Origin of the sequence: Paraburkholderia sp. HC6.4b, assembly GCF_014200875.1 — a bacterium.
GTDB classification, from domain to species: domain Bacteria; phylum Pseudomonadota; class Gammaproteobacteria; order Burkholderiales; family Burkholderiaceae; genus Paraburkholderia; species Paraburkholderia tuberum.
On record NZ_JACHDC010000005.1, the window covers coordinates 341,525 to 424,038 of the forward strand.

Here is an 82,514-nt window from a genome sequence, read left to right on the forward strand (position 1 = left end):
CGGTCGGCCACGGCAACTACAAGTTTCAGTACGCGGTGCTGCGCGTCGCGCTGCAAACGCCGTCGCGTTTCTACGAAATCATTCCGGTCGCGGCGCTGATCAGCGCGATCTACGTGTTCGCGCAGATGGCGGCGAACTCCGAATACACGATCTTCCGCGTATCAGGCCTCGCAACGAATCAGGCGCTGCGCTCGCTGCTGAAGATCGGCATTCCGCTCGTGATCGTCACCTATCTGATCGGCGAAGTGGTCGGCCCGTATACGGATCAGCTCTCCGAGCGCGTGCGGCTCGAGGCGCTCGGCTCGTCGGTGTCGAGCAACTTCCAGTCGGGCGTGTGGGTCAAGGACACGCTGACCGAGCGCGCCGACGGCGAGCAGGTCACGCGCTTCGTCAACGTCGGCGAGCTGAAGCCCGACGCGACGATCAGCAACGTGCGCATCTACGAGTTCGATTCGAAGTTCCGCCTGTCGAACATTCGCATCGCGCAGAGCGGCCGCTATCAGCCGCCGGGCCACTGGCTGCTGACCGGCGTGACCGATACGCAACTGCTCGACGTGGCCCCCGCTCCGGGTACGCCGGCAGATGCGCTCAATCCGGTGTATCGCGCGAAGCAGGTCACGCTGCCCGAGTATTCGCTGCGCTCGGAGCTGACGCCGCAGATCCTGTCGGTGCTGCTGGTGTCGCCGGACCGGATGTCGATGTTCAATCTGTTCCGCTATATCCAGCATCTGACCGAAAACCATCAGGACACGCAGCGCTATGAAATCGCGCTGTGGCGCAAGGTGCTGTATCCGTTCGCGGTGTTCGTGATGCTGGTGCTGTCGCTGCCGTTCGCGTATCTGCATACGCGCGCGGGCGTGGTCGGCGTGAAGGTGTTCGGCGGCATCATGCTCGGCATGAGCTTCCAGCTGTTCAACACGCTGTTCTCGCATATCGGCACGCTCAATACGTGGCCCGCGCCGTTGACCGCGGCGACACCTGGGCTCGTCTACCTGGTGCTGGGGCTCGTCGGGTTGAAGTGGGTCGACCGGCACTAACGCCAGTGCGTTGAGGGGCATCGTCAGGAGCTGATGCGATGGCTATGCACGGACTGATTCTGTTTGGCCACGGCGCGCGCGATGCGCGCTGGCGCGAGCCGTTCGAGCGGCTCGCCGACAAGCTGCGCGCCGCGCGCGCGGCGACGGGCGAAGCTCCTGCGGTTACGCTCGCCTTTCTCGAACTGATGGAACCCGACCTGCCGACGGCCGTCGCGCAACTCGTCACGCAAGGCTGCGATGCGATCACCGTGGTGCCGGTGTTCTTCGGGCAAGGCGGTCATGTCCGCAAGGATTTGCCCGCGATCGTCGATCATTGCCGCGCCGCGCATCCCGGTGTCGAGATTCGCTGCGCGGTGGCAGTCGGCGAGGATGATTCGGTGCTGGATGCGCTCGCGCAGTATTGCTTGCGGCAGCTCTGATTTTTTCGTTCTGGTTGCTCAGATTCGCCGCTCTCGGGTCGGCCCTGCCGAGGATATTCAGGCCGCGACCAGCATCCCGTTCGACGCGCGCTTCGCCTCGGTCTGCCGCGCCGCGAACGCCTCGCCGATCATCAACAGACTCGGCTGCGACGCATCGACCCAGCGCTGCGCTTCGCCGGCCGCAAGATCTTCCAACGTCAGCGTCAGCATGCGTTCGCGCGGCGTGCTGCACGCCTCGACGATCGCCACGGGCGTCGTCGCGGGCTTGCCAGCATCGATCAGTTGCTGGGCGATTTCGACGCCGCTGTCGCGGCCCATGTAGAACACCAGAGAATCGGCGTTGACCTGCTCGCGGATCTCATCGGAACCTGGCGCGCGGCTGAACGTCGCGAGCGCGACGCTGCGCGACACGCCGCGCAGCGTCAGCGAACGCTTCAGCGTGGCCGCGCTCGCCAGCGCGGCGGTGATGCCCGGCACGACTTCATACTCGATGCCCGCGGCTTCGAGCGCGCGCATCTCTTCGTCGGCGCGGCCGAACAGCATCGGATCGCCGCCCTTCAAACGCACGACCACGTCGTGCTCCAAAGCCGCATCGACGATCTGCTTGTTGATGAACTGTTGGGCCGTCGATAGCTGGCCGCAGCGCTTGCCGACCGCAATGCGCTTCGCGCGCGCGGGCGCGTAGTCGAGCATCGCCGGCTCGACCAGCGCGTCGTGCAGCACGACGTCGGCGGCGCCGAGCAGCCGCGCGCCGCGCACCGTAATCAGGTCCGCGGCACCGGGTCCCGCGCCGATCAGATAAACCTTACCCATTGACATCAACCTGTTCGTTGGAGCGTACGCGGCGGCGCGTTGCGCCGCCTGTGTGGCCCATCCGTCGCCTGCTAGTCTTGCCGTGCTCAGGCGGAAAACGCGCGGATCATGCCGGCGGCGACCGTGTGGTTCGTCGCCTCGTCGATCAGCACGAACGCGCCGGTGCCCTGATGCGAGTCGTACGCGTCGCACACGAGCGGCTTCTGCAAGGTCAGCGCGACACGACCGATGTCGTTCATCGCCAGTTCCTTGCGATCGGTCGCCTGCGACAGCGTATGCACGTCGAGCACTTCCTTGATCGCGCCGATCTTCGCGAACACCGTGCTGGTGGTCTGCTTCAGCAGATACTTGCGCTGCGTCGACAGCGGCGCGTCGTCGAACCAGCAGAGGTCCGCTTCGAGCTTCTTCGCCGGCTCCGGCGCCGCTTCGCGCAGCACGAAGGTGTCGCCGCGCGACACGTCGACGTCTTCCGCGAGACGGATCGTCACCGTCTGACCGGCGAACGCACGGTCCACCTGCGCGGTGCCGCCGACCACCGGCGCGATGATCTCGGCCACGGTCGCTTCGCGATTGGCCGGCAACACGACGATCGTGTCGCCGAGCTTCACTTCGCCCGATTCGACCCGGCCCATGTAGCCGCGGAAATCGTCGGCCTGGCTGCCGTCCTGGCGCGCGACCCACTGCACTGGAAAGCGCAGCGCCTCGCCGTTCGCGGTTTCGACCGGCAGCGCTTCGAGCACGTCGAGTAGCGGCTCGCCCGCGTACCACGGCATGCGCTCGCTCGCCGTGACGATGTTGTCGCCCTTCAGCGCCGACACCGGCACGAAGCGCACGTCCTGCAGACCGAGGTGACGCGCGAGCTCGACGTAGGCGTCGCGGATCTCGTTGAAGCGCGCTTCGCTGTAGTCGACGAGGTCCATCTTGTTGATCGCGACGATCACGTGCTGCAGACCGAGCAGCTTGACGATCGCGCTATGACGCTTGGTTTGCGGCAGCAGTTGCGCGACGCCGTTTTCGAGCGTCACGCGCGTCGCGTCGACGAGAATGATCGCCGCATGCGCGGTCGACGCGCCCGTCACCATGTTGCGCGTGTACTGCTCATGGCCCGGCGTATCGGCGATGATGAACTTACGCTTGGCGGTGGCGAAGTAGCGGTAGGCGACGTCGATCGTGATGCCCTGCTCGCGCTCGGCTTCGAGGCCGTCGGTCAACAGCGACAGATCGATTTCATCGCCGACGGTGCGCTTGTTCTTCGCGCGCGACAGCGCCGAGAGCTGGTCGCTCAATACCGCCTTGCTGTCGTACAGCAGGCGGCCGATCAGCGTGCTCTTGCCGTCGTCGACGCTGCCCGCGGTGATGAAACGCAGCACGCCGAGGTCTTCTGGTTGATGAATACTGCTCATGGTTGCTTTGCCTTCGTCGTGTGCTTAGAAATAACCCTGCTTCTTGCGCTGCTCCATCGCCGCTTCCGACACCTGGTCGTCCATCCGCGTCGCGCCGCGTTCCGTGATTTCGGTGACGGCCGTCTCGGCGATGATCTTCTCGATGACGTCCGCGTCGCTTTCGACCGGGCACGTGCAGCTGATGTCGCCGACCGTGCGGAAACGCACGAGCGCCTGTTCGCTCGTCTCACCTTCGCGCATCGGCGTGAGCGGCGTGACCGGCACGAGCAGGCCGTTGCGGCGCACGATCTCGCGCTGGTGCGCGTAGTAGATCGACGGCAGTTCGAGCTGTTCACGCGCGATGTACTGCCACACGTCGAGCTCGGTCCAGTTCGAGATCGGGAACACGCGCATGTGTTCGCCGTTGTGCAGACGCGCGTTGTACAGGCTCCACAGTTCCGGGCGCTGCGCCTTCGGGTCCCACTGGCCGAATTCGTCACGGAACGAGAAGATGCGCTCTTTCGCGCGGGCCTTTTCCTCGTCGCGGCGCGCGCCGCCGATCATCGCGGTGTAACCGTACTGCTCGATGGTTTCGAGCAGCGTCACCGCCTGCGCGGCATTGCGCGAATCCGTTTCGCGACGCAGACGCACGGTGCCGCGCTTGATCGAATCTTCAACATGGCCGACCACCAGTTCCGCGCCGATCTGTTGCGCGCGACGATCGCGGAAGTCGATCACTTCGTCGTAGTTGTGGCCCGTGTCGATATGCACGAGCGGGAACGGTAGCTGCGTTTTGCGGTTCGCACCGAGGCCGAACGCCTTCAGTGCGAGCGCGAGCACCACGACGGAATCCTTGCCGCCCGAAAACAGCAGCGCCGGCTTGCTGCATTCGGCGACCAGTTCTCGCAGGATGTGAATCGACTCGGCTTCGAGCCAATCGAGGTGATCCATCCGGTTGACCGTGTTGGCGAGCGGAGCGTTGACAGTGGAATCGAGCGTGGTGCTCATAGCGGGTCCTTCGTTGGTTCGCCCGGCAAGCGCTGCTCGCACGGGCGAAAATATTCAGATCGGTTTCGGCGGTAATGCGCCGCAAGCTCGGTACGCGGCGCTCAGGCCGACGCGTTTTCGTTGCGCTCGACCGCAATCGGAGTAATCGCCGTGATATGCAAGCCGCATTCCTTCGTATCGCGCGACTCCCACCACCAGCGCCCCGCCCGGCTGTCTTCGCCGGGGCGGATCGCACGCGTACACGGCTCGCAGCCGATGCTCGGATAACCGCGCGCATGCAGCGGATTGACCGGCACGTCGAACGCACTAAGATAATCCCAGACTTCGGCTTCGGTCCAGTCCGCGAGTGGATTGAACTTGGCGATGTTGCGCGCGTCGTCGTGCTCTTCCTCGTGCAGCTCGGCACGCGTGACCGATTGCTCGCGACGCTGCCCGGTCACCCAGGCGCTGACCTCGGCAAGCGCGCGATTGAGCGGCTCGACCTTGCGGATCTCGCAGCAGCGCTTGCGCAGCTCGACGCTTTCATAGAATGCGTTCAGGCCGTGCCCGTTCACATACTGCTCGACCGCGGCCGCCTGCGGATGAAACTGCTCGATGTCGTAGCCGTAGCGCTCTTTCACGCGGTCGAGCATGCCGAGCGTTTCCGCATGCAGACGCCCCGTGTTCAGCGAAAAGATGCCGATCTTCACGCCGCGCGACAGGATCGCATGCGTGAGCAGCATGTCTTCGGCCGCGAGGCTGCTCGCGAGCTTCACGTTCGCGTGACGCGCTGCGATCGAGTCGAGCAGCGCGTCGAGACGCTCGACCTTCGCCGCGAGCTCCGGGCTCAACGATTGGGCGGCGCTCATGCCGGGACCTTGGCGGCGCCAGCCTGCGCGGCACGGCGGCGGAACAGCGGCGACGTGTCCACGGCGCCCTGGTACTGCACGCTAAAGTCGTCGAACGCTTTCAACGCGTCGTTGATGTCCTTGTCGGCGCGCAGTGCATACGCGTCGAAGCCGCAGCGGAACATGAACGTGATCTGGTCGCGCAGCACGTCGCCGATCGCGCGCAGTTCGCCCTTGTAGCCATAGCGCTCGCGCAGCAGACGGCCGATGCTGTAGCCACGGCCGTCGCGGAACACCGGGAAGTCCACGGCGATCAGCGCGAGCTTGTCGAAGTCGCCGACGATGTCCGCCGGTTCGTTATCCGGCGCGAGCCATACGCCGATCTCGGCCGCTTGACGCGCGGCCACGAGCGCTTCACGCTCGGCCTGCCACAGCGCCAGCGGCACGATGACCTTGCCGGCCGGCAGTTCGGCCACTGCCGGCAAAGCGCCGTCTTCCGCGGCACGCACGACGCTCCAGTCGTCGTCGACGATCGCGCGGTTCTTGATGATTGAAGCCATCTGTTCAGTATCCTTTCGCGGTTACGCGTGAGCCGGTTGACGCGCGGCGTACACGCGCTCCTTGAACGGCGCGATGCCGATGCGGGTGTACGTATCGATGAAACGCTCGCCTTCCTGGCGGTTTTCCACGAACGTATCGATCACCTTCGTCATCACGTCGGGCATTTCCTCGGCCGAGAACGACGGGCCGATCACGCGGCCAAGGTGAGCGCCGGTCGCGCCGGTGCCCTGCTCGCCGCCGAGCGTCACCTGGTACCACTCGGAGCCGTCCTTGTCGACGCCCAGAATGCCGATGTTGCCGACGTGATGGTGACCGCACGCGTTGATGCAGCCCGAGATGTTCAGCGACACGTCGCCGAGGTCGTACACGTAGTCGAGATCGTTGAAACGTTCCTGGATCGCGAGCGCGATCGGAATCGACTTCGCATTCGCGAGCGAGCAGAAGTCACCGCCCGGGCACGAGATGATGTCGGTCAACAAGCCGATGTTCGGCGTCGCGAAACCCTGCGCCTTGGCCTTTTCCCACAGCGCGAACAGGTCGCGCTTCTTGACGTCGGCGAGGATCAGGTTCTGTTCGTGCGACACGCGGACCTTGCCGAACGAGTATTCGTCGGCCCAGTCGGCGACCGCGTCCATCTGCACGTCCGTCGCGTCGCCCGGCGCAACCGTGGTCGGCTTCAGCGACAGCGTGACCGAGGCGTAGCCCGACACCTTGTGCGGACGCACGTTACGCTCGACCCAGCGCGCGAACGCGCGGTTTTCCAGCAGATGCTTTTCGAACGACGTATCGGTGTCCGGCAGCTTGTCGTAAGCGGGCGGCGCGAAGTATTGCGTCACGCGATCGACTTCGGCCTGCGTGAGCGTCGACGGGCCGTCCTTCAGGTGCTGCCACTCTTCTTCGACCTGCGCGGCGAACTTCTCCGGCGACAGCGCCTTCACCAGAATCTTGATACGCGCCTTGTACATGTTGTCGCGGCGGCCGTAGCGGTTGTACACACGCAACACGGCTTCGCTATAGGTCAGCAGGTGCTGCCACGGCAGATCGCGGCGGATCACCGCGCCGACGATCGGCGTGCGGCCCAGACCACCACCAGCGAGGATGTCGGCCACCAGTTCGCCCTGTTCGTTCTTGCGCAGATACACGCCCATGTCGTGGATCTGCACGGCCGCGCGGTCTTCCTTCGAACCCGACACCGCGATCTTGAACTTGCGCGGCAGCCACGCGAATTCGGGGTGGAACGTCGACCATTGACGCAGGATTTCGGCCCACGGACGCGGATCGACGACTTCGTCGGGCGCGACGCCGGCGAATTGATCGGCGGTGATGTTGCGGATGCAGTTGCCCGAGGTCTGAATGCCGTGCATCTGCACGGCGGCGAGCTTGCGCAGGATTTCCGGCGTTTCTTCGAGCTTGATCCAGTTGTACTGGATGTTCGAACGCGTCGAGAAATGGCCGTAGCCGCGGTCGTGTTCGCGCGCGATCTGCGCGAGCACGCGCATCTGGTCGCTGCGCAAGTTGCCGTACGGAATCGCGATGCGGTGCATGTACGCGTGGCGCTGGTAATACAGACCGTTCTGCAGGCGCAGCGGACGGAATTCCTCTTCGCTCAATTCGCCCGACAAGCGGCGGCGAACCTGATCGGCGTACTGCGCGACCCGTTCATCGACGATGGTCTGGTCGTACTGATCGTATTGGTACATTCGGGGGCCCCAATTTTTCGAAACTTGCGTGACACGCGACCGTCCGGATCGGCCGCGGCTTGAATACCGGCTTTGTCAGCTATCGCAAGCGAGCGTTTAGACCCATCGCTCATTTGCTTATAACAAATACAGATATCCATATTGAAAAAGATGGACAGATCGTAATAAACTCGCCTTATATTTCAAACGACTAAAAAATTCTTTTTATATGCGGCGAGGTTATATATGAACCTGCACCAATTCCGCTTCGTCCGCGAGGCTGTGCGGCAGAACTTCAACCTCACCGAAGCGGCCAAGGCGTTGTTTACGAGCCAGCCGGGCGTCTCGAAGGCGATCATCGAGCTGGAGGACGAACTTGGCGTCGAAATCTTTACCCGCCACGGCAAGCGCGTGCGCTCGCTGACCGAGCCGGGCCGCATCATATTGCAATCGGTCGAAAAAATCCTGCAGGAAGTGGAAAGCCTGAGGCGGGTCGGCAAGGACTTCGCGGCGCAGGACCAGGGCAATCTGACGATCGCCGCCACCCACACGCAGGCGCGCTACTCGCTGCCCGCGGCGATCGCGGAGTTCAAGAAGCGCTTTCCGAAGGTTCACCTTTCAATTCTGCAAGGCAGCCCGACCCAGGTCGCCGAAATGGTGCTGCACGACCAGGCCGACCTCGCGATCGCGACCGAGGCGATCTCGAACTACAAGGATCTGGTGTCGCTGCCCTGCTTCCAGTGGCACCACGTCGCGGTGATGCAGCCCGACCATCCGCTGCTCGAGCGCAAGCTGCTGTCGCTCGACGACCTGACCCAGTACCCGCTGATTACGTACGACAACGCGTTCGCCGGCCGCACCAAGATCAACGAAGCGTTCCGGCTGCGCGGGGTGCATCCGGACATCGTGCTCGAGGCGATCGACGCCGACGTGATCAAGACCTACGTCGAGCTAGGCCTCGGCGTCGGCATCATGGCCGACATCGCGTTCAACGCCGAGCGCGACCGCCATTTGCGCGCGATGCCGGTCGGCCATCTGTTCGGCAGCAACGTGACGCGCGTCGCGCTGAAACAGGGCGCGTATCTGCGCAGCTACGTGTACACGCTCGTCGAGCTGCTGTCGCCGAGCCTGAACCGCAAGCTGATCGAGCAGGCGCTGAATGGCGAACACGAAACCTATGAGCTTTGAACCGCGTCCATACCGCTCTCTCGCTACGGAGACCTTCCGATGAAGTTGCATAACAATAAAGTACGCAACACCCTGCGCGGCCTCGCGGCCGCGGCGCTGCTCGTCGCCGGCGCGGCGCACGCAGACCTGAAAGTCGGCATCGATCTGTCGTACACCGGACCGGCCGCCGTGATCGGCATCACGAGCAAGAACGCGATGCTGATGTGGCCGCAGACGATCGCCGGCCAGAAAGCCGACTACATCTTCCTCGACGACGCGTCCGACCCCGGCAACGCCGTGCGCAACATCCGCAAGCTGATCAACGAGGACCACGTCGACGTGATCGTCGGCCCGAACATCACGCCGGCCGCGATGGCCGCGCTCGATCCGGTCGCCGACAGCCAGACGCCGATGATCACGTTGATCGGCTCGGCCATCGTCGTCGAGCCGCAGGAAGGCAAAAAGATCTGGGCCTACAAGATGGCGCAGACCGATAGCGCGATGGCCGACGTGATGACGCGCTACATGTCGAACCACGACGTGAAGACGGTCGGTTTCATCGGTTTCGCGGACGGCTACGGCGAAAGCTGGCTCAACGAGTTCAGCAAGTTCGCTGCGCTGCGCCATATCCAGCTGGTCGCGACCGAGCGCTACAACCGCACCGACGCGAGCGTGACCGGCCAGATCCTGAAGCTGATGGCCGCGAAGCCCGACGCGATCCTGATCGCCGGCGCGGGCACCCCAACGGTACTGCCGCAGCGCACGCTGATCGAGCGCGGCTACAAGGGCCCGATCTATCAGACGCATGGCATCGCGACGCCGGAGTTCATCAAGCTCGGCGGTAAAGACGTGGAAGGCACGCTGTTCCCGACGCAACCGGTCGTCGTCGCGCGCACGCTGCCGGCCGATCATCCGTCGAAGAAGGCGGCGCTCGCGTTCGTCGACGCGTACGAGGCGAAGTACGGCCCCGGCAGCGTCACGCAGTTCGCGGGCGACGCGGCCGGCGTGTACCCGCGCCTGCAGGACGCCGTCGCGCGTGCGTTGAAGACCGCGCAGCCGGGTACGCCGGCGTTTCGCGTCGCATTGCGCGACGAGCTCGAACACGCGCATGAGCTGGTGGTGCCGAACGGGGTGGTCAATACGAGCCCGAAGGATCACGTCGGCCTTGATCAGCGGGCGAGCGTGATGGGCACGATCAAGAATGGCAAGTTTGTTTACCTGAGCCAGTAATCTGGCATCGGGGCGCCGATCAGGCGCCCCTGACGGCGGCTTCGCGAATGTGGAAGCCGCCGTTCGTTCAGCGGGCGCCCCATCCGCTTTCATTCGCCTTTCGGCAGAACTTCCCTCACAGCGCGTCCGCACGATCGGCCACACCGCACCAGCGAACGCCTACACTGCATGGATCCGCTTCTCCGTTGGCGCATTGCACGCATGCGACGCATGCTGCGTCACGGTCAACGCGTTGCCCGTCCGGCAGACCTGATCACGCGAACGCTGCCGGAGCACAACATCCGCACGGGAGGCATGATGGCCACCGCTTCGATCGCAGAGAACGCCAGCGCTGGCATCGTCACCGTTGCAAGCACCCGTGCGGGCGACGCGACCGCCGAGCGTCTTCAAACCTTGATTCTGGAGCGAGGGCTGACGGTTTTCGCGTGCATCGATTTCAGCGGTGACGCTGGGCGCGAGGGACTGGCGATGCCGTTCAGCCGGCTCCTGATCTTCGGCCATCCCAAAGCCGGTACACCGCTGATGCAACTCGCGCCGACCGCCGCGCTCGATCTTCCTTTGAAGGTGCTCGTCTGGGAGGACGCGGACGGCCGTGCGTGGCTATCGTTCAACTCGACGGCCTATCTTCGTGAGCGGCATGGTCTGCCGGACGACTTGATGAAGCCGGTGAGCGGTGTGGCCGCCCTTGTCGATGCGGCCGCGCGGTAACGCGTCGAACCAAGGAGACCGCCATGTCCATGCACGCTCTGATCCTCAGCCAATACAACGGCCCGCTCGAATACACGCCGCTGCCCCGCCCGGAACCCGCTGCCGGCCAGGTCCTGGTGCACGTCGCCGCGAGCGGCCTCAATCCGCTCGACATCAAGATTCGCGCGGGCGAGGCCGCGCACGCGCAACACCCGTTGCCGCTCGTCCTCGGTATCGACCTCGCGGGCACGGTGGAGGCGCTCGGCGATGGCGTCGGCGGGTTCGCTGTCGGCGACAACGTGTATGGCATGACCGGCGGCGTCGGCGGCATCCAGGGGTCGCTCGCCGAGTACGCTGCGGTCGATGCCGCCCTGCTCGCCCATGCGCCGCGCAATCTGTCGATGCGCGAGGCCGCCGCGTTGCCGCTCGCGTTCATCACGTCGTATGCGGGTATCGTCGATCGCGCGCATCTGCAAGGCGGAACCAAAGTGCTGGTCCAGGGTGGCGCCGGAGGGGTCGGCCACATCGCCGTGCAACTGGCGCGCGCGCTCGGCGCCGACGTCTATGCAACCGCGAGCGCACACAATGCCGAGCTGGTGCGGCGGCTCGGCGCGACACCGATCGACTACCGCGCGCAGACGGTCGAACAGTATGTGGCGAGTTTGACCGATGGCGAAGGATTCGATCTGGTCGTCGATACGGTAGGGGGGGCCTCGCTCGATGCGTCGTTCGCCGCGGTCCGGCATTTTGGGCACGTGGTCAGTGCGCTTGGCTGGGGGACGCATGCGCTTGCGCCGCTGTCGTTTCGTGAAGCCAGCTATTCAGGGATCTTCACGCTGTATCCGTTGCTGACCGGTCGATATCGCGCGCACCTCGGCGAGATGATGCGCGAAGCGACGCGGCTCGTGGAAAGCGGCGCGCTCGCGCCCTTGGTCGATCAGACACGGTTCGATTTGCGCAGCGCGGACGAGGCCTATCAGCTCGTTGCCAGTGGGACTGGACGTGTGAAGGTGGTGGTCGACGTGGATACCGCGCAACGCTGACCCGGCCACGAACAACCCCATCGAAATCAGCGCCGTCACCCGACTCAGGTATGCTGGGCCCTTTGTAACCGCTTCCGTTCAAGGGGAGACCATGCGGCGCGTTGTATTCAATCAGAAAGGTGGCGTAGGCAAATCGACCATCGTCTGCAACCTGGCGGCCATCAGCGCGAGCGAAGGGCTGCGTACGCTGGTGATCGACCTCGACGCTCAGGCGAATTCGACCCAGTACCTGCTCGGCGCCCAGGCGAGCGAGGTCAACCCCACTGTCGCGGGCTTCTTCGAAACCGCGCTCGGCTTCAGCTTCAAACCCGTGGAAGCGACCTCGTTCATCCATCCGACGCGCTTCGAGAATCTCGACGTGATGCCCGCCCATCCGGACCTCGACACGCTGCACGGCAAGCTCGAATCGCGCTACAAGATCTACAAGCTGCGCGACGCGCTGAACGAACTCGACATGTACGACGCGATTTACATCGACACGCCGCCCGCGCTGAACTTCTACACGCGCTCGGCGCTGATCGCCGTCGAGCGTTGTCTGATTCCGTTCGACTGCGACGACTTCTCGCGTCGCGCGCTCTACACGCTGCTCGAAAACGTCAAGGAGATCCAGCAGGATCACAACGAGGCGCTGCAGGTGGAGGGCATCGTCATCAACCAGTTCCAGCCTCGCGCGAGCCTGCCGCAAAAGCTCGTCGACGAACTGATCGGCGAAGGCTTGCCGGTGCTGGGGTCGCGCTTGTCATCGTCGGTGAAGATCCGTGAGTCGCATCAGCTGGCGACACCCGTCATTCATCTCGATCCGGGGCATAAGCTGGCGCAGGAGTATCGGGCGTTGCATCGGGAGTTGAGCGAGTAAGCCGGAGCGCGGCGCCGAAGCACGAGCGCGAGCCACCCTTCTCCGCTGTCGCCGAGCGGGTCGTGGTTCATCGCGTGTTTTCGTGCTTAGTCCCCAACCGCATACCGTCGGCATAATTGTTAAAGTAACGCTCTCGTCAATCAGCCGCCGCAGTCCCCATCATGCGCACCACCCGAGCCATCCACGCCGTCGAGCGCCTGAAAACGCGCAGCGGCAACCCGCGCTTCGCCGCGATCAGTCTGTCGGGCGGCCTGTTCTATCTGGTCGACAAATCGAGCGGAGTCGACAAGAAAGTGTCCGACCCGCTGACGCTCGACGACTTCGTCAAGTTCGTCGACGCGTACGGCCCGCAGAAGCCGCGCAAGGCCAGCAAGCTCGATATCGCGTTCGAAGCGCAGATCAAGAAAAGCAAGGGCGGTTGACGCTTCGGCAGCTTCGCCGACCTGGCGTTTTGTTGCAACGCTTCACGCCTCTTCGATCTCCACCCACCGTCCATCCGCCGCACTACTTTTCAGCACCGCGTCGATAAACCGCAAACCGTCGACGCCATCATCGACCGTCGTCAACAGCAGGCTCTCGGCTGGCGGCGCGCGACCATCGTTCAACGCATCGATCTGCAACGCCGCATCCTGGTACAACTGCGCGAACGCTTCCAGATAGCCTTCCGGATGCCCGGCCGGCACGCGCGTCGCATGCGCGGCAACCTGACTGTTCACCCGAGCGCGCGTCAATCGTTCGGCAGCGCCGCCCAACGGCGTGAACCACAAGGCGTTCGGCTCCTCCTGATCGAACGCGAGTCCCGCCTTCGTGCCATACACGCGCAAGCGCAGCGCGTTCTCCGCGCCGCTCGCCACCTGGCTCGCCCACAACATGCCGCGCGCGCCGTTCGCATAACGCAGCATCGCCTGCACGTGATCGTCGACACGACGCCCCGCTACGAACGTGTGCAACTCGGCCGACAGCGCGCGCGGCATCATCCCCGTCACGAAAGCGGCCAGTTGATACGCGTGCGTGCCGATATCGCCGAGGCACCCGGCCGGTCCCGCCAACGCCGGATCGGTGCGCCAGCTTGCCTGCCTGTTCGCGCCGCCTGTTTCGACCGGCTCGGCGAGCCAGTCCTGCGCATACTCGACCTGCACGACGCGAATCTCGCCCAGTTCGCCACGTTCGACCAGCTCGCGCGCATGCCGCACGAGCGGGTAGCCCGAATAGGTATGCGTCAACGCAAACAGCCGCTTTTTTGACTGCGCGAGCTTCGCGAGCGCTTCACCTTCGGCGAGCGAAACCGCGAGCGGCTTGTCGCAGATCACGTGGATGCCGGCTTCGAGAAACGCCGTCGCGACCGGCGCGTGCAGATGATTCGGCGTGACGATCGCGACCGCGTCGATGCCGTCCTCGCGCGCGGCCTCGGCGCGCGCCATCTCGCGCCAATCCGCGTAGCTGCGCGCGATGCCCGCTTCGACGGCGCTCGCCCGCGCCCGCTCGGAATCGGACGACAACGCGCCCGCCACCAGTTCGAAACGATCGTCGAGCCGCGCGGCGATCCGATGCACGGCGCCGATGAACGCGCCCTGCCCGCCGCCGACCATCCCCAGCCTGAGCCTTCTTCGCTGCATTGTTTGCGCTCCCATGTGTTGCGTCGGCTGTCACCGCCCGCCCGTCAGATGCCGAGCACGCTTTTTAACTGCGCGGTATCGACACCGCTTCCCGCGAAGTCATCGAACGCACGCTCGGCCACGCGGATGATGTGCCGGCGAATGAACGCCGCGCCTTCGCGCGCGCCGTCGTGCGGATGCTTCAATGCGCATTCCCATTCGAGCACGGCCCAGCCCGGAAAATCGAACTGCGCCATCTTCGAGAAGATCGCGCCGAAGTCGATCTGACCATCGCCGAGCGAGCGAAACCGCCCCGCGCGTTCGACCCAGCCGCTGTACCCGCCGTACACGCCCTGCTTGCCGGTCGGACGAAACTCCGCGTCCTTCACATGAAACGCCTTGATGCGCTCGTGGTAGATATCGATGAACGCGAGATAGTCGAGCTGTTGCAGCACGAAGTGGCTCGGGTCGTACAGGATGTTCGCGCGCGGATGCTGATCGACCGCCGCGAGAAAGCGCTCGAACGTCACGCCGTCGTGCAGGTCTTCGCCCGGATGCAGTTCGTAGCAGACATCGACGCCGGCCGCGTCGAACGCATCGAGAATCGGCGTCCAGCGGCGCGCGAGCTCTTCGAACGCGGCTTCGACGAGACCGGCCGGCCGCTGCGGCCACGGGTACAGATACGGCCACGCGAGCGCGCCCGAAAACGACACGTGCGTGCTCAGGCCCAAACGACGCGACGCCTGCGCCGCGAGCTTCATCTGCGCGGTCGCCCATTCGGTGCGCGCCGCCGGATTGCCGCGCACCTGCGGCGCGGCGAAGCCGTCGAACAGCGTGTCGTAAGCCGGATGCACGGCGACCAGTTGCCCTTGCAGATGGGTCGATAGTTCGGTGATCGCGACGCCCGCGTTGTCGACGCTCTCGCGCAGTTCGTCGCAATACGCGTCGCTCGCGGCCGCCTTGTCGAGATCGATCAGGCGCGGATCGCACGGCACCTGGATGCCCTTGAAGCCGAGACCCGCGGCCCAATCCGCGAGATGCGCGAGGTTGTCGAACGGCACGTCGTCGCCCACGAACTGCGCGAGAAAAATCGCCGGCCCTTTGATGGTTTTCATCGTACGGTTCCTCGAACTTTGCGCGCGGGCCGCGCCCGCGCGTGCTAGACGATGCTCGGCGCGCCGCTCAGAACGGCGAGTCGGGGAAATAGAACTGCTGGGCGTTTTCCTTCGTGATCAGCACCGACGGAATGATCGTGGTGGCCGGCAGCTTGTCGCCCTTCAGCCGCGCTTCGGCCGTCAGCTTGATCGCGTCGTAGATGAATTTCGGCGAGTACGACACGTCGGCCTTGATCATCGGCGCGCCGTCCATCACGTTCTTCACCATGCCCTTCGAGCCCGCGCCGCCGAACACGATCTTGATGTCGTTGCGCTTCGCCTGATCGATCGCCTTCAGCACGCCGACCGCCATGTCGTCGTCGGCGGCCCATACGGCGTCGATATGCTTGAAGCGCGTCAGGTAGTCCTGCATCACCTTGAACGCGTCGTCGCGATTCCAGTTCGCGTACTTGGCGTCGAGAATCTTGATGTCCGGATAGTTTTTCATCACGCCGGTGAAGGCGGTCCAGCGCTCGTTGTCGAGCGTGGTCGGAATGCCGCGCAGCGCGACGACGTTGCCCTTGCCGTCGAGTGCCTTCGCCAGGTACTCGGCCGGAATCTTGCCGAACGCGGTGTTGTCGCCGGCCACGTAGGCGTCCTGCGCGCTCGTGTTCGTCAGGCCGCGATCGACCACCGTCACGTACACGCCTTTCTTCTTCACCTGCTCGACCGGCTGTGTCAGCGTCGCCGATTCGTACGGGAAGATCACGAGCGCGTTGATCTTGTTGACCGTCACGAGATCCTGCAACTGGTTCGCCTGCTCGGGCGCGTTGGCGGCCGTTTTCACGATCACTTTCAGATCGGGATGCGCCTTATCGAGATCCGCCTTCGCCTTGTTCGCCCACCAGACGATGCCGCCGGTGAAGCCGTGATCGGCCGTCGGAATCGCGACGCCCAGCGTGACCTTGTCGTCGGCGCGCGCCGCGCCGCTCGTGCCCAGTATCCCCAACGCCAGCACGCAGGCGCCGATCGCTCGAATGACTTGCTTCATGGTGTGTGTCTCCAATCATGAGGCGTTCGCTCGCCTCGATTTTTCGGACCTGCCGTTGGTTTACCGCGCCTGCTTTGCTACGCCTGCTTCGCTGCGTTTTCTTCGCTGCGCTGTCGTCACTGCGGCGCCGCCGCCTTGAAGGGCGCCGCTAGCGCCGCCCACGCTGCACGAACGCGACGAAAATAATCACGACGCCCTGCACCGCCGCGTTCAGATACACGCTGATGATGCTGGTCAGGTTCAGGATGTTCGCGATCACCGACAGCAGGATCGCGCCGATCACGGTGCCGATCACGCGTCCCTCGCCGCCCTTGAGCGCGGTGCCGCCGACCACCACCGACGCAATCGCTTCGAGCTCCCACAACAGGCCCGTGGTCGGCGTGGCGGAGCCGAGGCGCGGCACGTAGAGCACGGTGGCCACGCCCACGCAAATCCCCAGCAGCACATAAGTGACGATCTTCACCGTATCGACGCGAATCGCCGCATAACGCGCGACCTGTTCGTTCGAGCCGATCGCCTGCACGTGCCGGCCGAACGCGGTGCGATTGAGGATCAGCGCGCCGCCGGCCGCGACCACGAGAAACACCCAGATCGGCACCGGCACGCCGAACAGGCTCGCGTAATAGACCGGACCGTAGAGGTCCGATAGCGAATCATTGAGCGTCAGCGCGCCGCCATCGGCCAGCCATGTCAGCACCGCGCGAAAAATCCCGAGCGTGCCCAGGGTGACGATGAACGGCTCGATGCGCCCTTTGGTGATCAGCAGCCCATGCGCGCAGCCGAACAGCGCGCCGAGCACGAACGCCGCGACGATGCCGATCGTCACGATCACGAGCGGCGGCAACGCATGGCCGGCGGCGCCCGCCGCGAGCCCGTTCATCAGCCAGATCATGATGCCCGCGATCAGCGCGGCCATCGAGCCGACCGACAGATCGATGCCGCCCGAGATGATCACGAAGGTCATGCCGACCGCGATGATGCCGATGAACGACGTGCGCGTGAGCACGTTCATCAGGTTGTCGAGCGTCGCGAAGTCGCGATTGAGCAGCGTGCCGACGATGCACAGCAAGATCAGCCCGGCGAGCGGCCCGAGCGTATAGAGCCGCTGCGCGACGCGCAGCGCGCGCCGTGATTGCACGGCTTCAGTGGGTGCCGGTCGCATGAGCGATCAACTCCTGTTCAGTCAGATGCTCGAGCGTCAGCGTCGCTTGCAGATGTCCCGCGCGCATGACGGCGACGCGATGGCACAAGCCGATCAGCTCGACCAGTTCGGATGAAATGACGATCACCGCACGGCCCTGCGCGGCGAGACGATGAATCAGGAAGTAGATGTCGCGTTTCGCGCCGACGTCGACGCCGCGCGTCGGCTCGTCGAGCACGATCACGTTCGGGTCGGGCTGCAGGAACTTCGCGAGCGCGAGCTTCTGCTGGTTGCCGCCCGACAGCATGCGCGCGCGGCTCGACAGGTCGCCGGTACGAATGCCGAATTCGCCGACGGCCTTCTGCAAGGCCGCGCGCCCCGCTTTCATGTCGAGCAGCGGATGCGCGTAGCGTTCGAGCGTCATCAGCGTGACGTTGTCCTGCAGGCTCAGGTCGACGTGCAGACCCTTGCCCTTACGGTCCTCGCTCAGATACGTGAGACCGTGGCGCATCGCGTCGCGCGGGTTCTTCAGATCGACTGCCCGGCCGGCGATTTCAATCGTGCCGCCCGTGCGTTTGCGCAAGCCGATGATCGCCTCGAACGCCTCGGTGCGGCCCGCGCCGACGAGGCCCGCGAAGCCGAGCACTTCGCCCGCGCGCACCTCGAAGCTCAGATCCTCGACCCAGTCGGGCACCGTCAGGCCGTTCACACGCAACGCGATCGGCGTGTCGGCGGGCACCGTCTGCTTGTCGGGGAACATGTCGGACACGTCGCGCCCGACCATCAGGTTCGCCATCTGCTGACGCGCGAGCCCCGCGGTTTCACCGCGCGCGACGAAGCGGCCATCGCGCATCACGATCACTTCGTCGGTGATGCGCTCCACTTCATCGAGCTTGTGCGAGATGTAGACGATCGTCACGCCATCGGCCTTGAGCTTCAGCATCAGCGCGAAGAGCCGTTCGGTCTCGGCGGGCGTCAGCGTCGCGGTCGGCTCGTCCATGATCAGGAGACGCGCACGGCGCGACAGCGCCTTCGCGATCTCGACCATCTGCTTTTCCGCGACGATCAGCTCGCGCACCTTCGTGTCCGGCGCGCGCTCGAGCCCGACCTGCGCAAGATAGCGCGCGGCGTCGCTGCGCATCGCGGCATCGTCGACTAACCAGCCGCGGCGCTTCTCGTGACCGAGGTACATGTTCTGCGCGATCGTCAGATGCTCGGCGAGGTTGAACTCCTGGTGGATCAGAACGATGCCCTGCGCCTCGGCGTCGCGTGAGCCGGCGAAGCGCTGCGCGTGGCCATCGACCAGCACGCTGCCTGACGTTGCCGTTTCATAGCCGGCGAGGATTTTCATCAGCGTCGACTTGCCCGCGCCGTTCTCGCCGAGCAGACCGTAGATGCGGCCGGGTGCGAGTTCGAAGCTCACGCCGTGCAGCACGCGCACGGGCCCGAAGTCCTTGCGGATGTCGTCGAAACGGATCGCGAGGCTCATGGCTCACGCACTCCCGCGGATCACGAGGCGATGCGGCAGCAGCACGCCCGGCACGTTGGCCTGCGGATTCGCGAGGCGTTGCAGCAGCAGACGCGCGGCGGTCTCGCCGAGCTCGCGCATCGGCTGCGCGATCGTCGTGAGCGGCGGATCGATCTGCGCGGCGAGCGAGATGTCGTCGAAGCCGGCCACGGCGACGTCGTCGGGCACGCGCTTGCCGACGCTGCGCAAGCCGTGGATCACGCCGATCGCGAGCGTGTCCGACACCGCGAAAATCGCGCTCGGCGCGTCGGGCTGCCGCATCAAGCCAGCCGCGGCCGAGGCACCCGCCTCGTAATCGAGGCTGTTCAGATTCATGCGCCAGCGCGGGTCGGGCGCGATGCCCGCGTCGCTCAAGGCGTCGAGGTAGCCCTGCTGACGCTGGCGCGCATACAGATAGTCGACGTCGGAATTGATCAAGCCGATGCGCCGGTGGCCGCGCGTGAGCAGGTGGCGCACCGCGTCGCCGGCCGCGCGGTAGTTGTCGATGCCGACGTAGGGCACGCCCATCTGCGGATCGAACTCGCAGCACGCGACCCACGGCAGCGCCTGCGACGCCTCGCCGAGCGCCTGCTGGATGGTCGCCGGATCGAGGCAGATCGCGCCGTCCGCGCGGCGCCGCCGCAGCATGTCGAAATAGCTGCGCTCACGCCCCGGGTCCGCGCCGGTGTCGCATAGCAGCATGAAATAGCCGTGCCGACGCGCGACGCTGTCGATACCGCGCACGATCTCCGCGTAAAACGGATTGCCGAAGTCCGGCACCATCGTCAGCAGCAGGCGGCTTTCGGCGGTGCGCAGATTGCGCGCAAGTTCGTTGACGCGGTAGCCGCTCGCGTCGATCGCGGCGAGCACCCTGTCGCGGGTAGCGGTCCGCACGTTCTCGTGGCCGTTCAGCACACGCGACACCGTCGCGACCGACACGCCCGCCTGCTCGGCCACGCCGGCGATCGACGGCCCGTCGGCCGCGCGCGGCGAGCGCCTCTGCGGCTGGGGTTGCGGTTGACTGCTCGCGCCGGACACCACGGCCGGCGACGATCGGGACGGCGTTCGGGACACACGACCTCGCAGCAAAAATGTAATCGATTACATTTTGTGGCGATGGCGATGCGAATCGCAAGGACGGATCGCTAGGGATTAACACGGGGGCCGCCCGGCCTGGCGCTTGCCCGCGAGCGGCCGGCGCGAGTCCGCCATTTGATACAATCCCGCCGTTCCCCTGACGCGGCTTGCGATGCGAATGCCTTGCTCCGAAGCCGCGGCCGCCGGCAATCCGCCGGGGCCGGGTCAGGACAAAAGTCTGCGGCAGCCGCCGCCCGCTCGCCAAACCAAAACCGCCGAATCCACCATGAACATCGAGCAAGCGCGTTTCAACATGATCGAACAGCAGATCCGCCCCTGGGAAGTGCTCGACCAGGACGTGCTGAATCTGCTGTCGATCGTCAAACGTGAGAATTTCGTCCCCGCCGCTTACCGCGACCTGGCTTTTGCGGACTTCGAAGTGCCGCTGCCGGCCGGCCAGCACATGCTGGCGCCGCGCGTCGAGGCGCGCGTGCTGCAGGAACTCGCGGTGAAGAAGCACGAAAGCGTGCTGGAAATCGGCGCGGGCTCGGGTTACATGGCGGCGCTGCTCGCGCATCGCGCGCAACACGTGTTGAGCGTCGACATCGAACCGGAACTGGCCGAGTTCGCGAAGAGCAACCTGATCGCCAACGGCGTGCTGAACGTCGAAGTCGCGACCGGCGACGCCGCGCGCGGCTGGACCGGCGCGGCACCGTACGACGTGATCTGCGTGTCGGGCGGTCTGCCGGTGCTGCCGCAGGAAATCCTCGAACAGCTGAAGGTCGGCGGCCGTCTCGCGGCGTTCGTCGGCAGCGCGCCGGTGATGAAGGCGCAAATCATCACGCGCATCGACGAGAAGCAATACCGCATCTCCGACGTGTTCGAAACCTATGTCGAGCCGCTCGCCAACGCGGTGCAGCCGGCGCGGTTCAGGTTCTAAGCGGCACTTTTTCGCTGCGCTTCGCGCTGTATTATTGATCTGGACGGGCGGCGAGTAAGCTGCCGTCCCACGAACTGGATGTCTCGCTGATGCAAAACCTGACCGCTCCCGCACTCGCCGAATGGCTCGCCGATACCTCGCGCCCCGCACCCGTGCTGCTCGACGTACGCGAGCCGTGGGAACTGCAAACGGCGTCGATCGCCGGCATCGTGTCGATTCCGATGCGCGAGATTCCCGCGCGCAGCGAAGAACTCGATGACGACGCGCAGATCGTCTGCATCTGCCATCACGGTGCGCGCAGCGCGCAGGTCGCGATGTTCCTCGAATCGCGCGGACACACCAACGTGTTCAATCTGCAAGGCGGGATCGACGCGTGGTCGCGTCAGGTCGATCCGTCGGTTCCGACTTACTGAGATTCGGCGCGAAGGTAGCGCGTTGAAGCGGCGCAAGGGCTGACGGTCCTTGCGCCGTTTGTCTTTGGTGCTGCGCACGGTCGCTAGAGCAGCCAAAATTTTGGGCCGTCGCCCATGTACGGACAACCTGTCGCACGGTGATTATCTGATCGCTGCCGATCCGGGCAGCGACTTCGTATCGATCGTCGACATACCTATGTCCTTGTCCGTGTTTGAGATGCACTCCGTGGAGCTGCGCTGTCAGAGGCCCTTGGGTGCTTGTTATGTAATCGGTGATGAGTGGCATTTCAAGGCGTGCCTGAGGAAGGCCGCCGACCTCGAGAGGGCCAAAGCAGATACCAGGGAATTTCTCGGTATCGCCGGACTGAACCATAGCGAGTGGGAACGGGACCAGGATCTGATCAAAAGCATTGGGCGGCGTCTGTCCCTACCGTTTCAAGCTTTCCGAGACCGTGACCCTGACACCGATGGCTGGTGGGTCATCAATGCGCTTCTCGCAGAGGTGCGGCGGGGAGGCCTGCTTGCCGTCAAAGGCCGTCGTGCTGACCTGTTTCCGCAAACCCATAGCACGCCGCTGACGAATTTTGCGGTGAGGGCAGCCGATCTCCCGAACGACAGGCTCATACGGTCCGGCCCGTACGAGCAGGTCACGCGGCAAGTCCGGTTGTTTGCCGCACCTGCCGCCGCGTCTGGTCGCAGTAGCGACGGCAGTCTGCTCGATGTCGCTGTCGCCGTGATCGGTGCGCGAGCCGGCGATGGAGACGCATCGACGCTGCTTGGTGACGCGCAGCCGTTCGAATACCAGTCGGGTATCGCTGATGTTGACTCATTCGACATTGCCAAAACTCCAAACGAGGGCGAGCCGGGAACGTGGTACACGAATCCGGGCAGTGGGCAGATGCGGCTATTCGGAGATGATGGGAAACCTGTTGTAGACCTGGATTTCGACCATTTTCACAATGGCATGAAACCGCACGCACATAACTGGAATGGCAGCGCGCGAGACGGTGGGGGCTTGGTTGTACCCTTCAGTCCTTGGAACCCCTGATGGATGGATGACCCAAGATGAAAATCATTGAACAGTACGTATCATTTCACGACTGGTACCTGCTCGGTATAGCAGCGGACATGGACAAGGAGGTTGTCGAACTTCGTCTGATGTTCGATAACAAGAAAGACCGAGTACGGCTGTTGTTCGGCGGGGCCACCCGATGTTGGGCCAACGACTTTCTGATACAGAACATCGTCTACTCAATCAAGGTGCTAACCGATTTCAATTCGGATGAGTACCGGAAGGCACTAGCCTCGCTGGACAAAGCTTACTCGTGGGGGAAAGGGAAGCCGTTGAAAAACATTGCGGTTCTTGAGGCCACACTAGGCGCTGAATTACTTATAGAGTTTGATTCCCTTGAAGTAGAACCCGAATCATCGGTTTAGGACACTGGCACGATAGCAGGCACTGGCATCGTGCTTACAAGGCAACTATCCGCTTCCTATAAAGAATGCCGGCTTGTCTATGGCCCCGGTGGAATCGTCAAGCAGATTAGCTGCGACTAGCAAGTCCCCCCGGAAGGCTGACATATCGGATGGGCTGTCGGGGGCGCGTTCTGTCGTCATGCACAAAGACGCGGCGCCCCGATGCCGCCGATGCACCGACCATGCACCGCCGATGCCCCACGCGCGCCAGCGGCGCTTCGCTGGCGGCGAAGTGCGCTTCGTCGCGGCGCGACACGCACCTGAACGAGGCGCGGCGCGCGCGACTGCACCACTTTCGCGCCGCGGCATCGATGGCTCTACGCGCCGCCCTCGCGCCGATAGCCGCGCCGCAACGGGCATCGCACGCGCACCGCGTCGAATGTGTCACATGGCATGTGCCTTGCAGTAGACAAGTGGCTAGTCGTGCGAGCTCAGCCAGGCTGGCTGAAATCGACGCTCATAAAACAGTGACCATCAATGACAAGGGGAAAGCACATGAAACGTCGCAGTCTGTTGAAGTTCGGCTCCATGTCCGGCGCGCTCGCGCTCGCGGGCCGTGTGCCGTTCGCGCACGCGCAGTCCGATAGCGGCCCGATCAAGGTGGGCATCCTGCATTCGCTGTCCGGCACGATGGCGATCTCCGAAACTTCGCTGAAAGACACCGCGTTGATGACGATCGCCGACATCAACAAGAACGGCGGTGTGATGGGCCGTCAGATCCAGCCCGTGGTCGTCGACCCAGCGTCGAACTGGCCGCTGTTCGCCGAGAAGGCGCGCCAGCTTCTGACTCAGGACAAGTGCGCGGTCGTGTTCGGCTGCTGGACCTCGGTGTCGCGCAAGTCGGTGCTGCCGGTGTTCGAGGAGCTGAACGGCCTGCTGTTCTATCCGGTGCAGTACGAAGGCGAGGAAATGTCGCGCAACGTGTTCTATACGGGCGCCGCGCCGAACCAGCAGGCGATTCCCGCGACCGAATACCTGATGAGCGCCGAAGGCGGCGGCGCAAAGCGCTTCTTCCTGCTCGGCACCGACTATGTGTATCCGCGCACGACCAACAAGATCCTGCGCGCGTTCCTCAAATCGAAGGGCGTGCAGGAAGCCGACATTCAGGAGGTCTATACACCGTTCGGCCACAGCGACTATCAGACCATCGTCGCGAACATCAAGACCTTCTCGCAAGGCGGCAAGACTGCCGTGATCTCGACCGTGAACGGCGATTCGAACGTGCCGTTCTACAAGGAGCTCGGCAACCAGGGGCTGAAGGCGTCGGATGTGCCGGTCGTCGCGTTCTCGGTCGGCGAAGAGGAGCTGCGCGGCATCGATACGAAGCCACTCGTCGGCAATCTCGCGGCCTGGAACTACTTCATGTCGTTGCGCAACCCGACCAACGAGAAGTTCAAGAAGCAATGGGCCACGTGGGTCAAGGACAACAACCTGCCGGGCGGCACGAAGCGCGTGACCAACGATCCGATGGAAGCGACCTTCGTCGGCATGCATATGTGGAAGCAGGCGGTCGAGAAAGCAAAGAGCACCGAGGTCGACAAGGTGCGCGTCGCGATGGTCGGCCAGACTTTCGCCGCACCGTCGGGCTTCACGCTCGAGATGGACGGCAACCACCATCTGCACAAGCCGGTGATGATCGGCGAGGTACGCGCGGATGGCCAGTTCAACGTCGTGTGGCACACCAAGGGACCGATTCGCGCGCAACCGTGGAGCCCGTTCATCGCCGGCAATGCTGGCAAGCCGGATGTGGTCAGCTCGATTCCGGCGTTCCTGCGGCGCTCGCGCGTCGCATGACGTGTCGGCGTGAGCCTCGTTGCGGCTCGCGGCGGCGGTGGGGCGCGCGGGTCACCGCGCGGGTATCGCCGCTCCGGTCGCGACGCGCGACCTGCGTGCCGACGCGCGCGCGGCTCGCGCGTGACCCGGACGCGCTGCGCTTCGCGCCGCCGCCGCGCGTTCGCTGTGTCGCGCGGCGTGACCGCGCACGCCAATGCGCGGCAACGTCCCGCTGAAGCGGCGGCGACGTCTGACGCGACGCCCTCGCGCTCTCGAGCGGCTCATCGATTCAACCCAGTGCAAAAGGCCATCATGGCGTTTTCATTTCCGACTTCCGTACGACGACGCGGCGCGACGCTCCTGCTGCCGCTCGCGGTCCTTCTCGCCGCCGCGCCGGGCGCCGCATTCGCCCTGACCCAGGCCGACGTCGCGCCGCTCGCGGGCGACGACTTCGAGGCGAAGTCCGCCGCGATCGACAAGCTGATCGCCACGCACGATGCCGCGTCGCTCGCGGTGCTCAAGGCGCTCGCCGACGACAACGCGCTCGCCACCGACGCAGGCGCGGTACTGCTGCAGGACGGCGACGCCACCCGCGATGCCGTCACCGGCCAGCCCGTCGCCACGAGCGACGCGCAACCGGTCACGCTGAACAACCTGCTGCGCTCGAAAGTGGCGGGCGCGCTGTCGGGTCTGCAACTCGCCTCGCCCGATCAGGCGACACGCGCAGCCGCCGTCGATGCGCTGCTGCAAAACCCCGATCCGTCGATCAAGCCACTCGTCGACGCGGCGCGCGCAAAAGAAACCGATCCCGTTCTGAAGAAACGTCTCGACACGCTGTGGGCGATGAGCGCATTGCACGATCCGGATCCGGCCAAGCGCCTCGATGCGGTGCAACTGGTCGCCGCGCGCCACGACCTCGACATGAACGAACTGCTGCGCCCGCTGGTCGCGAAGAAAGCCGACGGCACGTTTGCCGAAGCCGACGAACGCGTGCGCGCGGCAGCGCAAAGCGGCATCGATGAGCTCGATGCGATCCAGCGCCGCAGCCAGATCGCGGGCACGCTGTTCGCGGGGCTGTCGCTCGGCAGCGTGCTGCTGCTCGCCGCGCTCGGCCTCGCCATCACATATGGCCTGATCGGCGTGATCAACATGGCGCACGGCGAATTCCTGATGATCGGCGCGTACGCGACCTACGTCGTGCAGAACCTCGTTCAGCGTTTCGCGCCTAACGCGTTCGACTGGTATCCGCTACTCGCGATACCGGCCGCGTTCGTCGCGGCGGCGCTGGTCGGCATCGTGCTCGAACGGCTCGTGCTGAAGCACCTGTACGGCCGCCCGCTCGAAACGCTGCTGACCACCTTCGGCGTGAGCCTGATCCTGATTCAGGCCACCCGCATGCTGTTCGGCGCGCAGAACGTCCAGGTCGTCAATCCGTCGTGGATGAGCGGCGGCGTCACCGTGCTGCCGAATCTGATCCTGCCGTACAACCGGCTCGCGATTCTCGCGTTCTCGCTGATCGTCGTCGCGATCGCGTGGGCCGTGCTCACGCGCACGCGGCTGGGTCTGTTCGTGCGCGCGGTCACGCAGAACCGTCGCATGGCCGCGTGCGTCGGCGTGAAGACCGCGCGCGTCGATTCGTATGCGTTCGCGTTCGGCGCGGGCATCGCGGGGCTCGGCGGCTGCGCGCTGTCGCAGATCGGCAATGTCGGGCCGGACCTCGGCCAGAGCTACATCATCGATTCGTTCATGGCGGTCGTGCTCGGCGGCGTCGGCCAGCTCGCGGGCACCGTGCTCGGCGGCTTCGGGCTGGGACTCGTCAGCAAGGCGATCGAACCGTTCTGGGGCGCGGTGCTCGCGAAGATCGCGGTGCTCGTGCTGATCGTGCTGTTCATCCAGAAGCGTCCGCAGGGCATGTTCGCCTTGAAGGGCCGTAGCGCGGAGGCATGAGATGACATCGGCTACTTCATCGGCAGACCCCGCTTCCGCTTCGTCGTCGCGCGCCGGCGCCGCCGGCGCTGGCGGCGCGCGCGAGTCCAACACCGGCTTCGCGCTCGGCCTGCCACCGCGGCCCGCGCTGTTGTCGCGTCGCGCGTGGCTCGCGCTGATCGCGCTGATCATCGTGTTCGGCCTCGGCGTGCCGTTCGCCGCGCTGGTGATTCCGGAGACGAGCGCCTTGCATCTGTCCGCGTATGCGATGACGCTGACCGGCAAGTTCATGTGCTATGCGATCGCCGCGCTCGCACTCGATCTGGTGTGGGGCTACTGCGGCATCCTGAGTTTGGGTCACGCTTTGTTCTTCGCGCTCGGCGGCTACGCGATCGGCATGTACCTGATGCGCGCGATCGGCCACGATGGCAAGTACGGCAGCGATCTGCCCGACTTCATGGTGTTTCTCGACTGGCACCAGTTGCCGTGGTACTGGCAGGGCACGCAACATCTCGGCTACGCGCTCTTGCTCGTCGTGCTGGTACCCGCCGTGCTCGCGTGGGTGTTCGGCTTCTTCACGTTCCGCTCGCGCGTGAAGGGTGTCTATCTGTCGATCATCACGCAGGCCATGACCTTCGCCGCGATGCTGCTGTTCTTTCGCAACGAGACGGGCTTCGGCGGCAATAACGGCTTTACCGACTTCAAGCGCATCGGCGGATTTCCGATCACGCATCAGGGCACGCGCGCCGCCTTGCTGCTCATTACGTTCGCGGTGCTGATCGCCGCGTTCATCGGCGCGCGCGCGATCGTCACGTCGAAGCTCGGCCGCGTGGTGAGCGCGGTGCGCGACGGCGAAACGCGGCTGATGTTCCTCGGCTACAGCCCGCTCGCGTACAAGCTGTTCGTGTGGACTGTGTCGGCGGTGCTGTGCGGCATCGCGGGCGCGTTGTACGTGCCGCAGGTCGGCATCATCAATCCGGGCGAGATGTCGCCGGGCAACTCGATCGAAATGGCGATCTGGGTGGCGGTCGGCGGACGCGGCACGCTGATCGGCCCCATCATCGGCGCGTTCGCCGTGAACGGTGCGAAGAGTTTCTTCACGGCGAACTTCCCCGAATACTGGCTGTTCTTTCTCGGCCTGATCTTCGTGCTGGTGCCGCTGCTGCTGCCGAACGGCATCATGGGGCTCGCCGATCTGCTGACGCGTAAAAGGGACCGCTGATGAACGAAAACCCGATGGTTCCCGATCTGGATTTACCCGAAGCACCACCGGAACGCTCGCTGAGCGGCGTCGCGAGCATGGGACACGCGGTCGTGCCCGGCGAGATCGACGTATCGCACGGCACGATCCTCTACCTCGAAGACGTGACGGTCAGCTTCGACGGCTTTCGCGCGCTGAACGCGCTGTCGCTCGCGATCGACGCGAGCGAACTGCGCTGCATCATCGGCCCGAACGGCGCGGGCAAGACGACGATGATGGACGTGATCACGGGCAAGACCGCGCCCGATCACGGCAAGGTGTTTCTCGGCCAGTCGATCGATCTCACGCGCATGAACGAACCGGCGATCGCGCGCGCCGGCATCGGCCGCAAGTTCCAGAAGCCGACCGTGTTCGAGCAGCATCCGGTGTGGGAAAACCTCGAACTCGCGATGAAGACCGACAAGGGCTGGTGGGCGTCGCTGCGCGCGCGGCTCGATGGCGACGCGCAGGCCCGCATCGAGGAAACGCTCGCGCTGATCGGGCTGGAAAGCGAAGCGCGAAGGCTCGCCGGCGAGCTATCGCACGGCCAGAAGCAGCGCCTCGAGATCGGCATGCTGCTGATGCAGCAACCGGCGCTGCTGCTGCTCGACGAACCCGCGGCCGGCATGACCGACGACGAAACGATGCAACTCGCCGAATTGCTCAACCACCTGCGTGGCACCTGCTCGATGATGGTCGTCGAGCACGACATGGAGTTCGTTGCGGCGCTCGCGGGCGACACAGGCAAGGTGACGGTGATGGCCGAAGGCCGCGTGCTCGCGCACGGCACGCTCGACGAAGTCAAGCGCGACGAGACGGTGATCGAGTCTTATCTAGGCCGCTGATTGCTGCTGAAAGCGGCACCGCATCGTCAACCCGACAGGACGACTGAACCATGCTCGAAGTAGACCGACTGAACCAATACTACGGCGGCAGCCATATTCTGCGCGACGTGAAGCTCACGGTGCCCGACGGCAAGCTGACGGTGCTGCTCGGGCGCAACGGCGTCGGCAAGACCACACTGCTGCGCTGCCTGATGGGCGTCGTGCCCGCGAAAAGCGGCGCGATCGCATGGCGCGGCGAACAGTTGATGAAACTGCCGACCCATGCCCGCGTCGCTCAGGGGCTCGCCTACGTGCCGCAGGGCCGCGATATCTTTCCGCGCCTCACCGTCGAGGAAAATCTGCTGGTGGGCGCCGCGAGCAGAAAGGCGCCGAAGAAAATCCCCGAGCGCATCTACGAGCTTTTCCCGGTACTGAAGGACATGCGCAACCGGCGCGGCGGCGATCTCTCCGGCGGTCAGCAGCAACAGCTCGCGATCGGCCGCGCGCTGATGAGCGAGCCGCAACTGCTGATCCTCGATGAGCCGACCGAGGGCATCCAGCCATCGATCATTCAGGACATCGGCCGCACGCTGCGGCAGCTCGTCGAGGACATGGGCATGACGGTGCTGCTGGTCGAGCAGTACTACGACTTCGCCAAAGCAATCGCCGATCGTTACTGGGTGATGAGTCGCGGCGAAATCGTCGCGGGCGGCGAGGGGGCGAACATGGATGCGGATGGGGTAAGGGAGTTGATTGCCGTGTAAGCGAGCTCAAGTTATCCGCCGCGCAACCGTTACACAGGCTAGGCAACGCCGCAACGGTTCGACGAGGTGGACACCATGGACGACAACAAGCAGGTCAGACGCGAGTTTTACAGAAACCCAGCCTCTTATTGCAGGGTGATGAACGTCGTGTCGGCGGTCACTTTCGGTCTATTCGAAGTGGACAGCGGCGGTACGGTCGGCATGCTGTCGGTGCGCTGGGAGAAGCTCGGCAACGAACTCGCGCCGCAGCTGCACGCGTATTACGACAGCTGGCACGTGCTCGCGTCGTTCCCCGACGTTCTCGCGAGAATGGCCGGGACGAGCGGGCCGTCGTGTTCGCCGGAAGCTTTCTGTCAGCTATTGCTCGACTGCGGATTCATCAATCGCGCGGAACGGGGCGTGGACGATCACGCCGAGCCGACACTCGTACGCTAGACGCCGCCGCGATACGGCCTGGGTCGGCGACACAACATCGATATAGAGGGAGAAAAGCATGTCCGTGACGGTTCACGTCGAATATCAGTATTGCCAACATGGCAAGAAAGCAATCCAGACAGGCAGCGACTCGTTGACCGTCCAGGAAAACACCCCCCGCGCGATCCTTGCGTTGCTGCGACTTTTGCATCCGCAGTGGGAGGGCATCAAGGTGCTGTCGGTGACCGAAGCCTCGCCCGAGAGTACCGCGTCGTAGCCGCTGCCGCGGCTTCCGCGGCTTCCGCGCTTCGACACGCGTGCTATCCTCGTCGCACGCCGATTCCCCCATCCATCCGCATGTCGCTTCACGAAAACCACGCCACGCTCGCCGCCGCGCACACGCCGTGGCGCGCGCGGCTCGAACTCGGCTTCGTCGGCGGCGACGCTCGCACGACGCTCGCGCACCGGCTGCACGACGGACCGCTGCGCGTGCAACGGCCGCTCTATCCGGAAGGCCCGGCGATCTGTCACGCGGTGATCGTGCATCCGCCCGGCGGCGTCGCGGGTGGCGATCAGCTCGACATCGACATCACGCTCGCCGCGCAAACGCATGCGGTGCTGACGACGCCGGGCGCAACCAAGTGGTACAAGTCGAACGGCCGCGCGGCGCGGCAGCGCATCGCGCTGCGTGTCGGTGAGCACGCGAAGCTCGACTGGCTGCCGCAGAACAACATCGTGTTCGATCACGCGAACGCGCACCTCGATTTTTCGCTGACGCTCGGCGACGGCGCGAGCGCAATCGGCTGGGACGCGACCCAGCTCGGACGCCAGGCGGCCGGCGAACGCTGGTCGGCGGGTAGCTTGCGCGCGGTGTCGCGCATCGTCGGCGCGCATGGCGAGCTGCTGTGGTTCGAACGCGCGAGCCTCACCGCCGACGATCCGCTGCGCGACGCGCCGCAGGGGCTCGCCGGCTTTCCGGCCTACGGCACGCTGTGGGCCGTAGGCGCTGCTTGCGACGACGCGCTCGCCGAATCGCTGAGCGCGCAACTGCCGTTCGACGACACGTTGCGAGCAGCCGCCTCGTGCGTGACGAACGGCGTGCTGCTCGTGCGCGCGGTGTCGCGCTCGATGGAAACGCTGCAGCACGCGCTCACGCGCTGTTGGCTGCAATTGCGGCCGGTCGTGCATGGTGTCGCGGCGGTGCCGTTGCGGATCTGGTCGACCTGACAGCGCGGCTTCCCGCTTTCGTCTTCATCACGCTCTTTGCGCACCAAGGCGGCGCACGCGCACGCCCCAACCATGTGCGCGAACTGGCGTAGCACGCCGCCCCGCCACGCCGCATAGGGATGGCACACAGCTTGCATGCACTCGCCACTTCGCGGCCGGCCACGCTGAAGCCAGCGACGACCCGACACCCACGACACCACCACTGCTCACGCCCATGACCCGCACTCTCTCCCGCTCCGCGCGCCGCGCCTTGCTAGCCGCATTGCTCGCCTTGCCCATCGTCGCCGATCTCGCGTTTCATGCGGGCCCCGCGCACGCCGACACGCTCGACAACATCGCCAAGGCCGGCGTGCTGAAGGTCGCCGTGCCCGAGGACTATCCGCCGTTCGGCTCGGTCGGCCCCGACATGAAGCCGCAGGGCTATGACATCGACACGGCCGCGCTGCTCGCCAAAGCGATGAACGTGAAGCTCGAACTCGTGCCGGTCAACAGCGCGAACCGCATTCCGTATCTGCAAACGGGCAAGGTCGACCTCGTGATCTCGTCGCTCGGCAAAACGCCCGAGCGCGAAAAGGTGATCGACTTTTCGAGCGCGTACGCGCCGTACTACCAGGGCGTGTTTGGTCCCGCCGACATCAAGGTGAGCGGTCCCGCCGATCTCACCGGCAAGACCGTCGGCGCGACGCGCGGCGCGCTCGAGGAAATCGGTCTCACGCAGATGGCGCCGAACGCGACGATCAAGCGCTTCGAGGACAACAACGCGACGATCGCCGCGTTCCTGTCCGGCCAGGTGCAGTTGATCGCGGCCGGCAACATCGTCGCGGCCGCGATTCTCGCGAAGAATCCGCCGCGCCGTCCGGAGCCGAAGTTCGTGATCAAGAACTCGCCGTGCTTCGTCGGCATGAACAAGAACGAGCCGCGCCTGCAACAGAAGGTCGATGCCGCGATCGCCCAGGCCAAACACGACGGCACGCTCGGTGCGATGTCGAAGAAGTGGTTCGGCGCACCGCTGCCCGCCGACCTGTAATTCTGCAAACGCGGTGGCATGCGCGGTCGCAAACGTAGTTGTAAGCGCGCCGTTAGCCGGACTTGATACCGTGAGCGGATGATCGCGCGACGCCAGGCCCCCGTCACCGCGACGCGACCACGACGCCGCCACGACACATCAAACGCCGAGACCCACACCCGATGAAGCTGACACCTCGCGAGAAGGACAAGCTGCTGATCTTCACCGCCGCGCTGCTCGCCGAACGGCGCCGCGCGCGCGGCCTCAAGCTGAACTATCCGGAGGCGGTCGCCTTCATCACCGCCGCGCTGATGGAAGCCGCGCGCGACGGCAAGAGCGTCGCCGAGGTGATGCACTATGGCACCACGCTGCTCACGCGCGCCGACGTGATGGAGGGCGTGCCCGAGATGATCCCCGACATCCAGGTCGAAGCGACGTTTCCCGACGGCACCAAGCTCGTCACCGTCCATCACCCGATTCCCTGAACTCCTCTTCGTCAAGGCAGGCCCCATGATTCCCGGCGAACTCCTCGTCGACGATGGCGAGCACGAACTGAACGCGGGCCGCGCGACGGTCACGGTGGTCGTGTCGAATACCGGCGACCGTCCCGTGCAGATCGGCTCGCATTATCATTTCTACGAGGTGAACGACGCGCTGTCGTTCGATCGCGAAGCGGCGCGCGGCTTTCGCCTGAATATCGCGGCGGGCACCGCGGTGCGCTTCGAGCCCGGTCAGGAGCGCACGGTCGAACTCGTCGCGCTGGCCGGCGAGCGCATCGTCTACGGCTTCAACGGCAAGGTGATGGGCAAGCTGTGATGCGCCGCCCGCGCCCTGGCGTTTCGACCGCCCTGCTCCGCCTTGCCTTGCCTGGCGCTCGCTTGTAGCTCATTCCGGACCCACACCATGACACTACGCATTGGCCGCCGCGCGTACGCGGAGATGTTCGGCCCCACCACCGGCGACCGCGTGCGCCTCGCCGACACCGAACTGCTGATCGAGATCGAGCGTGACTTCACGACCTACGGCGAAGAGGTCAAGTTCGGCGGCGGCAAGGTGATTCGCGACGGCATGGGCCAGTCGCAGCGCGTGCATGCCGAGGTCGTCGATACCGTCGTGACGAACGCGGTGATCCTCGATCACTGGGGCATCGTGAAGGCCGACATCGGCATCAAGGACGGCCGCATCGCGGCGATCGGCAAGGCCGGCAACCCCGACATCCAGCCGAATGTGACGATCGCGATTGGCGCGGCCACCGAAGTGATCGCGGGCGAAGGGCTGATCGTGACCGCGGGCGGCATCGATACGCACATCCACTTCATCAGCCCGCAGCAGATCGAGGAAGCGCTCGCGAGCGGCGTGACGACGATGCTCGGCGGCGGCACCGGCCCCGCGACCGGCACGAATGCGACCACCTGCACGCCGGGGCCATGGCATCTCGAACGCATGCTGCAAGCGGCCGACGGCTATCCGATGAACCTCGGCTTTCTCGGCAAGGGCAACGTGAGCCAGCCGGCACCGCTCACCGAACAGATCGCCGCGGGCGCGATCGGCCTGAAGCTGCACGAGGACTGGGGCACGACACCCGCGGCGATCGACAACTGCCTTGGCGTCGCCGACGATACCGACACGCAGGTCGCGATCCACACGGATACGCTAAACGAAGCGGGCTTCGTCGAAGCGACCGTCGCCGCGTTCAAGGGCCGCACGATCCACACGTATCACACCGAAGGCGCGGGCGGCGGCCACGCCCCGGACATCATCAAGGTGTGCGGCGAAGCGAACGTGCTGCCGTCGTCGACGAATCCGACGCGGCCCTACACGGTCAACACGCTCGACGAGCATCTCGACATGCTGATGGTGTGCCATCACCTCGATCCGTCGATTGCCGAAGACATCGCATTCGCCGAATCGCGGATTCGCCGCGAGACGATCGCCGCCGAGGACATCCTGCACGATCTCGGCGCGCTGTCGATGCTTTCTTCGGACTCGCAGGCGATGGGCCGCGTCGGCGAAGTGATCATCCGCACATGGCAGACCGCGCACAAGATGAAGGTGCAACGCGGCGCGCTGCCCGAGGACAACGCGCGCCACGACAATTTCCGCGCGAAACGCTATGTCGCGAAGTACACGATCAATCCGGCGATTACGCACGGCATCGCGCATGAAGTCGGTTCGATCGAACCGGGCAAGTGGGCCGACCTCGTGTTCTGGGAGCCGGCGTTCTTTGGCATCAAGCCGTCGCTGATCCTGAAGGGCGGCATGATCGCGATGGCGCAGATGGGCGATCCGAATGCATCGATTCCGACGCCGCAGCCCGTGCACTATCGCGAGATGTTCGCGACGCGCGGGGGAGCGCTAGGCCGCACGTCGCTGACCTTCGTGTCGCAACTCGCCGCCGATGCGAATGTGGCCGAACGCTATGGTTTGCACAAGCGCATCGTCGCGGTGAAGAACTGCCGCAACGTGACGAAGGCCGACATGATTCACAACGCGTGGCGCCCGAACATCAGCGTCGATCCGGAAACCTATCAGGTGATCGCCGACGGCCAGTTGCTGACCTGCGATCCGGCCACCGTGCTGCCGATGGCGCAACGCTATTTCCTGTTCTGATCATGCGTACACTGAACAAACTTCTCGCGCCGCATCTGAAGATCGCGCCGGTACTCGTCAAGCGTGCGCCGACCTTGACGCTCGCGTTCGATGAACGTCGCAAGAGCCGTCTCGCCGCGACGCTCGATGACGGCGAGGAAATCGCATTGCTGTTGCCGCGCGGCACCGTGCTGCGCGATGGCGACGTGCTCGTCGCCGATGATGGCGGGCTCGTGCGTGTCGTTGCAGCTGATGAAGCCGTGCTTGTCGTACGCGCATCGGACGCGTTGACGTTGACGCGCGCCGCCTATCACCTCGGCAATCGTCATACGCCGGTCGAAGTGGGCGCCGATTATCTGAAGCTCGAATACGATCCGGTGCTCGCCGACATGCTCAAGCGCATCGGCGCGACGGTCGAGCAGGTGTCGCTGCCGTTTCAGCCTGAAGCCGGGGCGTATGGCGGTGGACATAAGCATGGGCACGACGAGACGTTCGCCGAGGACTATGCGATCGCGCAGCAGGTGTTTGGTGAGCATCATGGGCACGAGCATGCTCATGCCCATGAGGGCTCTTCGCACTCGCACGATCACGACCATGACCACGTGCACGACGAATCGTGCGGACATGGACACCACCCGCATCGACATGCGCATCGCTGAATTCACCGCGCTGCTGCATCTCGCGTCGCCAGCACTGCCGATTGGCGCGTTCAGCTATTCGCAGGGTCTCGAAGCGGCGATTGAAGTGCAGCTCATCACCGATGCCGACTCCGCGCGCACGTGGATTGAACGCGGCCTGACCGACGTGCTCGCGCGCGGCGAGTTGCCGTTCCTCGCGCAGCAGATCGAACGCTGGCGCACGCACGACGCCGTGGAACTCGCCGACGCCAACGCCGAATTCCTCGCGAGTCGCGAGTCCGCCGAACTGCGCCGCGAAACGGAGCAGATGGGCTGGTCGCTGCGACAGCTGTGCGTGTCGCTCGAATGGGGCGATGTGGCAAGACGCGCGACGCTCGCGTCGCTGACGCCGCTCGCGCAGCCGAGCGCGTTCGCATTCGCCGCTCACGCGCACAATGCTCCGGTCGATGCCGCGCTCGCCGCCTATGCGTTCAGCTGGGTCGAGAACCAGGCCGCCGCCGCGTTGAAGGCGGTGCCGCTCGGCCAGCTCGCGGGGCAACGCATCATCGTCGCGCTGCGTGAGCCGATCGAGGCGGCCGTCGCGCGCGCGCTCGCGACCTCGCGTGACGACCTCAACACGTTCGCGCCGCAGCTCGGCATTCTGTCGGCGCGCCACGAGTCGCAGTATTCGCGGCTCTTCCGCTCGTAGCACGATTCCCACGATCCATCATGAACGCATCTCATCATTCCGCTTCCCATACCGCGAGCCAGATCCGCACGAAGAAGCTGCCGCCGCTGCGCGTGGGCGTCGGCGGCCCGGTCGGCTCGGGCAAGACCACGCTGCTCGAAATGCTGTGCAAGGCGATGCGCGACCAGTACGACCTCGTCGCGATCACGAACGACATCTATACGAAAGAGGATCAGCGTCTGCTGACCGTCGCGGGCGCGCTGCCGGCCGAGCGCATCATGGGCGTCGAGACGGGCGGCTGCCCGCACACCGCGATCCGCGAGGACGCATCGATCAACCTCGAAGCGGTCGACCGCATGCTCACGCGTTTTCCGAATGCGGACATCGTGTTCATCGAATCGGGCGGCGACAACCTCGCGGCGACTTTCAGCCCGGAGCTGTCGGACCTGACGATCTACGTGATCGACGTCGCGGGCGGCGAGAAGATTCCGCGCAAGGGAGGACCTGGGATCACGAAGTCGGATCTGCTCGTGATCAACAAGACGGATCTCGCGCCGCTGGTGGGCGCGAACCTCGACGTGATGGCATCGGACGCGAAGAAGATGCGCGGCGAGCGGCCGTTTGTGATGTGCAATCTGAAGGCGCTCGAGGGTCTTGATGACGTGGTGAAGTTTATTGAAAAGAAGGGGTTGTTGAAGGTGTGAACAAGTAGCGCTGGCGCGTGCACAGCAAACAGCGACGATCGGCTCCCGCCAGACCTTCGCATCTTCGATCACCGCACCATAGGCGGTGATGAACGTCATCCACACCGACGCAACGCGAAAAGCCCGTCATCAGCTTAAGAAACGACGACTGTAAATTCGACCCCTGATTCAAAGTCCAGCGCGTTCAGGGCACGCCATCACGCAAAGACCGCACGAGCGGCAGGCGTGCGCGTTCGGTGTCCAGCGTCTTTCTTGGACGCTCGTTCAGACGTCTGGCATCTACAAGGTGGTGAGAGAGGGCGACGCCGGCTCCGGCTTCGAAGTGACATGCGTCGAAGGCGAGCATTTTCCGCCCACACGCAGCGGCAAGCGTGCGCATTATGAGTTGGTTCACGGCGCGCGCAGGGAAGGAAACGTACTATGAGAAATCGGCCTGGAACACGGTCAATACTTCCCGCTCTGGTGAGTTTGCTCGCCGGCTGTGTCGCTAGTGGCTTGCCGTATACCGGGCCGCACCTCACTCCGACAGAGTGCCGCGACCTGCCGGCGCTCAAGACAAACGCGCCCCTACGATGGCGCAGCACCAAAGCGAACTCGCTGCCTTGAGGAAAGCGGGCTACGACCCGTCACCGTGGTTTGATGATCCGTATTACCCGGATGATCTACAAGCGGCACAGCGCCTGGTCGACTATTGGTTCCAAACGGAGTGCCAACACCCTCGACCCGGCTGAGATAGAGAGATCGAGGACTGACTTGGATGTCACCGCGCGGCCAGGAGCGGCCAGTCGACATAGCAGCTCGAATCGCTAACAATCTGGGCTGAATATCGAGGCAACGCAATGCGGTTTTGATGCAGCAGAACGGTGGGGCTACCCGGGAAGCCGTTAAACTGTTGGGTTTTGTCGAGCGCGTGACGGCATGAGGGAGCGCCCTGCGCAACTACTTAGAATGCATTCAGTTCGGGCGGCACTAGCTGGCCCAACCGCCAAGTATGGAATTTAGAAAAGACATAAACGGCCTGCGCGCGATTGCGGTTATAGCAGTTGTTCTCTTTCACTATGGCGTCAGGTATTTCGACGGTGGATATGTCGGCGTAGACGTGTTTTTCGTCATCTCGGGCTTCCTGCTAACGTCGATCGCGCATGGCAGGCTCCAAAAGCGCCAATACTCCGCCGTTCAATTCATGTTGAACCGTCTTCGCCGGATATTTCCTGCCCTTCTGGTGACGGTGATCGGATCCTGGATATGGGCGACGCTGTTCTACCTGCCCGATGACTTCAGCAGGCTTGTTCGGAACGGCACGGCGGCGCTTTTGTTCCGGTCGAACTACGCGTTCCTCGGCGACGCGGGTGGATATTTCGCGCCCGATGCGCGTTCGAACATTCTTTTGCATACGTGGTCGCTCGCTGTTGAGTCTCAGTTCTACCTCATGTTCGCGATCACATGCGCGCTGTTCTGGCCAGCGGCCGGGGCGCGGCGGAAGGTGGCGGGATGGCTGCTGTTTGGCGTTGTCGCTCTATCGTCGCTGGCATGGTGTGTCGTCCATACGCCTGCGCATCAGCCGAGCGCCTTTTACCTGCTATGGGGCCGCGCGTGGGAGTTCATGGCTGGTTCGGTGGTGGCTCTGCTCCCGGCCAGACCGCGTCGCGGCGCTGCAAACGTCGTGGCGGTTGCGGGCGCGGCCCTGTTGTTGGCCGCGGTATTCGATCTTCGCGCGGACGATCCCTATCCCGGTTGGCGAGCGATCCTTCCTGTCGCGGGAACTGCGCTCATCATCTATGCGGGTGAAGGTTTCCTGACGACGGTTCTTTCTAGCGGGCCGCTTCAGTTTCTCGGCGCAATTTCCTATTCGGTTTATCTATGGCACTGGCCGATCCTGCTCATGTTTCGAGAGCGTGCGGGTGCCGAGCCGTCGCCCCTTCAGGTGGCGCTTCTGATTCTTGTTTCGATCGCGGCTGGATGGCTTTCCTACGCATGTGTCGAGCAACCGGGGCGAAAGCGGTTGGGCAATGTTCCCATCACTGTCTTGCTGGCGGCTTGCGTCGCCTCGGGCTTCGCCTTCACTGCGGTTCTCAACAAAACGGACGGCCTGCAAGGCAGGCTACCGCCGTACCTCCGCGCCGCGTCGACGGCCATGAAGAGCGAGGGACCGCGCTCGTATGAGTGTCAAAGAGACGTGGATGGCACCAAGCATTCGCCAGGCGATTTTTGTAGTTTGGGCGGCATGCCGTCGGGCGCTAATCCGACGATCATGCTGTGGGGCGACTCGTTCTCCAACATGGTCCAGCCAATTGTAGACGGTGTCTCAGCTGAGACGCATGTTCCCGGCATAGTTGCTACGCTGGGTGGGTGTCCTCCGTTCAGGGGGAAGGTATTTCCGGGTTCCGGGGCAGAGATTTTTCCGGGGTGTGAGCGATACGCAAACTTCGCCTTTGATCACTTCATGGATACACCGTCGATCAAGCTCGTCGTGGTGGCGGGTGACTGGCAACGATATGAGCCGATCTACGAAGGGAACGTGTTGAAGGGTATCGCAAAGGTTCTAGCAGCCCGTGGTGGAAAGATGGTGCTTGTCACTGCGGTGCCGAATCCTCGGGGCGATTCGCCACGCGATTGGGCTCGTATCCAGGTTGCGGCCGGTCACGAGATATCCGACGTGACTATTTCACGACCGTGGCAAGCGGATATCGTTCAACGGGGCAATCAGATTGCCGACATTGCGAAGCAGGTTGGCAATGTAACCCTCGTTGACCCATTCGACGCGCTTTGCAATCAGCAAGTGTGCTTTACAGTCAAGGACGGAGTAGGGCTGTACAAAGACACCGACCATCTGACACAAGACGGCGTGAGGCTGCTGGCTCCGCGTCTATCGTCAACGATACGACAGGCTCTGGTGGACATCGGCGCGGTCAAGAAGCCGTGAGCAAGTGCTTTGAAGAATGACAGCAACAAGTTTGCCCTAAAGGAGCCTAACTTGGTTCTCAGACGGAATGTGCCCCGGCTTGAATAAGCGTCTTGGTCTGGCGTGCTAGATGGTTTGAGTGTCTGCTATCAAGAAACGCTACCGTCCCTTGTGGGTCGGGTTCAGCCGACCGCGTCGGACGGCAGCCGGCCACGAGCAGCCTGTCGAAATGGCCACGCAGATCATCGACAATATTTAGGTTAGCCGTAGAGCCCAACGCAATTTTCCCACGGGTCGCGCAGCATACACATCCGCTTTCCATCTTCCACTTGGCTTGGCCCACGATAAAGCGTGGCACCTATGTTCAAGAAATGCTTTAGCGATTCATCGAAGTCATCGACGGTCCAGTAGACGACTGTGCCCGCCGATCCCGCCGATAATTTTGCATCGGCGGGAACAATTTCAAGTCTGATGCCATTGAATTTGAGGTATGCCAGATTGAACTCTTCAAGAAAGCGCCTCTCAGCGCCTCGAAAAGCTGACTGGTACCAGTCCAATGCGGCCGGCACATCTGGCACATACACAAGCACTGCACATATTTGCGAGTTCATGCGGGAGCTCTTCTGTATCGTCGCTGAACGAGGTGGAGGAAGATCGCGATCGCGATATTGGTCGAAAAACCTGCTTTAGCAAAGGGTCCCTCGGCGATTTGCTCGCGCGGGATGCACACGACGCCCTCTTCGTCACCAACGATCAGGTCACCTGGCGTTGACAATTGCCTTGCAGACTCCTCGCTTGCTTCGCGGGTGAACATTGCGGTCATTGAGAATCGTGATGTGCGCCGACAATCGAGCCAATATCGATACGAGGAATTAGCGTCCTCAAGAATCGATTTTGCGCGCGACCAGATCGTATCCGTTCTGATGCAGCGTCAGCTTTTCGGCGAGCCCCTGATCGTCCATTTCGAAGGTGATCTGCGCGTCAATCGACTCTGCAAAAAATCGGTGTTCGGCCTCGGGATACAGCGCGATTCTCGGTTGCCCAATACCTTGGGTGAAAAGTTGTCCATTATCGACCGTCATCGTCAGGATGAAGTCCGGACGTAGCCAGAAACGCCCTGCATAGGACTGCAGGCGGACAGGATCGACGTCGATCTCGTTTCGAATCTTGACCTGTTGCCGTAGGGGTTTTTCGGGTCTCAACAGATGCAGGCCAATGTCGCCGACGTCGAACGCCGCGTTCGCCAACACCACGACGCCTCGTGATGCGCGACGATCGAACCCGATGAACGACCGGCACCCCAGTGTTCCTCCGGTATGGCCGAACCATTCTGGTTCGCCATCTGTGCTGCCGGCGCCCATTGCCCAACAAAGTGGAATGACCTGGTCTCCAAGCTGCCGACGTATGTCGAGCGTATCGCCAATTGCTCTATCGAGCGCGGACGGCCGGTAGCCCATCACCGCTTCGAGAAATTGCAGTTGATCATCTACCGTGGACACCAACGCCCCTGCCGCTTCAAATACCTGACCAAGCTCCATCCGCTGCGCGAAACGCAGGTCGAGGTCGTGACCAGGGATGCACCTCCTTTCTATCTCGTGAGGCAGTGCGATGGCCGTACTCGCCAGTTGCAGCGGTGTGAGGATGCGAGCCCTCAGCACGGTTTCATAATCCGTTCCTGCCCGACATGCAAGCGCATAGCCCAGCAGGCCAACGCCGAGGTTCGAATACTCGAACTCCGAGCCGATGTCACGGGTCAGTTCATAGCGGGCCAGGAACGCGTAAAGAAGATCGATCGTGTAACCCGAGAACGGGTCGGGTGAACCGTTCCCGACCATGTTGTCGGGATGACGGGGCAACGCGGATGTATGCGTCGCAAGGTCATGTAGAGTGATAGTCCTGCCGTTGCGTTCTGGCACGGCCGGATTGCCGGGCAAAAGACGCTGAACTGGTTCATCAAGCGAGACTTCGCCACTCGCGATCATGTCCGCGAGCAGGATTGCGGTATACACTTTCGTCACTGATCCAATTTCGAACGCAGTGTGCTGGTCGGGGATACGGGCGTCGTTCTGACCGAATCGGCCATAGCCGACGACGCGCCGCTCGCCATCGCCCACCATTCCAACGACGATTCCCACGCCTTCGCGGCGGGTATCGATCCGGTCCGAAAGGATGCGTCGGATTGCGTTCTCATCGAGGAAGCGATTGCTGGGTGTAAGGGGCGCTCTCGCTGGCATGGGGCTCCTCTGGCGTAGGTCGGATTAATCACGTCGCAGCTGAAGTAGGTGGCAACTTGCAAGCACGTGGTCGTCAAATGGAAGACTGAACCTCACTTTCATTCGCTTGGGCTAGGCGGCGAAAAATGGATAAGGGGCGAGTTGGAGGCGGTGTGCAGCAATGAACTCTCTGCGACTACGCGGCGACAGTTGACAGTGCTGCCCCGTATCATTGCCCAATTGAATCATACGCGGACGTCAATGCAGACACCGAAAATCATCTTGCTAAACGGTGTGGGCAGCTCAGGCAAGACCTGTCTGGCCCGCGCTCTGCAGGCAGCGGCCGAGGACGCGTTTTTGCATGTCCAGATGGACGCGTTTCTAGCGATGCTACCGACTCGTTATCTGGACGATCCCGATGGATTCACCTTTGCATCGTCGACCGTGGAAGGACACAAGGTCGTATCAATACACAGCGGTCCGGTTGCCCGACGCGCCATGCTGGGTATGCGACACGCTATCGTTGCACTGGCATATAACGGCAACAATCTTATAGTTGATGAGGTTCTTCTTGGCGAAGAAAAAAATGACTATGCTCGTCTGTTCGAGACATTCCAGCTAATCACTGTCGGCGTCCTCTGTCCACTCCACTTGCTTGAGGAACGAGAACGGCAGCGGGGTGATCGGCTTGTCGGTTTAGCTAGACGGCAATACGACAAGGTGCATACGGGAATGAACTACACCGTTACGGTCGACACCAGCGAAGCTACGCCAGGGGAGTGCGCGCAAGTCATACTGCGAGCGCTTTCATCCTGAATTTGCGGTAAGTTTCGGCTCCGGCTGGGTACTAAAACTCCGCGTCCGCTCACGTGAACGTCCGCTTCGTAGAAAAGCGAGCGTCTCTTCAGGGTCGACAGCCGCCCGACGACTGCGAAGACACAGCGGCCACCGCTGTCCTTGCACCGCGCAATGAGCTTTTTTAAACTGCGCATCAAAAACAAGAGCCGGGATTCCGGGCGCTTCTTTTCAAGCGCTACCCAGTTTTTTTTCACTACCTGCGGCTGCACGTTCACATTAACCAGCACGGTCTGCACTTTCCGCGTCATCCGACAAAGCACCACGCCGCGTTGCACGGCATCCGCTCATCCCTACTCCGGCAACAACGCCGCCAACACATCCACCGTCCTCGCCGTCGCCCCGCGATGCCTCGCCGCAAACGCGGCAGCCGCACCGCCCATCGCGAGCCGCCGCGACTTGTCGCCGAACAGCTCGCGCAGCGCGCGCGCCAGATCGGCCGGGTCCTGCACCTGCACGGCGGCACCGGCCGCGACCGCATCGGCGGTGGCTTGCGTGAAGTTGAAAACGTGCGGCCCGATCAGCACCGGCACGCCGACCGCGCACGCTTCGATCAGGTTCTGTCCGCCAAGCGGCAACAGACTGCCGCCGATAAACGCAAGATCCGACGCCGCGTAGTAAGCGCCCAACTCGCCCATCGAATCGCCGAGAAGCACGTTCACGTCGCGAGGCAGCGGCGCCACGCCATCGTCAGCGATGCGCGCCGCCGACGCGACCTTCGCATCGGGCGCCCAACTCGATCGCCGTTCGAGCCGCAACCCCGCTTTCTCGACGAGCGCCGCGATTTCATTGAAGCGCTGCGGATGACGCGGCACCAGAATCAGCAGCGCATCGTCGATGCCGAGCGCCGCGAACGCCTCGAGCACGAGCGCTTCTTCGCCCTCGCGCGTGCTCGCCGCGACCCACACGGGCCGCGTGCCGATCGCCGCGCGCCACGCGTGGCCGCGTGCCGCGAGTTCGGGCGGCGTGCTCATGTCGAACTTCAGATTGCCGAGCACCGCGACATTGCGCGCGCCGAGCGAGGTCAACCGCTCGGCATCGGACGGACTCTGCGCGAGCACGCGCGCGAAGCCGCCGAACACGTCCTTCGTCGCACCGCCGAATTTCGCCGCGCGCTTGAACGAACGTGCCGACATCCGCGCGTTGGTCAGCACGAGCGGCACGTCGGCGCGACGGCACTCGTCGATCAGGGTCGGCCACACCTCGGTTTCCATCACGAGACCGAGCGACGGCCGCCACCCGCGCAAGAAGCGCCGTACCGCATGCGGCATGTCGTACGGTAGATAACTGCGCAACACGCGGTCGCCGAAAATCTCGATGCCGGTCGCGCGGCCGCTCGGCGTCATGTGCGTAAGCAGAATGCGCGCGTCGGGGCGCGCCTTCATCAGCGCATCGATCAGCGGCTGCGCGGCGCGCGTCTCGCCGACCGACACCGCATGCACCCAGATCAACGGCGCGCTGTCCTCCAACAAGCGCCCGCGCGAATAACCGAAGCGCTCGCCGATATGCTCGCGATAACCGCGCTCCTTACGCGAACGGATCAACAGACGCAGCACCGCAAGCGGCGCGATGAGCCACCAGAGCGCGCGATAGATCGCCCTTAGCATCGGCGCCCCGCGTGATTCGGAAAGCGCAGCGCGCTCACGCGCGCGATGCGGGCCGGCATCTGCCCGGCCCTCGAATCGACCGCCGCGCTCAAACCAGCGCCCTGCGCTTCAGGCGCTCGAGAATGCCGAGCGGCGCGCATTCCGGCTGCGCCATCGCCTTCACTGGCAGGAAGAAAGTCTGCTCCAGCATGAACTGGCCGGACATCACCGCATGCGAGGTCTGGTCGGAGAAGCACACCCACACGCTGCCCGGTGGAAACGGCATGGTCTGTTGCGGGCTCGTCTTCTGATAGTCGAGGTCGGCCTTCATGCCGTCGTGCAGACTGAGCATCAGATGATCGTATTCGCTGCGCAGCGATTTGGTCACGTGCAGCAGGTTCAGCAGCCACGCGGAGCCGGGCATCTGCGGCTTGATACGCGGCAGGAAGCGCTGCGCCATATCCTCGAACGGCTCGCCGACGCGCCATACGCGCGGCACGCCATGGGGATTGACGTTGGTGAACACGCGCAGGATGCGCTCGCCGTAATTCGGCCGCGACGGAAACGCGTCGACGTGCAGACGGCTATCGTCCTTGCGCCACGAGGTTTCGCGAGTCTCGACCTGATGCAGCCGCAGGCTCGTCGGCGCGACCCGCAGCTTGCCGCTGTACTCGGGAAAGAGCCCGTCGACGAGCGTGCGCGCATTCGCCTGATAACGCGCGATCAACGCGCGCACCGCCGATTGCGTGACCGCATCGCCGGCCACGCCATGCAGCGCGCCGCCGTTCGGTTCGAGGCTGATGTTCTTGCGGTTCGGATCGGCGAGCGCCGGGTCGAGCAGCGCCTGCTCGCCACCGTCGATCGCGAAGCGCAGGTTCGGGAAGTACAGCACCTTGCCGCGCTCGACGCCGGCGAGCAGCGTCTCTCGAGGCACGGACAGGTTGCAGCCGTGCCAGTCGGCGTTCGCTACTTCGATGATCTGGGTTTCGTTCATGGTCGCCCTTTGGAACGGAGGGTGCGCAAGGCGAAGCGCACCGACAGGATGCAGCAGGTGCTGATGCCGGCCGGCCCGGGTCACAACAGCCCGAAGCCGGCAAGCACCGACTTCACCTGCTGCAGCGTAGGCGGCTGCCCCGCCGCGCCGAGATTGACGACGTTCGGCGACCAGTAGCCGCCGGTGCGCCACGCGGTCGAGAAATTGTACAACTCGACCGTGGGCCGCTTCAGCGCCGCCGCGATATGGACCAGACCTGTGTCAACCCCGACCGTCGCGGCCGCGCCATCGATCAGCCCCACCACCGCCGGCAGCGACAGCTTCGGCGGCACGATCGCGGCCGCGCCGAACTCCTTTGCGAGCCGCTCGCTGGTCGCGCGCTCGGCGTCGCTGCCCCACGGCAGCACGATCGACGCGCCGCGCCGCACCAGCGCCTGCCCGAGTTCGATCCACGCGGCATCGGGCCACTGCTTGTCGGCGCGCGAAGTCGCGTGCACGAACACCACGTACGGCACCGGCAGATTCAGATTCGCCTGCGACAGCGCGAGCGCGGCACGGCCCGTGTCGAGACCGAAGTCGATGTCGTCGGTAGGTTGCGGCGGCGGATCGTTCAGCGCCGCGGCCACCAGTTGACGCGTGCGTTCGACCACGTGCGTGCGCGGCGCGATCGGCACGCGGCGCCCGTAGAAAAAGCGCACCGGCCATTCGTAGCCGGCGCCTTCGGTACGGTTGCCGAGGCCGACGAGCGGTCCGCGCGCCATGTTCGCGAGCCACGCGGTCTTGATGAGGCCCTGGCAGTCGATCACCAGATCGTAGTGCTCGGCGGCGAGCGCGCGGCGAAACGCGCCGATCTCGCGCCAGTTGTCGACGGACAGGATGCGCTTGCGCCAGCGCCGCAGCGACACCGGAATCGCGCGCCGCACACCGCTCACGAGTTCCACGAGCCCGACGAAGCTTTCCTCGACGAGCCAGTCGATCTGCGCGTCGGGATGGCGGCGCCGGATGTCCGCGATCACGGGCATGTTGTGAACGACGTCGCCCAGCGACGACACCCTCACGATCAGTATCTTTTGCGCGCTCAAGAGTGAGAAAACCGGCTATCCGGCTCGAAGATGCGTTGAAAGGACCGCAATTCTAGCGCGCCGTCCATGAAAGACATGAAAAACGCGGCGCGGTAAGGCAACCCGCGCCGCGTTCGGTAGGGGCGACGCTTCGAGCCGTCTTGACGAACTTCGAAGCGCAGCGCCGCATCAGCCGTCAGAACGGCAGTTTCGCATCGGCCTTCTCCGCGAGAATCACGCGGCGGAAGTCGTCCTGGATGCGTTTGAGCGCCGCGTCGTTGTCGGCCTCGAAACGCATCACCACGACCGGCGTCGTGTTCGACGAACGCGCGAGGCCGAAGCCGTCCGGATACTCGACGCGCAGACCGTCGATCTTCACGACGTTGTCCGCGCCGGTGAACTTCGCGTTCTGCTGCATACGCGCGATCAGCTCGAAGTTCTCCCCTTCCTCGAGTTTCAGCTGCAGCTCGGGCGTGGAGTGCGAGTTCGGCAGCGAGTTCAGCAGCTTGCTCGGGTCGGCGACACGCGTGAGGATCTCGAGCAGACGCGCCCCCGTGTACAGGCCGTCGTCGAAACCATACCAGCGGTCCTTGAAGAACACGTGGCCGCTCATTTCGCCAGCCAGCGGCGCGCCGGTTTCGCGCAGCTTCGCCTTCACGAGCGAGTGGCCGGTCTTCCACATCAGCGGCTCGCCGCCCTTGTCCTTGACCCACTTCGCGAGATTGCGCGTGCACTTCACGTCGTAAATGATCTGCGCGCCCTTGTTGCGCGACAGCACTTCTTCGGCGAACAGCATCAGCTGACGGTCCGGGTAGATGATCTGGCCGTCTTTGGTGACGACGCCGAGGCGGTCGCCGTCGCCGTCGAACGCGAAGCCGATTTCCGCATCCGTTTCCTTCAGCGCGCGAATCACGTCTTCGAGGTTCTCCGGGTGCGCCGGGTCCGGGTGGTGATTCGGGAAGTTGCCGTCGACTTCGGTGAACAGTTCGACGAGTTCGCAACCGAGCTTCCTGAACAGCTTCGGCGCGAGCTCGCCGGCCACGCCGTTGCCGGTATCGACGACGATCTTGATCGGACGCGCGAGCTTCACGTCGCTCGCGATGCGCTCGAGATACGCGTCGGCGATGTCGTACTCGGCGTAGCTGCCGCTGCCGTCGGCGAAGTTCTCGTCGACGATGCGCTGATGCAGCGCGAGAATCTGCTCGCCGTAAATGGCCGCGCCGCGCAGCACCATCTTGAAGCCGTTGTAGTCCGGCGGATTATGGCTACCCGTCACGACGATGCACGAGTCGACGCGCCGCTCGCCGCCCGCCAGTTTCAACGGTACGCTCGCCGCGAAGTAGCCGACCGGCGTGGGCACCATGCCCACGTTCACGACATCGACGCCGGCCGCACGCAGGCCGTCGGACAGCGCCCCGATCAGCTCGGGGCCCGACAGGCGTCCGTCGCGCGCGACCACGACCGCGTCGCCGCCCTGCGCGCGCACTTCGCTGCCGAATGCGCGACCGATGGAACGCGCGGCGTCGGCGTCGAGCGTCTTGCCAATGACGCCACGAATGTCATACGCCTTGAAAATGGATTTGGAGATCATGTTGGCTCACTTGCGTGCAATGGAAAATTTTGACCTGCGCACCGACCTCGACCGGTAACAATCGCCGGTTAAAACGCGGAAAAAATTCGCGTTAAAAACCACGGTAATACTCACGTTAAAAACACCTGTTACCGCGCCTCGATGCGCCCTTGCCGGAAGCGGTCCGGTTCCAACTTATAATTGCGTTTTTCTGACCAGCCTGAATACCGCCATTCTAATGCTTAGACGCCCTCCATTTGTAAAGTTGCCGTGGCTGCCGGCCGGGCGGGCGAATGCGCATAGCGCCGCATGCATGGCCGTGCGAGGCGGCTTGACCGACGCGCAGCGGCGAGCGGCCAACGGATGCTGACGGTCAAGCGCTTCGCCAATCCCGACGTCACCCGAGCGTTTACGAACATCGTCTGGCTGGGTCTCGAGCGGCTCACGCAGATCGGCGTCGCAATCGTGATCAGCGGCATGCTCGCGCGTTACTTCGGGCCCGAAACGTTCGGCAAATGGCAGTACGCGAATACGCTGCTGCTGGTGCTGTCGCCGATCACCTGGGTCTGCGGCGCGGAAATCCTCGTACCGACCATCGTCAACCGGCCGCCCGGACAACTCGGTACCGTCCTCGGCAGCGCGTTCGCGTTGCGCATCTCCGTCTCGGCGGTTGCGCTGCTGCTTACGTGGCTCGGCATTGCGCTGCACTTCTTCGAACCGCTCGTCGGTGCGATGCTCGCCGGCCTCGCGGTGACGATGCTGTTTCGCGAGCCGTTCGTCGGCGTGATCAACGCGTGGCTGCAAAGCATGACCTACAGCAAGCCGCAATTGCTGACCAGCATGAGCACCGCGGTGATCAAGGCGGCTCTCGTCTATCTGCTGGTGCGCGCGACGGCCGCGCCCGCGCGTTTCGGCTGGCTGTGGGCGCTCGAATCGGCGGCGATCGGCACGGTGCTGTTGCTCTACTTCATGCGCCGGCATGGCGGCAAGCTGGGCTGGCATGTCGAACGTTCGCTCTTCAGGCACTTCGCGAGCGCGGGCACTGTGTTCTGGCTCGGGCTCATCTGTATGTATCTATTTCTGAAACTGGACCGGCTGATGCTCGAGCGCGCGATTTCGTTCGCCGACCTCGGTCGCTACTCGGCCGCCCAGCAGTTGAATGAAAACTGGATCACGCTCGCGCTGATGCTCGCGCAAACCATTGCGCCCGCATTCGTCTACCGCGTGCAAGGCATCGCGCAACTACGCCGCAACATGTGGCGGCTCACCGCGCTGACCGCCGTGCTGATGGTGTGCGGCGCGTTCGTGCTCGATCTGCTCGCGGGCTTCATCATCCGCCGTGTGTTCGGGCCGGACTTCGAAGGCGCGATCGAAATCTTCCGCTGGGCCGTGTGGCTGTCGGTGCCCGCCGGCGTCGAGGCGATCGGCAATCTGGTCGTGCTCAAATATCAGGCCAAGTTCGTGTTGCTCGCCAAGTGGCTGCTCGCGCTCGCCGTCGCGTTCGCGGTCAATCTGCTGGCGATCCCGCGGCTCGGCGCGTATGGCGCGCTCGTCGGCCTCGCGGCCGGCTATCTGGCGGCCGCCTCGGTCAATCTTTATTACATCCGTTTCAAATTGCGCCCATGACGAATTCATCCGCCACCGCGCAAACCACGCTCGACGACGTCGCGGTGCTGATACCCGCCTATAACGGTCAGGCGGACGTCGATTCTACGCTCGCGTCGTTCGAAGAAAGTGCGCTGGTGCACGTACTGATCGTCGATGACGGCAGCACGCCGCCGATCGTCGCGCCCACGCTGCCGAACCTGAAGATCGAAGTGCTGCGCATGGCGCAGAACGGGGGCATCGAGCGTGCGCTGCGAACCGGCATCGACGCGCTCGCGCAGCGCGGCTTTCGCTATGCGGCGCGCATCGACGCGGGCGATCGCGCGGTGCCGCAGCGGCTCGCGAAGCAGCGCGCGTTCATGCAAGCGCATCCGAACGTGGCGGGCCTCGGCATGTGGACCCAGGTCGTCACGCGCGCGGGCGAGGCGCTTTTCATGCTGACGCCGCCGGCCGAGCCGAACGTGATCCGGCGCCAGCGCTTTTTCCGCTCGTGCCTCGCGCATCCGTCGATGATGCTGCGTATCGATGCCGTCCGCACAGTCGGCAACTACCGCGCCGCGTATCGTTCGGCGGAGGACCTCGATCTGTTCGTACGTCTGATGGAACGCTATGACTGCGCGAATCTGCCTGAACTCGGCCTTTTCTATGAGCTGAACGAAGGCGGCATCAGCGCGACGAAACGGCGCCGGCAGATCGGTTCGACGCTGCGTTTGCAGTTGCGCTACTTCAACGTGGCCAATCCTTACGACTGGTTGGGCCTCGCGAAGAATCTGTTGCATCTGATGCTGCCTTATCGCACGTTACAGCGGGTCAAGCGCGCGCTGCTCGCGCCGCGCGCGAACCGTTGAGTCGCGCCGCGTGTGAGCGCTGTCGCTGTCGTTGTCGTTGTCGTTGTCGCTTCATTCGCTGAGGTTCGCGCCGCATCGTAGGGCGCTGTCTTCGTATCAATGGTCCACACTTCATTCAACGCCCGGCATTTCTTCGCATGAAGCCCTCTTTCAAGTCGACGCCCGCGCTACGCATTACACTCGTTTGCAACACGGCCTGGGCAATCTATACCTATCGGCAAGGGCTGATCCGCACGCTGATCGGGCGCGGCGTCGACGTGACGGTGCTCGCGCCGCGCGACCGCACCTTCGAGTTGCTCGCCGCGATGGGCTGCCGTTGCATCGAGCTGCCGATGGCGTCGAAAGGCACGAGTCCGGGCGAAGATCTGCGCACGCTCGTCGCGCTGTATCGGCAGTACAGGACCATCCGTCCGCATGTCGTGTTTCACTACACGATCAAGCCGAACATCTACGGCTCGATCGCGGCGAAGCTGGCTGGCGTGCAGTCGGTGGCGGTCACCACCGGGCTCGGCTACGTGTTCATCCAGCACAGCCGCGCCGCGCAGATCGCCAAAAGGCTGTATCGTTTCGCGTTCCGCTTTCCGCGTGAAGTGTGGTTCCTGAATCGCGACGATCAGGCCGCGTTCATCGACGGCAAGCTGCTCGTGCATCCGGAGCGCGCGCGGCTGTTGCACGGCGAGGGCGTCGATCTCGAGCAGTTCGCGTTCACGCCGCTGCGCGAGCGCGCGGAGTTTCGCTTCGTGCTGATCGGGCGGCTGCTGTGGGACAAAGGCGTCGGCGAATACGTCGAGGCCGCGCGGCAATTGCGCGCGCGCTACCGTCACGCGCGCTTTCAGCTGCTCGGGCCGGTCGGCGTCGACAATCCGAGCGCGATCACGCGCGACGAAGTCGCCGCGTGGGAACAGGAAGGCGTGATCGAATATCTGGGCGAGGCGCACGACGTGCGGCCGTTCATCGCCGATGCCGATTGCGTGGTGCTGCCGTCGTATCGCGAAGGCGTGCCGCGCACGCTGATGGAAGCGTCGGCGATGGGCCGGCCGATCGTCGCGACCGACGTGCCCGGCTGCCGCGAGGTGGTGGCCGACGGCGTCAACGGCTTGTTGTGCGAAGCGCGCAATGCGCAGAGCCTTGCCGCGAGTCTCGCACGCATGCTCGACATGAGCGGCGCGGAGCGGCGCGCGATGGCGGAACGCGGCCGGCAGAAAGTCGCGACCGAATTCGACGAACGCATGGTCGTCGAAACCTATAAAGACCTGGTGCAAAAAATCACGGGTGTTTTACTTTAATGGGAGCAACAGCATGACCATGAAGGGCACGATTCTGGTAACTGGCGGCGCGGGTTTCATCGGCTCGCACACCTGCGTCGAACTGCTGAACGGCGGCTACGACGTCGCGGTGATCGACAACCTCGTGAACAGCAAGCGCGAAGCGGTGCGGCGCGTCGAGAAAATAACCGGCCGTGCGGTGAGCTTCTACGACGACGACGCGCGCGACGCAGCCGCGCTGCAGCGGATTTTCGATGCGCATCCGATCACCGGCGCGATCCATTTCGCGGCGCTGAAAGCGGTCGGCGAGTCGGTCGCGAAGCCGATCGAGTACTACGCGAACAACGTCGGCAGCCTGCTGACGCTACTCGGCGTGATGCGCGATCGCAACGTCAAGCAGTTCGTGTTCAGTTCGTCGGCAACGGTGTACGGCGTGCCGAAGAGCTCGCCTATCGACGAATCGTTCCCGCTGTCGGCGACCAATCCGTATGGTCAATCGAAGCTGATCGCCGAGCAGATCCTGCGCGATCTCGAAGTGTCGGACGCATCGTGGCGCATCGCGACGCTGCGCTACTTCAATCCGGTCGGCGCGCATGAAAGTGGCCTGATCGGCGAAGATCCGGCCGGCATTCCGAACAACCTGATGCCGTACGTCGCACAGGTCGCGGTCGGCAAGCTCGACAAGCTGCGCGTGTTCGGCGGCGACTACGAGACGCCCGACGGCACCGGCGTGCGTGACTACATCCACGTGGTCGATCTCGCGCGCGGGCATCTCGCCGCGCTCGATACGCTCGTCGAGCGCGATGCGAGCTTCGTCGTCAATCTCGGCACGGGCCAGGGCTATAGCGTGCTCGACGTGGTGCGCTCGTTCGAGAAGGCCTCGGGGCGGCCGGTGCCGTACGAGATCGTCGCGCGCCGCCCGGGCGACGTCGCGCAGTGTTTCGCGGACCCGAGCGCGGCCGAGAAAATCATCGGCTGGCGCGCGCAGTTCGGCATCGAGCGCATGTGCGCGGACCACTGGCGCTGGCAGTCGACGAATCCGCAGGGGTTTGCATAAAGCGCTTCGGCACCAGCGCATCCCGTTAAAAAAACGGCGGCGGCATTCGCGTAGCGCGGATGCCGCCGCCGTTTGCTTTGGCGCTCACCTCGTCAGAACGGTGAGCGCCGTGGCTGCTGAACCCGTTACGCCGTTGCCCCTTCCAACTGGAACACCGCGACCGCATCACGCAACGCCATCGCATGCTCTTCCAGCGACTTCGCCGCGGCCGCCGCCTGCTCGACGAGCGCCGCGTTGTGCTGCGTGACCTCGTCGATCTGCGACACCGCCTTGTTGACCTGCTCGATGCCGTCGCTCTGTTCGAGCGCCGACGCCTCGATCTCGCTCATCACGCCGGTCACGCGCTCGACGGCCTTCAGCGCTTCCTGAATCGTCTTCTGCGCATCCGACACCAGCGACGCACCCTCCTCGACCTTCGCCGCCGACTCGCCGATCAGCTCCTTGATCTCCTTGGCCGCCGCGCCCGAGCGCTGCGCGAGGCTGCGCACTTCCGAGGCGACCACCGCGAAGCCGCGTCCCTGCTCGCCCGCGCGCGCCGCTTCGACGGCCGCGTTCAACGCGAGAATATTGGTCTGAAACGCAATCCCCTCGATCATGCCGATGATCTCCGTGACCTTGCGCGACGACTCGCTGATGCCGTCCATCGTCTCGGTCACGCGCGACACCACCTTGCCGCCGCGCGTGACCGTATCGAGCGCGCCGTGCGCGAGGCGGTTCGCCTGCCTGGCGTTGTCGGCGTTCTGTTTCACGGTCGCCGACAGCTGCTCCATGCTCGCCGCGGTCTGCTGCAGCGCGGCCGCCTGCTGCTCGGTGCGCGCCGACAGATCGGCATTGCCCGACGCGATTTCGTTCGCGCCCTGCGTGATCGCGCTCGTGCTGCCACGCACCTTGCCGACCGTTTCGACGAGGCCGTCGCGCATCCTCGTCAGCGCGCCGAGCAGCTGGCCCATCTCGTTGCGCGATTTCACCTTGATCGCGACGCTCAGGTCGCCGGCCGCGATGCGCTCGAAGTGCTTGACCGTCGCGTTGACCGGCTTGATCAGCGCCGACGACAACGCGACCCGAGCGCCCACCGCGATCACGAGCGCGATCACCGCGATCGCGCCGAACAGCACTGTCGCGAGCTGGAAGCGTCGCGCGCCGGTCGCGGCCTGCTGATGCTGATTGTCCATCTGCGCTTTTTCGAGCGCGTCGATCGCTTTCGAGTAGGACGCGTACAGGCTGTTCGCCGTGTCGCCCTGGATGTTGCGGAAGGTGTTGAAGTCGAAGTCGATCAATGCCTTGAATTCCGGTTCGATCGCCTTGTCGACGAGCGCCGCGCGCGCGTCGCCGACGCTCTGCGCGAGCTTGCGCTCTGCGTCGCTCGCGAACGGGCCGGCCATGTAGTTGCGGAAGTCGTTGTTCGATTCGAGCAGCACCTTGTGCGCGGCCGGCAGCAGATCGTCGGTCTGCTTGCCGACGCTGAACAAGGTCTGATAGGTGCCCAATGCGAGCTGCACCTGCAGAAGCTTCTCGGAACTCGCCTTCAGATGCGACAGCGCGACCGCACTGCGCTGCGTGTCGTCGAGGCTGTCGTTGGCGAGCTTCAGCGCGCCGTAGCCGACAGCGATCACCGTCAGAAGGAAGGCGACGAATACGCTGATCACGAGCGTCAGTCCGCCACGAATTGTGATGTTATTAAGCATTGGGTCTCCGGAACGCCTTTGTTGCGCGCGACTTACACTTCGTCGCATCCAGGTTTACGGTTGCGGCGCGCGCGCGCCGCATAGGGGGAATCCATGAGGAGCGAGCGCTCACGGGCCTGTGCGGGCCACTTCGGTCTCGCTATCTGGGATTTTTTGCCGGCCTGGATGAAAGCTTCGCGCCCGTGCCGCGCGCCGGCCGCCGCACGTTTCGTTTGTATAATTCCGCGTCTTCGCTCAGGCCCACTTTCATGCTTAGTTTTGCGCTCGGCTTTCTCGTCTCTCTGCTGATCACGCTGTTGATCGTGCGCTATGCGCATCTGCATGAAAAGTTCTCGACCGACACCGATCTGGCCGGCGTCCAGAAATTCCACGTGCGGCCGGTGCCGCGCATCGGCGGGACTGGGATTCTGGTCGGGCTGATCGTCTCCGCGGTGCAATTGCATCGCGCGTATCCAGCCGTATCGGGCAGCATTCTCGGGTTGATCGCGTGCGGCATGCCGGCGTTCGGCTCGGGGCTCGTCGAGGATCTGACCAAGCGCGTGTCGCCGCTCGCACGCCTGATCTGCACGATGGCGGCCGCCGCGCTCGCCTGGTTCTTTCTCGACATCGCGGTCACGCGCATCAGCGTGCCGCCGCTCGACTTTCTGCTGTCATATGCGGCGATCTCGTTCGTGGTCACGGTGCTCGCGGTCGCGGCGCTCGCCAACGCGATCAATATCATCGACGGCTTCAACGGCCTCGCGTCGATGGTCGCGTTCATGATGTTCGCGTCGCTCGCGTATGTGGCGTTCCAGGTGCACGACCCGGTCGTGCTGTCCGCGTCGTTCATGATGATGGGCGCGGTGCTCGGCTTCTTCATCTGGAACTTCCCGGCCGGGCTGATTTTTCTCGGCGACGGCGGTGCTTACTTCATCGGCTTCATGCTCGCCGAGCTGTCGATCCTGCTCGTGATGCGCAATCGCGACGTATCCGCGTGGTATCCAATGCTGCTCTTCATGTACCCGATCTTCGAGACCTGCTTCTCGATCTACCGCAAGAAGTTCATTCGCGGCATGTCGCCGGGCATTCCGGATGGCGTGCATCTGCATATGCTGGTCTACAAGCGGCTGATGCGCTGGGCGGTCGGCGCGCGCACCGCGCGCGAGCTGACGCGCCGCAACTCGCTGACGTCGCCGTATCTGTGGCTGCTGTGCCTGATTGCAGTCGTGCCGGCGACGCTGTTCTGGCGGCACACGCTGCATCTGTTCTGCTTCGTTGTCGTGTTCGCCGCGACGTATGTGTGGCTTTACGTGAGCATCGTGCGGTTCAAGTCGCCGCGGTGGATGGTGGTGAGGAAGGGGAAGCGGTGAGCAGAAACGACAAAGGCTGAAATCGGCTCACTCGGCTCGAAATGTAGCAATAAATCCTCTCTTCACGAGATTCCTCCAAATTCATCAATGCACGGGATAAACAAAAGCCCCGTCGCCGGGGCTTTTGTTTATCCCGTGCGATACCACCGCCATAGCTTCAGGATCGCCACATACGCCAGCGCCGCCACGATCAGTTCGATAGTCACCCACACCATGTAATACAGGTCATCAGGGTCACGCACACCGAGCCAATCGGAAGCCGCCCAATATGCATTCGACTCGCTTTCTGTCCACTCGTACGGATACGGCCGGACATAAAGAACAGAGAGAACAAACAGCGCCAGAAACAACGTGACCTTGAACAGTCTACGGGCAAGTGTTGCCATATGTGATGACCTCAATTGTTCCGTAGGCCCGAAGCCCCGAAATGCCGGCAGGGATCGTCATGGTGCGCAGCAGCGCATTGCGGATTCTCATGAAATCGCTATGGCTCGGCAAGGTAATGCAACCAAGTGATGCGCCGTGCCCGCCTGCTGGATGCAACCGGAACTGCCCACGCTTGACACCATTGACCCAAGTGAAATCATCGACTAGTCCATCATCCCGATACAGGGCGAACCAGTCACCGTGATTCGACGGATGGCCGAAAACGGCATTCAACGCGTCTTTTCCCAATGCGTAAGCCTGTGAACGGATGCCACCAGTCGGACGGTCGACGATCCAGTATTTGCCGGCGGGAATCGGCCCCTTGCTAGGCACAGCCGTGCAGCTGCCCCGATTGCGGTATTGCCGGTCGCCAGAATAAGCGTCAAAGGTGCCGATGCCAGAAATGGTGAGCGGTGATAGTGGCTCGTTATTCACGAGGAATTTGCCGGTGTAGGCCATATGTCACACCTCCTGATTACGCTGGCTGTAGGTCATTGCGTCCTGCACAGGTTCCTCCCGTCGGGGAACCTTGACCGTAAGCGCGCGTGCCCCTGGCGCGCTACAGGTCGATTCCCGATTTGCCGCCTCCTTCGCCTGGGCAAAAAAAGCGCGCCACAAGGGCGCGCAAAAATTTGCATCACAGATAAAAGAGCTAACCGAACCGCCACCTCAGCGAGAAAGCGATACCGGGTTGCGACGATTCAATGCTAGGTGTATGTGCCGGGCGCAGGCTTCAGACGACTCCGAAACGTCGGGGCGTGCGCGATGGTCGTCAACTCTCCTGAGCAAAAATAGAAAAGCCCCCTCCCCAGGGCTTTCGTCTACTTCGTGCGGTACCACCGCCATAGCTTCATGATCGCCACATACGCCAGCACCGCCACGATCAGTTCAATCGTCACCCACACCACGAAATACAAATCTTCGGGATCGCGGACACCAAGCCAACGCGAAGCACCAAACCATGCGCGCGACTCGCTTTCTGTCCACTCATAATGGTACGGACGGACATAGAGCAGAGAGAGATAGCACAGGCCGATAAACAGGGCGACCTTGAACACCCTACGGGCAAGTGTTGCCATATGTGATGACCTCAATTGTTCCGTAGGCGAGAAGGCCCGAACTGCGCGCGGGAATTTTGACCGTGTGCAGCAGCGCGTTGCGGATTCTCATGAAATCGCTATGGCTCGGCAGCGCGATGCAGCCAAGCGAAATCCCGCGTCCGCCTGCCGGATGCAAACGGAACTGCCCGCGTTTGACGCCATTAATCCACGTCAGATCATCAATCGTCCCATCATCACGATATAGCGCGAACCAATCACCGTGATTCGATGGGTGACCCATTGCTGCATTCCACTCATCTTTTGCCCATGCAAACACCTGAGAACGGATGCCGCCCGTGGGGCGGTCCACGATCCAGTATTTACCGGCAGGGAGCGGCCCATCATTAGGCACCATCGTGCAGCCGCCCCGATTGCGATATTGATTGTTGCCTGAATACGCGTTGAACGTGCCGATGCCAGAAATGGTGATCGGTGATAGGGGCTCGTTATTCACGAGAAATTTGCCCGTGTAGGCCATGTGTCACGCCTCCTGATTGCGCTGGCTGCAGGTCATTGCGTCCTGCATAGGTTCCTCCCGTTGGTGAACCTTGACCGTAAGCGCGCGGGCCACTGGCGCGCTACAGGTCGATTCCGGATTTGCCGCCTTTTGCGCCGGGACAAAAAAAAGCGCCACGCGGGCGCGCAAAACCTTTGCATTACAGAAAAAGAGCCAACAGAGCCGCCAGAGCCGCCAGAGCCGCCAGCTCAGCGGGAACGACATACCGGGCGGCGACGGTTCAATGCTAGGTGTATGTGCCGGGCGCAGGCTTCAGACGACTCCGAAAAGCCGGGGCGTGCGCGATGGTCGTCAGCTCTCCTGGGCAAAAATAAAAAAAGCCCCAGCAGATCTGTAGGGGCTCTTATCTATAAACATCCGGCGGCCAACTTCAACGGGTCAACTGACCTGCCTTCGCGGGTACTGATTCACTGCTTCGACTACTCCGATGACTCGCGGCGGCGGAACGCCTACGACACCCGCGTCGCCGGCGCCACACTACGCAGCGTCGTCGCGGTCGCTGGCAGATACTCCGGCACCCAGCGCCGCAGATCGCGCCGCACTTCATCGTCGGCCGGCACGCGATGCTGCATCAGCCACGGCAGCAGATTGTCGATCAGGCTGTCCGGCACCTCGCGCGCCTGCGCGATGCGCAGTTTCGGGTGCGGTGTGCGCGTGGTGGTTTCGTCGTCCGCGAGCAGTTCTTCGTAAAGCTTCTCGCCCGGACGCAAACCCGTGAACACGACGCGAATCTGCTCTTCGGTGAAACCGTACAGGCGGATCAGATCGTGCGCGAGATCGGCGATTCGCACCGGCTTGCCCATGTCGAGAATGAAAATCTCGCCGCCGCGCCCCATGCTCGACGCCTGCAACACAAGCTGCGACGCCTCCGGAATCGTCATGAAGAAACGCGTGATTTCCGGATGCGTGACGGTCACCGGCCCGCCGCGCGCGATCTGCTCCTGGAACTTCGGGATCACGCTGCCAGCGCTACCGAGCACGTTGCCGAAGCGCACCGTCTCGAACTGCGTGCGCCGCGCGCCCTGCTGCTGCAGCGCCGAGCACGCCATCTCCGCGAGCCGCTTGCTCGCGCCCATCACGTTGGTCGGGTTGACCGCCTTGTCGGTCGAGATCAGCACGAAATGCGCGACGTCGTGGCGGATCGCCGCGCGCGCGACGCGGTACGTGCCAAGCACGTTGTTGCGCACCGCCTGCCACGTGTTGACCTCTTCCATCAACGGCACATGCTTGTAGGCCGCCGCATGAAACACGATGTGCGGACAGTAGCGCGCCATCACCTGATCGAGCAGCAGCGAGTCCTTCACGTCGCCGACGATCGGCACCACCGACACTTCCGGATATTTGTCGCGCAGCTCTTCGTTCAGCCGATAGATCGAGAACTCGGAGATGTCGAACGCGACCAGTTGCACCGGACCGAAGCGCAGGATCTGCCGGCATAGCTCCGAGCCGATCGAGCCGCCCGCGCCCGTCACCATCACGACGCGGTTTTTCAGCAGCGCGGCGACGTGCTCGGTGTCGATCGTCACCGGGTCACGGCCGAGCAGGTCTTCGAGATCGATCTGCCGCACCCGCGACAGGAACGCCTGACCTTGCGTGAGCGGCGTGAGCGCGGGCAGCGTCATCGCGCGTACGCCGGCGCGCACGCACAGCGTGGCGACGCGTCGCTGGGTGTCGACGGAGGCCGACGGAATCGCAATGATCGCGTGCTCGGCGCGCAGCGTCTCGGCCCAGTGGGCCAGATCGCTGATGGGACCGAGCACCTTATGGGCATAGATTTCGCGGCCATGCTTGGCGGGATCGTCGTCGAGCAGGCCGACGAGACGCCATTCGCCCGAGCGGGAAAGCTCGCGAGCAAGCGTGGCGCCCGCGTTGCCCGCGCCGAGAACGATCACGGGCTTGCCTTGGCCGACGAGGCCGCCGTACAGGTAAAACTCCTTGGTCGCGCGATAGAGCGCACGGGCGCCTCCCATCACGAGAAACAACAGGATTGGCGAGACGATGAGGACCGACCGCGGGACGATGGGAATCGGCTGGATCATCACCGCGGCGACCATCACCACGATCCCGCCCGCGATGACCGCCTTGGAAATGCGCATCAAATCGGGCAGGCTCGCGAAAACCCACATGCCGCGGTACAAGCCGAAGATGCGGAACATCAAACCGTAGACCGGCAGAACCCAGACTAGCGCGTGCAATGCGCCCATCCAGAAATCGTGGGGAATGGGACCGTTGAAACGGATCAGATAGGCGGAAAGCCACGTGCCCATCACCCCGCACAGATCGAACAGGAAGGCGCTGAACGATAGCCATGAGGCTTTATTTCGAAGCATCGGCGTCACACCTTTGGTTGTTCGGAGACAATTGATTGAAAGCGACGCCAGCGGGAATCAATGGCGACGCCTATCAGCACGAGCACGACAACCCATGCAATGACACAGCTCCATTGCACCTGCACAGACCGGCCAAGCGCGAAAACAGCAAGTATTATGCCCGTGAGCATTACTACATACCAGTAAAGCGCTGTCCGGGCGTGCCCCGCGCCCGAGCGAACCATTCGTTGATAGTAGTGCTCGCGGTGAGCCTGCCAAAATTTTTCTCCTCGGGCGAGGCGACGTACCAAGGTGACCGACGCGTCACCGATGAAAGGGGCGAAAACCATGGCTGGAAACCAGATCGGCCACGCGCCTTCGCGCCAACCCCAGTAACCGAGGGCGCCCGCCAGAAAACCGAGAGGAATCGAGCCAGCGTCGCCGAGAAAGATACGCGCCGGGTGAATATTGAACAGTAGAAAGCCGGCAGCGGCACCCGCTACGGCCGCGCTCGCAAAGCCAAGCTGGGGCACCAGATGCCCGCTTACCAGCGCCGCCACCGCGTAGCCACCGAAACCGAACAGAGCCATCCCGCCGGCGAGTCCGTCGGCGCCGTCCATGAAATTGTAAAGATTGACGAGCCAGAGCATCAAAAAGGCGAGGCTCGTCAGCATCCACCAGGGCACGTCGGCCGGATAGACCGCGACCAGCACTGCTACTGCGGTGAGATGGCCAACAAAACGAACCCGAGCCTGCAACCCGCGCCGGTCGTCGATCTGTGACATCGCTGCAAGGAAAACAACGATGCACGCGACCATCCACAGAGACGAAGCCGTCAGAAAAATTGCGACCACCGCCACCGGAACGATGCCCCAGCCGCCGACGCGCGGCGTCGGACGCGCATGCAGCGAACGCTCGTTTGGAATGTCAGTTGCAAGCCGCCAGGCGAGGCCGGTCGTCAGCAAGAACCAGAGGATCCCCGCGCAGCCTATCGCGGCGCCAATCGCAACCAGCACGGCAGTCGGCCAGGGAAACAACCCGTGATCGGCATTCAGCATCGATTGACCTTAATGCGTCGAGCGGTACCAGCGCGCGGTGGCAGCAAGTCCGTCCTCCGTCGAGTACGGCGGTTGCCACCCGAGCTCATCGCGAATATGTGACGTATCCAAGCGCAGGCTCCCGATCAGTCGCTCCACCTGTGCCTGACGCCCCGTCAACCGCCCCGCCGCGTGCAGCCAGCTGGCAGGAACCGGCACGAGGCGTGCCGGCTTGCCGAGGTGTCTGCCCAGAGTGCGTGCCAATTCGGCCACAGTGAGGCTGGTGTCGTCGGCAACGTTGAAGCAGCCGCCGGCCGCGCGCGGATCCGTCACGCAATGTTTCAGCGCATCCACAAGATTCTCTACGTAGACCATGCTCCGTCTGGCCGCGATGACGCCGAGCGGTAACGGCACGCCCTTCGCGATGGCGTCCATCAACCGCAGAAAGTTCGCGCGGACTTCGGCACCATAGACCAGTGGCGGGCGGACCACAACGATTTCCATGCCCGTTTCCGCGCCGTATCGCGTGAGGCTCTGTTCGGCCTCGGCCTTTGAGCGCCCGTAAGCGTCCTGCGGACACGGCGGATCGTCTTCGCGCAACGGGCGCCCCGGATCGATCTCCGCCTGCGCCTTGACGCTGCTGACGAAGACGATGCGCCGCGCGCCTCGGCGCTGCGCCGCCTCTGCTACATGCATTGTCCCGCCCACATTCATGTGGCGAAACTCTGCCTCCGGGTCGACCGCACTATCGCGCATGACATGGACGCGCGCCGCCAGATGGACAACGCAATCGGGCTGCAAATCCTGCGGCCAGGCCGCAGATACGTCCTTGAAGTTCTCGCTGTCGTGAACCCATTCGCGCACGCCAACCGTGCAACGGCCCGGCTGCCGAACAAGCGCGGTCACTGCGAGGCCTTTGGCGGTCAGCGCGTGGCACAATGAACGTCCGACAAAGCCGCTCGCGCCGGTGATGAGCACGCGACTCATAGCCACCTCCAGCCGAACCGCCTAAAGAATTTGAAAGCAGAGGCGGCGAACATGCGGATATGCGCCGAACCCTTGCGCGAGGCGCCGCCGCCATGGTGCAGCACGCGGACCATGGGCGCATATGCAACACGCGCGAGTTCGTGGGTTCGCAGGCTCAGGTCGTAGTCCTCGAAATAGAGGAAGTAGCGAGGGTCGAAGCCGTCGAGTTTCTTCAGCACACTCGTCCGGAACAGCATGAAGCAGCCGCTGACGATGGGTGGGTCCCAGACGATGTCGTGCTCGTTGATCAGATCGCGCATTTCGTAGCGCGCAAGCCGCTTTTCGAAGAAGAAACGGTGAATGCTTCGCGGAAGGAAACCGCGGATAAACAGGTCGACCAGGGTCGGATAGCGGCGGCACAAGTACTGGATGCGCCCTTCCTGATCGCCAATTCGCGGCGTGATAAGACCCACCTCCGGATGCGCATCGAAAAAATCGAGCGCTGTTGTCAATGCATCGCGCTCGAGATCGATGTCCGGATTCAAAATGAGGTGATACTGGCTCTTGAGCCGCTGGATCGCCAGATTGTGGCCTCGCCCATAGCCGACGTTGCCGTGGTCGCTCAGAATTTCGCAAGCCACGCCTGAACCGGTCAACGCGCCAATTGCCTGCGACATTTCCGGAAGATCGCCGTTATCCACGATGCATACATTGATGGCGACATCAGGGCGCAACTGGCGCAATTCGCTGCACGCGGCCCCCAAGCTGGCGAGAGTGGAAGACAACAACCGTTCGTCCGGCCTGAATACGACAACAGAAACGGATAGGTCCCCGTTTTCGGAACGCGGCTCACCTGAAGAAATCATTTGCAAAAACCGGTGTGTCCTGAAGCAATAATTTCAAATTTGAGGGCCGTAACGAGCAGGCATTTTGCTTAAAAAACACGGATTCGGCAACCGAATTTGCTGTTTGTTACGCCAGTTTCCGTGACATGTCGACACGCACTAGAAGCAAATGCCGTCTCGCGTCCGCACCGCAAATTACCAACGGTACTTTCTACGAAAATTGCGCAAAAACAACGAAACAGCAAGTCGAGCCGCTCTAATACGGGGCTCCTCCCATTCGCATGCTGACCGTCCTCGGGTTGCCCGTCAGTCGTTGGCGCTGACGGCAGCGCGTCATGAAGACCACGCATAGGCGAGTTCTCTTGATCCCGGCACGATCGACAAACGGTTTGTGACAAACTGAAAAGTCGACCTAGCCACCCGCAAACAGGTGTGGGACGCTCGTCACCATGAACATGTTCGAGCATGCTGCTTCCGGGCGTCGCAACGATGCGCCCGATATCTGTGTCTTGACCGGACGCGGCGGAACAGGTCAACTAACGCTTGCCTCGAAATCAAGTCACGTATTCGAATGACGGCCTGCGACTTCCTGGCAAGCCATCCCGAAGCCCTACCGGATTGACAATATTGAACAGCGCACCTGCATTGTCACGGCGACTCGTTACTATCCGCGATTTCAGCGGCGAAGCTCGCATCGAAGTAAAGCGCGTGACGAACGTTTGCCTGATACGGCCGATCGCGTTCGGGCGGCTACGTACACGGAATCAGTACTGGACAGGCGAAGAAGCCAAGCGAAATCCAGAACTGCGTGCACCTGCCCCACCACCGAATCAACTTGACATTAATCCAGGCCACGCCCCCTCAGCGTCAAGGGCCCGCTTCAATGACGATGCCGCACCTCCAATCGTTTTGCGAGCACGCCAGAATGTGAGAACGATCGGTCGCCACCTAACCGGCCGTAAACCATGACCTTGGGCAGACACAGTATCGTGGCGCACCCGACATTCCCAATGGGAGCTATCATGTTTAAGCGCATTCAAAAATTCATGGACGCCACGCAAAGCATGAAACACGGTGCACATGCCGCAGCACCTTGGACAAGCACGCATCCGGGGACTTTCCGGGCCTCTTTTGCAGAACCGAATTTGACAAATGAGGAGCGCCAACTAGTCGAATCGTTCTCAGACTTGTATTATCGAAAGATAGATAATTTTCGCGGTCTTCATACCATCGTTCTCTCATGGATGGGCTACGAAATGTTCAAGTGCCCGCTCGATCTATGGGTTTATCAAGAGTTGATCGTCCGTGAGCGTCCGGATTTAATTATCGAGGTAGGCACGTACAAAGGCGGTAGCGCACTGTACCTCGCGACCGTATGCGATCTGGCTGGCTTTGGAGAGGTTATCACCATCGACATCGATTCCACACATCATCCGATTCGGCCGCGACATCCTCGGATCACCTATCTGACGGGGGACAGCATCGCCGATAACGCGATCGATAAGGTCGCCAAAGCCGCGGATGGAAAACGCAATATCCTTATCATCTTGGACGGAGATCATCGATGCGAGCACGTCCTTCAGGAACTGCGGCTTTATCAGCGCTTCATTCAACCGGGCGGTTTCCTAGTCGTTGAGGATACCAATATAAACGGCCACCCCACTTATCCGGAATTTGGCCCCGGCCCTTGGGAAGCCGTCGACCTGTTCCTGGCGGAGAACGATCAGTTCTATGCCGACCGCTCGTGCGAGCGATTCTTATTGACGATGAATCCACGAGGATTCCTGCGCAGGCGCTGATTTTATCCCAGTATGCCACCCAATAACGACGATGTCTTGGAGATAAGGGAACAGAATGTCGCGACCGTCTTTCTCGATTTTATTGCCGAGCCGAAATCGACTCGAACTACTAAAACACGCTGTCGACTCCGTCTTGGCACAAAATGAAAGAAATCTGGAAATCATCATTTCCGACAACGAATCCAGTGAAAATTATGTTGAATATGTTCGGACAATTACTTCAGTTCCGGTCCGTTACATTCGAGGAGACTCGCCAATTTCGGTAACCGACAATTGGAACCGTGCGCTCAAAGCGGCGACCGGTGACTATATCGTAATGCTGGGCGACGACGACGCCTTGACTCCAGGTTTCATTCAGAGGATGAGCGATATTATCGAAGCTCATTCGCACCCGGACGTCGTATACTGCATGGCTTATCACTACGCGTACCCCGATGTTCTTCCCAATGAGGCAGCGGGCTACTTGTGCACGGTGAACAACAGCAGCCTGTTTGACGACTCCCGCGCCCCGTACGTGCTCAACGACCAAAGGGCAAGGCAACTCGGACAGCAGGCTCTTAGATTTCGGCATCTGATAAGTTTCAACGCTCAGCATTATGTCTGGCGGCGCGAATTCGTGCAGCGCGATGGCTCGGAACCAGCTTTTTTCCAATCGCCCTATCCGGATTTCTTCGCCAGTTTCGTGACTTTCTTGACAGCCAAAAAGATAGTTGTCACGCCAACCGCTGAAGTCATTATTGGCATCTCCAAGCGCTCGTTCGGCTTCTTTCACGCAAACGACAGGGAGGAAGAAGGATTCCGCGAATTCTTCGGCGAATCGGTTTCGGAAGCCAGCCTTGCTGCCGGAGACGACGAAATCATCCGCGCATTGCGCCATCCCGGCACTGGCCACTATAGAAACTGGTTGATAGCTGCACTATTCGTGAAACAACATTTGGCTGATTCCATTGACTTGCGTGTCGATCTTCGTCGTTATCGTCGGATCCAGATATTCGAGCTCGCCCAAAGCAGTGCATATAACAAGACATTGAGCCGGCAATTCTTCAGGCAAAAAATGGCGGATTTCGATCCACGTGATCTACAGTACGCCGAAAGACTGCTATGGACGTTTGCGATGCTAGATCGCGTCAAGACGCTGCCGCGGCCGATGGTGGTCTACGGAATCAGAGAGCTGTTGAACATCCACCACCCGCCCAAGATATTCCATCACAATATCGGTAACCACGCAAACATCGCAGATGCCTTTCGCTGGCTAGAAAAAAACGCCGATTCCATTCTTCAACGCAACGCGCCCCTTTGAGGCGCTTGGGATAGTGCGAATGACGAAGTGGTCCTCGAAAAAGTCCGATTGTGTCAAACCTTCGCCGAAGCTTGCGTTCCTTCTGGCGCTTCCGAGTTTTCAATCATGACCAGGAAAAATCGCCCCTCGCTTTCGCGGTACAAAGTATTCATCAGGCTATGTTTTCAGTCGATGGCAGGCGGCCGTCCGCGTCTTGGCGTTTTTGCATTGTTCGATTCCGATTGGTATCGGTCGTCGAACCGCGATGTCGCGCAAAAAGGGCTAAAGCCGCTGTCGCATTTCCTCTGGCACGGACTAATCGAGGGCCGCAATCCACACCCTTTGTTCGACTCTGACTGGTACCTCGAGCACAACCCCGACGTCGCAGCAGCGGGTGTCAATCCATTTGTCCATTTCGTCACTTCAGGTGCTCGCGAAAGACGCGATCCGCATCCGTTGTTCGATATCCATTGGTATCTCGAGACCAATGCCGACGTCGCGGCAGCAGGTGTCAACCCGTTGATGCATTTCGTCAGGTCAGGCGCTCGCGAGGGACGCGATCCTCACCCTTTGTTCGACACAGACTGGTACCTCAAGGGCAACCCGGACCTGGCAGCCTCGGGTGGCAATCCGTTGATCCATTTCCTCACGTCGGGTGCTGGCGAAAGACGCGATCCGCATCCGTTGTTCGACGCCCATTGGTATCTGGAGACCAATCCCGACGTCGCAGCAGCGGGCGACAACCCGTTGCTGCATTTCATCAGGGCAGGCGCGGGTGAGGGACGCGACCCCCACCCCTTGTTTGACACCGACTGGTACCTCAAGACCTATCCGGACGTTGCGACAGCGGGACTCAACCCGTTGATCCATTTCATCACGTCAGGCGCTCGCGAAGGACGCGACCCCCACCCCTTGTTTGACACTGACTGGTACCTCGAGAACTATCCCGACGTTGCGACTACGGGACTCAACCCATTGGTCCATTTCATCACGTCAGGCGCTCGCGAAGGACGAAGCCCACATCCGTTGTTCAACAGCGCCTGGTACCTGGAAACCAACCCGGACGTCGCCGATGCACAGCTCAACCCGCTAGTTCACTTCCTATGGTCCGGCGCGTCGGAAGGCCGCGCTCCAAGTCCCGACTTCGATACGAAATGGTACGTTTCGCAATATCCGGACGTAGCCGCGTCAGAAGTCAATCCGCTGGTGCACTATGTTCTCCATGGGATTCGCGAAGGACGGCTGCCGCATGGAAAAGTCGAGGCAGTACAGCAACTGGATGCAGCGATCAAGCTGTATGAGGAAACGGGGGACCTGACCGCCGAGACGATTCTTCGTCTGCGTCGCGATAATACGGGCACTGTTGCCTTGGGCTTATTGCTGCCTAATCAACCACTCAGCGTGTTCGTCGATCCGAGCCTCAGTTCGACTCCTGCCCTGAGGATCCTGCTGCCATCCCTTAAGGGGCAGCACGCCACCGGCGGCCCCAACACGGCATATATCCTGGGCATGTTACTCGCCAACGCGGGCATCCCGGTCCATTTCGTATCGACGGACTTACCTCTCGATGACGATCTCAACGGAATCAAGTCGCACCTTCATCGGTTGACCGGCCTCCAGCCGGATGATCTGGACGTCCAGTTTTTCAATGGCAGTGACCGAACGAAGCCGTTGGCCCTCGGCTATAACGATGTGCTGTTGGCCACCGCGTGGTGGACCGCGCAGGCTGCGAAATCAGCGACAGGCATACTTCGCTGTAAGCGCATTTACTATCTGGTGCAAGACTACGAGACGCTCTTCTATGGCGCGAACGAGAACTTCGCAGATGCCGAAGCCTCGTACAGTTTCGATCATGTCCCCATCGTCAACACGAGTCTTCTACGTGATCATTTGGTTAGTCGAGGGGTAGGCCGCTACTCGAATGCCGACTTCAGCCGGCGAGCCATCGTATTTGAGCCCGCGATTGACCGATCGTATTTCCATCCTGAGAACCGTAACGCTCAATCTCCTCGCCGGCTGCTCTTCTACGCGCGACCCACAGTCGCAAAGCGGAATCTCTTTGGGCTTGGCGTTGCTGTTCTATGTGCGGCCGTCGAGAAAGGTCTTTTCGGCGACGGTGGCTGGGAATTCATCGGAATGGGGGAATCGTTTGAACCGATCCCCCTTGGCCGTGGTTATACGCTCACGCCAGCCAGTTGGCTCGGCTTCGAAGCATACGCAGAACAGATGCGAGGAACGGATATTCTCCTATCCTCGATGCTATCGCCGCATCCAAGCTATCCACCGCTCGAAATGGCCGCATGTGGAGGACTGGCGGTCACCACTGTGTTTGGAAGCAAAACGGCCGCTCGCCTCGCGGAACTCTCGCCCAATCTGATCGCCGCAGAACCGGAAATCGGCGACATGCTTCTGGCCCTCGCGCGCGCGCGGGCGCTGAGCGTCGATCGTGGTCGCAGGCAAACAGCGCCACCACTGGGATTGCCGCGCAGTTGGTCCGAAAGCCTCTCGCCTGCAGTGGAAGCCCTGGTCACGGAATTGCAACGTGATGGCGTGTCACGCCGCGAAACGCTTCCGAAACTCGCACCTCCGGTTTCCGTGGTTTGTGCAAATGACTTCGTCGACAACAAACCCAACTTCTATCATCGGCGGGCGCAAGTGCGTCGCAAACGGTATGTCGAAGGCAACGCCCCGCGGCTCCTTAGCCTGGTCACGACGGTCTACGATACCGACCCATCGTTTGTCACCGACCTTGCCCACACTGTCTTCGGTCAAGAGACGACAGCCGACTTCGAATGGCTGATACTGGACAATGGCTCGACGAGGTCTGAAACGTGGGAAGTTCTGAACGAAATTGCTCGGGATCGCCGGGTACGCCTTGGACGTGTGGAACACAATCTGGGCATAGTCGGTGGCATGCGCTGGTGTCTCGAGCGGGCGCAGGGCCGCTATATTCTTCCCGTCGACAGCGACGACCTGTTGTTCCCCGATTGCGTGCGGACAGTTACGAGCTTCCTGGAGCAAGCAGGAATGCCGAGAGTCGCATATACCGATGAAGACAAGACCGACGGAAACAAGCATCGTGATGCTTATCTGAAGCCGGAATGGGATCCCGTTCTGTTCGTCCATTCGTGTTACATCGCCCATCTGACCGTAATCGATCGAAAGACAGCACTCGAACTCGGCTGCTACTCGGATCTGGCCACCGAGGGATGCCACGATTGGGATACGTTCATACGGTTCCTCAACGCCGGATATGAGCCCGCTCATATTCCAGAGGTGCTTTATTCGTGGCGCATGCATGCTGCTTCGACGTCAGGCAATTACCGCGCCAAACCTTATATCTACGCGTCTCACAAGGCCGCGCTCGAGCGCTTCCTCGACGCACGCGGCAAGCTCGATAAATATGAGGTCGCGCTTTCACCGCTTTTCGACGGCACGCCCGACTACCGTTTCAAGCAACGCCACGCTTGCGCCGACGGTTCTCAAAACGCGAGGCGCGTCAGCGATGTTCAAGGCCTCATGGCCACCATAACGCTCGAGCAACGCGTGTCGCGCGACGGCCTTTGCACTGCAATCAATCAGGTTGACGCAGGGGTACGGTACATCCACTTGCAAAGTCGCGCGTGCGAACTCACTGAAGATGATTTTGCAGACGAAGTGCTCATGCATTTCGATCTTTTCCCAGATTCCGCGATCGTTGGCGGACGCATTCACGATGGCGAAGTACTTCGTGAGGGGGGATATGTATTCGGCTATGGTGGTTCAATTGGTTGCCCTGAAAGTGGCAACTCGCTGAGCAACTCCGGATATTTCGCGCAAAGCTGGAAGCCACGTTCGGTCGCGGCTGTGTCTGCACGCCACAGTGTGGTGAGTCGGGAGTTCCTCGTCGAAAACCTCGACAAACTGCCAGCGGAAATCAGCTTGACGATGCTCGGTCCGTGGCTCGGCGGTCTTGCGTGTATTGCCGGGCGGCGGGTGATCTATACGCCACTGGCTGATGTGAAAGCAGGAGCGAGCGAGGAAATCGCACCGTCGCGGGAGGAACTTGCTGAATTCGCCGAAGTGTTCAGCAGGCTGATGCGAAATCCGGTCGGATACGCTCGCCACCTGGATCGCAGCGGACAACGCGCCTATCAGCCTGAGGAAGCCGGCGTGCCGCTGATTCGCTTGCCCTACGCAGTTTCTTTTCCACAGCATATCGAACAACGCTTTGCAGCGCTGGCTCCTCGTCTTACGGACGATATGCCCACGATATCGGTATTGACGACCGTGTACGAACGTACCGATACGAAGCTGTTCTGTGCAACTGCGGACGCCATGCGGGCACAACGTCACAGAGCGTCCGAGTGGATCGTCCTGGCGCATGGTCCGATACCGGCCGATCTCGACAAGGCGCTAGCGGCCTTCGAGGAAGAAGGGCTGCTTCGAACACTGCGCCACGAAGTGAATCTGGGCATTCATGGCGGGCTACGCGTTTGCCTCGAGAACGCGACTGGTGACTTCGCGATCTCGATGGATGCCGACGATCTCCTGACGCCGGATGCCCTTGCCATACTGGCCGACGCTGCGAAGAGCAATCCCGATCGGGTCATTTTCTATTCCGACGAAGATCTGCTTATCGAAGATGCGTTGGATCATCCCTACTATCGGCCGGACTTCGACCCCGTACTGTTGTTCGCCCAATCGTACATATGGCACACGATACTGTTCCATCGACAATTGGCACTCACGCTAGGCGTGTTTACATCGGGTGATGCAGAGTACGCACAAGATTGGGACATTCTTGTCCGCTTTGTCGAAAATGGTCATGACCCGATGCATATTCGAGAAGTTTTATACCACTGGCGCCAGCACCCGCGCTCGCTCTCAAACAGTGGCAGCTCTTTCTCGGGAAGCGCGATGTCCATCCAGGCCGTGCTTCGTGGCATCGCGCAGCGTCGTCGCCCAGATCTCTACGAGGTTACTCCGTATCCATTCGATCTCGGCATTCAAGACTTCTATCTCAAGCGCTTGCAGAAGGAACCTCCGTCGATAGACCTCATATCGCTCGGCGTTGATGCACGCGGACCTGAGCAGTTTCCATTCGCGGCGCGTCAAATTGCCCCGCCATCGAGGGGCGTGCATGGACTCGCCGTTTTGCTCGATCTTCTGGAATATTCCGAGAGCGAATTTTCGATGCTTGTTGGGCCGTCGGCCACGGCAATTGAGAATCAAGCGATATGGGACTCTCTGAAACACTTCGAGCTGGTGAGCAAGGTTGTCGCCGTTACGGGTCCGCTCATCGACGCATCGGGAAGAGTCCTGCGGGGCGCGTTGGTGTTAACCGACAGTGGACAACTCTGCGACACAATTGAGGGCCGTGCGATGAGCGATCCCTGCGCCGGTTCCCTGGGACTCAAACCGCATTGCGTGGATGGAGTGTCCCCTGACCTTCTGATCGCACGTCGCACGTTCCTGGTCGATGCACTCAAAGCGGCTCCCGCGAATCTCGCGATGCGAAGTTTGGGTGCATGGCTCGGAAGCTTCGCCGCCGGTACCGGACGACTCGTGGTCTACGAACCTTTACTGAGGGCCTTTGTGAAGAACGAGAACGGTCTGATCGGCGACGGGCTAAGCGGCCTGCAAACGACCTGGACTCACTTGCTGGCGTCACGCTCGCCCAGCAGTGTGCCGATCCGCGGCCTCGCCGGATTCGTCCGGCACACCGATATACATGAGTAGCCGTTCCACAGGTCACGAAACATTACTGTCAGTAAGGCTCCCGCATGCGCGGAGCCCTCGCTTTTCAAAAAAGAATTGGCCGCGTACACTCTGCTTGCTTTCTGAGCATTCTTGGTCGTCCAGCACAACCCGAAACAGTTACTGCTGCATTCCATGCCATCTATGAAAGCCGTAATTCTTGCCGGCGGGTTTGGTACCCGAATTAGTGAAGAGTCCCACCTGAAGCCCAAGCCGATGATCGAGATCGGCGGCAAGCCGATTCTGTGGCACATCATGAAGATCTACTCGCACTACGGGATCAACGACTTTGTGATTTGCCTCGGGTATAAGGGTTACGTCATCAAGGAATACTTTGCAAACTATTTCTTGCACACGTCCGACGTCACGTTCGACATGAGCAAGCAAAGCGGCATGGAAGTACATCAGCGGTACGCCGAGCCCTGGCGAGTCACGTTGATCGATACCGGGCCGGAGACGATGACGGGCGGCCGCCTAAAAAGAGTTCGTGACTATGTAGGTGGCGAAACGTTTTGCTTTACTTATGGCGACGGTGTCGCTGACATCGACGTGCACCGTCTCGTCGCGTTTCACCGACAACACGGCAAGCTGGCGACGATAACGGCGATTCAGCCGCCGGGTCGCTACGGCGCACTGCATACCCACGACGATGCCGTATTGAACTTCCAGGAAAAGCCCGCCGGTGACGGCGCGTGGATCAATGGGGGCTTCTTTGTCCTGGAGCCCGAGATCTTCGACTACATCGATGGTGACGATACGAGTTGGGAAGCCACGCCCCTGCCTAAGCTCGCAGCCGAACGACAACTCATGTCGTACCGTCACCGCGGCTTTTGGCAGGCAATGGATACGCTGCGCGACAAGAACCAGCTGGAAGAATTTTGGCGGACTACTCCTCCGTGGCGGGTCTGGTCGTGAATCTGTTCAGTGGCGCCTACCTCAATCGCCGGGTACTCCTGACCGGTCACACAGGCTTCAAAGGAAGTTGGCTCGCGCTTTGGCTGACGAAGCTTGGGGCGCACGTAACAGGCGCATCGCTCGCGCCGGCGACTACGCCTAATCATTGGGATCTGCTAAAACTCGATGCCATTGACCATCGGATCGACATACGCGATCCAGATGCAGTCGCGCGCGTCGTCGAGGAAACTCAGCCTGAGATCGTGTTTCACCTCGCAGCCCAAGCCCTCGTGCGCCGTTCTTATGCCGCCCCCGTCGAAACCTGGGCAACCAATGTGATGGGAACGTGCCACGTGCTCGAAGCATGTCGCATGACATCGAGTGTGAAAGCCATCGTCGCCGTCACTACGGACAAGTGCTACGAAAACAATGAGTGGGTTTGGGGTTATCGCGAGTGTGATCGACTCGGTGGCAACGACCCCTACAGCGCATCCAAGGCCGCAACGGAGCTCGTCGTGGCCAGTTACCGTTCGTCGCTCCTACCGAGGGCCAAAGCGCCGCTCGTCGCGACAGCACGCGCCGGTAACGTTATCGGCGGCGGCGACTGGTCAGAGGACCGGCTAATACCCGATCTCGTCCGTGCTATGGCCAACGGCACCTCTTTGGAAATACGCTCGCCGAATGCAACACGGCCGTGGCAACATGTACTCGAATCGTTGAGCGGGTATTTGCTTCTCGGTGAGCAACTGCTGACAGAACAAAATCGCTTTGCAGAAGCCTGGAACTTCGGTCCGGACTCCCATGGCAATCGTTCGGTCTCCGATGTGCTGCGGCGCATTTCAGAGTCGTGGCCCGAGATCAAATGGCACATGACGACGCAGAGTCATCCGCATGAGGCGCGTTTGCTCTCGCTCGATAGCACGAAGGCGCGCACGTTGCTTGGCTGGCAATCCGTGTGGGGCATCGACGACGCATTGAGGCATACATCCGACTGGTATCGGGCATGGCTCGCGTCCGGCGACGTCGTCAGTGCGCGCCAACTCGACCAATATGTTGAGGATGCCGCTGCTATCGGCACATTGTGGTGCGGGGCATGAACGTCACGCCTACTGCCATTGCCGGCGTGATGGTTGTGCATACCACGCCCTTTGCCGATCATCGCGGGATTTTTCAAAGAGTTTTCTGTGACAAAGAGCTCGAATCGACAATCAGCGGACGCCACATTTCACAGATCAATCACTCCAGGACAACGCGCGTAGGTGCGGTACGAGGCATGCATTTCCAGCGCGCACCACACGCGGAAATCAAACTGGTTCGCTGCCTTCGCGGCAAGGTCTGGGATGTTGCCATCGATCTGCGAGCCGACTCGCCAACCTTTTTGCAATGGCACGCAGAGGAGCTTTCGTTTGATAACGGAAGAATGCTTGTCGTTCCCGAAGGATGCGCGCACGGGTTTCAAGTTATCGAGCCTGAAAGCGAGTTGCTATATCTTCATACGGCGTCGTACGAGCCCTCTGCAGAAGGTGGCATACGACACGATGATCCGGCGCTGCGCATCACTTGGCCGCTGCCTATCGCCGAGGTCTCTCAACGAGATCAATTACACCCACTTATAACGCCGCAGTTTCGCGGAATACCTGTATGAACTGCCGACACTGTCAAACCGCCCTGGAACACGTCTTTCTCGACTTGGGTTTCGCGCCGCCATCCAATGCCTATCTGAGAGCAAGCGACCTGAAGGAACCGGAGACGTACTTCCCGCTCAAGCTTTTTGTCTGTCAACATTGCTGGCTTGTTCAAACCGAAGACTATGCTCGCGCGCATGAACTGTTCAGCTCGGACTACGCGTATTTCTCGTCGGTCTCCCAGAGTTGGCTCGCGCATGCGAAAACCTACTGCGAAATGGTGACTCAGCGTTTCTGCCTCGGACGCGACAGTCTTGTTATCGAAATAGCATCGAATGATGGCTATTTGCTCAAGAATTTCGTTGAATTGGGTATTCCCTGTTTGGGTATCGAACCGACTGCAAGCACGGCAGAAGCAGCTGAACGTCTCGGCATTCCGGTGCTGCGTGAGTTTTTTGGTCAAACACTCGCGGAGAAACTCGCCGCAGAAGACAAACAGGCGGACATCATCGCAGGTAATAATGTTTTCGCGCATGTTCCCGACATCAATGACTTCACCGCGGGTTTGAAAGCAGCGCTGAAGCCGCATGGCACGATTACATTGGAGTTCCCGCATTTGATGCGATTGATCGAGCATGTGCAGTTCGACACCGTGTACCACGAACATTTCTCCTATCTGTCGCTTCAAACCGTAGTGAAGATCTTTGCCCGCGCAGGCCTGCGCGTGTGGCAAGTGGATGAGCTTTCGACGCATGGCGGCAGCCTCCGGGTGTACGGGTGCCACCACGATGATCAACGCGGAGATCATCGGTCGGTAGCCAGAGTGCTGGACGAAGAGGTTAATTTTGGACTCACGGAGCTTTCGACATATAGCAACTTCCAGTCGCGAGCCGATCAGGTCAAGAACGACCTCCTCAAGTTCCTGCTCGAACAGAAGACACTCGGAAAAAAAGTTGCTGCGTATGGTGCGGCCGCCAAGGGCAACACGCTTCTCAACTATGCAGGGGTGAAGCCGGATCTGCTACCGTATGTGTGCGATGCGGCGCCGTCGAAGCAAGGGAAGTATCTGCCAGGAAGCCACATCCCCATTCTTCCGACAGACGCACTCCGCGAACACCGTCCGGATATCGTTCTCGTACTGCCTTGGAACATTCTCCACGAGATCACCGATCAGCATGCCTACATAGGAGAATGGGGGGGGCGATTTGCCACCGCGGTCCCGGCGATGCGCGTTGCTTGATACCGCCGAACCGAGCTACCACATCCCGTGCCGGCGGACGCGTCGTACGTCCGGCACGACTCCAACGCCTCTCTACCAGGTCAAAGCCCAGCAGCGACCAACTGAAGTCGGTGTGGATCTCCCCAAAACGCCATGGGTTCATGGCTGGGATAGGGATAATGCCCGAGGTTGAGTGCAATTCGCGCGTTCCGCTCGGCAATTCTTCGCTCCACGAGCCGACGCACGGAGATCGGCACGCCGCTACAGATGTTCGTTATGCCACTCAGTTCAGGATGCTCGATCAATAAGGCCAAGCGCTGAGCGACTTGCGCCACCGGCAGGTAGTCCCGCAACTGCTCGCCCCCCGACATATTGAAAACGGCATCGCCGTCGTCAATCGCGCGATCAAGCTGTGCAAGCACACTATGCGGGTTTTGTCCCTCGCCGTACATGTAGAACAGTCGTGCCCATTGCAGGGTGAATGACTGCTGCTGACGCCAGTTCTCGAGAAATTTGCGAAGTGTATCTTTCGCAAGCGAGTATGCATTCGCGGGCTGGGACTCTAGCGCCTCCGAGAGAAGCCCGTCTCGCATCCCATATTCAAAGCATGTCCCGGTCACGAGGACTTGCGAAACACCCGCCATTACACACTGCTTGAGGAACTGATAAGCGGCGAGCAGATTCTCTTCGAAGTGAAACAGCGCCTGATAGTTCGGAAGCCCGGGCCACGCAAGATGGATGACAGCATCTTGATTCCCTAACAAATCAAAGAAATTGGGCCCTAAACAGCCAATGTCGCAGGCGACGATGCGAACCTCACTGGACCACTGAAAACTGTGCGCTTTTGAAATCTCCCGCACGACTGCGACAATTTGGTGGCCACGGGAAAGCAATTCGGGCACGAGATGCCGGCCGACAAAACCAGTGGCTCCAGTTACGATGATTTTCATAGGGGGTGTCCTGTATCCGGGTTACTGGTTCGTCGAGGCGCACTATACCCTGCGGACTAACTCCCCGCCCGCGCGCGACCAAGAACACGCCCGACGATTTTACAATACAAAGAAAGTTCCGCGTCCTGCATAAGACTCGATATCGCAGCCTGGGAAATATAGAGTGAGCTAACAATTGCCGATGCAAGAGCTATAAAAACATGGTCGGATAGTCAGTGTGTTTACGCCGACCGAAAATTGAGCCGGGCAATCAACCTATCCTGCTAGTTTTTCAGGCAGGGTATTAGGGGATGATCCCGATGACGATGATTGGCAAGGTGCGGCGGATGTTCCACCGCCAGAACAAGTCGGTACGCGAGATAGCGCGTCTCACAAGCCTGTCGCGCAACACGATTAGCAAATACCTGAACATGGAGGTTCAGGAAGAACCGAAGTATCAGCGGCGCTCGCAGTCGACCCGGCTGACGCCGTTTCATGAGGCGCTGGTGTAGGCGCTCGGTGTGGACGCACGGCGGCCGAAGAAAGAGCGGCGCACCGCCTGGATGCTGTTCCATGAGATCAAGGCGAGCGGCTACGATGGCTGGTATTCGCGGGTGACCGACTTCATCCGGGCCCGGCGGCAAAGCGAAGGCAAGGCGGTTTCGAAGTCGGCGTTTGTGCCGTTGCAATTCGAACTGGGCGAAGCGTTCCAGTTTGACTGGTCCGAGGAAGGACTGGTTGTCGGCGGCATTTACCGCAAGCTGCAGGTGTCGCACATGAAGCTGTGCGCGTCGCGGGCGTTCTGGCTCGTGGCCTACCCGAGCCAAGGTCACGAGATGCTGTTCGACGCCCATACGCGCTCGTTCACGGCCTTCGGCGGGGTGGCCCGTCGCGGCATCTACGACAACATGAAGACGGCGGTCGACAAGGTCCACAAAGGCAAGGGCCGCACCGTGAATTCGCGCTTTGCGGTGACGTGCGCGCACTACCTGTTTGACGCGGACTTCTGCAATGTGGCCAGCGGCTGGGAGAAAGGCGTCGTCGAGAAGAACCTGCAGGACAGCCGCCGGCGTATCTGGATTGAAGCGCGCGAGCAGCGATTCGGCAGTTTCGCCGATCTGAATGCATGGCTGGCGAGCCGGTGCCGGTCGTTGTGGGAGCAGGTGAAGCATCCGGACTATCGTGACCTGAGCGTTGCCGACGTATTCGAGCAGGAGCGCGCCCATCTGATGCCGATGCCAACACCGTTTGATGGTTACGTAGAACGCGCGGCTCGGGTGTCGTCGACCTGCCTCGTGGTAATCGGACGCAACCGCTACTCGGTACCAAGCGAATTTGAAGGCCAGATGCTCAGCACGCGGCTCTATCCGGACCGCGTCGTTGTGGTGGGCGATGACGCCGTGGTGGCCGAACACGACCGGCTGGCCGACGAAGGTCTGGTGCGCTATGACTGGCAGCATCACATCCCGCTGATCCAGCGCAAGCCCGGCGCACTGCGCAACGGTGCGCCGTTTCTGGATATGCCCGAGCCGCTGCAACGCCTGCGCCGGGCGCTCCTGCGCGAGACGGGTGGCGAACGCGTGATGGCGAAGGTTCTGGCGCTTGTGCCGAAAAGCGGCCTGGACGCCGTGCTGATTGCAGTCGAGCTGGCACTTGAGCAGGCGCCGCCCTCCGGGCGCGTCAGCGTCGAGCATGTGGTGAACGTGCTGTCGCGCATGCGAAGTGTGCAGACGCCGCCGAAGATCGATACGGCGCTACAACTGACGACACCGCCGCTGGCCAACACATCACGCTACGACGGGCTGCGCCCGGCGCTGCAACAGCCGGAGGCCGGTCATGCGTGATCTGATCGTCGAACTCAAACAGTTACGGCTGCACGGGATGGCTGCCGGCTGGGCCGAACTGCTCGAACAGCGGAACGTCGAGGTAGCGTCTTCGCAGTGGCTGCTTGAACGGCTGCTGCAGGCAGAGAGTGCCGATCGGGCCGTGCGTTCGGTCAGCCACCAGATGAACGCGGCGAAGTTCCCGGTGCATCGCGACATCGCCGGCTTCGACTTCGATGGCTCGCCGGTCAACCGCCAGCTGGTCACGCAACTGGCCGGCATGACGTTCACCGAGGGTGCGCACAATCTGGTTCTGGTCGGCGGGCCGGGCTCGGGCAAGACGCATCTGGCGACCGCCATCGGCGTGTCCGGCATCATGCACCACGGCAAGCGGGTGCGCTTCTACTCGACCGTGGATCTGGCCAACGCACTGGAGCAGGAGAAGGCGCAGGGACGCGCCGGGAGGATCGCGGCGAGCTTGCTGCGCCTCGACCTGGTCATTCTGGATGAACTCGGATATTTGCCCTCCAGCCAGGCCGGCGGGGCACTGCTGTTCCACCTTCTGAGCCGCCTGTATGAGCACACGAGCGTCGCCGTCACGACGGATCTGGACTTCGCCGAATGGTCCAGCGTGTTCGGCGACGCGAAGATGACCACCGCATTGCTGGATCGGCTGACGCACCACTGCCACATCATGGAGACCGGCAACGAAAGCTACCGCTTCCGGCATAGCAGCGCCAGTGCAAAGAAACACATCCGGTCGCGTGAAGCGGCGCGCAAAGGCGAGGCCGCTAGCGCTTCCGAATCCGCGTGACGTCGGTCGCCGCGCAGGGGAAGCTGCTACGGGCTACGCCCTTCGCAGCTTCCCCTGCGCAACGCACCCTCATACGAAGGAGGACAACGACCCCGCAAACCCATACACTTATCCACAACCGGTCCTTCTTCAGACCGGTCTCCACCCCGGCTCAGAATTCAATCGGCGCGGTGGCTCAAAATTCAGTCGGCGCGGACACCCCCCGACGAACGTCGGGACTATAGCCAGATATACACCAGACCTTTGCTCGACCAGTTTCACATGAGCTACGCACAATCTCACCATGACCAGTGGCACCTGCAGGGCTTCCGCATGAAGGCCCGTATCAGGCAAGGCCGAGGACGGAGTCCCGCATAGCGGTATCCCATGCAGCGAGGTTACGGATATTTTTCAGACTCACCTTTTTCGGTTGCCGGTTCTGAGTCAACCGGGCGAGGTTGAGTGTGATCTTGCGTAGCGTTGCCATGTTGCGGGCGGCCACCGTGTCGCGGATCAGGCTGGCATCCTCGCCCCAAGACACATCCAGCACCCAGTGCAGTTGATTTTCGATCCCCCAGTGGGCACGGATGATCTGAGCCATCTGGGCCGCTTTCACGGCTTTCGAGCTGATGTAGTAGCAGCGCTCGGTCGTCACCTTCTCTCCGATCTGGCGCGTGCGCTCCAGCATCACCAGGCGCTGGATACCCGTCCAGTGGTGCCCTGCACCGGCAAGCCAGGCGACATCATCGCTGACCCGGCAAACCCGGGTCTCCAGCCGCCCGTGGCCCTTGTCATGTTCGGTGTGCTCCCAGTACGAGCCTTCGAGCTTGCCGTCCTGCGCGGCCGCAAACCACTGGCGCACGCCTTCGGCCAGGCGCGGCTGGTTGTCCTTCACCGTCAGAACATAGTCGGCCCCGGCCTCGACGATCGTTCGAGCAATCTCGTGCTGTGTGCCCATCGCATCGATCGTCACCGTCGCACCCTGCAGATCGAGCGCGGCCAGCAGCTCCGGGATCGCCGTGATCTCGTTGCTCTTGTCGGCCGTACCCACCTGCCCGAGGCTCAGGCCGTTGTTCGAGCACCATGCCGACACCAGATGCAGCGCCGCACGCGTGCCGCTGCGATTGCCGAGCACCGCCTTGCCGTCAATCGCCACATGCTGGCCGGCCAGCGCCGGGCACAGCTGCCCGACCCAGTCGATGAAGCAGCGCTCAAAGGCTTTGGCACTGAGCGCGCCGAATACCCGGCGAAACGTATCGGGCGACGGGATGCCGTTCTCATAGCGCAAGTGAGTACGCAGCCAGCTCATTTGCGTGCGGCCCCACAGCGTCATCGTCTCCCAGTCCTCCACGCCGCATAGCACCGCGCACAGGGCGGCAAACAGGATTTCCTGCAACGGATAACGACAGGCGCGGCAGCGCGGGTCCCGCAGTTCGGCAAACGCATCCATGATCGGTGGCATCTCTCGTCCGGCAAAAATCGAGAGTAAACCTGAGCCAGCAAATGTTTACAACAACCTTTTCTGCTCTCAGCCTTGATTCATGGGGGCCTTCATGCGGAAGCCCTGGTGGCACCTGATTCCCTCGTGGCGTAGTACGTAAATCCCGTGTAGTCTTACAGATTCTTTCCTGGTGCAAGCTAATTCCCGTATAGGAGGATGCCTTTGGACCGTAGAGAAAAGATGGTCTCCGGCATAGACCTGTCTTCGTCAGTCGGCGCCGAAATCGGTGCGCTATGTAATCCTCTGATCACCAAAGAGGAATGCGACATTATTTACGTCGACTACACCGACGCGGCGAGCCTACGAAAGCACTACACCGGGAATCCATCCGTCGACGTCGACAGGATCGTCGAAACGGATGCCATATGGGGGCAGCAAACCCTATCGGAGACATTGAAGCGACCGGTAGATTTCATCGTCGCGTCTCATGTGATCGAGCATGTCCCCGACCTGGTCACGTGGTTACGTGAACTTCGGTCTGCGCTCAAGTCCAACGGACAGGTACGGCTCGCTATTCCGGACAAACGCTTTACATTCGATCTTCTGCGACGAGAAACCGAGCTCAGCGACGTTCTTGATTCGTACATCTCGTTGGCCCGCGTGCCCAAGCCCCATGCGATCCTCGACTACTATCTGAACGCGACCCAAGTTGATCCTTTAGCGGCATGGCGAGGCGAGCTAAATGAAAGCAACGTCAAGCGTCCCAACACGTTCGAACCGGCGATGGCGATGGCGAGGGACGCGGCTGAGAACGGCACGTACCATGATGCGCATTGCTGGGTATTCACGCCCCGTTCATTCGCGAACCTTATGGCACAGTTGTCCTCGCTCGGACTGGTCGAGTTTGCATGCGATCGATTCTTTGACACTGAAGTCAACACAATTGAATTTTTTGTGTCGCTACGACCTGAAACCAACACTGAAAAGATCGTCGCGAGCTGGCAGCGGATGGCGTCTGAGGTTTCCCATCCGCCGAAGTTTGTTAGTCGGCTCACTCAGGAGCCGGCGAGATTCAAGGCCGCTCTGCGAGCCGTATGCACGCGACTCCTGCGGTCGCCCGTATGAAGCTAAAGTTAAGGTGTAACTGATGCGGGTCCGTGAGCCACACCCTTCCATCACGGCCGGAATGCGCATGCGCTGAAGCACGCTCAATCAAACCAGCGACAGCGTCCGCTCAGCCCATACAGCGACGACTGTATGCAAGGGAAGCAAAGTAACGCGTTTCTATGTGGCAGTTAGATACCGGGCGCCTTCTTCGTAACCGTGTAAAGCGCGACCCATCCCCCATGTTCTATGAGGCAGTATGTGCATACCATGGGGCCGCTTTGGCGGCCTCGGTAAAAGACACCTCTGAATAGCGAGGATGACAATGGACAACAGCGTCGCAAAACGCCATCCGACCGGGCCCGGCGGTTTGACGCACGCAATCGAAATATTCATAGGCAGCACAGAAGAAAGAGCACGGCTTCGAGACGGGTTCGCTGTACTTCGAGGCATTTTCCTGCAACCTGAGAGCGATCATTACAACGCCATCATCTTAAGGGCTCGTGGCGAAGTCGATGATCGAAACAACGATCAAGGATATGGAGACAGAATCGGGCAGCTTCATCAAACGGAACCCGATTTGCTGCGTCTCGCATCGTCACCCCGCATACATAGTTTCCTTCGCTGGGCGTTCAACGATGATCCCCTTCTGATGGGATCCTTGCAGTTCGAAAAGGGCACGCAGCAGGAAGCACATATTGATGCAATCCTCTTTCGGCCCGAGCCCGCCTGTTCGATGGCAGGCGTATGGGTTGCGATCGAAGACATCCATGCGGACGCGGTTGCACTGTTCTACATCCCCGGCTGCCCCCCCCGCGTCACAATGGTTGTCGCCTGGATAAAATTGGAATCTGGGGGCGATAAAGAGAGAACAAGTTGGCGCGTTACGGAAAGACATTCAAGG

Annotated in this window: 74 protein-coding genes and 3 pseudogenes (1 of these 77 cut by a window edge); 46 read left to right on the forward strand and 31 right to left on the reverse strand. The window is 62.2% G+C overall.

Annotated features, from left to right (window positions below; translation table 11 throughout):
* Together lptG and HDG34_RS10230 are read left to right on the forward strand one after the other, a co-directional pair.
* On the forward strand, positions 1-1,037 hold the 3' portion of the coding sequence (lptG, locus tag HDG34_RS10225; protein ID WP_018419679.1) for an LPS export ABC transporter permease LptG. Its footprint begins 112 nt before the window's first position; the window shows 1,037 of its 1,149 coding nt (coding positions 113-1,149); the start codon falls outside the window, past its left edge; it ends in the stop codon at positions 1,035-1,037.
* A 38-nt stretch (positions 1,038-1,075) separates the two neighbouring features.
* Entirely contained in the window at positions 1,076-1,456 is a 381-nt protein-coding gene (locus tag HDG34_RS10230; RefSeq protein ID WP_018419678.1) for a sirohydrochlorin chelatase, read from the forward strand.
* 57 nt (positions 1,457-1,513) lie between these two features.
* Here the strand turns inward: HDG34_RS10230 and cobA are convergent, their stop codons facing one another.
* From cobA to HDG34_RS10260, 6 genes are all read right to left on the reverse strand, one after another.
* The gene (gene cobA / locus HDG34_RS10235; protein ID WP_184059800.1) at positions 1,514-2,269 is read right to left on the reverse strand and encodes a uroporphyrinogen-III C-methyltransferase; all 756 of its coding nucleotides are present in this window, start codon (positions 2,267-2,269) and stop codon (positions 1,514-1,516) included.
* Positions 2,270-2,355: 86 nt separating this feature from the next.
* Positions 2,356-3,672, reverse strand: a complete 1,317-nt coding sequence (locus HDG34_RS10240) for a sulfate adenylyltransferase subunit 1 (protein WP_184059663.1) — start codon at positions 3,670-3,672, stop codon at positions 2,356-2,358.
* A 24-nt stretch (positions 3,673-3,696) separates the two neighbouring features.
* Complete coding sequence (gene cysD, locus HDG34_RS10245) at positions 3,697-4,659, reverse strand: sulfate adenylyltransferase subunit CysD (RefSeq protein WP_090803401.1); 963 nt, start codon at positions 4,657-4,659, stop codon at positions 3,697-3,699.
* A 101-nt stretch (positions 4,660-4,760) separates the two neighbouring features.
* Positions 4,761-5,507 carry a phosphoadenylyl-sulfate reductase gene (locus HDG34_RS10250; protein WP_184059665.1) on the reverse strand — a complete coding sequence of 249 codons (747 nt, stop codon included), beginning with the start codon at positions 5,505-5,507 and terminating at the stop codon, positions 4,761-4,763.
* A complete protein-coding gene (locus tag HDG34_RS10255; RefSeq protein ID WP_184059667.1) occupies positions 5,504-6,046 on the reverse strand; it encodes a DUF934 domain-containing protein in 543 nt (180 codons plus the stop codon). The genes HDG34_RS10250 and HDG34_RS10255 overlap by 4 nt, the downstream gene beginning before the upstream one ends.
* A 21-nt stretch (positions 6,047-6,067) precedes the next feature.
* Positions 6,068-7,747, reverse strand: a complete 1,680-nt coding sequence (locus tag HDG34_RS10260; protein ID WP_184059669.1) for a nitrite/sulfite reductase — start codon at positions 7,745-7,747, stop codon at positions 6,068-6,070.
* A 225-nt stretch (positions 7,748-7,972) separates the two neighbouring features.
* On the opposite strand from HDG34_RS10260, the gene HDG34_RS10265 reads away from it, so the two are divergent.
* From HDG34_RS10265 to HDG34_RS10290, 6 genes are all read left to right on the forward strand, one after another.
* Entirely contained in the window at positions 7,973-8,914 is a 942-nt protein-coding gene (locus HDG34_RS10265; protein WP_184059671.1) for a CysB family HTH-type transcriptional regulator, read from the forward strand.
* 39 nt (positions 8,915-8,953) lie between these two features.
* Positions 8,954-10,123, forward strand: coding sequence for an ABC transporter substrate-binding protein (locus tag HDG34_RS10270; protein WP_184059673.1), 1,170 nt, complete (start codon positions 8,954-8,956; stop codon positions 10,121-10,123).
* Between the two features lie 210 nt (positions 10,124-10,333).
* Entirely contained in the window at positions 10,334-10,831 is a 498-nt protein-coding gene (locus tag HDG34_RS10275; protein ID WP_260321110.1) for a DUF302 domain-containing protein, read from the forward strand.
* 23 nt (positions 10,832-10,854) lie between these two features.
* Positions 10,855-11,853 carry a zinc-dependent alcohol dehydrogenase family protein gene (locus HDG34_RS10280; protein WP_184059675.1) on the forward strand — a complete coding sequence of 333 codons (999 nt, stop codon included), beginning with the start codon at positions 10,855-10,857 and terminating at the stop codon, positions 11,851-11,853.
* Between the two features lie 91 nt (positions 11,854-11,944).
* Complete coding sequence (locus HDG34_RS10285) at positions 11,945-12,709, forward strand: ParA family protein (protein ID WP_184059677.1); 765 nt, start codon at positions 11,945-11,947, stop codon at positions 12,707-12,709.
* Between the two features lie 161 nt (positions 12,710-12,870).
* Complete coding sequence (locus tag HDG34_RS10290; RefSeq protein ID WP_062127059.1) at positions 12,871-13,131, forward strand: hypothetical protein; 261 nt, start codon at positions 12,871-12,873, stop codon at positions 13,129-13,131.
* Positions 13,132-13,173: 42 nt separating this feature from the next.
* Here the strand turns inward: HDG34_RS10290 and HDG34_RS10295 are convergent, their stop codons facing one another.
* From HDG34_RS10295 to HDG34_RS10320, 6 genes are all read right to left on the reverse strand, one after another.
* Positions 13,174-14,325: a Gfo/Idh/MocA family protein gene (locus HDG34_RS10295; protein WP_184059680.1), complete on the reverse strand. Its 1,152-nt coding sequence runs from the start codon at positions 14,323-14,325 to the stop codon at positions 13,174-13,176.
* Between the two features lie 44 nt (positions 14,326-14,369).
* A complete protein-coding gene (locus HDG34_RS10300) occupies positions 14,370-15,419 on the reverse strand; it encodes a sugar phosphate isomerase/epimerase (RefSeq protein ID WP_184059682.1) in 1,050 nt (349 codons plus the stop codon).
* A gap of 67 nt (positions 15,420-15,486) precedes the next feature.
* Complete coding sequence (locus HDG34_RS10305) at positions 15,487-16,449, reverse strand: substrate-binding domain-containing protein (protein ID WP_184059684.1); 963 nt, start codon at positions 16,447-16,449, stop codon at positions 15,487-15,489.
* Between the two features lie 148 nt (positions 16,450-16,597).
* Complete coding sequence (locus tag HDG34_RS10310; protein WP_090803383.1) at positions 16,598-17,611, reverse strand: ABC transporter permease; 1,014 nt, start codon at positions 17,609-17,611, stop codon at positions 16,598-16,600.
* Positions 17,592-19,079, reverse strand: a complete 1,488-nt coding sequence (locus HDG34_RS10315; RefSeq protein ID WP_090803381.1) for a sugar ABC transporter ATP-binding protein — start codon at positions 19,077-19,079, stop codon at positions 17,592-17,594. Before HDG34_RS10315 ends, HDG34_RS10310 begins: the two co-directional genes overlap by 20 nt.
* A gap of 3 nt (positions 19,080-19,082) precedes the next feature.
* Positions 19,083-20,171, reverse strand: a complete 1,089-nt coding sequence (locus HDG34_RS10320) for a LacI family DNA-binding transcriptional regulator (protein ID WP_184059686.1) — start codon at positions 20,169-20,171, stop codon at positions 19,083-19,085.
* A gap of 289 nt (positions 20,172-20,460) precedes the next feature.
* Here HDG34_RS10320 and HDG34_RS10325 point away from each other — a divergent pair, with 289 nt between their 5' ends.
* The 19 genes from HDG34_RS10325 to ureG all read left to right on the forward strand — a co-directional run bounded on the left by HDG34_RS10325 (position 20,461) and on the right by ureG (position 36,775).
* Positions 20,461-21,114, forward strand: a complete 654-nt coding sequence (locus tag HDG34_RS10325) for a protein-L-isoaspartate O-methyltransferase (protein ID WP_090805605.1) — start codon at positions 20,461-20,463, stop codon at positions 21,112-21,114.
* 89 nt (positions 21,115-21,203) lie between these two features.
* The gene (locus tag HDG34_RS10330; protein WP_018419659.1) at positions 21,204-21,527 is read left to right on the forward strand and encodes a rhodanese-like domain-containing protein; all 324 of its coding nucleotides are present in this window, start codon (positions 21,204-21,206) and stop codon (positions 21,525-21,527) included.
* Between the two features lie 49 nt (positions 21,528-21,576).
* Positions 21,577-22,575, forward strand: a complete 999-nt coding sequence (locus HDG34_RS10335) for a hypothetical protein (protein WP_184059688.1) — start codon at positions 21,577-21,579, stop codon at positions 22,573-22,575.
* Positions 22,576-22,592: 17 nt separating this feature from the next.
* A complete protein-coding gene (locus tag HDG34_RS10340) occupies positions 22,593-22,964 on the forward strand; it encodes a hypothetical protein (protein WP_184059690.1) in 372 nt (123 codons plus the stop codon).
* A gap of 534 nt (positions 22,965-23,498) precedes the next feature.
* The gene (urtA, locus tag HDG34_RS10345; protein WP_184020929.1) at positions 23,499-24,797 is read left to right on the forward strand and encodes an urea ABC transporter substrate-binding protein; all 1,299 of its coding nucleotides are present in this window, start codon (positions 23,499-23,501) and stop codon (positions 24,795-24,797) included.
* A gap of 291 nt (positions 24,798-25,088) precedes the next feature.
* A complete protein-coding gene (gene urtB / locus HDG34_RS10350) occupies positions 25,089-26,723 on the forward strand; it encodes an urea ABC transporter permease subunit UrtB (protein ID WP_184059692.1) in 1,635 nt (544 codons plus the stop codon).
* 1 nt (position 26,724) lies between these two features.
* Positions 26,725-27,924, forward strand: a complete 1,200-nt coding sequence (gene urtC, locus HDG34_RS10355; RefSeq protein ID WP_184059694.1) for an urea ABC transporter permease subunit UrtC — start codon at positions 26,725-26,727, stop codon at positions 27,922-27,924.
* Positions 27,924-28,787: an urea ABC transporter ATP-binding protein UrtD gene (gene urtD, locus HDG34_RS10360; RefSeq protein WP_184059696.1), complete on the forward strand. Its 864-nt coding sequence runs from the start codon at positions 27,924-27,926 to the stop codon at positions 28,785-28,787. The genes urtC and urtD overlap by 1 nt, the downstream gene beginning before the upstream one ends.
* Before the next feature lie 50 nt (positions 28,788-28,837).
* The gene (gene urtE, locus HDG34_RS10365; RefSeq protein WP_184059698.1) at positions 28,838-29,530 is read left to right on the forward strand and encodes an urea ABC transporter ATP-binding subunit UrtE; all 693 of its coding nucleotides are present in this window, start codon (positions 28,838-28,840) and stop codon (positions 29,528-29,530) included.
* Between the two features lie 75 nt (positions 29,531-29,605).
* A complete protein-coding gene (locus HDG34_RS10370; protein WP_260321111.1) occupies positions 29,606-29,965 on the forward strand; it encodes a hypothetical protein in 360 nt (119 codons plus the stop codon).
* A 58-nt stretch (positions 29,966-30,023) separates the two neighbouring features.
* Positions 30,024-30,221, forward strand: coding sequence for a hypothetical protein (locus HDG34_RS10375; protein ID WP_184059700.1), 198 nt, complete (start codon positions 30,024-30,026; stop codon positions 30,219-30,221).
* Positions 30,222-30,301: 80 nt separating this feature from the next.
* On the forward strand, positions 30,302-31,171 hold the full coding sequence (locus HDG34_RS10380) for an urease accessory protein UreD (RefSeq protein WP_184059702.1): 870 nt from the start codon (positions 30,302-30,304) through the stop codon (positions 31,169-31,171).
* A gap of 214 nt (positions 31,172-31,385) precedes the next feature.
* Positions 31,386-32,198 (forward strand): transporter substrate-binding domain-containing protein, encoded by an 813-nt coding sequence (locus tag HDG34_RS10385; protein WP_090803364.1) that lies wholly within the window; start codon positions 31,386-31,388, stop codon positions 32,196-32,198.
* Positions 32,199-32,359: 161 nt separating this feature from the next.
* A complete protein-coding gene (ureA, locus tag HDG34_RS10390; RefSeq protein ID WP_008923043.1) occupies positions 32,360-32,662 on the forward strand; it encodes an urease subunit gamma in 303 nt (100 codons plus the stop codon).
* 25 nt (positions 32,663-32,687) lie between these two features.
* Positions 32,688-32,993 (forward strand): urease subunit beta, encoded by a 306-nt coding sequence (locus HDG34_RS10395; protein WP_184059704.1) that lies wholly within the window; start codon positions 32,688-32,690, stop codon positions 32,991-32,993.
* Positions 32,994-33,080: 87 nt separating this feature from the next.
* Entirely contained in the window at positions 33,081-34,787 is a 1,707-nt protein-coding gene (ureC, locus tag HDG34_RS10400) for an urease subunit alpha (RefSeq protein ID WP_184020914.1), read from the forward strand.
* 2 nt (positions 34,788-34,789) lie between these two features.
* Positions 34,790-35,425: an urease accessory protein UreE gene (gene ureE / locus HDG34_RS10405; protein ID WP_184059706.1), complete on the forward strand. Its 636-nt coding sequence runs from the start codon at positions 34,790-34,792 to the stop codon at positions 35,423-35,425.
* Positions 35,412-36,092: an urease accessory protein UreF gene (locus tag HDG34_RS10410; RefSeq protein ID WP_184059806.1), complete on the forward strand. Its 681-nt coding sequence runs from the start codon at positions 35,412-35,414 to the stop codon at positions 36,090-36,092. The genes ureE and HDG34_RS10410 overlap by 14 nt, the downstream gene beginning before the upstream one ends.
* Positions 36,093-36,112: 20 nt before the next feature.
* The gene (ureG, locus tag HDG34_RS10415; protein WP_184059708.1) at positions 36,113-36,775 is read left to right on the forward strand and encodes an urease accessory protein UreG; all 663 of its coding nucleotides are present in this window, start codon (positions 36,113-36,115) and stop codon (positions 36,773-36,775) included.
* Between the two features lie 168 nt (positions 36,776-36,943).
* Here ureG and HDG34_RS40130 read toward each other — a convergent pair.
* Positions 36,944-37,009: pseudogene (locus tag HDG34_RS40130) on the reverse strand (4Fe-4S binding protein); the annotation flags it as partial.
* Between the two features lie 186 nt (positions 37,010-37,195).
* On the opposite strand from HDG34_RS40130, the pseudogene HDG34_RS10425 reads away from it, so the two are divergent.
* Both HDG34_RS10425 and HDG34_RS10430 read left to right on the forward strand, forming a co-directional pair.
* Positions 37,196-37,506, forward strand: a pseudogene (locus tag HDG34_RS10425) (DUF4148 domain-containing protein).
* A gap of 260 nt (positions 37,507-37,766) precedes the next feature.
* Entirely contained in the window at positions 37,767-39,698 is a 1,932-nt protein-coding gene (locus HDG34_RS10430) for an acyltransferase family protein (protein WP_184059711.1), read from the forward strand.
* Positions 39,699-39,937: 239 nt separating this feature from the next.
* On the opposite strand, the gene HDG34_RS10435 is transcribed toward HDG34_RS10430, so the two are convergent.
* The 3 genes from HDG34_RS10435 to HDG34_RS10445 are packed head-to-tail and all read right to left on the reverse strand — an operon-like array spanning position 39,938 to position 41,911.
* A complete protein-coding gene (locus tag HDG34_RS10435; protein ID WP_184059713.1) occupies positions 39,938-40,288 on the reverse strand; it encodes a VOC family protein in 351 nt (116 codons plus the stop codon).
* Positions 40,285-40,500, reverse strand: a complete 216-nt coding sequence (locus HDG34_RS10440; protein WP_184059715.1) for a hypothetical protein — start codon at positions 40,498-40,500, stop codon at positions 40,285-40,287. Before HDG34_RS10440 ends, HDG34_RS10435 begins: the two co-directional genes overlap by 4 nt.
* A 58-nt stretch (positions 40,501-40,558) precedes the next feature.
* Complete coding sequence (locus HDG34_RS10445) at positions 40,559-41,911, reverse strand: serine hydrolase (protein ID WP_184059717.1); 1,353 nt, start codon at positions 41,909-41,911, stop codon at positions 40,559-40,561.
* Positions 41,912-42,151: 240 nt separating this feature from the next.
* Here HDG34_RS10445 and HDG34_RS10450 point away from each other — a divergent pair, with 240 nt between their 5' ends.
* Positions 42,152-42,706: a chloramphenicol phosphotransferase CPT family protein gene (locus HDG34_RS10450; RefSeq protein WP_184059719.1), complete on the forward strand. Its 555-nt coding sequence runs from the start codon at positions 42,152-42,154 to the stop codon at positions 42,704-42,706.
* A gap of 332 nt (positions 42,707-43,038) precedes the next feature.
* Here the strand turns inward: HDG34_RS10450 and waaA are convergent, their stop codons facing one another.
* From waaA to HDG34_RS10470, 4 genes are all read right to left on the reverse strand, one after another.
* Positions 43,039-44,352, reverse strand: a complete 1,314-nt coding sequence (gene waaA / locus HDG34_RS10455) for a lipid IV(A) 3-deoxy-D-manno-octulosonic acid transferase (RefSeq protein WP_184059721.1) — start codon at positions 44,350-44,352, stop codon at positions 43,039-43,041.
* Positions 44,353-44,440: 88 nt separating this feature from the next.
* Entirely contained in the window at positions 44,441-45,325 is an 885-nt protein-coding gene (locus HDG34_RS10460; protein WP_184059723.1) for a Kdo hydroxylase family protein, read from the reverse strand.
* 80 nt (positions 45,326-45,405) lie between these two features.
* On the reverse strand, positions 45,406-46,407 hold the full coding sequence (gene waaC / locus HDG34_RS10465; protein ID WP_184059725.1) for a lipopolysaccharide heptosyltransferase I: 1,002 nt from the start codon (positions 46,405-46,407) through the stop codon (positions 45,406-45,408).
* A 175-nt stretch (positions 46,408-46,582) separates the two neighbouring features.
* Positions 46,583-47,977 (reverse strand): phosphomannomutase/phosphoglucomutase, encoded by a 1,395-nt coding sequence (locus HDG34_RS10470; RefSeq protein WP_090803354.1) that lies wholly within the window; start codon positions 47,975-47,977, stop codon positions 46,583-46,585.
* Positions 47,978-48,319: 342 nt separating this feature from the next.
* Here HDG34_RS10470 and HDG34_RS10475 point away from each other — a divergent pair, with 342 nt between their 5' ends.
* The 4 genes from HDG34_RS10475 to galE all read left to right on the forward strand — a co-directional run bounded on the left by HDG34_RS10475 (position 48,320) and on the right by galE (position 52,731).
* On the forward strand, positions 48,320-49,582 hold the full coding sequence (locus tag HDG34_RS10475) for an oligosaccharide flippase family protein (protein ID WP_184059727.1): 1,263 nt from the start codon (positions 48,320-48,322) through the stop codon (positions 49,580-49,582).
* Positions 49,579-50,409: a glycosyltransferase gene (locus tag HDG34_RS10480; RefSeq protein WP_184059729.1), complete on the forward strand. Its 831-nt coding sequence runs from the start codon at positions 49,579-49,581 to the stop codon at positions 50,407-50,409. Before HDG34_RS10475 ends, HDG34_RS10480 begins: the two co-directional genes overlap by 4 nt.
* Before the next feature lie 137 nt (positions 50,410-50,546).
* The gene (locus HDG34_RS10485; protein ID WP_184059731.1) at positions 50,547-51,695 is read left to right on the forward strand and encodes a glycosyltransferase family 4 protein; all 1,149 of its coding nucleotides are present in this window, start codon (positions 50,547-50,549) and stop codon (positions 51,693-51,695) included.
* Positions 51,696-51,708: 13 nt separating this feature from the next.
* Complete coding sequence (gene galE, locus HDG34_RS10490) at positions 51,709-52,731, forward strand: UDP-glucose 4-epimerase GalE (RefSeq protein WP_184059732.1); 1,023 nt, start codon at positions 51,709-51,711, stop codon at positions 52,729-52,731.
* 125 nt (positions 52,732-52,856) lie between these two features.
* Here the strand turns inward: galE and HDG34_RS10495 are convergent, their stop codons facing one another.
* Positions 52,857-54,416 (reverse strand): methyl-accepting chemotaxis protein, encoded by a 1,560-nt coding sequence (locus HDG34_RS10495; protein WP_184059735.1) that lies wholly within the window; start codon positions 54,414-54,416, stop codon positions 52,857-52,859.
* Between the two features lie 248 nt (positions 54,417-54,664).
* Here HDG34_RS10495 and HDG34_RS10500 point away from each other — a divergent pair, with 248 nt between their 5' ends.
* The gene (locus tag HDG34_RS10500) at positions 54,665-55,765 is read left to right on the forward strand and encodes a glycosyltransferase (RefSeq protein WP_184059737.1); all 1,101 of its coding nucleotides are present in this window, start codon (positions 54,665-54,667) and stop codon (positions 55,763-55,765) included.
* A gap of 128 nt (positions 55,766-55,893) precedes the next feature.
* On the opposite strand, the gene HDG34_RS10505 is transcribed toward HDG34_RS10500, so the two are convergent.
* From HDG34_RS10505 to HDG34_RS10540, 8 genes are all read right to left on the reverse strand, one after another.
* Positions 55,894-56,151, reverse strand: coding sequence for a hypothetical protein (locus tag HDG34_RS10505; RefSeq protein ID WP_184059739.1), 258 nt, complete (start codon positions 56,149-56,151; stop codon positions 55,894-55,896).
* A complete protein-coding gene (locus HDG34_RS10510; RefSeq protein ID WP_184059741.1) occupies positions 56,132-56,650 on the reverse strand; it encodes a DUF2778 domain-containing protein in 519 nt (172 codons plus the stop codon). The genes HDG34_RS10505 and HDG34_RS10510 overlap by 20 nt, the downstream gene beginning before the upstream one ends.
* Before the next feature lie 362 nt (positions 56,651-57,012).
* On the reverse strand, positions 57,013-57,270 hold the full coding sequence (locus tag HDG34_RS10515) for a hypothetical protein (protein ID WP_184059743.1): 258 nt from the start codon (positions 57,268-57,270) through the stop codon (positions 57,013-57,015).
* Positions 57,251-57,769, reverse strand: coding sequence for a DUF2778 domain-containing protein (locus HDG34_RS10520; RefSeq protein WP_184059745.1), 519 nt, complete (start codon positions 57,767-57,769; stop codon positions 57,251-57,253). Before HDG34_RS10520 ends, HDG34_RS10515 begins: the two co-directional genes overlap by 20 nt.
* 488 nt (positions 57,770-58,257) lie before the next feature.
* A complete protein-coding gene (locus HDG34_RS10525; RefSeq protein WP_184059747.1) occupies positions 58,258-60,138 on the reverse strand; it encodes a nucleoside-diphosphate sugar epimerase/dehydratase in 1,881 nt (626 codons plus the stop codon).
* Positions 60,139-60,143: 5 nt separating this feature from the next.
* The gene (locus HDG34_RS10530; protein ID WP_184059749.1) at positions 60,144-61,175 is read right to left on the reverse strand and encodes a glycosyltransferase family 4 protein; all 1,032 of its coding nucleotides are present in this window, start codon (positions 61,173-61,175) and stop codon (positions 60,144-60,146) included.
* A 9-nt stretch (positions 61,176-61,184) separates the two neighbouring features.
* Positions 61,185-62,141, reverse strand: coding sequence for an SDR family oxidoreductase (locus HDG34_RS10535; protein WP_184059751.1), 957 nt, complete (start codon positions 62,139-62,141; stop codon positions 61,185-61,187).
* A complete protein-coding gene (locus HDG34_RS10540) occupies positions 62,138-62,986 on the reverse strand; it encodes a glycosyltransferase family 2 protein (RefSeq protein ID WP_184059753.1) in 849 nt (282 codons plus the stop codon). The genes HDG34_RS10535 and HDG34_RS10540 overlap by 4 nt, the downstream gene beginning before the upstream one ends.
* A 1,001-nt stretch (positions 62,987-63,987) precedes the next feature.
* Here HDG34_RS10540 and HDG34_RS10545 point away from each other — a divergent pair.
* The 7 genes from HDG34_RS10545 to HDG34_RS10575 all read left to right on the forward strand — a co-directional run bounded on the left by HDG34_RS10545 (position 63,988) and on the right by HDG34_RS10575 (position 75,541).
* Positions 63,988-64,764, forward strand: coding sequence for a CmcI family methyltransferase (locus HDG34_RS10545; protein ID WP_221309087.1), 777 nt, complete (start codon positions 63,988-63,990; stop codon positions 64,762-64,764).
* A gap of 55 nt (positions 64,765-64,819) precedes the next feature.
* Positions 64,820-66,064, forward strand: a complete 1,245-nt coding sequence (locus tag HDG34_RS10550) for a glycosyltransferase family 2 protein (RefSeq protein ID WP_184059755.1) — start codon at positions 64,820-64,822, stop codon at positions 66,062-66,064.
* 105 nt (positions 66,065-66,169) lie between these two features.
* A complete protein-coding gene (locus HDG34_RS10555) occupies positions 66,170-71,764 on the forward strand; it encodes a glycosyltransferase (protein ID WP_184059757.1) in 5,595 nt (1,864 codons plus the stop codon).
* 162 nt (positions 71,765-71,926) lie between these two features.
* Complete coding sequence (rfbF, locus tag HDG34_RS10560) at positions 71,927-72,697, forward strand: glucose-1-phosphate cytidylyltransferase (RefSeq protein WP_184059812.1); 771 nt, start codon at positions 71,927-71,929, stop codon at positions 72,695-72,697.
* Positions 72,661-73,773: a CDP-glucose 4,6-dehydratase gene (gene rfbG, locus HDG34_RS10565; RefSeq protein WP_260321112.1), complete on the forward strand. Its 1,113-nt coding sequence runs from the start codon at positions 72,661-72,663 to the stop codon at positions 73,771-73,773. The genes rfbF and rfbG overlap by 37 nt, the downstream gene beginning before the upstream one ends.
* Positions 73,770-74,321, forward strand: a complete 552-nt coding sequence (locus HDG34_RS10570) for a dTDP-4-dehydrorhamnose 3,5-epimerase family protein (RefSeq protein ID WP_184059759.1) — start codon at positions 73,770-73,772, stop codon at positions 74,319-74,321. Before rfbG ends, HDG34_RS10570 begins: the two co-directional genes overlap by 4 nt.
* Positions 74,318-75,541 carry a class I SAM-dependent methyltransferase gene (locus tag HDG34_RS10575; protein ID WP_184059761.1) on the forward strand — a complete coding sequence of 408 codons (1,224 nt, stop codon included), beginning with the start codon at positions 74,318-74,320 and terminating at the stop codon, positions 75,539-75,541. Before HDG34_RS10570 ends, HDG34_RS10575 begins: the two co-directional genes overlap by 4 nt.
* An 80-nt stretch (positions 75,542-75,621) precedes the next feature.
* Here the strand turns inward: HDG34_RS10575 and HDG34_RS10580 are convergent, their stop codons facing one another.
* Entirely contained in the window at positions 75,622-76,470 is an 849-nt protein-coding gene (locus HDG34_RS10580) for an NAD(P)-dependent oxidoreductase (protein ID WP_184059764.1), read from the reverse strand.
* Between the two features lie 299 nt (positions 76,471-76,769).
* Between HDG34_RS10580 and istA the strand changes: the two are divergent.
* Together istA and istB are read left to right on the forward strand one after the other, a co-directional pair.
* Positions 76,770-78,293, forward strand: a pseudogene (gene istA / locus HDG34_RS10585) (IS21 family transposase).
* Positions 78,286-79,086, forward strand: a complete 801-nt coding sequence (gene istB, locus HDG34_RS10590) for an IS21-like element helper ATPase IstB (RefSeq protein WP_184059766.1) — start codon at positions 78,286-78,288, stop codon at positions 79,084-79,086. The pseudogene istA and the gene istB overlap by 8 nt, the downstream one beginning before the upstream one ends.
* 325 nt (positions 79,087-79,411) lie before the next feature.
* Here istB and HDG34_RS10595 read toward each other — a convergent pair whose 3' ends face one another.
* Positions 79,412-80,527 (reverse strand): ISAs1 family transposase, encoded by a 1,116-nt coding sequence (locus HDG34_RS10595; protein WP_184059768.1) that lies wholly within the window; start codon positions 80,525-80,527, stop codon positions 79,412-79,414.
* A 201-nt stretch (positions 80,528-80,728) separates the two neighbouring features.
* Between HDG34_RS10595 and HDG34_RS10600 the strand changes: the two genes are divergently transcribed.
* Together HDG34_RS10600 and HDG34_RS10605 are read left to right on the forward strand one after the other, a co-directional pair.
* On the forward strand, positions 80,729-81,631 hold the full coding sequence (locus tag HDG34_RS10600) for a class I SAM-dependent methyltransferase (protein WP_184059770.1): 903 nt from the start codon (positions 80,729-80,731) through the stop codon (positions 81,629-81,631).
* Positions 81,632-81,935: 304 nt separating this feature from the next.
* Positions 81,936-82,514: phytanoyl-CoA dioxygenase family protein (locus HDG34_RS10605; protein WP_184059772.1), on the forward strand; the 579-nt coding region annotated here is incomplete at its 3' end.

Coding starts and splice junctions, on each gene's coding strand:
- HDG34_RS10230 (WP_018419678.1), top strand. CDS start 1,076: ATGGCTATGCACGGACTGATTCTGTTTGGCCACGGCGCGCGCGATGCG.
- cobA (WP_184059800.1), bottom strand. CDS start 2,269: ATGGGTAAGGTTTATCTGATCGGCGCGGGACCCGGTGCCGCGGACCTG.
- HDG34_RS10240 (WP_184059663.1), bottom strand. CDS start 3,672: ATGAGCAGTATTCATCAACCAGAAGACCTCGGCGTGCTGCGTTTCATC.
- cysD (WP_090803401.1), bottom strand. CDS start 4,659: ATGAGCACCACGCTCGATTCCACTGTCAACGCTCCGCTCGCCAACACG.
- HDG34_RS10250 (WP_184059665.1), bottom strand. CDS start 5,507: ATGAGCGCCGCCCAATCGTTGAGCCCGGAGCTCGCGGCGAAGGTCGAG.
- HDG34_RS10255 (WP_184059667.1), bottom strand. CDS start 6,046: ATGGCTTCAATCATCAAGAACCGCGCGATCGTCGACGACGACTGGAGC.
- HDG34_RS10260 (WP_184059669.1), bottom strand. CDS start 7,747: ATGTACCAATACGATCAGTACGACCAGACCATCGTCGATGAACGGGTC.
- HDG34_RS10265 (WP_184059671.1), top strand. CDS start 7,973: ATGAACCTGCACCAATTCCGCTTCGTCCGCGAGGCTGTGCGGCAGAAC.
- HDG34_RS10270 (WP_184059673.1), top strand. CDS start 8,954: ATGAAGTTGCATAACAATAAAGTACGCAACACCCTGCGCGGCCTCGCG.
- HDG34_RS10275 (WP_260321110.1), top strand. CDS start 10,334: ATGCTGCGTCACGGTCAACGCGTTGCCCGTCCGGCAGACCTGATCACG.
- HDG34_RS10280 (WP_184059675.1), top strand. CDS start 10,855: ATGTCCATGCACGCTCTGATCCTCAGCCAATACAACGGCCCGCTCGAA.
- HDG34_RS10285 (WP_184059677.1), top strand. CDS start 11,945: ATGCGGCGCGTTGTATTCAATCAGAAAGGTGGCGTAGGCAAATCGACC.
- HDG34_RS10290 (WP_062127059.1), top strand. CDS start 12,871: ATGCGCACCACCCGAGCCATCCACGCCGTCGAGCGCCTGAAAACGCGC.
- HDG34_RS10295 (WP_184059680.1), bottom strand. CDS start 14,325: ATGCAGCGAAGAAGGCTCAGGCTGGGGATGGTCGGCGGCGGGCAGGGC.
- HDG34_RS10300 (WP_184059682.1), bottom strand. CDS start 15,419: ATGAAAACCATCAAAGGGCCGGCGATTTTTCTCGCGCAGTTCGTGGGC.
- HDG34_RS10305 (WP_184059684.1), bottom strand. CDS start 16,449: ATGAAGCAAGTCATTCGAGCGATCGGCGCCTGCGTGCTGGCGTTGGGG.
- HDG34_RS10310 (WP_090803383.1), bottom strand. CDS start 17,611: ATGCGACCGGCACCCACTGAAGCCGTGCAATCACGGCGCGCGCTGCGC.
- HDG34_RS10315 (WP_090803381.1), bottom strand. CDS start 19,079: ATGAGCCTCGCGATCCGTTTCGACGACATCCGCAAGGACTTCGGGCCC.
- HDG34_RS10325 (WP_090805605.1), top strand. CDS start 20,461: ATGAACATCGAGCAAGCGCGTTTCAACATGATCGAACAGCAGATCCGC.
- HDG34_RS10330 (WP_018419659.1), top strand. CDS start 21,204: ATGCAAAACCTGACCGCTCCCGCACTCGCCGAATGGCTCGCCGATACC.
- HDG34_RS10340 (WP_184059690.1), top strand. CDS start 22,593: ATGAAAATCATTGAACAGTACGTATCATTTCACGACTGGTACCTGCTC.
- urtA (WP_184020929.1), top strand. CDS start 23,499: ATGAAACGTCGCAGTCTGTTGAAGTTCGGCTCCATGTCCGGCGCGCTC.
- urtB (WP_184059692.1), top strand. CDS start 25,089: ATGGCGTTTTCATTTCCGACTTCCGTACGACGACGCGGCGCGACGCTC.
- urtC (WP_184059694.1), top strand. CDS start 26,725: ATGACATCGGCTACTTCATCGGCAGACCCCGCTTCCGCTTCGTCGTCG.
- urtD (WP_184059696.1), top strand. CDS start 27,924: ATGAACGAAAACCCGATGGTTCCCGATCTGGATTTACCCGAAGCACCA.
- urtE (WP_184059698.1), top strand. CDS start 28,838: ATGCTCGAAGTAGACCGACTGAACCAATACTACGGCGGCAGCCATATT.
- HDG34_RS10370 (WP_260321111.1), top strand. CDS start 29,606: ATGGACGACAACAAGCAGGTCAGACGCGAGTTTTACAGAAACCCAGCC.
- HDG34_RS10375 (WP_184059700.1), top strand. CDS start 30,024: ATGTCCGTGACGGTTCACGTCGAATATCAGTATTGCCAACATGGCAAG.
- HDG34_RS10380 (WP_184059702.1), top strand. CDS start 30,302: ATGTCGCTTCACGAAAACCACGCCACGCTCGCCGCCGCGCACACGCCG.
- HDG34_RS10385 (WP_090803364.1), top strand. CDS start 31,386: ATGACCCGCACTCTCTCCCGCTCCGCGCGCCGCGCCTTGCTAGCCGCA.
- ureA (WP_008923043.1), top strand. CDS start 32,360: ATGAAGCTGACACCTCGCGAGAAGGACAAGCTGCTGATCTTCACCGCC.
- HDG34_RS10395 (WP_184059704.1), top strand. CDS start 32,688: ATGATTCCCGGCGAACTCCTCGTCGACGATGGCGAGCACGAACTGAAC.
- ureC (WP_184020914.1), top strand. CDS start 33,081: ATGACACTACGCATTGGCCGCCGCGCGTACGCGGAGATGTTCGGCCCC.
- ureE (WP_184059706.1), top strand. CDS start 34,790: ATGCGTACACTGAACAAACTTCTCGCGCCGCATCTGAAGATCGCGCCG.
- HDG34_RS10410 (WP_184059806.1), top strand. CDS start 35,412: ATGCGCATCGCTGAATTCACCGCGCTGCTGCATCTCGCGTCGCCAGCA.
- ureG (WP_184059708.1), top strand. CDS start 36,113: ATGAACGCATCTCATCATTCCGCTTCCCATACCGCGAGCCAGATCCGC.
- HDG34_RS10430 (WP_184059711.1), top strand. CDS start 37,767: ATGGAATTTAGAAAAGACATAAACGGCCTGCGCGCGATTGCGGTTATA.
- HDG34_RS10435 (WP_184059713.1), bottom strand. CDS start 40,288: ATGAACTCGCAAATATGTGCAGTGCTTGTGTATGTGCCAGATGTGCCG.
- HDG34_RS10440 (WP_184059715.1), bottom strand. CDS start 40,500: ATGACCGCAATGTTCACCCGCGAAGCAAGCGAGGAGTCTGCAAGGCAA.
- HDG34_RS10445 (WP_184059717.1), bottom strand. CDS start 41,911: ATGCCAGCGAGAGCGCCCCTTACACCCAGCAATCGCTTCCTCGATGAG.
- HDG34_RS10450 (WP_184059719.1), top strand. CDS start 42,152: ATGCAGACACCGAAAATCATCTTGCTAAACGGTGTGGGCAGCTCAGGC.
- waaA (WP_184059721.1), bottom strand. CDS start 44,352: ATGCTAAGGGCGATCTATCGCGCGCTCTGGTGGCTCATCGCGCCGCTT.
- HDG34_RS10460 (WP_184059723.1), bottom strand. CDS start 45,325: ATGAACGAAACCCAGATCATCGAAGTAGCGAACGCCGACTGGCACGGC.
- HDG34_RS10470 (WP_090803354.1), bottom strand. CDS start 47,977: ATGATCTCCAAATCCATTTTCAAGGCGTATGACATTCGTGGCGTCATT.
- HDG34_RS10475 (WP_184059727.1), top strand. CDS start 48,320: ATGCTGACGGTCAAGCGCTTCGCCAATCCCGACGTCACCCGAGCGTTT.
- HDG34_RS10480 (WP_184059729.1), top strand. CDS start 49,579: ATGACGAATTCATCCGCCACCGCGCAAACCACGCTCGACGACGTCGCG.
- HDG34_RS10485 (WP_184059731.1), top strand. CDS start 50,547: ATGAAGCCCTCTTTCAAGTCGACGCCCGCGCTACGCATTACACTCGTT.
- galE (WP_184059732.1), top strand. CDS start 51,709: ATGACCATGAAGGGCACGATTCTGGTAACTGGCGGCGCGGGTTTCATC.
- HDG34_RS10495 (WP_184059735.1), bottom strand. CDS start 54,416: ATGCTTAATAACATCACAATTCGTGGCGGACTGACGCTCGTGATCAGC.
- HDG34_RS10500 (WP_184059737.1), top strand. CDS start 54,665: ATGCTTAGTTTTGCGCTCGGCTTTCTCGTCTCTCTGCTGATCACGCTG.
- HDG34_RS10505 (WP_184059739.1), bottom strand. CDS start 56,151: ATGGCAACACTTGCCCGTAGACTGTTCAAGGTCACGTTGTTTCTGGCG.
- HDG34_RS10510 (WP_184059741.1), bottom strand. CDS start 56,650: ATGGCCTACACCGGCAAATTCCTCGTGAATAACGAGCCACTATCACCG.
- HDG34_RS10515 (WP_184059743.1), bottom strand. CDS start 57,270: ATGGCAACACTTGCCCGTAGGGTGTTCAAGGTCGCCCTGTTTATCGGC.
- HDG34_RS10520 (WP_184059745.1), bottom strand. CDS start 57,769: ATGGCCTACACGGGCAAATTTCTCGTGAATAACGAGCCCCTATCACCG.
- HDG34_RS10525 (WP_184059747.1), bottom strand. CDS start 60,138: ATGCTTCGAAATAAAGCCTCATGGCTATCGTTCAGCGCCTTCCTGTTC.
- HDG34_RS10530 (WP_184059749.1), bottom strand. CDS start 61,175: ATGCTGAATGCCGATCACGGGTTGTTTCCCTGGCCGACTGCCGTGCTG.
- HDG34_RS10535 (WP_184059751.1), bottom strand. CDS start 62,141: ATGAGTCGCGTGCTCATCACCGGCGCGAGCGGCTTTGTCGGACGTTCA.
- HDG34_RS10540 (WP_184059753.1), bottom strand. CDS start 62,986: ATGATTTCTTCAGGTGAGCCGCGTTCCGAAAACGGGGACCTATCCGTT.
- HDG34_RS10545 (WP_221309087.1), top strand. CDS start 63,988: ATGTTTAAGCGCATTCAAAAATTCATGGACGCCACGCAAAGCATGAAA.
- HDG34_RS10550 (WP_184059755.1), top strand. CDS start 64,820: ATGTCGCGACCGTCTTTCTCGATTTTATTGCCGAGCCGAAATCGACTC.
- HDG34_RS10555 (WP_184059757.1), top strand. CDS start 66,170: ATGACCAGGAAAAATCGCCCCTCGCTTTCGCGGTACAAAGTATTCATC.
- rfbF (WP_184059812.1), top strand. CDS start 71,927: ATGAAAGCCGTAATTCTTGCCGGCGGGTTTGGTACCCGAATTAGTGAA.
- HDG34_RS10570 (WP_184059759.1), top strand. CDS start 73,770: ATGAACGTCACGCCTACTGCCATTGCCGGCGTGATGGTTGTGCATACC.
- HDG34_RS10575 (WP_184059761.1), top strand. CDS start 74,318: ATGAACTGCCGACACTGTCAAACCGCCCTGGAACACGTCTTTCTCGAC.
- HDG34_RS10580 (WP_184059764.1), bottom strand. CDS start 76,470: ATGAAAATCATCGTAACTGGAGCCACTGGTTTTGTCGGCCGGCATCTC.
- istB (WP_184059766.1), top strand. CDS start 78,286: ATGCGTGATCTGATCGTCGAACTCAAACAGTTACGGCTGCACGGGATG.
- HDG34_RS10595 (WP_184059768.1), bottom strand. CDS start 80,527: ATGCCACCGATCATGGATGCGTTTGCCGAACTGCGGGACCCGCGCTGC.